Annotated in this window: 95 protein-coding genes, 4 tRNA genes and 2 pseudogenes (2 of these 101 running past the window's edge); 56 read left to right on the top strand and 45 right to left on the bottom strand. The window is 59.9% G+C overall.

Annotation, left to right across the window (positions count from 1 at the left end):
* Nucleotides 1-176, bottom strand: partial view of an excinuclease ABC subunit UvrC gene (gene uvrC / locus B9H00_RS04240; protein ID WP_086899618.1) — the 5' end (the start) only. 1,660 nt of this gene lie to the left of the window's left edge; only the first 176 of its 1,836 coding nucleotides appear in the window; the start codon lies at nt 174-176; its stop codon lies beyond the left edge, outside the window.
* A gap of 201 nt (nt 177-377) precedes the next feature.
* On the opposite strand from uvrC, the gene B9H00_RS04235 reads away from it, so the two are divergent.
* Nucleotides 378-453, top strand: a tRNA-Ala gene (locus B9H00_RS04235).
* 254 nt (nt 454-707) lie between these two features.
* Here B9H00_RS04235 and B9H00_RS04230 read toward each other — a convergent pair.
* The 3 genes from B9H00_RS04230 to B9H00_RS04220 form a co-directional block, all read right to left on the bottom strand.
* The gene (locus tag B9H00_RS04230) at nt 708-911 is read right to left on the bottom strand and encodes a putative motility protein (protein ID WP_086622129.1); all 204 of its coding nucleotides are present in this window, start codon (nt 909-911) and stop codon (nt 708-710) included.
* A gap of 53 nt (nt 912-964) precedes the next feature.
* Nucleotides 965-1,195, bottom strand: a complete 231-nt coding sequence (locus B9H00_RS04225) for a hypothetical protein (RefSeq protein ID WP_086622130.1) — start codon at nt 1,193-1,195, stop codon at nt 965-967.
* 113 nt (nt 1,196-1,308) lie between these two features.
* Nucleotides 1,309-1,512 (bottom strand): hypothetical protein, encoded by a 204-nt coding sequence (locus B9H00_RS04220; RefSeq protein ID WP_086899617.1) that lies wholly within the window; start codon nt 1,510-1,512, stop codon nt 1,309-1,311.
* A 162-nt stretch (nt 1,513-1,674) separates the two neighbouring features.
* Between B9H00_RS04220 and B9H00_RS16740 the strand changes: the two genes are divergently transcribed.
* Nucleotides 1,675-2,223, top strand: coding sequence for a hypothetical protein (locus tag B9H00_RS16740; RefSeq protein WP_147376538.1), 549 nt, complete (start codon nt 1,675-1,677; stop codon nt 2,221-2,223).
* A 179-nt stretch (nt 2,224-2,402) separates the two neighbouring features.
* Here B9H00_RS16740 and argF read toward each other — a convergent pair whose 3' ends face one another.
* A complete protein-coding gene (gene argF / locus B9H00_RS04205; RefSeq protein WP_086899614.1) occupies nt 2,403-3,323 on the bottom strand; it encodes an ornithine carbamoyltransferase in 921 nt (306 codons plus the stop codon).
* 348 nt (nt 3,324-3,671) lie between these two features.
* Here argF and grxD point away from each other — a divergent pair, with 348 nt between their 5' ends.
* A complete protein-coding gene (gene grxD, locus B9H00_RS04200) occupies nt 3,672-4,019 on the top strand; it encodes a Grx4 family monothiol glutaredoxin (RefSeq protein ID WP_086622134.1) in 348 nt (115 codons plus the stop codon).
* Nucleotides 4,020-4,095: 76 nt separating this feature from the next.
* On the opposite strand, the gene rnt is transcribed toward grxD, so the two are convergent.
* Nucleotides 4,096-4,758: a ribonuclease T gene (gene rnt, locus B9H00_RS04195; RefSeq protein WP_086899613.1), complete on the bottom strand. Its 663-nt coding sequence runs from the start codon at nt 4,756-4,758 to the stop codon at nt 4,096-4,098.
* A gap of 255 nt (nt 4,759-5,013) precedes the next feature.
* Between rnt and B9H00_RS04190 the strand changes: the two genes are divergently transcribed.
* The 4 genes from B9H00_RS04190 to B9H00_RS04175 all read left to right on the top strand — a co-directional run bounded on the left by B9H00_RS04190 (nt 5,014) and on the right by B9H00_RS04175 (nt 9,569).
* Nucleotides 5,014-6,234, top strand: coding sequence for an argininosuccinate synthase (locus B9H00_RS04190; protein ID WP_086899612.1), 1,221 nt, complete (start codon nt 5,014-5,016; stop codon nt 6,232-6,234).
* A 111-nt stretch (nt 6,235-6,345) separates the two neighbouring features.
* Nucleotides 6,346-6,666: an HlyU family transcriptional regulator gene (locus tag B9H00_RS04185; protein WP_086899611.1), complete on the top strand. Its 321-nt coding sequence runs from the start codon at nt 6,346-6,348 to the stop codon at nt 6,664-6,666.
* Nucleotides 6,667-6,705: 39 nt separating this feature from the next.
* Entirely contained in the window at nt 6,706-8,433 is a 1,728-nt protein-coding gene (locus tag B9H00_RS04180) for a SulP family inorganic anion transporter (protein WP_086899610.1), read from the top strand.
* Nucleotides 8,434-8,507: 74 nt separating this feature from the next.
* Nucleotides 8,508-9,569 (top strand): tRNA-queuosine alpha-mannosyltransferase domain-containing protein, encoded by a 1,062-nt coding sequence (locus B9H00_RS04175; protein WP_086899609.1) that lies wholly within the window; start codon nt 8,508-8,510, stop codon nt 9,567-9,569.
* Nucleotides 9,570-9,576: 7 nt separating this feature from the next.
* Here B9H00_RS04175 and nth read toward each other — a convergent pair whose 3' ends face one another.
* The 4 genes from nth to metG form a co-directional block, all read right to left on the bottom strand.
* On the bottom strand, nt 9,577-10,215 hold the full coding sequence (gene nth / locus B9H00_RS04170) for an endonuclease III (protein WP_086899608.1): 639 nt from the start codon (nt 10,213-10,215) through the stop codon (nt 9,577-9,579).
* A 42-nt stretch (nt 10,216-10,257) separates the two neighbouring features.
* Nucleotides 10,258-11,298, bottom strand: a complete 1,041-nt coding sequence (locus B9H00_RS04165) for an RnfABCDGE type electron transport complex subunit B (protein ID WP_086899607.1) — start codon at nt 11,296-11,298, stop codon at nt 10,258-10,260.
* 109 nt (nt 11,299-11,407) lie between these two features.
* Nucleotides 11,408-12,997: a sensor domain-containing diguanylate cyclase gene (locus B9H00_RS04160; RefSeq protein ID WP_086899606.1), complete on the bottom strand. Its 1,590-nt coding sequence runs from the start codon at nt 12,995-12,997 to the stop codon at nt 11,408-11,410.
* Nucleotides 12,998-13,199: 202 nt separating this feature from the next.
* Complete coding sequence (gene metG / locus B9H00_RS04150; protein ID WP_086899605.1) at nt 13,200-15,284, bottom strand: methionine--tRNA ligase; 2,085 nt, start codon at nt 15,282-15,284, stop codon at nt 13,200-13,202.
* Nucleotides 15,285-15,400: 116 nt separating this feature from the next.
* Between metG and B9H00_RS04145 the strand changes: the two genes are divergently transcribed.
* The 4 genes from B9H00_RS04145 (at nt 15,401) to B9H00_RS04130 (ending at nt 17,414) form a co-directional block, all read left to right on the top strand.
* Nucleotides 15,401-15,865, top strand: coding sequence for an ASCH domain-containing protein (locus tag B9H00_RS04145; protein ID WP_169712219.1), 465 nt, complete (start codon nt 15,401-15,403; stop codon nt 15,863-15,865).
* A complete protein-coding gene (locus B9H00_RS04140) occupies nt 15,862-16,278 on the top strand; it encodes a DoxX family protein (RefSeq protein WP_086899604.1) in 417 nt (138 codons plus the stop codon). The genes B9H00_RS04145 and B9H00_RS04140 overlap by 4 nt, the downstream gene beginning before the upstream one ends.
* Nucleotides 16,279-16,345: 67 nt before the next feature.
* Nucleotides 16,346-16,693, top strand: a complete 348-nt coding sequence (locus B9H00_RS04135; protein ID WP_086899603.1) for a YkgJ family cysteine cluster protein — start codon at nt 16,346-16,348, stop codon at nt 16,691-16,693.
* A gap of 46 nt (nt 16,694-16,739) precedes the next feature.
* Entirely contained in the window at nt 16,740-17,414 is a 675-nt protein-coding gene (locus tag B9H00_RS04130) for a spermine/spermidine synthase domain-containing protein (RefSeq protein WP_086899602.1), read from the top strand.
* A gap of 393 nt (nt 17,415-17,807) precedes the next feature.
* On the opposite strand, the gene B9H00_RS04125 is transcribed toward B9H00_RS04130, so the two are convergent.
* The gene (locus B9H00_RS04125) at nt 17,808-19,187 is read right to left on the bottom strand and encodes an NAD-dependent succinate-semialdehyde dehydrogenase (RefSeq protein WP_086899601.1); all 1,380 of its coding nucleotides are present in this window, start codon (nt 19,185-19,187) and stop codon (nt 17,808-17,810) included.
* Between the two features lie 181 nt (nt 19,188-19,368).
* Between B9H00_RS04125 and B9H00_RS04120 the strand changes: the two genes are divergently transcribed.
* From B9H00_RS04120 to dcd, 4 genes are all read left to right on the top strand, one after another.
* On the top strand, nt 19,369-19,830 hold the full coding sequence (locus B9H00_RS04120; protein WP_086901692.1) for a tellurite resistance TerB family protein: 462 nt from the start codon (nt 19,369-19,371) through the stop codon (nt 19,828-19,830).
* Nucleotides 19,831-19,980: 150 nt separating this feature from the next.
* A complete protein-coding gene (gene arfB / locus B9H00_RS04115) occupies nt 19,981-20,391 on the top strand; it encodes an alternative ribosome rescue aminoacyl-tRNA hydrolase ArfB (RefSeq protein ID WP_086622148.1) in 411 nt (136 codons plus the stop codon).
* 183 nt (nt 20,392-20,574) lie between these two features.
* Nucleotides 20,575-21,381 (top strand): iron-sulfur cluster carrier protein ApbC, encoded by an 807-nt coding sequence (gene apbC, locus B9H00_RS04110; protein ID WP_086899600.1) that lies wholly within the window; start codon nt 20,575-20,577, stop codon nt 21,379-21,381.
* A gap of 170 nt (nt 21,382-21,551) precedes the next feature.
* Complete coding sequence (gene dcd / locus B9H00_RS04105) at nt 21,552-22,118, top strand: dCTP deaminase (RefSeq protein ID WP_086899599.1); 567 nt, start codon at nt 21,552-21,554, stop codon at nt 22,116-22,118.
* A gap of 24 nt (nt 22,119-22,142) precedes the next feature.
* Here dcd and cadR read toward each other — a convergent pair whose 3' ends face one another.
* Complete coding sequence (gene cadR / locus B9H00_RS04100) at nt 22,143-22,574, bottom strand: Cd(II)/Pb(II)-responsive transcriptional regulator (RefSeq protein WP_086899598.1); 432 nt, start codon at nt 22,572-22,574, stop codon at nt 22,143-22,145.
* Between the two features lie 158 nt (nt 22,575-22,732).
* On the opposite strand from cadR, the gene B9H00_RS04095 reads away from it, so the two are divergent.
* Nucleotides 22,733-25,114 (top strand): heavy metal translocating P-type ATPase, encoded by a 2,382-nt coding sequence (locus tag B9H00_RS04095; protein ID WP_086899597.1) that lies wholly within the window; start codon nt 22,733-22,735, stop codon nt 25,112-25,114.
* Between the two features lie 97 nt (nt 25,115-25,211).
* Nucleotides 25,212-26,546 (top strand): glycerol-3-phosphate transporter, encoded by a 1,335-nt coding sequence (gene glpT / locus B9H00_RS04090; RefSeq protein ID WP_086899596.1) that lies wholly within the window; start codon nt 25,212-25,214, stop codon nt 26,544-26,546.
* A gap of 89 nt (nt 26,547-26,635) precedes the next feature.
* Here glpT and B9H00_RS04085 read toward each other — a convergent pair whose 3' ends face one another.
* Complete coding sequence (locus B9H00_RS04085) at nt 26,636-27,616, bottom strand: alpha/beta hydrolase (protein WP_157663176.1); 981 nt, start codon at nt 27,614-27,616, stop codon at nt 26,636-26,638.
* Between the two features lie 94 nt (nt 27,617-27,710).
* Nucleotides 27,711-29,993 carry a FepA family TonB-dependent siderophore receptor gene (locus tag B9H00_RS04080; RefSeq protein ID WP_169713418.1) on the bottom strand — a complete coding sequence of 761 codons (2,283 nt, stop codon included), beginning with the start codon at nt 29,991-29,993 and terminating at the stop codon, nt 27,711-27,713.
* Nucleotides 29,994-30,242: 249 nt separating this feature from the next.
* On the opposite strand from B9H00_RS04080, the gene B9H00_RS04075 reads away from it, so the two are divergent.
* Nucleotides 30,243-31,346, top strand: coding sequence for a YncE family protein (locus B9H00_RS04075; protein ID WP_157663175.1), 1,104 nt, complete (start codon nt 30,243-30,245; stop codon nt 31,344-31,346).
* A 164-nt stretch (nt 31,347-31,510) separates the two neighbouring features.
* Nucleotides 31,511-32,647: a YncE family protein gene (locus tag B9H00_RS04070; protein WP_086899593.1), complete on the top strand. Its 1,137-nt coding sequence runs from the start codon at nt 31,511-31,513 to the stop codon at nt 32,645-32,647.
* 93 nt (nt 32,648-32,740) lie between these two features.
* On the opposite strand, the gene B9H00_RS04065 is transcribed toward B9H00_RS04070, so the two are convergent.
* Nucleotides 32,741-33,058: a hypothetical protein gene (locus B9H00_RS04065; protein WP_086899592.1), complete on the bottom strand. Its 318-nt coding sequence runs from the start codon at nt 33,056-33,058 to the stop codon at nt 32,741-32,743.
* Between the two features lie 191 nt (nt 33,059-33,249).
* Nucleotides 33,250-33,531, bottom strand: coding sequence for a hypothetical protein (locus B9H00_RS04060; RefSeq protein ID WP_086899591.1), 282 nt, complete (start codon nt 33,529-33,531; stop codon nt 33,250-33,252).
* A 290-nt stretch (nt 33,532-33,821) separates the two neighbouring features.
* Here B9H00_RS04060 and B9H00_RS04055 point away from each other — a divergent pair, with 290 nt between their 5' ends.
* From B9H00_RS04055 to speB, 5 genes are all read left to right on the top strand, one after another.
* A complete protein-coding gene (locus B9H00_RS04055; protein ID WP_086899590.1) occupies nt 33,822-34,196 on the top strand; it encodes a winged helix-turn-helix domain-containing protein in 375 nt (124 codons plus the stop codon).
* 161 nt (nt 34,197-34,357) lie between these two features.
* Nucleotides 34,358-35,137, top strand: coding sequence for a molybdate ABC transporter substrate-binding protein (modA, locus tag B9H00_RS04050; RefSeq protein ID WP_086899589.1), 780 nt, complete (start codon nt 34,358-34,360; stop codon nt 35,135-35,137).
* A gap of 36 nt (nt 35,138-35,173) precedes the next feature.
* The gene (modB, locus tag B9H00_RS04045) at nt 35,174-35,878 is read left to right on the top strand and encodes a molybdate ABC transporter permease subunit (RefSeq protein ID WP_086899588.1); all 705 of its coding nucleotides are present in this window, start codon (nt 35,174-35,176) and stop codon (nt 35,876-35,878) included.
* A gap of 41 nt (nt 35,879-35,919) precedes the next feature.
* On the top strand, nt 35,920-36,984 hold the full coding sequence (modC, locus tag B9H00_RS04040; RefSeq protein ID WP_086899587.1) for a molybdenum ABC transporter ATP-binding protein: 1,065 nt from the start codon (nt 35,920-35,922) through the stop codon (nt 36,982-36,984).
* A 148-nt stretch (nt 36,985-37,132) separates the two neighbouring features.
* Nucleotides 37,133-38,029, top strand: a complete 897-nt coding sequence (gene speB / locus B9H00_RS04035) for an agmatinase (RefSeq protein ID WP_157663174.1) — start codon at nt 37,133-37,135, stop codon at nt 38,027-38,029.
* Nucleotide 38,030: 1 nt separating this feature from the next.
* Here speB and B9H00_RS04030 read toward each other — a convergent pair whose 3' ends face one another.
* Nucleotides 38,031-39,605: a sensor domain-containing diguanylate cyclase gene (locus B9H00_RS04030; protein WP_086899585.1), complete on the bottom strand. Its 1,575-nt coding sequence runs from the start codon at nt 39,603-39,605 to the stop codon at nt 38,031-38,033.
* A 326-nt stretch (nt 39,606-39,931) separates the two neighbouring features.
* On the opposite strand from B9H00_RS04030, the gene B9H00_RS04025 reads away from it, so the two are divergent.
* Nucleotides 39,932-41,230, top strand: a complete 1,299-nt coding sequence (locus tag B9H00_RS04025) for a purine-nucleoside phosphorylase (protein ID WP_236944349.1) — start codon at nt 39,932-39,934, stop codon at nt 41,228-41,230.
* A gap of 84 nt (nt 41,231-41,314) precedes the next feature.
* On the opposite strand, the gene B9H00_RS04020 is transcribed toward B9H00_RS04025, so the two are convergent.
* A complete protein-coding gene (locus tag B9H00_RS04020; RefSeq protein WP_086899584.1) occupies nt 41,315-43,246 on the bottom strand; it encodes an alkaline phosphatase D family protein in 1,932 nt (643 codons plus the stop codon).
* A 173-nt stretch (nt 43,247-43,419) separates the two neighbouring features.
* Between B9H00_RS04020 and B9H00_RS04015 the strand changes: the two genes are divergently transcribed.
* Nucleotides 43,420-43,998: a histidine phosphatase family protein gene (locus tag B9H00_RS04015; RefSeq protein WP_086899583.1), complete on the top strand. Its 579-nt coding sequence runs from the start codon at nt 43,420-43,422 to the stop codon at nt 43,996-43,998.
* A 41-nt stretch (nt 43,999-44,039) separates the two neighbouring features.
* Here the strand turns inward: B9H00_RS04015 and cra are convergent, their stop codons facing one another.
* Nucleotides 44,040-45,056, bottom strand: coding sequence for a catabolite repressor/activator (gene cra, locus B9H00_RS04010; protein ID WP_086899582.1), 1,017 nt, complete (start codon nt 45,054-45,056; stop codon nt 44,040-44,042).
* 223 nt (nt 45,057-45,279) lie between these two features.
* Here cra and ptsP point away from each other — a divergent pair, with 223 nt between their 5' ends.
* The 4 genes from ptsP (at nt 45,280) to B9H00_RS03990 (ending at nt 52,546) form a co-directional block, all read left to right on the top strand.
* The gene (ptsP, locus tag B9H00_RS04005) at nt 45,280-48,132 is read left to right on the top strand and encodes a phosphoenolpyruvate--protein phosphotransferase (protein WP_086899581.1); all 2,853 of its coding nucleotides are present in this window, start codon (nt 45,280-45,282) and stop codon (nt 48,130-48,132) included.
* Nucleotides 48,129-49,067 (top strand): 1-phosphofructokinase, encoded by a 939-nt coding sequence (gene pfkB, locus B9H00_RS04000; RefSeq protein WP_086899580.1) that lies wholly within the window; start codon nt 48,129-48,131, stop codon nt 49,065-49,067. The genes ptsP and pfkB overlap by 4 nt, the downstream gene beginning before the upstream one ends.
* Nucleotides 49,068-49,158: 91 nt before the next feature.
* Complete coding sequence (locus B9H00_RS03995; RefSeq protein ID WP_086899579.1) at nt 49,159-50,913, top strand: PTS fructose-like transporter subunit IIB; 1,755 nt, start codon at nt 49,159-49,161, stop codon at nt 50,911-50,913.
* 169 nt (nt 50,914-51,082) lie between these two features.
* Nucleotides 51,083-52,546 (top strand): sodium-dependent transporter, encoded by a 1,464-nt coding sequence (locus tag B9H00_RS03990; protein ID WP_086901689.1) that lies wholly within the window; start codon nt 51,083-51,085, stop codon nt 52,544-52,546.
* 88 nt (nt 52,547-52,634) lie between these two features.
* On the opposite strand, the gene B9H00_RS17140 is transcribed toward B9H00_RS03990, so the two are convergent.
* Both B9H00_RS17140 and B9H00_RS03980 read right to left on the bottom strand, forming a co-directional pair.
* The gene (locus tag B9H00_RS17140; RefSeq protein WP_086899578.1) at nt 52,635-54,596 is read right to left on the bottom strand and encodes a methyl-accepting chemotaxis protein; all 1,962 of its coding nucleotides are present in this window, start codon (nt 54,594-54,596) and stop codon (nt 52,635-52,637) included.
* Between the two features lie 166 nt (nt 54,597-54,762).
* Entirely contained in the window at nt 54,763-56,832 is a 2,070-nt protein-coding gene (locus tag B9H00_RS03980; RefSeq protein WP_086899577.1) for a choline transporter, read from the bottom strand.
* Between the two features lie 268 nt (nt 56,833-57,100).
* Between B9H00_RS03980 and B9H00_RS03975 the strand changes: the two genes are divergently transcribed.
* Entirely contained in the window at nt 57,101-57,664 is a 564-nt protein-coding gene (locus tag B9H00_RS03975) for an O-acetyl-ADP-ribose deacetylase (protein WP_211329562.1), read from the top strand.
* A 51-nt stretch (nt 57,665-57,715) separates the two neighbouring features.
* Here B9H00_RS03975 and B9H00_RS03970 read toward each other — a convergent pair whose 3' ends face one another.
* The 3 genes from B9H00_RS03970 to B9H00_RS03960 form a co-directional block, all read right to left on the bottom strand.
* The gene (locus B9H00_RS03970) at nt 57,716-58,648 is read right to left on the bottom strand and encodes a hypothetical protein (protein WP_086899576.1); all 933 of its coding nucleotides are present in this window, start codon (nt 58,646-58,648) and stop codon (nt 57,716-57,718) included.
* Between the two features lie 119 nt (nt 58,649-58,767).
* Nucleotides 58,768-59,475, bottom strand: a complete 708-nt coding sequence (locus B9H00_RS03965; protein WP_086899575.1) for a response regulator — start codon at nt 59,473-59,475, stop codon at nt 58,768-58,770.
* A complete protein-coding gene (locus B9H00_RS03960) occupies nt 59,472-60,995 on the bottom strand; it encodes an ATP-binding protein (protein WP_086899574.1) in 1,524 nt (507 codons plus the stop codon). Before B9H00_RS03960 ends, B9H00_RS03965 begins: the two co-directional genes overlap by 4 nt.
* A gap of 201 nt (nt 60,996-61,196) precedes the next feature.
* Between B9H00_RS03960 and B9H00_RS03955 the strand changes: the two genes are divergently transcribed.
* A complete protein-coding gene (locus tag B9H00_RS03955) occupies nt 61,197-61,727 on the top strand; it encodes a gluconokinase (protein ID WP_086899573.1) in 531 nt (176 codons plus the stop codon).
* A gap of 104 nt (nt 61,728-61,831) precedes the next feature.
* Here B9H00_RS03955 and B9H00_RS03950 read toward each other — a convergent pair whose 3' ends face one another.
* The 10 genes and pseudogenes from B9H00_RS03950 to B9H00_RS03905 form a co-directional block, all read right to left on the bottom strand.
* Nucleotides 61,832-62,752 (bottom strand): Gfo/Idh/MocA family protein, encoded by a 921-nt coding sequence (locus B9H00_RS03950; RefSeq protein ID WP_086899572.1) that lies wholly within the window; start codon nt 62,750-62,752, stop codon nt 61,832-61,834.
* Between the two features lie 55 nt (nt 62,753-62,807).
* Entirely contained in the window at nt 62,808-63,863 is a 1,056-nt protein-coding gene (locus B9H00_RS03945; RefSeq protein ID WP_086899571.1) for an aldose epimerase family protein, read from the bottom strand.
* Between the two features lie 122 nt (nt 63,864-63,985).
* Nucleotides 63,986-65,341 (bottom strand): annotated as a pseudogene (locus B9H00_RS03940) (sugar porter family MFS transporter).
* Between the two features lie 374 nt (nt 65,342-65,715).
* Nucleotides 65,716-66,471: a FadR/GntR family transcriptional regulator gene (locus B9H00_RS03935; RefSeq protein ID WP_086901687.1), complete on the bottom strand. Its 756-nt coding sequence runs from the start codon at nt 66,469-66,471 to the stop codon at nt 65,716-65,718.
* A gap of 91 nt (nt 66,472-66,562) precedes the next feature.
* On the bottom strand, nt 66,563-67,435 hold the full coding sequence (locus tag B9H00_RS03930) for an SMP-30/gluconolactonase/LRE family protein (RefSeq protein WP_086899570.1): 873 nt from the start codon (nt 67,433-67,435) through the stop codon (nt 66,563-66,565).
* 54 nt (nt 67,436-67,489) lie between these two features.
* On the bottom strand, nt 67,490-68,146 hold the full coding sequence (locus B9H00_RS03925) for a hypothetical protein (protein ID WP_086899569.1): 657 nt from the start codon (nt 68,144-68,146) through the stop codon (nt 67,490-67,492).
* 44 nt (nt 68,147-68,190) lie between these two features.
* Nucleotides 68,191-69,120 (bottom strand): 2-hydroxyacid dehydrogenase, encoded by a 930-nt coding sequence (locus B9H00_RS03920; RefSeq protein WP_086899568.1) that lies wholly within the window; start codon nt 69,118-69,120, stop codon nt 68,191-68,193.
* Nucleotides 69,121-69,168: 48 nt separating this feature from the next.
* Nucleotides 69,169-70,116: a magnesium/cobalt transporter CorA gene (gene corA / locus B9H00_RS03915; protein ID WP_086899567.1), complete on the bottom strand. Its 948-nt coding sequence runs from the start codon at nt 70,114-70,116 to the stop codon at nt 69,169-69,171.
* A 113-nt stretch (nt 70,117-70,229) separates the two neighbouring features.
* Nucleotides 70,230-71,762: a chemotaxis protein CheW gene (locus B9H00_RS03910; RefSeq protein WP_169713417.1), complete on the bottom strand. Its 1,533-nt coding sequence runs from the start codon at nt 71,760-71,762 to the stop codon at nt 70,230-70,232.
* A 1-nt stretch (nt 71,763) separates the two neighbouring features.
* A complete protein-coding gene (locus B9H00_RS03905; protein WP_086899565.1) occupies nt 71,764-73,875 on the bottom strand; it encodes a methyl-accepting chemotaxis protein in 2,112 nt (703 codons plus the stop codon).
* 360 nt (nt 73,876-74,235) lie between these two features.
* Here B9H00_RS03905 and doeA point away from each other — a divergent pair, with 360 nt between their 5' ends.
* The 6 genes from doeA to eno all read left to right on the top strand — a co-directional run bounded on the left by doeA (nt 74,236) and on the right by eno (nt 81,188).
* Nucleotides 74,236-75,423 carry an ectoine hydrolase DoeA gene (gene doeA / locus B9H00_RS03900; protein WP_086899564.1) on the top strand — a complete coding sequence of 396 codons (1,188 nt, stop codon included), beginning with the start codon at nt 74,236-74,238 and terminating at the stop codon, nt 75,421-75,423.
* A gap of 71 nt (nt 75,424-75,494) precedes the next feature.
* Nucleotides 75,495-76,502: a N(2)-acetyl-L-2,4-diaminobutanoate deacetylase DoeB gene (gene doeB, locus B9H00_RS03895; protein ID WP_174678713.1), complete on the top strand. Its 1,008-nt coding sequence runs from the start codon at nt 75,495-75,497 to the stop codon at nt 76,500-76,502.
* A gap of 93 nt (nt 76,503-76,595) precedes the next feature.
* Nucleotides 76,596-77,078: an Lrp/AsnC family transcriptional regulator gene (locus B9H00_RS03890; protein WP_086899562.1), complete on the top strand. Its 483-nt coding sequence runs from the start codon at nt 76,596-76,598 to the stop codon at nt 77,076-77,078.
* 84 nt (nt 77,079-77,162) lie between these two features.
* Entirely contained in the window at nt 77,163-78,845 is a 1,683-nt protein-coding gene (locus B9H00_RS03885) for a CTP synthase (protein WP_086899561.1), read from the top strand.
* Complete coding sequence (gene kdsA, locus B9H00_RS03880; protein WP_086899560.1) at nt 78,832-79,692, top strand: 3-deoxy-8-phosphooctulonate synthase; 861 nt, start codon at nt 78,832-78,834, stop codon at nt 79,690-79,692. Before B9H00_RS03885 ends, kdsA begins: the two co-directional genes overlap by 14 nt.
* Nucleotides 79,693-79,892: 200 nt before the next feature.
* Nucleotides 79,893-81,188, top strand: a complete 1,296-nt coding sequence (eno, locus tag B9H00_RS03875) for a phosphopyruvate hydratase (protein ID WP_086899559.1) — start codon at nt 79,893-79,895, stop codon at nt 81,186-81,188.
* A gap of 579 nt (nt 81,189-81,767) precedes the next feature.
* On the opposite strand, the gene fdxA is transcribed toward eno, so the two are convergent.
* Together fdxA and mutS are read right to left on the bottom strand one after the other, a co-directional pair.
* Complete coding sequence (gene fdxA, locus B9H00_RS03870) at nt 81,768-82,091, bottom strand: ferredoxin FdxA (RefSeq protein WP_086899558.1); 324 nt, start codon at nt 82,089-82,091, stop codon at nt 81,768-81,770.
* A 154-nt stretch (nt 82,092-82,245) separates the two neighbouring features.
* Nucleotides 82,246-84,792, bottom strand: a complete 2,547-nt coding sequence (gene mutS / locus B9H00_RS03865; protein WP_086899557.1) for a DNA mismatch repair protein MutS — start codon at nt 84,790-84,792, stop codon at nt 82,246-82,248.
* A 233-nt stretch (nt 84,793-85,025) separates the two neighbouring features.
* Here mutS and B9H00_RS03860 point away from each other — a divergent pair, with 233 nt between their 5' ends.
* The 9 genes from B9H00_RS03860 (at nt 85,026) to B9H00_RS03820 (ending at nt 92,318) form a co-directional block, all read left to right on the top strand.
* A complete protein-coding gene (locus B9H00_RS03860) occupies nt 85,026-85,529 on the top strand; it encodes a CinA family protein (RefSeq protein WP_086899556.1) in 504 nt (167 codons plus the stop codon).
* A 144-nt stretch (nt 85,530-85,673) separates the two neighbouring features.
* Nucleotides 85,674-86,747: a recombinase RecA gene (gene recA / locus B9H00_RS03855; RefSeq protein ID WP_086899555.1), complete on the top strand. Its 1,074-nt coding sequence runs from the start codon at nt 85,674-85,676 to the stop codon at nt 86,745-86,747.
* 91 nt (nt 86,748-86,838) lie between these two features.
* The gene (locus B9H00_RS03850) at nt 86,839-87,285 is read left to right on the top strand and encodes a regulatory protein RecX (RefSeq protein ID WP_086899554.1); all 447 of its coding nucleotides are present in this window, start codon (nt 86,839-86,841) and stop codon (nt 87,283-87,285) included.
* Between the two features lie 277 nt (nt 87,286-87,562).
* Complete coding sequence (alaS, locus tag B9H00_RS03845; protein WP_086899553.1) at nt 87,563-90,169, top strand: alanine--tRNA ligase; 2,607 nt, start codon at nt 87,563-87,565, stop codon at nt 90,167-90,169.
* Between the two features lie 31 nt (nt 90,170-90,200).
* Nucleotides 90,201-91,448 (top strand): aspartate kinase, encoded by a 1,248-nt coding sequence (locus B9H00_RS03840; RefSeq protein WP_086899552.1) that lies wholly within the window; start codon nt 90,201-90,203, stop codon nt 91,446-91,448.
* A gap of 208 nt (nt 91,449-91,656) precedes the next feature.
* Nucleotides 91,657-91,854 carry a carbon storage regulator CsrA gene (gene csrA, locus B9H00_RS03835; protein WP_086899551.1) on the top strand — a complete coding sequence of 66 codons (198 nt, stop codon included), beginning with the start codon at nt 91,657-91,659 and terminating at the stop codon, nt 91,852-91,854.
* 112 nt (nt 91,855-91,966) lie between these two features.
* Nucleotides 91,967-92,059 (top strand) — tRNA-Ser (locus B9H00_RS03830).
* A 74-nt stretch (nt 92,060-92,133) separates the two neighbouring features.
* Nucleotides 92,134-92,210: transfer RNA gene (locus tag B9H00_RS03825), tRNA-Arg, on the top strand.
* A 31-nt stretch (nt 92,211-92,241) separates the two neighbouring features.
* A tRNA-Arg gene (locus tag B9H00_RS03820) sits at nt 92,242-92,318 on the top strand.
* A 124-nt stretch (nt 92,319-92,442) separates the two neighbouring features.
* Here the strand turns inward: B9H00_RS03820 and B9H00_RS03815 are convergent.
* From B9H00_RS03815 to B9H00_RS03805, 3 genes are all read right to left on the bottom strand, one after another.
* Nucleotides 92,443-93,408, bottom strand: coding sequence for a tRNA dihydrouridine synthase (locus B9H00_RS03815; RefSeq protein WP_086899550.1), 966 nt, complete (start codon nt 93,406-93,408; stop codon nt 92,443-92,445).
* Nucleotides 93,409-93,576: 168 nt separating this feature from the next.
* Nucleotides 93,577-94,212 carry an IMPACT family protein gene (locus tag B9H00_RS03810; RefSeq protein ID WP_086899549.1) on the bottom strand — a complete coding sequence of 212 codons (636 nt, stop codon included), beginning with the start codon at nt 94,210-94,212 and terminating at the stop codon, nt 93,577-93,579.
* 2 nt (nt 94,213-94,214) lie between these two features.
* A complete protein-coding gene (locus tag B9H00_RS03805) occupies nt 94,215-94,703 on the bottom strand; it encodes a LexA family protein (protein ID WP_086899548.1) in 489 nt (162 codons plus the stop codon).
* A gap of 298 nt (nt 94,704-95,001) precedes the next feature.
* On the opposite strand from B9H00_RS03805, the gene smc reads away from it, so the two are divergent.
* The 4 genes and pseudogenes from smc to B9H00_RS03785 all read left to right on the top strand — a co-directional run bounded on the left by smc (nt 95,002) and on the right by B9H00_RS03785 (nt 102,506).
* Entirely contained in the window at nt 95,002-98,502 is a 3,501-nt protein-coding gene (gene smc / locus B9H00_RS03800; protein WP_086899547.1) for a chromosome segregation protein SMC, read from the top strand.
* 240 nt (nt 98,503-98,742) lie between these two features.
* Nucleotides 98,743-100,020: a cell division protein ZipA gene (zipA, locus tag B9H00_RS03795; RefSeq protein WP_086899546.1), complete on the top strand. Its 1,278-nt coding sequence runs from the start codon at nt 98,743-98,745 to the stop codon at nt 100,018-100,020.
* A 151-nt stretch (nt 100,021-100,171) separates the two neighbouring features.
* Nucleotides 100,172-102,231: pseudogene (ligA, locus tag B9H00_RS03790) on the top strand (NAD-dependent DNA ligase LigA).
* Entirely contained in the window at nt 102,228-102,506 is a 279-nt protein-coding gene (locus B9H00_RS03785; RefSeq protein ID WP_086899545.1) for a YheU family protein, read from the top strand. Before ligA ends, B9H00_RS03785 begins: the two are co-directional and overlap by 4 nt.
* A gap of 106 nt (nt 102,507-102,612) precedes the next feature.
* Here B9H00_RS03785 and B9H00_RS03780 read toward each other — a convergent pair whose 3' ends face one another.
* Nucleotides 102,613-103,926, bottom strand: coding sequence for a 2-hydroxycarboxylate transporter family protein (locus B9H00_RS03780; protein WP_086899544.1), 1,314 nt, complete (start codon nt 103,924-103,926; stop codon nt 102,613-102,615).
* A 333-nt stretch (nt 103,927-104,259) separates the two neighbouring features.
* Between B9H00_RS03780 and B9H00_RS03775 the strand changes: the two genes are divergently transcribed.
* Entirely contained in the window at nt 104,260-105,927 is a 1,668-nt protein-coding gene (locus B9H00_RS03775; RefSeq protein WP_086899543.1) for an ATP-binding protein, read from the top strand.
* A 52-nt stretch (nt 105,928-105,979) separates the two neighbouring features.
* Nucleotides 105,980-106,687 (top strand): response regulator, encoded by a 708-nt coding sequence (locus tag B9H00_RS03770; protein WP_086899542.1) that lies wholly within the window; start codon nt 105,980-105,982, stop codon nt 106,685-106,687.
* Between the two features lie 42 nt (nt 106,688-106,729).
* On the opposite strand, the gene mnmC is transcribed toward B9H00_RS03770, so the two are convergent.
* The 3 genes from mnmC to B9H00_RS03755 form a co-directional block, all read right to left on the bottom strand.
* Complete coding sequence (gene mnmC, locus B9H00_RS03765; protein WP_086899541.1) at nt 106,730-108,754, bottom strand: bifunctional tRNA (5-methylaminomethyl-2-thiouridine)(34)-methyltransferase MnmD/FAD-dependent 5-carboxymethylaminomethyl-2-thiouridine(34) oxidoreductase MnmC; 2,025 nt, start codon at nt 108,752-108,754, stop codon at nt 106,730-106,732.
* 194 nt (nt 108,755-108,948) lie between these two features.
* Nucleotides 108,949-109,248: a YciI family protein gene (locus B9H00_RS03760; protein ID WP_086899540.1), complete on the bottom strand. Its 300-nt coding sequence runs from the start codon at nt 109,246-109,248 to the stop codon at nt 108,949-108,951.
* Between the two features lie 2 nt (nt 109,249-109,250).
* Nucleotides 109,251-109,826, bottom strand: a complete 576-nt coding sequence (locus B9H00_RS03755) for a septation protein A (protein WP_086899539.1) — start codon at nt 109,824-109,826, stop codon at nt 109,251-109,253.
* A 183-nt stretch (nt 109,827-110,009) separates the two neighbouring features.
* On the opposite strand from B9H00_RS03755, the gene B9H00_RS03750 reads away from it, so the two are divergent.
* Entirely contained in the window at nt 110,010-110,945 is a 936-nt protein-coding gene (locus B9H00_RS03750; protein ID WP_322788265.1) for a PHP domain-containing protein, read from the top strand.
* 33 nt (nt 110,946-110,978) lie between these two features.
* Nucleotides 110,979-111,599 (top strand): L-threonylcarbamoyladenylate synthase, encoded by a 621-nt coding sequence (locus B9H00_RS03745; protein WP_086899538.1) that lies wholly within the window; start codon nt 110,979-110,981, stop codon nt 111,597-111,599.
* An 84-nt stretch (nt 111,600-111,683) separates the two neighbouring features.
* Here B9H00_RS03745 and B9H00_RS03740 read toward each other — a convergent pair whose 3' ends face one another.
* Nucleotides 111,684-112,691: an ion transporter gene (locus B9H00_RS03740; protein ID WP_227875789.1), complete on the bottom strand. Its 1,008-nt coding sequence runs from the start codon at nt 112,689-112,691 to the stop codon at nt 111,684-111,686.
* Nucleotides 112,692-112,912: 221 nt separating this feature from the next.
* Between B9H00_RS03740 and B9H00_RS03735 the strand changes: the two genes are divergently transcribed.
* Nucleotides 112,913-114,760: an EAL domain-containing protein gene (locus B9H00_RS03735; protein ID WP_086899537.1), complete on the top strand. Its 1,848-nt coding sequence runs from the start codon at nt 112,913-112,915 to the stop codon at nt 114,758-114,760.
* Between the two features lie 16 nt (nt 114,761-114,776).
* Here B9H00_RS03735 and B9H00_RS03730 read toward each other — a convergent pair whose 3' ends face one another.
* On the bottom strand, nt 114,777-114,982 hold the final stretch of the coding sequence (locus tag B9H00_RS03730) for a CYTH domain-containing protein (RefSeq protein ID WP_086899536.1). Its footprint extends 706 nt past the window's final position; only the last 206 of its 912 coding nucleotides appear in the window; the start codon falls outside the window, past its right edge; the stop codon is at nt 114,777-114,779.

Here is a 114,982-nt window from a genome sequence, read left to right as displayed (position 1 = left end):
TTGGCGTTGAGCCCGGTATTGCGGAAATAGCTCGAAAGACGCGCCTTGAGACGTTTGGCCTTGCCGACGTAGAGAACATTCTCGTGTTCATCGAGCATGCGATAGACGCCCGGTGACTCGGTGACCGTTTTGAGAAACTGGCGTGGATCGAACGCCGTGATCACCTCATCGTTCATGATGGTCTCCGCAAGTCATAATGCCCTCATTTTAACAGATATCCCCGAAAAGACCGTGGTATCCCTGTCAGCGGCTGTTCCAGTGAGGTGATTTGACGTGGTTTGTGAGGGCTGATGGGGGAGCGTACGTCTTGTTGCAATCTCTCATCGTGGAAAAGTGTTGACGCAGACATTCCTGTGTCGTAAATTACGCACCGGTTCGGGGCCTTAGCTCAGCTGGGAGAGCGCAACACTGGCAGTGTTGAGGTCAGCGGTTCGATCCCGCTAGGCTCCACCAAAAACATCATCGAAAAAGCCGCTTCAGTACTTCTGAAGCGGCTTTTTTGTGTCTGCTTTTATCCTGCGAATCATGATGGTTCATGGCCTGCATAAACCGTCCCGAGTCCGCATGGACTGTCTGTTGGATGGTCAAATGGAGTTAACGCAGCAGGCGGCCGGTCGGATAGAGAGCATGTTGCCTGCGTACAGACGATCAAAGGCACCACCCGTGAAGGTGATGCCTTTGCATTAGAGTGCCTACGCCCATTGCAGTCAGGCAGTAGTGTTGATGCGCGTGCCTACCAGACCTTCCGTAGCAAGCTTTGGCATCGTATCGACGGACGACATGAGCTGTGCCATCTGATCGGCCTGGCCATCCAGTGATTTTTTCAAAACGCTGGTCTGTATCTCGCTGGTGAGCTGATGCTGCTGCAGCGCCATTGAAGCATTCACCATGCCATTTACGCTCACATCCATAAGCCTTCTCCTGCGTCGAGTGGATTACCGCTGCTCAAGCAGCGGATGGCGCCTCAGCCAACGATGGCTTCGGCAGCCTCGGGGGAGAGTGTCTCAATAATCACGCACTCTGCCGCCTCGGGCACAAGACCGGTAATTCTGACCCGGTAGTAATAGTGGACATCGTTGCCGCTGCCCCTGTTTTCTGCCACGACACTCGACATCATGTGGCACTCATCGCCGGGATGAAGATCCGGCGGCATTAATTCGATGGGAATCCATGCTTTTGTTCCGGTCGCCAGCATAGGTCGCTCCTGCTCGTAGCCTTGTCAGGCAGCACCGGCTGCCCGTATGGCTCTCTTATCGGCACCGTTTGCCACCGCTTTAGTTCGGCGTGAGAACTGGCATCAGACACGGATCATCTCGTGGTGGTGGTGTCCTCAGGTGACTCGACAGCAAGAATCTCGCACAGGGCTTCCGTAGGACCGACCTCTCTTACCAGCAGTGCACAGCTCACCTGTACGCCCGTTTCGCGCTCAAGGCGCAAATGAAACAGCGTGCCGACGTCGGCATTATCAGGCAGCTCTTCGAGCGCCACGACCAGCTCATCGCCTGTGGTCATCCTGTCCTTCCATTATAAAAAAGCGATTTCGTCAAAAATAAACTGTATTCATATACAGTTTTAGCTTGCCCGCCTCGTTTTTCAGCGCAATAATTATCCACAAGGGATAATTATTATCCTGAGCAATAAACGCTACACCCCATACTCAAACAGGAGGTGTCCATGTGGAACGTACTCTGGGGGTTCTTCGGCAGAATTCCCGCCCGGGTGCTGATCGCACTGGTAGCCATTGTGCTTTTGCTTGGTGGTCTTTGGGGCTTTACCTATCGGCTGGATCAGTGGCGGCAGGCGCTTTCCAGTGCTCAGGAGGATGCTCGAAGTGCTCATGAGCTTGCGCAGCGCCAGCAGCTGGTAGCGCGTGCCTGGCAGGCCCATGCCGAGCATCTGGCCGAGGTGGGGGCCCGTCGCGAACAGCAACTCGAGGCCAATCAGCAGGCACTGGCCGGCAAACGACAACAGCTGGAAAGGATAATCAATGATGACCAGACATCAAAGAAATGGGCTGATCACGCTGTGCCTGACGGGGTACATCAATGGCTGCGCCAGCTCGCCGCCTCAGACAGTACCGGTGATGGTGCCACCGCCGCCCATGCCCCGTTATCTGACCCAGCCCCTGCCGGCACCGCAGGAGATCGCCAACATCCGTACCAATCAGGACCTCATCTCATTGCTGACGGACTACGAACAGCTGCGACGGCGAATGAACACTGATCGGGAAAGTGTCCGCAGGCTATGGGAGAACATGGCGCTGTCGGCGAGCGATGAACAGCTCACCGAAGATGAGGCGTTCGATGGGCAAGACGCGGAGGGTGGGCAGAGCCAGGCGGAATGAGTAGAAGATATTCAGAACAGCATCGACGTCATCGCCCGGGCGATGACGTCGCATGAGGTCATCCGTCGACGCGGCCGACCATCAGAAACTCCAATAGCGCCTTTTGAGCATGGAGTCGATTACCCGCTTCCTGCCAGACGAAGGCGCGCGGGTCATCCAGCAGGGTCTCGCTGACCTCTTCACCGCGGTGGGCGGGCAGGCAGTGGAGGAACATGACGTCGTCATCGGCGGCGTCCAGCATGGCTTCGTTAACCTGAAAGCCGCTGAAAGCCTTCATGCGCGCAGCCTGTTCTTCTTCCTGACCCATGGAAGCCCAGACATCGGTGGTGATCAGGTGGGCGCCTTTTACTGCCGCTTGCGGATCACGATAGATTTCGACGCGTGAACCGGCCGCTTCAAGAATGTCCTGATCGGGTTCGAAGCCTTCCGGGCAGGCAATGCGCAGATGGAAATCAAACTGTCGAGCAGCATTGATCCAGGAGTGACACATGTTATTGCCATCGCCCACCCACACGGCCGTCTTGCCCTTGACCGGCCCGCGACATTCGATCCAGGTCTGCATGTCGGCCAGCAGCTGGCAGGGATGATAGTCATCGGAAAGCGCGTTGATGACCGGAATCGAGCTGGCATCGGCAAATGATTCGATGCTTTCGTGTGAAAAGGTACGAATCATGACTGCATCGACCATTTCGGAAAGGACGCGAGCAGTATCACCGACCGGTTCACCGCGACCAAGCTGGCTGTCACGCGGCGACAAAAACAGCGCATGACCGCCAAACTGAGTCATGCCGGTTTCAAAGGAGACACGGGTCCGGGTGGAGGATTTTTCGAAAATCATGGCCAGCGTTCGATTTTTCAGCGGCGTGTAAACCGGACCGTTGTCGGCCAGCTCACGCTTGATGGTGATCGAACGATCAATGAGATAGGCCAGTTCCTGAGGTGACAGATCCATCAGGGTAAGAAAGTGGCGAAGGGCCATGTCTCGATGCTCCTGTGTGGGCATAACGTTACGGTGATTGAAACGTCTCAGAGCGTCACACCGGGCATGACGCTCGAAAATGAGGATGCCTTGATGCCGCGCCCTGTTGAAAAAACCAACGAAAAAGCGCCGCACGATAGCTGGCGGCGCTTTGAGATATTGCCATGGTCGATGGCGTAATGCGGGCGTTACTGCTCGACATCGACCCCGTTCATCCTAACCAGAGCCTTTTGGGCACGCAACTTCCTGTACTGCAATGCCTTGATCCGGGCTGATTTAGCCCCCATGTCCGCGTACACTGAGGCCAGACATTCATGGGCGCTTCAAGCCCCCTCCTGGAGACCGGATATGAGCGAAACACTTGATACCATCAAGCAGCAGATCAGCGAAAACAGCATTCTGCTTTACATGAAGGGTTCACCGCAGATGCCGCAGTGCGGATTTTCCGCTCAGGCCGTACAGGCACTGATGGGCTGTGGCGAGCGCTTTGCCTTCGTCAACATTCTGGATAACCCGGACATCCGTGCCGAGCTGCCCAAATACGCCAACTGGCCGACCTTCCCGCAGCTGTGGATCAACGGCGAGCTGGTCGGCGGCTGTGACATCATCGTCGAGATGTATCAAAACGGCGAGCTGGCCCCGATGATCAAGGAAGCGGCTGCCAATGCCGCGCCGCAGGAAGGCGATAACGCCTGATTCGGTCAGTGATTGACACGAAAAACCCGCCTCCATGGAGGCGGGTTTTTTAATGTTGGCAGTCGAGACCCAATGATCAGTCGCCGTCCATGCTCTGCTCACGCAGCGCCAGATCCCAGCCGCCCAGATCCTTGAAGCGGTTGACGATGGCACAGAAAAGCTCGGCGGTGCGCTCGGTGTCATAGCGCGCCGAATGTGCCTCCTGACTGTCAAACGGAATCCCCGCGGCGCGGCAGGCGCGTGCCAGCACGGTCTGCCCGTAGACCAGCCCCGAAAGCGTTGCAGTGTCAAAGCTCGAGAAGGGGTGGAAGGGGTTGCGCTTGATGCCGGCGCGTTCGACGGCGGCATTGAGAAAACCGTGATCAAAGGCGGCATTGTGGCCGACCAGAATGGCGCGATTGCACTGATGAGACTTGAGCGCCTTGCGAATCGGTTTGAATATCTCCTCAAGCGCTTCCTTTTCCTTGAGGGCGGCGTTCTGGCGAAGCGGACTATCCAGACGAATGCCGGTAAAGTCGAGTGCCGACTGTTCGACGTTGGCGCCCTCGAACGGCTCGATATGAAACGAGAAGGTCTCATCCGGGAGCAGATGCCCCTGTTCGTCCATGGTCAGCGTGACGGCCGCAATTTCAAGCAGCGCATCAGTGCGCGCATTGAAACCACCGGTTTCCAGATCGACCACGACGGGCAGAAAGCCTCGAAAGCGACCGGACATGAGTTTCGGAACAATATCGTTCATCGTCGTGCTCTCCTGTCACAGACAACAGAAGACGCCATGGGAATCGAGAACGCGTATAACCGGGCAGGGCCCGCAGATATGGTGACCGGCACAGGAAGCCTTCTGGTCGGAAGATGGATTCGGTTTGCAGGGTCGCAGTGTAGCATTGTGCTTGCTGTCAATCCCATCCATCACACGTGACGCGGTGTTCGCCGCGATCCGGTGACGATATACTCACGATACACACAAAGCATGACTACGCCTTAAGGAGCCGGTATGTCCGATGTAAAAAAGGTTGTCCTGGCCTATTCCGGAGGACTCGATACCTCCGTGATCGTCCAGTGGCTCAAGGATACCTACGACTGTGAGGTCGTGACCTTCACGGCTGACCTGGGTCAGGGAGAAGAGGTCGAGCCTGCACGTGCCAAGGCACAGGCGCTGGGTGTGAAGGAAATTTACATCGAAGACCTGCGCGAAACCTTCGTGCGTGACTATGTGTTCCCGATGTTTCGTGCCAATACCATCTACGAAGGCGAGTACCTGCTGGGCACCTCGATCGCCCGTCCACTGATCGCTCGTCGCCTGATCGAAATTGCCAACGAAACCGGTGCGGATGCCATCGCACACGGCGCCACCGGCAAGGGCAACGACCAGGTGCGTTTCGAGTTGGGTGCCTACGCGCTCAAGCCCGGTGTGAGGGTCATCGCACCGTGGCGTGAGTGGGACCTCAACTCCCGCGAAAAGCTGATGAACTATTGCGAAGAGCGCAATATTCCGGTCGATTTCGCCAAGAACAAGAAGAAATCCCCCTATTCGATGGACGCCAATCTGCTGCACATCTCCTATGAAGGCGGCGTGCTGGAAGATCCCTGGACCGAAGCCGAAGAAGAGATGTGGCGCTGGAGTGTCAGCCCCGAAGCCGCACCGGATCAGGCCACCTACATCGACCTGACCTTTGAGCGTGGCGATATCGTCGCCATCGATGGCCAGGCCATGAAGCCGCATGACGTCCTCTCTTATCTGAACAGGATCGGTGGCGAAAACGGCGTCGGTCGTCTGGACATCGTTGAAAACCGCTATGTGGGCATGAAGTCCCGTGGCTGCTATGAAACACCCGGTGGCACCATCATGCTGCGTGCCCATCGCGCGATCGAGTCGATCACGCTGGATCGCGAGTCCGCACACCTGAAAGATGAGCTGATGCCCAAGTACGCCGAGCTGATTTACAACGGCTACTGGTGGAGCCCGGAACGCAAGATGCTGCAGGCCGCGATCGATCAGTCTCAGGGCTGCGTTAACGGTGTGGTGCGTCTCAAACTCTACAAGGGCAACGTCATCGTGGTGGGCCGTGAGTCGGAAGATTCGCTGTTCGATGCCTCGATCGCCACCTTTGAAGACGATGCCGGTGCCTACGACCAGAAGGATGCCGAGGGCTTTATCAAGCTCAATGCCCTGCGTCTGCGTATCGCAGCGAAAAGGGGTCGTCTCGACGACTAAACGACCGTTGTCGCGTCACGGAGGGGCCGCTTTTCAGCGGCCCCTTTTGTGTCAGACTGAGAGCGATCATGCGCGGCGGGCGCATCGACACCACCATCCTCAGGAGTGGATATGCTGAAAAAACTCTTCGATGCGCTGCGCGGCTCCGGCAGCAGCGCAAGTGCTGGTGAGCCACACCGTGAGGTGGCCGATACCGTTGAGTACAAGGGATGTGAGATCGTCATCACACCGGCTCCGGCGGGCGGGCAGTATCGTATCAGCGGTCTGATCCGACGCGCGCGTGAAGACGGCGAGGTCCAGGAACTGCGCTTTGAGCGCTCCGATGTGCTGCCCGATCGCGACAGCTGTATCGATATGACGCGCACCAAGGCCGAGCGCTACATCGATGAGCAGGGCGATCGACTGTTTGAAGATACCCATCGCCCGGTCTGAAGCAGTCCATTGCCCGTCTCGTGAGTTCAGGGAGTCGTGATGAGCAGGTCCGATACCGGAGGTCCCGCGCTGTTACCGGCCATCGCGCGCTGGCGCCAGCTTTCAAGCGGGGATCGCTTCAGCGATCTGATTGCAGGATTGATTACGGCGGCGCTGCTGGTCCCGCAGGGTATGGCCTATGCGACGCTTGCCGGGCTACCGGCCCAGGCAGGGCTTTATACGGCACTGGCGCCACTGGTGCTGTATGCCCTTTTTGGCACCAGTCGCGTGATCGCCATGGGCCCCATGGCGCTGACCTCGCTGCTGGTCGGTGAAACGCTGCGCAATACGGGTATACCGTTATCTTCCTTTGCCGGTCATGCGGCATTGCTGGCGGCTCTGGTAGGGGGCTGGCTACTGCTGATTCATGTCTGCCGGCTGGGGCGCCTGATCGATTTTGTCAGTCCCAGTGTCATGCAGGGATTCACTACCGCCTCGGCACTGATGATCGTGCTGTCTCAGGCCAGCGATCTGCTGGGCATCAATGCCGCTTCCGGCAATGCCATCGAGCGTCTTTTAGCCCTTGCCGGCTCGCTGGACGAGGTGACGCCGGGCGCCGTGCTGTTTGGTGGCGGTGCCATGGTGCTGTTACTGGCCATGCGGCGTGGGCTATCGGCGCTGCTACACCGTTTGGGGCTACCAGAGGCAGCCGCCACGGTACTGGGCAAGACCGGTCCGCTGATCGTTTTGGTTCTAGCATTGGTATTGGTGCCGCTGTGGCCCGGCGCACTGGCACAGGTCGGACAGATTCCGGCCGGACTGCCACCGCCCACATTGCCCACGCTTTCCTTTAGTGCCATGCAGGCGCTGTGGCTGCCTGCACTCGGGATTGCGCTGATCAATTACGTTAGCGCCATTTCGGTGGCCCAGACCCTCGCTGCCAAACATCGTGAGCGTCTTTATCCGCAGCGCGAGCTCTGGGTGCTGGGCGCGGCCAATCTGCTGGCGGCCCTGACCCGCGGTTTTCCGGTCACCAGCGGGCTGGGACGCGCCGTGGTCAACGATCAGGCCGGATCTAAAACGCCCCTGTCCTCTCTGTTTGCTGCCCTGGCCCTGACAGGGGTACTGCTATTTGCGACCTCCTTGTTTGCCCCGTTGCCACAGGCCGTACTGGCCGCCATTGTCATTCAGGCCGCTGTCCCTCTGGTGGACCCGAGCCCACTTTTGAAGGCATGGCGCTATTCGCGCGCTGATGGCCTGGCCTGGCTGGCCGCTTTTGCCGGCGTACTGCTGCTGGGGGTCATGCAGGGGCTGCTGGCCGGTGTCGGCATTGCACTGGCGCTGCTGCTGGCCCGTGCGAGCCGGCCACATATCGCCGAGATCGGCCAGTTGCCCGATGGCGGCTTTCGCAACTGCGAGCGTTTTGAGGTCGAGCGCCTGCCACACCTGATGATGGTGCGGCCGGATGCCAATCTGCACTTTGCCAACATGGGCGCACTGGAGCGCTGGATCAATGAGCATCTGTTTGATCGAGACCAGATTACCGACATGGTGCTGGTGCTCAGCAGTGTGACTCATATCGACGGTGCGGCGTTGCACGCCCTGGAAACGCTGGATGAGCGCCTGAAACAGCAGGGCGTTGCGCTGCATCTGGCCGAGCTGCGGGGTCCGGTGCGCGATCAACTTCGTCATACCGCTTTCATGAGCGACCACCATCCGCGCGTTTTCTTCACCTGTGCTGCCGCCTGGCAGGCGCTGTCGGGAGATCAGGTCGAGTTCAATATCTAGCGCCTGCGGGGTCAATATCGCCCCGCAGGCTGAATGGCACTCTACAATAGCCCTTTTGTCCTGAGGGGCCTGTCATGAAGGCACTGTTACTGTCGGCTTATGCCGCCGACAGCCATCGCTACTGGGCACGTGGTCTGATGGCCCACCTTGAGGCCATCGACTGGACCCTGATCGAGCTGGCGCCGCGTCATTTTCAGTGGCGCGTGCGTGGCAACCCTCTGAGCTTCATGAGCGAGCATGACGCCACGCTGTCGCAGTCCTTTGATCTGGTCGTGGCGACCTCGCTGGTGGACCTCGCTACGCTCATCGGACTCTATCCGCATCTGGGGTGTGCCTTTCGCGTGGTTTATTTCCATGAAAATCAGTTCGCCTATCCGTTGGGAGATCAGCAAACGCGCCGGCTCGAACCGCTTATGGTCAATCTTTACAGCGCACTGGCCGCGGATCGAGTGCTGTTCAACAGCCAGTGGAACCGGGACAGTTTTTTTGATGGCGTGGCGGCCTTTTTGAAGAAAATGCCCGAGCGGGTCGCCCCATCGCGACTTGAGGCGCTGAAAACTCATTCGGAGGTTCTGCCCGTGCCGCTGTGGCCGCTGGCTCAGGCGCCATCATCTGGTCAAGGAACGCCGGCCCGTATCCTCTGGAATCACCGCTGGGAATACGACAAGAATCCTGAAGACTTCTTCACCGCCCTTGAGGTGCTGTCCGGTTCAGGTCTTGAATTTGAGCTGGTCGTAATGGGACAGGTCTTTCGGCATCGTCCCGAGGTTTTTGACCATGCCCGGTCTCGTCTGGCCCGGCATATTACCTGTTGGGGCCATCAGACACGTGAGCGCTATCTCGAAGAGCTGGGAAAGGGCGGTATCGTGGTGTCGACGGCCTGGCACGAGTTTCAGGGCCTGGCCGTGATGGAGGCGGTGCAGCATGGCTGTGTGCCGCTGGTGCCGGAGCGACTGTGTTTTCCCGAGTACTATGCCCGGGCGTATCGCTATGACGGTAGCCGGCAGGCATTGATCACACGTCTTGAGCAGTGGCTGATGTCACCCGATTCTCGTCCGGCATCGCCGGACATCAGCTCCTGGGCGTGGCCGCAGATGAGGCCACGCTACCAGGCACGACTGCAGTCCACGAAGTAGTGCTGGATTACGCCAGCTCGACCTTGTCCCTGTACTCGCACAGATCCTCGATCAAGCAGCTGCCACAGCGCGGCTTGCGTGCCACACAGGTGTAGCGCCCGTGCAGGATCAGCCAGTGATGGGCGTCGCGCTTGTAGTCGCGCGGCACCACTTTCAAAAGCTTCTGCTCGACCTGATCGACGTTCTTGCCCGGGGCGAGATTCGTTCGATTGGAGACGCGAAAGATATGGGTGTCTACCGCAATGGTGGGTTCATTAAAGGCCGTATTGAGAATCACGTTGGCGGTCTTTCGCCCCACGCCCGGCAGGGCTTCAAGCCCTTCGCGAGTGCGGGGCACTTCGCCGTCGTGATCGCGTATCAGCAGTTCGCACATGGCCACCAGATTCTTGGCCTTGTTGTTATATAACCCCAGCGTTTTGATGACCTCCTTCACGCCGTCCAGACCCAGCGCCACGATGGCCTGCGGGGTGTTGGCGATGGGGAAGAGCCGCGCCGTGGCCTTGTTGACGCCCACATCTGTGGACTGGGCAGACAGGGCGACCGCCACCAGCAGCTCAAAGGGTGAAGACCAGGCAAGCTCGGTGGTGGGCTCGGGATTGGCCTTTTGCAGGCGGCGAAAGATTTCGCGGCGTTTTTCGTTGTTCATGGCAACTGATCGAAAGAATAAAGGGAAAGGGCGAGAACGCCGTTAGTGACGCTCGGCGTTATCCAGCGCCTGACAGGCGTCCTGCCAGGTTTTCTCGGCGCGCTCGACCAGGGTCTGCGCCGCGGCAATATCTTCCGGTCCGCCCTGACGTCTTGCATGAGCCAGCTGTCGGTTGGCCAGTGCCAGCCGCTGTTTGGCCGCCGACCGGGCAATGCGCAGGGAGTTCAGCGAGCTCGTAGGGGCATGATCGGCCGTGCTGGTCGAGTCCGCTATCGCCTCGCTCTGCGTTTGAAGGTTTGCCATCTGTTGACGAGCGTGCTGTAACGCACTCTGGGTGTCGGCATCATCGGGCGCTGCGGCCAGACGCTTCTCCAGCCGACGGATGGTGGCACTCAGGGCGGCCTTGCGTGCACGCGTGTTTCCTGCCGCAGGAGGACGCGTGTTTCCTGCCGCAGGAGGCGGCGTCGACGGCGTGCTGGTAGAGGCGACCTGCCCGGTCTGTGCAGCCGGTTCGACAGGCTCTCGACGGGCCTGCATGCGCGCGCGCCGGCGGGCTTCCTTCTCCTGACGCTGCCGCTCGAGACGGGCATTTCGGTGTTCAAAGCGTCGGCGACCCTGCTCGGCGCGTCGAGCCAGCCAGAGGTCCTGGTCGTTTTCGATATGGGCCGCCTGCCAGCCGGGATGCGCGATGATATCGATGCAGTCGACCGGACAGGGCGCCACACACAGTTCACAGCCGGTGCATTCCGCTTCAATGACAGTGTGCATCTGTTTGGCGGCGCCCAGAATGGCATCCACCGGACAGGCCTTGATGCACTTGGTGCAGCCGATACATTCCTCTTCGCGAATGACGGCAGCTTTCGGTGATTCGGCATCCATCTCCAGTGGCAGCGTCGGGCGCTTCAGGAGAGTAGCGAGCTGGACTACCGTCGCATCACCGCCGGGTGGGCAGCGATTGATGGCCTCGCCCTCCAGGATGGCTTCAGCATAGGGGCGACAGCCGGGATGGCCGCATTTGCCACATTGGGTCTGAGGCAGCAGGCGGTCGATATCGGTGACGGTAATACTGGCAGATGCACTCATGCAGGTTGTCGGCAGGCCCGGGCGTTATGATCAAGGAAATTGAGGCGATTATACGCGCAATCAGGCAGCGCTTCGAACCTGACCGCGGGGCCCATCCTGCATGAATTGCTTAAAGCGCGCCGACTTTAGGGTTTGGGTCTCGAATCTGCGCATCGACCCGATTGCGGCCAGCCTGTTTGGCTCGATAAAGGCTTTCATCGGCCAGTCGCATCAGCTCGGCGGGCTGGCAGGGCGCTTCCGGCAGGCTGATGGCCAGGCCAACACTGATGGTGACATGTGGGGCAACTCTTGAATGCTCATGCGGCAGCAACATCGCCGCCACGGCCAGGCGTAGCTGTTCGGCCAGTCGCCAGGTGCGCTTGCGATTGGTGTCAGGGAGCACAGCAATAAACTCCTCGCCGCCGGCGCGGGCCACGATGCCCTGGACATCCACGAGACGATCCAGGGTGCGGGCCACTCGCGTCAGACAGTGGTCCCCCTCTGGATGGCCATAATGGTCGTTATAGGCCTTGAAATAATCGATATCGATAATGATCAATCCAACGCCATGGCGTTCGTGGTGGGCTTGCATCAGAGCCTGAACCAGATACTCGTCGAGGTAGCGGCGATTGAGCAGGCCGGTGAGGTGATCGCGCTGACTAAGATGTTCCAGTGAATCGGTACGCTTTTTTTGATGCATCAAGAGATGTTGAAACTCGCGCGCCAGACTGCCGATCTCATCGCGTCGGGCAACAAGATTGACCGGCAGAGTCTCCGAGAAATGGTCTTCCTGACGCTGCTCCCGGGTAAACCGGGCCAGACGTCGGGTCGGCGCCAGAATAATGAGCTCCAGCAGCCCCAGAATGACCATCACCACGGTGAACAGAACGCCGATCGTCCAGAGCATGGCGAAGTTGAACGAGGCGGTGTTGGCCATGAAATCCCGACGTGCCAGTGTGGCCTGCAGGGAAAGGATGTCGTCGTTGGGCTCGGCGTTCAGCCATCGGGTGGCCAGTAATTGATCATCGCTGATGCGAATGATGGGGGGCGGTTTGACGATCAGATCGGGATGTAGGATCGGCTCGATGGAGACATTGACACCGGTCTGATGGCGAACGGATTCAAACCAGGGACGATCCATGCTGCGCACAATGGCCAGCCAGCCCAGTGGTGGTTCGCTGCCACGCTCGGTTGGCACGATGGGGCTGGTGGCAATCATGGCCGGCGTCGGCACGCTCAGAAGCCATTTGTCCAGCTCGGGGGCCTGCTGGTGAACGTGCGCCTGTATCACGTTGAAAAAGGGCGACATCCAGCGACACTCATTGGTGGCCGAGGTGCAGGTACTGTAGGTATCCGTATCGGGGTTGTAGCCGGCCATCCAGACGGGCGTGCCGTCCATGCGCATGAATACCATCATGAGATGGTCCATGTCTTCAAACATTTCCTGACTGAAATTGCGCTCTGCAAAGTCGGGTGCCTTGCCCTGCATGAAGTCGTAGGCATCGTCCCAGCTGGCCCAGTCGCGGGTATCTCCCCCCAGATTGTCCAGATCGTCCTTTAACGCACTCTCGACTCGCCCCATCTCCAGAGCTACATAGTCGTTTTCGCGCGCGAGCAGCTTGGGATAAACCAGAAAATGTGCAATTCCCCACAGCGCCAGCAGAGCGAGGCATGCCACCAGCACAATGGACAATAAAAAACGAAATCGTAATGAATGCATGCCGTCGGCGTTCCATGGCGACCTGACTTCGCCCGTAGCTTTCAAGGGGCAGATTCGTCAGCGTAAGGATATATCGGCGCCGCATTTGATTTATGAAGGTGTGAGACGTTTCAGGGAGGGAAGAAATGACGGGGGCGAAAGAGACAGAAAAACGCCAGCCTTCAGGAGGCTGGCGTTGGGAGAAGCACAGTAAACGTCGCGATCAGCTCACGCGGCTTCCCGGCTTCGCACCGCTGTCGGGTGAGAGCAGGTAAATGCCATCGTCGTCGCCGGCGGCAAGCACCATGCCTTCCGACAGACCAAAGCGCATCTTGCGTGGGGCCAGATTGGCGATCATGACGGTCAGCCGCCCTTCAAGCGCCTCGGGGGCGTACTGAGCGCGAATGCCGGAAAAGACCGTGCGGGTCTCATTGCCGATATCGAGCGTCAGCTTCAAAAGCTTTTTGGCCCCCTCGACGTATTCGGCCTGTTCGATTCGAGCAATGCGCAGATCGACCTTGGCGAAATCATCGATCGCGATTTCCGGCGCGATGGGCTCGAGATCGACGCTCACTGAATCCGCCGCAACATCGCCCGGTGCGCTGGTCGCTTCCCCCTGGGCGGCTTTCGCGTCGTCCTTGAGCTTTTTCTCGACGGCGAGATCCTCCTTTGAGGCTTCGATCATCTGATCGATCCTGTCGCTCTCGACGCGCGTCATCAACGGCTTGAATTTCTCGATCGCATGATCGGTCAGCACCGTGGTACGGCTGGCCCAGTTGAGGGTGTCGAGATTGAGGAAGCTGCGCGCGCCTTCGGCAAGCGTTGGCACGATGGGGGCCAGATAGACCACCAGCTGGCGGAAGAGGTTGATGCCTACCGAGCAGATGTCCAGCACCTCCTGCTCGCGGCCTTCTTCCTTCGCCAGCGCCCAGGGCGCCTTCTCGGCGATATAGCCGTTGGCGTCATCGGCGAGCGCCATGATGCGACGTACCGCACGGGCAAATTCGCGCGCCTCGAAATCGGCGGCGATCGCCTCGCCTTCATCGATGAAGCGCTGCACCAGTTCGGGCTCGGCGCAGGTGGCGGAAAGGCGCCCACCGGATTTTTTTACAAAGCCCGCACAGCGGCTGGCGATGTTGACCACCTTGCCAACCAGATCCGAGTTGACGCGGGCAGCGAAGTCCTCAAGGTTCAAGTCGAGATCATCAACGCCTGCAGTCAGCTTGGCCGCGAAGTAATAGCGCAGGTACTCGGGGTTCAGGAACTGCTCATAGGTTTCGGCCTTGATGAAGGTGCCGCGGGATTTCGACATCTTCGCGCCGTTGACCGTCACGAACCCGTGGCAGTTGACACCGGTGGGCGTGCGAAGGTTGGCGCCTTCCAGCATCGCCGGCCAGAACAGCGCATGGAAATAGACGATGTCCTTGCCGATGAAGTGATACAGCTCGGCGGTGCTGTTCTTTTTCCAGTAGTGGTCAAAGTCGATGCCTTCACGCTCGCAGAGCTGCTGAAAGCTCGCCATATAACCGATCGGCGCATCTACCCAGACATAGAAATACTTGCCCGGCGCGTCAGGGATTTCAAAGCCGAAGTAGGGCGCGTCGCGGGAGATATCCCAGTCGTTGAGGCCGGCTTCGAACCACTCCTGCAGCTTGTTGGAGATCTGCGGCTGCAGACGATCGGAGCGCGTCCATTCCTTCAGAAACGGCTCGAACTTGGGCAATTCAAAAAAGTAGTGGGTCGAGCTCTTGACCACCGGTGTGGCCCCGGAGACGGCCGAGACCGGGTTGAGCAGTTCGGCCGGGGTGTAGGTGGCACCGCATGCCTCGCAATTGTCGCCATACTGATCGTCCGTGTGGCACTTGGGGCAGGTGCCCTTGACGAAGCGGTCGGCCAGAAACATGCCGCGCTCGGGGTCATACATCTGCTCGACGTCGCGGGTGGCGATGAAGCCACCGTCACGCAGGGCGCGATAGATGCGCTCGCTGTGGACGCGGTTCTCTTCCGAGTGGGTCGAGTAGTAGTTGTCAAAGGCCACGCCAAAGCGGGCGAAATCGGCCTGGTGCTCGGCGTTGACCCGGTCGATCAGCTGTTGGGAAGTAATGCCTTCCTGCTCGGCGCGCAGCATGATGGCAGTGCCATGGGCGTCATCGGCGCAGACGTAGTGGCACTCATGGCCGCGGCTTTTCTGAAAGCGCACCCAGATATCGGTCTGAATGTATTCCAGCAAATGGCCCAGATGGATCGAGCCGTTGGCATAGGGCAGGGCACTGGTGACCAGAATCTGGCGCTTGGCGTTGTTCGACATGGTGGCTGGAAGATTCCCGTGACGAACCCGCGGGCGCCGGTATCGACTGCGCCCAGGGGTGGATAGACTGTAAACTCGACCGGCGATTGTAGCATCGATCATCGGAGGCGTTGAGCGTGACACCTGCACAGTGGCGGTTTTTCAAGCGTTATCGTGAGACCTGCGTTTCTGATGAGCGATCACGTGAAAGTGGCGTGATTGCAGAAGCGTTCGGTGATACCCCTGAGTTGATCGATGAATGTGCTCGTTTGGTCAACGCCGGGATCAAGCGGGCCAGCTGCGGTCTGAAGGTATCGTATTTGGCTGCCAATGAGCGGCTGCCGACAGTCGGGCAACTGACCGTGGTACTGGACAGTCTTGAGGCGCCGGTATGCATCGTCGCGCTGACGTCTGTCACCACCTGTCGATTCGATGAGGTGACGCCGGCCTTCGCTGCCCTTGAAGGCGAGGGAGATGGCACCTACGCCTGGTGGCATCGTGAGCATGTCCGTTTTTTTCAACACGAGGCGGCAGGACTGGGCGTCGAGTTTACTGATGCCTCCGAGCTGGTGCTCGAGCGCTTCGAGAAGGTATTCCCATGACGCGCTGCACATCAAGACCCGCGACACGAGGCCAGCGTATCGGCCTCGCTGTCGTATTCTCCTGGTTCTGCCTTGGCGGCATTGCCCATTTTGTCTGGCCGACGGCGTTTGCTTCGATCATTCCACCCTCGCTGCCCTTTAAAATGCCGGCGGTCTTCATTACCGGGGCATTCGAGCTGCTTGGGGCGATCGGTATCCTGCTGCCGCGCTATCGCCGTGCTGCCGGGATCGGGTTGATCGCACTGACGCTGTGCGTGACGCCGGCCAACGTCTACATGTGGTGGCACGCCGAGAAGTTTCCTCGGGTACCCGAGATGGTGCTGCTGTTGCGCTTGCCGCTGCAGATCCTGCTGCTGGCCTGCATCGCGTGGAGTACTCGCCTGATCGGCCCCCGGCATCACGGCGTGTCGTAAATACGACCGCCGTAACGACAGCGGATGTGTACAATGGCCGGCCAATTCTGACGGATGGCTGTGCGTCATGTCCGGTGACCTTCACCTTGAAAATATCGAGACGCCTGACGGTGTCAGCTGCTTCAACTGTGAGGCGTGCTGCTGTCGGCTGCTGGTGATGCTCGATGACGATGATCTGGCGCGCGGCGTGCCTCATGGGCTGCTTGAGGAGGACGAGTGGGGCGGTGTGGTGATGCGCCAGGATGAAGAGGGCTGGTGCGCGGCCGTCGACCGCGACACCATGCTGTGCAGCATTCACCCCCGACGCCCTCAGGTCTGTCGTGACTTCGAGGAAGGCAGTTATCAGTGCCGTGAGGAGCGAGCGCTCTACGGTCTGGTCGACGCGCCCTTGTCAACGGGTGCCGGCGCCCTGTAAGGGGGATCGTCAGGCCTCGTTTTCTTCTTTTTTTGACAGGTATTTCATGGCCAAGCTTTGTGAGATTGATACCGCGGATATCCCCGGCGGGCGCGGTCAGCTGCGGCTTTTACAGCGCAACGATGAGTTTTCCATCCGCATTGCCGGCAAGCCCGGTGAGCTGATGAATACCCGATTGCATGGCTCCGAGGACGCACTCGCCGAGCTTGCCTGCGCTCGTGTGCGCGAGCATGAAAACGTACGGGTGCTGGTCGGCGGGCTGGGCATGGGCTTTACCCTGGCCGCGGCCCTGGCAACGCTTGGCGCTGAAGCCGAGGTTGTGGTCGCCGAGCTGGTGCCCGGGGTGGTCGAGTGGAATCGCGGCCCGCTGGGCGCGGCGGCCGGCTATCCGATTCGTGACTCACGCTGTCATATCCTCGTTGAGGACGTGGCCGATGTGATGGCCCGCAGTGAGGCAGGGTTTGACGCCATCATGCTGGATGTCGACAACGGCCCCGAAGGGCTGACCCAGCGTGACAATGACCGCCTCTACAGTGCGCGTGGGCTTGAAAGCATCCAGCGGGCACTGCGTCCCGATGGCGTACTGGCGGTCTGGTCGGCAGGGATGGATCCCGGCTTCAGCGAACGGCTCAAACGGGCGGGACTTTGTGTCGAGGAGCACATGGTCCGCGCGCATCGTCCCGGCAAGGGCGCGCGCCATACCATCTGGCTGGCCTGGTAAGGGCCGGCAAGGTGTCCGTGGCACGGTTCCCGGCGAGTATGACGTCATTCATGCCTGAACGCCTGGCTCACTTTCACGCCGTGAACTAATCTGATGCCAACGCAGGAACGCGTTAACGGTCGGCCTCGCTACAGGGTGGCCCGCATTCATAACGAAGCAAGGGGCAAGACATGCGCAATATCATTTATATCATCGGTCTGGTGGTCGTGGTGCTCTTCATCCTGTCCTTTCTGGGGCTGCGTTAAGCGTCGATCGACAGATCGCTGCGGGCAGGTAACGCGACATGAAAATGCCCCGGGGAGTCATTCCCCGGGGCATTTTTTTGTCCCATCGCCCATGGTGTCGGGTCGATTTACCCCTTGCCGCAGGCGGATGGGTCGTGCACTTGCGATATCAGGACTGTGCGATCATCAGCGACTTGCTGTTGACGAACTCAAGCATGCCATAACCGCCGTGCTCACGGCCGTAGCCACTCTCCTTCACGCCGCCAAAGGGCAGGTTGGGCTGGGCGATATAGTAGCCGTTGATGCAGACCATGCCGGTATCGAAATGATCGCGGGCCAGGCGTACGGCGCGCTCTTCGTCCTCGGAGAAAATGCCGCCGCCCAGGCCGTAGACCGAGTCGTTGGCGATACGCAGTGCGTCTTCTTCATCACGGGCACGAATCAGCGAGGCGACTGGACCGAACAGCTCGCCATCGTAGGCCGGCATGCCGGGCGTGACGTTTTCCAGCACCGTGGAAGGGTAGAAAAAGCCATCCACGTCCGGAATTTCGCCACCGGTCAGGCAGACGGCACCCTTGTCGACGGATTCCTTCACCTGCTTGTGGAGCTCGTCACGCAGGTCCTTGCGTGCCAGCGGGCCCAGCTGGGTGTTTTCATCCGTGGGATCACCGAATTCGACCTGCTTCATTCTTTCAACAAAGGCGTCACGGAACTGCTCATAGACGGCGTCTACCACCACGAAACGCTTGGCGGCGACACAAGTCTGGCCGTTGTTGTTGATGCGGCCGGTCACACAGGTTTCGACCGCCTTGTCGATGTCTGCATCCTCGAGCACCAGATAGGCGTCGTTGCTGCCAAGCTCCAGCACGGTCTTTTTGAGCTGTTCGCCGGCGGCGGCAGCGACCTTGCGGCCCGTGGCGGCGCTGCCGGTGAAGGTCACGCCGCGCACCAGACGGTGTTCGGTGACCTGACTTGCCTGCTCATCGCGAATGTAGAGCACGGTGAAGACGTTGTCGGGCATGCCGGCTTCACGAAAGATATCTTCCAGCGCTTCGGCGCAGCCCCAGACGTTGGGCGCGTGCTTGAGCAGCACGGTATTGCCGGCCATCAGGTTGGCAATCGTGTAGCGAATGACCTGATAGAAGGGAAAGTTCCACGGCTGAATGCCGAAGATGATGCCGATCGGCTGATGCGTGACCAGTGCACGACCGCCGGGCAGATCACGCGCTTCTTCGGTCAGGACGCGTGCCGCGTTGTCGGCGCTGTAGTCACAGATGCTCTTGCACAGATCGATTTCGGGCGGGGCCTGGCTGATCGGCTTGCCCATTTCCTCGGTCATGAGGCTCGACAGTCGGTCCTTGTGCTTGACCAGAAGCTCGCCGACCCGGCGCACCAGCTTGCCACGCTCTTCAATAGAGCGCTGCTTCCAGTCAAGGAAGGCCTGATGCGTCTGCTCGATTCTTTGCTGCAGCTGCTCATCGGAGATAGTCTCGAATTCCCGGATGGTCTGGCCGGTGGCCGGATTCACGGTTTTAATGGTGTTCGACACGTTAACCTCCTTTGGTATGACGGAACGACCCGGAGTGTAGTGCGCCCACGGCTGCCACGCCGTAGTGATTACTGTCTGTCTCTTGCCTGATCCTCCAGCATTGGCCGATGCGGCGCGCCCCTGTATTTTGTGTGTCGCCCTGTGGCATAACGATGGGCGCCAATCCTTCGGAGACAACAGCATGCTGGATACCATCAATGAGTTTTTTGAGCGCATGAGCGGGCGCTCGCCGGGTGATCAGGATCACGAAATGACGCTGGAACTCGCGGTGGCGGCGTTGATGTGTGAGGTCATGCGCGCAGACGGTGAAATGAAGGATGTCGAGCAGCAGGCGCTGCGCGATATGCTCAAGCGTCGATTTGACCTTGAGGAAAGCGCGGTGGAAACCCTGGTCGATATGGCTCGCCAGCAGGTCAGGGATTCGGTGGATCACTATCAGTTCGTACGCCTGATCCGTGATGAATATGACTATCCGCAGCGGGTGGCGCTGATTGGCCGACTCTGGCGCATGGCCTATGCCGATGGGGTGCTTGATCCACAGGAGGAGGCCCGGGTACGCAAGCTGGCAGAACTTCTTTATGTCGATCACGCCGATTTCATCATGCAAAAACTCGAAGTACAGAAGTCGCTGGGCCTTGAGTAGTATCCTTTCGCTGTTGCACTCCCCGCCAGTTGCCCGCCATTGGTGGTGATCCCGGGGTGACGGATGTCATGGCAAAAGCGTAAAGCCGGCCGCCTCCTGCTTTTACAAGAATGCTTATTGGTCACCAACACGGTTCGAGAAACATAACGCATGCAGATATCCCGTCACATTGCCATCGACGACAGCGAGTTCGAGATGCATGCCATCCGTTCTCAGGGCGCCGGTGGGCAAAACGTCAACAAGGTGGCTTCGGCCATTCATCTGCGCATGGACATACAAAACAGCAGCCTGGCGCAGGAGTACAAGGACCGGCTGCTGGCGCTCAATGACCATCGCATTACGGCCAGCGGGCTGATCATCATCAAGGCACAGTCGCAGCGCACTCAGGAGCTCAATCGCCAGGAGGCTCAGGCTCGGCTGCGGGCGCTGATCAAGTCGGTGATCTACACCGCCAGACCGCGCAAGGCAACAAGGCCGACGCTGGGGTCCAAAAAGCGTCGGCTGGAAGGCAAGAAGCAGCGTGGTCAGAAAAAGGCGCTGCGCGGGCGAGTGGATCACTAGAGCAGTGAATTACCAGGACAGTGAATCACCAGGACGAAAGATGAAGCCCTGAAGAGGGGGCATGCGTTCATATCCGAGTGTTTCACCTGGGATTGTCGGCGGGTGAGGGTTTATACTGTCGCTCGATCATGACATCGCAGGCGTAATCCGGGGTGTCGGCAGGAAACGGACAGGAGACAGGTAGTGCTCGAAACAGTCAAACATGTGGTGGCCGTCGCCTCCGGCAAGGGCGGTGTGGGCAAGTCCACCGTCACCGTCAATCTGGCGCTGGCCATGGCCGCACAGGGCCATCGCGTGGGCCTTCTGGACGCCGATATCTACGGCCCCAGCCAGGCGCAGATGCTGGGCATCAAGCCCGGCACCCGTCCGACCATGGTGGATGACAAGACCATGAAGCCGATCGAGGCGCACGGGCTGAAAATGATGTCGATGGCGGTACTGGTGGATACCGAAACCGCCATGGTATGGCGTGGACCAATGGTTGCCGGCGCCTTCCAGCAGCTTTTGACCCAGACCGGCTGGGGAGAGCTTGATTATCTCTTTATCGACATGCCGCCGGGTACCGGAGATATCCAGCTGACATTGTCGCAGCAGGTGCCGGTATCGGGGTCAGTGATTGTCACCACGCCGCAGGACATTGCGCTGCTGGATGCGCGCAAGGGCATCGAGATGTTCCGCAAGGTCAACGTGCCGGTGCTGGGCGTGGTCGAGAACATGAGCACCCACGTGTGCTCGAACTGTGGTCATGAAGAGGCGGTCTTTGGCGAAGGCGGCGGCGCGCGCATTGCCGCGCAATACGACACCGAAGTACTGGGCCGTTTGCCGCTGACCATGAGCATTCGCGAACAGGTTGATGGCGGTCGCCCGACGGTGGTCGCCGACCCTGAAAGCGACGCGGCGCGCGCCTTCATGGCGATCAGCGCGCGTATCGACGAGCAGCTGGGCGGCAAGACACGCGAAAGCGGCCCGGCCATCAGCTTCGGCGACTGACGCGCCCAACGGCTTGTCGCCCGAATCGATGGAGGCTTCTTCAGGCTTTAGTCGGCTCGGGCGGACCGGTATCATGCACGACATTTTGATACGGTTGTCGGGCGTCACTGCCCGGCATCATGGTATCTGCGTTTTCTTTTCCATTCAGGTATGGCGACAGGACACCCCTCGTGAGCATCAAGGCAGACAAATGGATTCGCCGCATGGCGCAGGAACACGGCATGATCGAGCCGTTCGAGTACGATCAGGTCCGCCATGCCGGTGATCAGCGTGTCATCTCCTACGGTACGTCAAGCTATGGCTATGACGTGCGCTGCTCCGATGAATTCAAGGTGTTCACCAACATTCACTCGGCCACCGTCGATCCCAAGTACTTCGACGAGAAAAGCTTTGTGGATGTGAAAGGGGATGCCTGCGTAATCCCGCCCAACTCCTTTGCGCTGGCGCGTACGGTGGAGTACTTCCGCATTCCGCGTAACGTCCTGACCATCTGTCTTGGCAAGTCGACCTACGCGCGCTGCGGCATCATCGTCAACGTGACGCCGCTGGAGCCGGAGTGGGAAGGGCATGTCACGCTCGAGTTTTCCAACACCACCAATCTGCCGGCGCGCATCTATGCCAACGAGGGCGTGGCGCAGATGCTCTTTTTCGAGTCCGATGAGGTCTGCGAAACCTCCTACAAGGACCGCGGCGGCAAGTACATGGGCCAGCGCGGCGTGACCCTTCCCCGTACCTGAGTCACTGACCGTGATTCTGCCCGGCTAGCCCAGATGAGTGGCGCTGCCGGGCTCTTCCTCCCATGACATCTCTTCCAGACCGTGCACGATGCCGCAGTCATTTACGGGGCTGGCATGTCCGCACCGGTCTCGCAGGTTCCTGAGCTGACCGTGCAGCTGCTCCAGTTCCCTGAGGCGTACCTCGACGTGATGGATGTGTTCATCAAGCAGCGCATCGATGGCCTGACAATCGCCTCGTGGCTCATCCACCAGTGCCAGCAGCGCGTGAATCTCGGCATGACTCATGGCCAGCGCTCGACAGTTGCGAATAAAGCTCAGCCGCTTGAGATGCTCCTGCCCATAATGCCGGTAGTTGCTCTCGCTGCGATGAGGGGCCGGCAGTAACCCTTCGCGCTCGTAAAAACGAATGGTCTGGCTGCTGCAGCCGGTTTCTCTGGCCAGCTCTCCAATCTTCATGCGGCGCTCCTGTGTGGCAAGGGCTGACGATGCGATGACATTGATGTGAATACTCAAGGGCCGTCGAGCATCTGTCGAACTTGACCTTGTAGTCACTATAGGGTTTTGAATGTGTGCATTCCAGAGTGACCAGCATTTACTTTTTCAAGGGAGTGCGCATGACACATCACCGTGAAGCGTCATCGGGTAGTGCCCCTGTCTTTACCCCTGTTTTAAACCGCGAATCGGCGTCAGAGCCCTCGTCCTGCTGCGCACCTCGATCGCCGTCCTGCTGTGGTGGCTCAAGCGATCATGTCGAGGCTGCGACCGGTTGCTGCGGTAGTGATCAGGGTAAGGCATCGCACGATGCGCCGTTGCCGGGCAGCGTGCGTGAGGGGGGACAGCTGCGCACCAGCATGCGCATTGCGCAGATGTGCTGTCCGGTCGAGGAGCAGATGATCCGCAGGCAGCTTTCCGCGCGCGAGGACGTCGAGCGGCTGGAGTTCAACCTGTTGCAGCGTGTGCTGACCGTGGTGCATGCCCCCGATGCGCTGGAGGAGATTCTTGCTGCCATTCGCGAGCTGGGGTTTGTGCCGGAGCTTGCAGACGATCAGGGCAGGTCTGGTCAGGAGGATGAAGCGCCAGCGCCCTGGGGGCCGTTAATCCTCAGCGCTGTCGCTGCCTGTGCCTCCGAAGCAGTCGCGTGGATGTCCGGGCCGATATGGCTGGTGGCCGTGCTGGCACTGGTGGCGATCGTCGGCTGCGGGCTGGCGACCTGGCGCAAGGGCTGGATCGCGGTGCGTCATGGCAATCTCAACATCAACGCGCTGATGAGCATTGCCGTCACCGGGGCGCTTTTGATCGGTCACTGGCCCGAGGCGGCCATGGTCATGGTGCTATTCAATCTCGCCGAGCGGATCGAGGCCCGCTCGCTGTCCCGGGCGCGACATGCCATCGAGGATCTGATGAAGCTGGCCCCCGAGGTGGCGACCGTACGTCAGGGAGATGGTCGCTGGGAAGAACGGCCGGTGTCGGAAATCGCGGTGGATGCCCTGATTCGGGTACGCCCCGGCGAACGTATCGGTCTGGATGGCGAGGTAGTGGCCGGCGCCTCCAGCGTCAATCAGGCGCCAATTACCGGTGAGAGCCTACCGGTTGATAAATCACCGGGCGACAGTGTCTTCGCCGGTACCATCGTTGAGGCCGGCGAGCTTGAGTGTCGAGTCACTCATCCGGCCAGCGATTCGACGCTTTCGCGCATCATCAGCGCTGTCGAGCAGGCGCAGAGCGAGCGGGCGCCGACACAGCGTTTCATCGATCGCTTTGCACGCGTCTATACCCCGGCCGTTGTGGCAATGGCAGCGCTGCTGGCGGTGGTGCCGCCATTGCTGTTCGGTGGTGGCTGGCTCGACTGGATCTATCGATCACTGGTATTGCTGGTGATTGCCTGCCCCTGCGCGCTGGTGATCTCCACGCCGGTCACGGTGGTCACCGGGCTTGCCAATGCGGCTCGGCGAGGCACCCTGATCAAGGGTGGGGTCTATCTGGAAGAGGGTCGCCGTCTTGGCTGGGTGGCGCTCGACAAGACCGGCACGCTGACCCACGGCCAGCCGCAGCAGACACATGCTGACGTGCTTGTTGCTGAGCACCCTGAACACGTGGCCTCGCTGACGCTTGGGCTTGCCCAGCGCTCGGATCATCCGGTGTCCCAGGCACTGGCCCGTGCCGGCGAGTTGGAAGGCGTGACGCTGGCGCCCTTTGAGGCGGTCGAGGCACTGCCGGGACTCGGGATCACCGGGCTCAGCGAAGGCGTACGTTACTGGCTGGGCCATCAGGGGCTGGTTCATGAACGAGGCCATCTGGATCAGACACTCAAGACGCGCATCGAGGCCCTTGAGCGTGAAGGGCGCACGGTAGTGGTGCTGATGGATGAGACCCGGACGCTTGCCCTGTATGCCGTGGCCGATACGCTCAGGGAGACCAGCCGCGAGGCGGTCGCCGAGCTCCATCGGCTGGGAGTGCGTACCCTGATGCTGACCGGTGACAACCCACACGCCGCCGAGGTGATCGGGCGCAGTGTTGGAATCGATCGCATCGAAAGTGGCCTGATGCCGCAGGACAAGCTCTCGCATCTAGAAGCACTTGCCGGTCAGGGGCGTGTGGCCATGATCGGTGATGGCATCAATGATGCACCGGCGCTGGCGCGTGCCGATATCGGTTTCGCCATGGGAGCCATGGGCACCGACAGCGCCATCGAAACTGCCGATGTAGCCCTGATGGATGACGACCTGCGCAAGGTGGGCGCCTTTATTCGCCTGTCGCGGGCCACGCACCGCATTCTGATGCAGAACATTGCGCTGGCGCTGGGGATCAAGGTGATCTTTCTCGCGCTCACCGTAGCGGGGCTGGGTACGCTGTGGATGGCCGTATTTGCTGACGTGGGCGCCAGCGTTCTGGTTGTTCTCAACGGTTTACGTTTGCTGCGCCATGGAGCAAAAGACCACGCTAAAACCTCCGACATGGCTACCCCGACCAAGGTCTCTGTAGGGGCCAATGCCTGAATGTGACATTTTGATGACAGCGCCGTGACAGGGACCATCCCGCCTGTGGGATACACAATAATCTGCGGCGCGTCACGTTACATTCATCGAGGCATTCATGTACGGAATCTTCAAGGCCGGACGCCCCGGCAAGCCGCTTCCCGAGGCGGATATCGACGGCACCTACAAGCGCCTGCGCTGGCAGATCTTTGCCGGTATCTTTATCGGCTATGCCGGGTACTATCTGGTTCGCAAGAACTTTACTCTGGCCATCCCCAGTCTGGTAGAGCAGGGCTACTCACGTGGGGATCTGGGACTGGCGCTGGCCGGTGTCTCGATCGCCTATGGCATTTCCAAGTTCCTGATGGGGGCGGTGTCTGACCGCTCCAATCCGCGCTACTTTCTGCCGGCAGGGCTTTTGTGCTCGGCGCTGATCATGTTTGTGTTCGGTTTCTCCGAATGGGCCACGTCCAATATCGCCATCATGTTCGTGCTGCTGTTCCTCAACGGCTGGGTGCAAGGTATGGGATGGCCACCGTGCGGACGGACCATGGTGCACTGGTGGTCAAAGCACGAACGCGGCGGTGTGGTGTCGGTCTGGAACGTGGCGCACAACGTGGGCGGCGGGCTGATCGGGCCGCTGTTCATTCTGGGCATGGCCTGGTTCAATGACTGGCGTTCGGCCTTTTATGTGCCGGCGGCCGTGGCCGTGGGTGTGGCCGTTTTTGCGCTGTTGACCATGCGCGATACGCCGCAGACCTGCGGGCTGCCGCCGATCGAAAAATACAAGAATGACTATCCGGAAGGCTATGATGACAGCCACGAACGCGAATTTTCTGCTCGGGAAATCTTCGTCGAGCACGTGCTGAAAAACCGCCTGCTGTGGTGTATCGCGCTTGCCAACGTCTTTGTCTATCTGCTGCGCTACGGCGTGCTCGACTGGGCGCCAACCTATCTGCAGGAGGTCAAGCACTTTACGGTCGACAAGTCTTCCTGGGCCTATTTCCTCTATGAGTGGGCGGGCATTCCAGGCACGCTTTTGTGCGGCTGGCTCTCCGACAAGCTGTTTCGCGGCAATCGCGGCGCAACCGGCATCTGCTTCATGGCGCTGGTCACGGTCTTCACCGTGCTTTACTGGCTCAACCCGCCGGGTAATCCGACCATCGACATGCTGTGTCTGATTGCCATCGGCTTTTTGATCTATGGACCGGTCATGCTGATCGGGCTGCACGCGCTGGAGCTGGTGCCCAAAAAGGCGGCTGGCACCGCCGCCGGCTTTACCGGGCTTTTCGGCTATCTGGGCGGCTCGGTCGCGGCCAGTGCGATGGTCGGTTATACCGTGGATCATTATGGGTGGGATGGTGGTTTTGCCCTGCTTGTGGGGTCCTGCATTCTGGCCATCCTGCTGCTGGCGTTGACGCTTCGTCAGGCACCGGCCAAACGCGCCGGCTGAGAAAGCCGTGCCCTGTCCAACGGACAGGACCGCCAATAGACAGGGCCGGCTCGCCAGGCGAGCCGGCCCTGTCTGTCAAATCGGCCACATCATGCTGATGGTGTCAGGGTCGCGCCGCTGATGTCTGAAAGTGTCAGCTTGAGCGAGCGCACCAGCGCGGCACCATGTCCCAGACCTTCAAGTACTTCAAAGCGTGCCTCAAAGCCCTTCGCCCGGTTTATCTGTTTTGCCAGCCCTTCCAGCTGATCGTTGATCTCCTTGTCGCTGCCACCGTTGGAGTAGGGGCCGCGGCGTTGGAGTTCGGCATCACCGCGCATCAAAAGGGCGCTGCCGCGCTGATCCGACGGCCATTGAAATCGCCCCGCTTCTGCAACGACCTGATAGCCGTTCCAGTGAAGCGTAGGGCTGGCGGCATACCAGTGGTCGAACGATGACGGGTGAGTGAAAAGCGTGTGCAGAACAAACAGTCCACCAAAGGAGTGGCCCCAGATGGCGCGCTCGGATGTATTGATCAAAAGATCGCGCTCGGCCTCCGCCATGATGGTGTCATTGATCAGCTTGATGAAGTCGTCGGCGCCGCCCCCGCGACGCTCTGGATGACGGTCGTCGATGATCGGGTCCTGATTCGGACGTCTCGGGGTGTAGTCCCACTGACGTGCTTCGACATCAAAGCGGTGGTCGGTGTCGTAACCCAGCGCAATCAGGACCGGCGGCGTGGCGGCGTTCATCGCTTTTAGTGACTGCTCATCAAGTGCGGCCAGCGCGGCATTGCCATCGAGTAGATAGATCGGCGTGTAACCGGCCTCGGGAGGCGCCTTTTTGGGAATGGCCACGGTAATGCGGTAGTGACGCTCCCCATCCGGGCTTGTCAGACGATGTACCCTGAAGTCATAGACACTGGAACCTGTCTCGACGATGCCGGGCGGCAGTGATTCGTTGAAATCGGACCCTGGTCGCGCATCGGCAGAGCGCGCCAGAAGCGCGCCGGGCAGCAGCGACAACAGGGCCATGGCGCCGGCACCCTTGAGCAGGCGGCGTCTGGTGTCGTCAAGGTCGGGGGGCAGTGTCATGTGGCCTCGCAACGATTCATGGTGTTCATGTGACCGCGCCATCGGGCGTTTGCTCCGATGGCGCGGCAAAGGTCTGGCTGATGCAGTGCCGCGTTCAGAACGAGGCGGTCAGCGACGAATAAATCGCGCGTCCCGGTTCGTTGTAGGTCGCGGCTCCGGCGCTGTTGCTGTTGCCCTCGCGGTAAAGGCGCTTGTCGAATAGATTGTTGATGCCAAAGCTGCCGCGCAGGTGCGGGTTAAAGGTGTAGCCCACATTAAAGCCAATGATGCTGTAGGGCGAGAGGCTATCATCATTGATTCCGTTTCTTTCCCCTGAACGATTGATGGGGCGCGAAGGGCTTTCCTGCTTACCATAAGCCGTCCAGTAAAGCTGGGTGTTGAGCCGCTCGCTGAGGGTCCAGTCCAGCGTTGAATTGAGTGTGAACTCGGGAATGATGGAAAGTGGGTCACCGGTCTCCCTGTCTTCGGATTCAATCATGTACGTCACATTATTGCTCCACAAGAGAGTGTCGGTCAGCGGAATCTGCAGGTTGCCTTCAAGGCCCTGTACCACGGCACGTTCGGCGTTGCGCCACTGCAGTACCTCCGTGCCGCCACCGGTTACCGCGACCGGGTTGAGCCCGGAGACGATCTTGTCCTTGTAGTCGTTGCGAAAATACGTCAGCCCTGCCACCAGATCGTCATTGCGATACTCGATGCCGATCTCCTTGTTGATGCTGGTTTCCGGGTCCAGATCCTCGTTGCCCACCAGATAGCAGGCGCTCTGCGAGCCAACCGGGCAGCCGTTGCCGCGCGAGTAGAGCAGATAGTTCGGGTTGGTCTGATAGAGGTTGGGGGCCTTGAAGGCGCGGGCTATGCCGGCCTTTAGGGTAACGTGATCGCTGAGCTCCTGAGAGGCATTCAGACTCGGGCTCCAGTGATTGCCCGCCTCGCTGTGATGGTCAAATCGCAGTCCGGGTGTCACGATCGTACCCTGTCGCAGCTCGATGTTGTCCTCGATGTAGACGCCGCTGAGTTCGGCGCTGGTTTTATCGCTGCCGCTGGGGGCAAAGCCTGCCAGATCGCCGGTCTCGCCAAAGCTCTGATTGGTGCTGCCCGGGTCTTCCAGTGTATCCCGGTTCCATTCGCTGCCGAAGGTGATGACCTGCTCGAACACGCGACTGGTGTAATAGTCCGCTTCGGCGCTGACCCGGTATGAGTTGAACTCACTGCTGATGTAATCATCAACGTCATTTATACGCCCCTCACCGGAGCCCGCCGTTCCTTCACTCAACCGAGTGTTGCGGGTTCGCTCATACTGGGCCGTGAGGCGGGTATCCATGTCGTCCCAGGCGCCAGTATGGGTCAGGGCAATATTATTGCGATAGAGACGGCTTGTTTCGGCACCTTCCGCTGCCAGGGATTGGGTCAATTCATTGCCGGTATTGTTTTGCGAGTCGCCGGTATAAATACTGCCTTGGCGGGAATAGCCCATTTCGAGATCGAGCAGTTGTTCATCGGTGGCCTGCCAGGACAGTACCGCATTGATGTCACGATTACGCACCCCTTCACGGCCTGCCGGCAGATTCTGATTTTCGTCATCGAGCGCCTCGGTATTGATGTCGACATCGTCGGCGTCGGTCTTGTTGGCACTGCCGTAAAGGCGAAAGCTCAGATCACTCGTCAGTGGTCCTGCCAGGTTGAAATTGGCGCGTCTGGTGGCGCCTTCTTCGTTATTGGTGGGCGTGCTGGCAAAGGTGGTGACCGAACCCATCCACTGTTCTGTGGCGCGTTTGGTGATGATGTTGACCACACCACCGGCGGCACCGGAGCCGTAGCGCGCTGCGGCCGGGCCACGCAGTACTTCGATGCGCTCAACCATTTCCGGCGGCACCCAGTTGGTATCGCCTCTGGAATCACGCTCGCCGCGCCAGCCGTAGCGGACCGAATTTCGAGAGCCGACCGGTTTGCCATCGATCAACACCAGAGTGTTTTCCGGTCCCATGCCGCGAATGTCGATCTGGCGGTTGTTGCCACGCTGCCCCGAGGCGCTGTTGCCGGTGAGGTTGACCCCCGGCATGCGGCGGATGATATCGGAAAGGTCATTGGCCGGCGGGCGCTTTTCTATATCTTCACGAGTAATGATCGACACCCCCGGTGCCTGCTTTAGCGTCTGTTCGGCGGTGCCCAGTACCACCATTTCTTCCAGATCGTCGGCATGGTTGACGGTGACCACCGGCGCAGGAACATCAACCGCGGTGGCCTCGTTTTCAAGCTGCTGACGCAGTTCCTCTGCAGGTTGGGCCGCCGCCCGGGTCGGGCTGGCATAAAACATGGGGACAGAAATCGCCAGTGCGATGGCAATAGTGGTGGCTTGACCTGACGTTGAGCGTGACATTCCCTGAGTTGTTCCCTGTTTTATCGTTTTGATCGTGCCCGGCGTGTTGAGCCGGCCATTTTTATCGCGCTCTGAAAGTTTTTATTGGTGGCGCATTGTTACGAAATACAATGTTAATTATTATCATTCGCAAGTAAAGCGTTTTAACCTTGTTTGAAAATCATCGAGTTAAGGCTGATAACAGTTGAAAGCCGGGCAATGTTTCATGGCGCCAGTCGATTCCAAAACCTCAAGGGAGCAGTCAATATCATGCGCAAGAACGTGGTTTCGCGGCAGGGGGCTGTGCGGGTAGCGGCAGGTGTACTGGTTGCCGTATTGGGTACTGGCCTCTTTAATCCGGCGGCAGCACAGCCGCAGCAGGGCAATGGGGTTCAAACACATTCCAGCGTGCACATCGGCAAAAACGTGCAGCTAGGCGGCAGCCTCTATGAGCTGGTATTTGATCCCAATACTCGCCAGGTACTGGTGGCGGATGCCGGGGGCCGGGATAAAAGCGCCCAAAGCTATCTCTACCGTCTGGATGCCACCACGCTGGACGTGGTCGAGCGCATCGCGCTGACCCAGCAGATTCATGGCCTGGCGCTCGATCAGCAGCGCGACGTGCTGTACATGGTCAATACCCGGGGTGGGACACTGACCGCGCTGGATGCCAAAAGCGGCAGGACCCTCAAGACCCTGACACTGGTGAGTGACGCCGACCTTGAAGGCGACCAGCGCCCGCCGCAGCCGCGCCTGGCTGTCGTGGATGAGCCCAGCAATCTGATCTATGTCACTGGCGTGGCAGACAAGGGGGTGGTGTGGGTCGTCAACGGCGATGACATGGTACTTGCCAACACCTTCAAAAACGTCGGGTCGCGGCCTGCCGGACTGGCGCTGGATGCCGAGCATCAGCGTATTTATGTCACGCTATTGGGAGAGAACCGGGTAGCCGTTATCGATACCGATAGCGGCGAAGTGGTCAAAACCCTTGATCTGAACGTGAAAGGGGCCATTAACGTCGTTTTTGATCAGCGCCATCAACGCCTGCTGGTGACCGGTCAGAAAAGCGGCGAGCTGGAAGTGCTCGACGCAGAAAGCGGAAAGTCCCTTCACCGGGTGAGCACCGGCAAGGGGGCTTTGGACATCGGTCTTGATGAGGATGCCGGACGCCTCTATGTCACCAATCGTGGTGCGGGCACGGTCAGTGTGCTTGATGCTGAAAGCCTTGAGGTGATCAAAACGCTTGAAACAGGGCCGCATCCCAACAGCATCGCGATTGATCCCGACAACCACGATGTTTTCGTGACCAATCGCGCGTCACGAGAGGCCGCCGACGACCCGCGTGGCAATTCGGTCACGCTGATTCAGCCCTGATCGAGCTGACTGGCGCCCGGCATGGTGGGCGCCGGTATCAACGCACTGATAATGAGGAGGGCGCCGGGAGCTGATGACATGACAGTGATGGTTGAGAATCATTTTCATTCATGTGCTAGTCTTCCGGGCACACTCAACATCGCATTTCATTGTGAGAATTGTTCATGACAAAAACACCTTCTCGTCGCGCTCGTGTCCTGCAGGGCGCCTTTATCGCGCTGGGGCTTGTAACCCTGTCGGCCCCCTGGGCGGTCGCGAACGAGCAGCCGGCCCAGTCACAGGGTGTCGAACAGCAGAGCGTCTCTGATCACATTGTGGGACACAAGGACGTGGACCAGGGGCTTTATGAACTGGTCTTCAGCCCGTCTCAGCAGTCGATCTATGTGGCGGCCACCGGCGGCTTCGGTAAGGGCGCCAGCGATAATTATGGTGAAGGCGAGGGTGGCAGTATCTATCGTCTTGACCCGCAAACGCTGGAGATCAAGGACACCATCAAACTGGATCAAAAGCCCTTTGGTCTGGCACTCAACGAGAAGACACATACGCTGTTTGTGGGCCATACGCTGGATCAGAGCGTGACCGCCATCAATCTGGATGACAACACCAGGCATCATCTGGCGCTTGCCACCGATGCTGAAAAGGCCAGGGCGAAAAAGAACGACGTCTTTGGTCCCAATCCGCGTCAGCTCAGTGTCGATGAGCAAAGCAATACGCTTTATGTGACTGGTGTGGGTGACAAGAGCGTGCTGTGGGTCATCAACGGTGACGACCTGACCCTGACCGATACCATCGAAGGGTTCGGGGTCTGGGCGACCGGCCTTGCCGTGGATCATGATGGCGGGCGGATCTATGTCTCTACCATGAAGGACAACGCCGTGCGCGTGGTCGACATGGACAGCCACAAGATCATTGCAAAGTGGCCCACCGGGGGAGATGGCCCGCTGAATCTTGCCCTTGATAGCGACAAGCACCAGCTGTACGTCACCAATGCCAACAGCGGTAATGTCACGGTGCTGGATACGGAAAACGGCAAGGCTGTCGATACGCTAAAAAGCGGCGATGGGGCGCTGGCACTCATGCTGACAGACGATCGCCTCTACGTGACCAACCGCAAGGCGCAGACGGTGACCCTCTTTGATCGAGAGAGCCACAAGCTGCTTGATACGATCAGGACGCCGCTGATGCCCAACAGTCTGGCTGCGATCTCGGATGCTACCGGTGCGTATGTGACCCTGAAGCAGAAGCTCGACGAGAACCATCAGACCGATAAGCCCGACAGCGTCATCCACATCAAGCCCTGATACTGACGGCGTTTAATATCGGGTGCTGTCATGAAACGGCCTCCCTGTCGGGAGGCCGTTTTCTTGTCCTGAATAAAAGCGGTGCCTTGTGGCTCAGTGATTGCTGCCGGCACTGGCGCTGCTGTCCGTGCCTGATTTGCCATCCTTGCTGGCGTCATCATCACTCGCGGCACTATCGTTGTCGCCTTGCGCATTGGACACGGGGGAGGCGCCGAAATCATCGGTATGCTGTTGATTGTCGCCACCCTGGGCGTGGCCATCAGGCTGCTTGCCCTGGCCGGGATTGATGGCGTTGGGGGAAACGCTGCCCTGCGTTTGAATGGTTTGCTGATCGTTATTGCCGGTGTCTGACGCCAGCGCCGGGGTGGCGGCCAGGGCCAGAAGGAAAGGGGCGATCCATGCTGCTTTCATGCGGTTTCTCCTGTATCAGGGTGGCGCTGCAGAACATCGAGAGGCTGCAGCAGCAGAGCCTGAAATCTATCGGTCAAACACACTATAGATCAGGGCCGTGAAAGCAGCCTGACGTCATGGCGCTTCTTCAGCACTGGAAAGGGGAAGGCGGGCAGGGGCGCGATACGTCGTGGGGCGCCCCTGCCGGTCCATCAGGTGTCCGTGTCACCCTCCAGGCGCATGTCACCGCGGCTGGCGTTGGTCCTGTCGTGGTCGGCAGCCTCCAGCTTCATGTCATCACTCTGGCGCGTCGTTCGCTCCTCATGATCCTTGCCTGCAGTACCAGCTTCGGTATCCGACGGGTTTGAAGAGGTGTTTTGCTGTTCGCCTAACGAATCATTTTGCATCTGCCCATCATCGGTATCCGTGTCACTGGCCAATGCCGGAGTGACGGCCAGTGCCAGCATGATGGGGGCAAGCCATGTCGCTTTCATCGTCTTTCTCCTTCCCTGGGGTGAAAACCGGCAGGCCATTGACCTGCTCATAAAAGCCTGGTTTGTCTGATGGATGAACACAACTCCTGGGAGATCCCGCGCCAGTAATCGAATCACCTGTGTGAAAGTCATGACAGGTCAGCAGGGAACACCCCTTTCATGACGTAAAAGAGCCTCTGGAGCTCTGGAGAATGTCTTTTCAGTGGGGCTGTCGGCAAGGCCCTGCAGCTCTCGAACGCGCGTGTTATAACGGCGACCTGTTATTCCAGTCCAGAGGAGGTGGGGTCGTCATGACCATCGACGTGTCCTGTCCCGAGACCAAGCTGCGCCTTGTGTTTGACAACGGGCTGATTCTTGGGCCGGGCAAGGTGGCCCTGCTGGAGGCCATCCAGGCGACCGGTTCCATCACCGCCGCCGCCAGACAGACCAGCATCAGTTATCGCAAGACCCGTCATCTGGTCGATGCGCTCAACGGCGCCTTTGGCCAACCGCTGGTGCGCTCCAGCAAGGGGGGCGCCGACCATGGTGGTGCTCACCTGACACCGCTGGGCCTGGACATCATTGCGCGTTACCGCCGCGTTGAGCAGCAGACCCGCAGCGCCGTGGATGCCCATTTCGCTGACCTGAAGCATACGCTGACGCTTCTTGATGATGAGCACACCTGACATTTTGGTGTCTGCGGGCATGCCGCTGAGGCTATTGGTCGTCCGGCAGCGGCGCGAATGAAGAAGATTTGAGCTATGATATTTCGATGTGCAAGCATAAGCACATCGGAAAAATACTGTGTCACCTTAATGTCTATCCTCATCAAGGAAGATCGGATTTCATGTTCAGGCCCTTCATTATTCTCACGGCGGCGGCAATGGTCTGCTGTCACACGGCAGGTGCTGCAGAGCGCGTCGATGTTCAGGCGGCAGCTTCCCTGACCGACGTCATGAACACGCTGGTCGAGCGCTACGAGCAGCATCATGACGTCGACATCGTGCCGGTCTATGCCTCCTCTTCGACGCTGGCAAGACAGATCTCCCAGGGGGCACCGGCGGATATTTATCTTTCGGCCAACGAAAAATGGATGGACTGGCTCGAAGCGCAGGGTGAGCCGATTCAGGCACGTCATGATCTGCTCAACAATCGTCTGGCGCTGATCACTTCTGAGCAGAGCGGTATCGAAGACTTTACGCCGGATGCCGACCATCCCCTGGTTCAATATCTCAAGGGCAACGATCGTATTGCGGTGGGGGATCCGGACCATGTGCCGGCCGGTATCTACGCCAGACAGGCCTTCGAGCATCTCGGTCAGTGGCAGGCACTCGAGCCCCGTCTCGCGCGCGCCAGCGACGTTCGCGGTGCACTGGCGCTGGTCTCGCGTGGCGAGACACCGCTGGGCGTGGTCTATGCCACCGATGCCATGGCCGGCGAGCACGTCCATCAGCTGGGCCTGTTCCCGGCCAGCAGTCACGACCCGATTACCTATCCGGCCGCGCTGGTGGGCAAGGACCCGAGCCCACAGGCCCGGGCCTTTTTGCAATGGCTGGGCAGCGAGGAAGCGGCCAGCACCTTCAAGCAGTATGGCTTTGAAATGAATGGATCAAGTGATGCGCCCTGATCACTGCCTGCCGGGTCACCACGCCGGGATGCCGATGTGCTGACACCGCTTGAAATCGAAGCGCTTCGCATCAGCCTGCAGGTCTCCGGCACGGCGCTTTTGATCATCCTGGTGCCGGGGATTGCCATGGCCTGGCTATTGGCGCGCCACGAGTTTATCGGCAAGTCATTGCTGGATGGCATTGTCCATCTGCCCCTGGTGCTGCCACCGGTGGTGGTGGGATATCTGCTGCTGGTCATCATGGGTCGTCGGGGCCTCGTGGGGAGCTGGCTCAATGAGCATCTGGGGATTTCGCTGCCCTTTACCTGGCAGGGAGCCGCGCTGGCAGGTGGTGTCATGGCCTTTCCGCTGCTGGTGCGCGCCGTCAGGCTGTCACTGGAAGCGGTAGACCCGCGGCTTGAAGCGGCCGCCCGGACGCTGGGCGCTTCAAGGCTGCGGGTCTTTTTTACCATTACCCTGCCATTGGCAGTACCGGGGCTGGTAACCGGCGCCGTACTGGCCTTTGCCCGGGCGCTGTCGGAATTTGGCGCCACCATCACCTTTGCCTCCAACATTCCCGGGGAGACACGAACGCTGCCGCTGGCGCTCTATTCCCTGATCCAGACACCCGGCATGGAAGATGCCGCAGCCCGTTTGTGCGTGATCTCGGTCGTGGTCGCCATGGTTTCGCTAATCGCCTCGGAGTGGCTGGCACGCCGAACCCGCCGTCGCATGGCTGGTCGGGACCGTGGGATGACATGATCAGGGAGACACGATGACCATGATGTCGCAAGGAAGCCGGCATGCTTGAACTGTGTATCCAGCACCGGCAGGGCAGTTTCAACGTCGATGTCGACATCACCATTCCCGGTTCGGGAGTGACAGCCCTGTTCGGCCATTCGGGCAGCGGCAAGACCACGCTGTTGCGCATGCTGGCCGGTCTGGATCGTCCCGATCAGGGGCGCGTGGTGCTCAACGAGCGCACCTTTGTGGATACCGAGCGCGGGATTTTCATTCCGCCTCATCAGCGTCGCCTGGGCGTGGTCTTTCAGGAAGCGCGGCTGTTTCCGCATTATCGCGTGCGCAGCAATCTGACCTACGCACGCCGGATCACTCGTGGCGCAGCGTTTGATCGAATCGTGTCGCTGCTGGGCATCGAGGCACTGCTGGATCGCATGCCCGGGGCGCTATCAGGGGGCGAGGCACGGCGAGTCGCGATTGGCCGGGCGCTGCTGGCCGAGCCGGACATGCTGCTGATGGATGAGCCCCTGACGGGGCTGGACGGCGCCCGCAAGCAGGAGCTTCTGGACTATATCCTGCGCCTGACCCGCGAGATCGATTTGCCCATCCTGTTTGTCAGCCACGATCCCGAAGAGCTGATGGCCGTGGCCGAGCAGCTCGTGGTGATGGATCAGGGGCAGATTGTTGCCAGCGACGCCCTGGAGCATCTGCTGTCGCGGGGAGATATGACGCCCTGGCTGGGTGGGTTCGAGGCCAGCTCGCTTTTACAGGCGCAGGTGCATTCGCACGATCATCACTATCACGCCACGCGGCTGACCCTCGGTGATAGGCAGCGCCTGACGCTACCGCTGCTGGACCGACTCGAGGGCAGCATGCTGCGAGTTCGTGTGCGCCGTCGGGAGGTGGCGATTGCGCTGTCGCCTCAAAGGGACAGCAGCGTTCGCAACCAGCTTGAGGCCATCGTTTCCGCCATCACGCCGGGGGCGCCCGGCACGCTTGAAGTCACGCTTTCGCTCGGCGATCAGTCGCTTTCGTCTCGCATTACGCTTGAGGCCGGCGAAGCGCTCGGACTCAAGCCCGGTATGACCGTCATCGCGCTGATCCGAAGCGTCAGTCTGGCCGGCTAGCGTGGTCATTTCCGCTTATCCCTGACTACCCTGAAACCAGTGCGATGGCATGCTCGCTGAAACCGTTGACCCATTTGTGGGTCGGCCTCAGGATGCGTGCTTTCGTCATCACCTTTATATGCGTTGTACGTCGAAACAGGGGAACGTCATGTTTGGTCTGCCGTATCAGGGTATCGCCACCTTCTTGAAGGCGCCGCAGGACAGTACGCGGCCCTTCGCCTTTCTGGGGCTGCCCTATGACTGCTCGGTCACCTTTCGCCCGGGCGCCCGTATGGCCCCCAATGCCCTGCGCCGGGCCAGCATGATGCTGACCGATGGCCGTCATCCCGAGTTTGAAACCGACCCTTGCGCGCTGGTCAGCGATCTTGGCGATCTCGACATCATGCAGGTCGGCCAGCATGACGCGCTCAGACGCATTGAAGCCGGCGTCATGGCTGCCTGCGAACAGGCGCCCGGCCAGACGCTTCTATGCGCCGGGGGCGATCACATGACCACGCTGGGCGTTCTGCGCGCGCAGCGCCGCCTGCAGGGTCAGCCGTTGTCGCTGATTCATTTCGATGCCCACTGTGATACCTGGTCCAGCCACTTCGGCGACGACATCGGCCATGGCACCTTTTTGCGCAACGCCATCGACGAGGGATTGGTCGCCCCGGAGCGGGTTCTGAGTCTGGGACTTCGCTCACCGGTCGAGCCGAGTACGCGGGACTGGCTGTGCGAGCAGGGTGGTGAGTGGTTGAGCTCGCGCGAGCTGATGCGACTGGAAGGTGCCGCGCTGGCACAGAAGGTACGCGAGCGCATGGGATCATCGCCCATCTACGTCACCTTCGATATCGATGTGCTGGATCCGGCTCATGCGCCAGGGACCGGCACGCCCGAGATCGGTGGTATTACCACCATGAAAGCGCTGGAGCTTCTGGAAGCCCTGCGGGAGTTCAATCTGATCGGTATGGATGTGGTGGAAGTGTCACCGCCCTATGACCCGCAGGAGATCACCTCGCTGGCGGCGGCCACGCTTTTGTGGACGTTTATTGCCATGCGCGGCTGAATCAGCCGGGACTGGCACATCCAACGGCGTTACGGCTGCTTTTCTTGATCTGATAGAGCGCCTCGTCGGCCCGCTTGATCAGAACCTCGCCCGGGAGCGGATGCTCGGGCGAGGAGATCGCCACACCGGCACTGATGGTGACGTATTTGTGGGTGGGCGAAGGCTCATGAGGCAGGCACTGCGCCTCCATGGCGGTACAGACCCCGCGAGCGATGTCCATGGCGCGGTCAAGGTCGAAGTCGGGCAGTACGATCACGAACTCCTCTCCGCCGATGCGGGCCACAAGATCCGATTCGCGCTGAAAGATGTCGCTGAGCGTTTCGGCGATGGTCTTGAGGCACTGATCGCCCTCCGGATGGCCGTAGAAGTCGTTGTAGAGCTTGAAGTGGTCGACATCGATCATGATCAGTGCCACGGGGCGATCAAGCCGATGGGTCAGGGAGAGAATACGCGGCAGCTGACGATCCAGCAGGCGCCGATTGCCAAGCCCTGTCAGGGCATCACGGTTGGTCAGTGCCTTGAGGTGCGCGTTGCGATCGTTGAGCTCCTTGATCAGTGTTTGAAACTCGCGCGCCATGATGCCAAGTTCATCGCCACGTGCCTGTAGCCAGGGGGGCGGTGATTCCAGATGCTCGCCCGGTGACTGACGCAGGGCCATGGCATAGCGGGAAAGCTCGGCGATCGGGCGCAGTACGATGGCGCGAAATATCCATAGCATCAGCATCATGATCCCCAGCAAAAGCCCCAGGGCGCCCAGCATGGTCAGGTTGAAGCGCTCGATACCGGTGCGCAGACCCCGGCGATCAAGGCGGGTGGTCATCAGCACCTCATAGCCGGGCGTGGCACTTTCTCTGATCAGCGTCAGGAGCAGGCTATCGTCACTGGTGGCGTCAATGTCTGCCCTGGTCGCGCCATTGTCGCTCTCAGTGTTCTGGCGAGCGGTCGAAAGCGTCAGGGTCGAGGCGCTGTCTTCCGGGTTGAGCTGCCATTGCCCGGGCAGAAAACGTACCAGTGTCAGTTTACCCGACGCCAGCGGACTGTCCTGGCGTGCGACGGGCCAGGTGCTGAGCAGGGCAAACCCTGGCGCGATGCCGATGCGTGGCGTGGTGTCGGCCATCGGCAGCTGCCTCTGGATCTGACGGACCTGCTCGATGGCCCAGCGGCAGGGGCCTTCCGGTCTGGCACAGGACGTCACCCTGCCATTGACCGGGTTGCGCCCGGCCACCCAGGCGACGCCATCATTGATGTCGGTAATCAACATCAGGTCGGCTTCGTGATCGGCGAAGACGGCAGGGGTAATGTGGGTTTGTGGGAAGTCCGGCAACTTGCCTTCCATGAACTCCCGGGTGCTGACCCAGCTTGCCCACTGATAGGCCATATCACCGAGTGAGCGAGCATTTTGATCGATGCCTCTTTGCAATGCGTTGGCGTATACGTGGGCGCTCTGACGCTCTTCACTGATCAGGTTGGGAATCATCAGCTGATGCAGAATAAAGACCAGAATGCCCATGACCAGCACCAGCATGATGGAGAGCGTGATGATGAATCGATTACGCAACGAGTTCGGATAGGGCATCGACAGTTCCGGCAGATGCGGGCAGAGAGCACTTTAAAAAAAGCTAAAGTTTGGAATCTTCATTTTTAACGGCGCAACGATCACAAACTTTATGGCCTGTCCGGGCGGGAATGGCCGGGCTCAAGGCTGCGCGATCGCCGAAATGGCATGGCAGGCCACCTGCCTGAAAAAATGAGCAGGTGCTTAATTATTAATTTTAATTAAATTGGAGGAGGTTGTCACTGCAGGGCATTCGGTTGGTTCCTGCGTATTCTTCGAAGGGCATATTGCCCGGCGAATGGATGTGAGATGATCCCCACCATCTCGATGAAACAGCAGGTTATGTCATGATTGATCTCCGTTTGCTGGCAGTTACTTTTCTGACCCTGCCGCTGTCGCTCCCCGCGCTGGCCGATGCACAAAAGGCCGATCAGGACAGCAGGGATAGCGGTATGGCGCAGGAGGCCACGACGAAGGAGGCAAAGGAGCCTGAGCACGCCGAGGAAACGGCTTCCTCGAACGATGACGAGGACACCGATGAGACGGCCGCCAAAAAGGCCGAGGAGCAAAAGCCGCGCCATGTCCGGGCGATGGTGATTACTACCTTTGGCCCCGAGCGCAAGGTCTGGGCCGAGAAGCTGGCACCGACACAGGACATCGAAGTGCCCGGTCTGCACGGCTCGTTCGGCAGTGTCAGCTGCAACGATGACGATGTGTGCCTGATGACCACCGGCAAGGGCTATGCCAATGCCGCGACCTCCATCTCCACGCTGGCGTTTTCGCCGAAATTCGATCTCTCGGACAGCTGGTTTCTGGTCTCGGGTGTGGCCAGTATTGATCCGCGTCAGGGGACGCTGGGCACGCCCACCTGGCCGCGTTATCTGGTGGATTTCGGTATCCAGTGGGAACTTGATGCCCGCGATATTCCAGAGGGCTGGACCACGGGATATCTGAGCATCAATACCCATACCCCGACTCAGGACCCGCACCAGGAGTATGGCACCGAGTTCTATCATCTTGATGATGCACTGGTGGATCGGGCCGTTAAGCTTTCAGAAGGTGTTGAGCTTGCTGACAGCGATGGTGCTGCGGCCTATCGCAAGCACTACGACTATGCGCCTGCCAACGAGGCGCCCACGGTTGTGCAGTGTGACAGCGTTTCCAGTGATACCTGGTGGTATGGCAATCGACTCGCCGACCGCGCCGGCCAGCTCGGCAAGCAGGTGGCCGGCGACAAGGCCAGCATCTGCACCGGTCAGCAGGAAGACAACGCCATTCTGACGGCGCTCAAGCGTGCCGACGAAGCTGGTCGCCTCCAGCGAGAACGTACCGTGGTGGTCCGCGCAGGTGCCAGCTTCAATCGCCCCTACGAAGGGCTTTCCGATGCCGATGGCCTGATTGGCTATGCCAAGCAGGGCGGTTATACGCCGGCATTGACCAATATGGTACGTGCGGGCTATCCACTGATCGAAGCCATCGTCAATGATTGGGACGACTGGCAGAAGGGCGTGCCTGAGAAGACGGATCAGGAGCCATCCTCGCCTGACAAGGCAGACGCTTCCGAACAGGGTGCGGCATCAGAAGGTGATGCCAGCCAGAAGCGCGATGCGCCGGCCAGTGATGACGAAGATGAGGCCTCGAGCTGAGCCTCTGATAATGACATGTCCTTTCATAACGCCCGGTACCTGCCGGGCGTTGTGCTGTCAGGGCCAGGCGCTGGCGGGAAGTGTTCAGTCATCGCGCTCAAAGCGTACGTCCTGATCATCACCGCCCAGCTGGAGAATCTCCCGTGGTCGCCCCTGGTCGTCCAGACGCAAAAGACCGATCCCCGCCTTGTTGACCAGCCGCTCGCCCGGAGAGCGATTATCCGGCTGGCGGGGCTTGATCCGCATATGGCGGCGCTTGGTCAGCCAGTTCACCGGAGAGTGGGCCGCAAACAGCCAGCGATTGATCCGGTCCAGAGTATCAAGCAGGGTATCCGGGAACTCGTTGCGGATGCCGCTGCTGGTCACCTGCCAGATGCGGGGGCGTTGATGCTGTCCTCGCAGCTGCACGTCGTAGGCAAAGCTGTAGTGCACATCCCCTGACAGAACGATGAAATTCTGTGGCGTCTGGCGATGCCGAAAGATGTTGAGCATGACGTGGGCAGCGCCGCGATGAGACATCCAGTTTTCGGCATCCACCAGCAAGGGGCGATTGAGCCAGACAAAAACGCGCTGCACGGTTTCGATCAGCTTGACGCCAAACACCGGTGCGGCCGAGACCATGATGACGGCGTCGTGTCCCATGAGCTCCTGTTGCAGCTCGGTCAGTGACTCCCAGTCCATCAGGCCCGAGGGCTTGTGCGGGACCCGCTCATTGGGCCAGCGCCGGGTTCGGGTATCCAGCACCACCATGGCCGGCCGGGTCGGCAGGGTGTAGTGCCAGCGATCAAACGCCAGCAGCGTATTGATCAGGGCGTCATGTGTTTCTTCTTCAGGAGCCTCGGCATGGGCCTGAAGCTGTGCCATGAGCTCGTCGTCAAAGCGCTCGGGCGCATTGCCCCAGCCCTGACAGATCAGGTAGCCGATCATGGCATTGCCCATGATGCGGCGCGAAAAGGGGTGTCTCAGTGCCGTCTCTTCCCACTGGGCGGTCAGATTCCAGTCGTCGGTCACATCATGATCGTCAAAGATCATCCAGGTGGGCAGATGCGCCAGGACGCGACGGACCGCGGGCAGCTCCTCGATAAAATGATCCAGTGCCTTGCGTTCCTTTTCAAAGCGCCTGGCCGCCTTGTCATCCAGTTCGGGAGGCTCGATATCGATGAGCTGCCAGGCCACGGGTGACCAGACCAGCAGATACATCGCCAGTATCTCGCTCAGACTGATCAGGTGATTGTCCGCTCCGACCGCGGTAAAGATCGGTTTTTTCTTGCCGCGAAAGAAGTAGCGCTGCAGCAAACTGTTTTCCGGCGTGGCCGGCAGCAGCTGGTTACGCTGGTAAAGCCACGGGTCCTGTAGAAGGTCGTGACTGTCGCTGATTTCGGCCGACTCAAAGCGCTCATGATAAAGCCCCAGGCGCTTGACCAACGCGGTAATGGCCAAAAGCATGGGGCCTGCGACATCATCGGCGTAGATCTGATCACCGCTCATCATCAAAAGTGAAGGCCACTGCTCGGGTGTGGTGCGCCTGGCCTGAAGCTCCCGATCCAGCCGGGCCAGTCCGTCGGGGGCATCATGATGCGGCCGCCGACATGAGCCGTGGGCAATGGAGGTCAGCGTCATGGCATGGCGCACGGTCGGTTGGGACTCCCCCTCATGACACAGCTGCGGTGCCCACTCGGCAATGCCGTGATGTTGCCCCTCATTTTCGATCAGCAGATCGTATTGAAAGATTTCTCCTTCAACGAGCGCTGGAGAGAGGGCGACATCGATCATGTGGACCACGGCATGGGTGCCAATGGGCAGGCGGCGGCACTGCTGTTCATCAAGTGGCAGGCGCATGGCGCGCTCACCTTGGCGCTCAAGAACCAGCGTGAGTGACAGCGGCCTTGAGGCCACCAGCCACAGCGTCATCCGTTCGGGCAGCAGGCGGCGCAGCATGGGACCTGCAATCACATCGGGCAGCGCGTCAAGGACAGTCTCGTCCGATGCCACCTTTTCAAGTACGGCTTTTGACATGCTCACCACAATGACGTTGAGAATTGAAACGCTTCAAATATGACACTGACAGGAGCCGTGGCGATTGTTCACAAAAGACAACGATTTTGCGCGAGCCTGAATGGGAGTGGTAGCGCCTATACTCTGCCAATTAGAATTAATTTCAATCAAGTTTTGGTGTGGAGCAGCGGGGAATGAAAATCATCCTGATGCGGCATGGGGCGCCGCGGGTGCGTTTTGACGAAAAGATGGCCGCTGCTGATTTCAGACACTGGGTGGCCCGCTATCAGCTGGCGGGTCTGGATGAGGGGACGCGTTGTGATCGCGCTCTGTCTGTGGCTCGTGAGTGTGCCGCCGTGGCCTGCAGCGATCTGCCGCGCTCGCTCGAGTCGGCGCTGAGACTGGAGGTAGGTAACATCGTCTACAGCGATCCCCTGATGCGCGAAATTGACCTGCCGCACGGCAGCGGCCGCTGGCCGACGCCGTCACTGCCGACCACCTTCTGGCTGATCGCCTTCCGTGCGCTGTGGCTCATGGGCTATCACGGCAATGCAGAAGGACGTCGAGCCGTTTTTCATCGCGCCGATGCGGCGGCCAGCAAGCTGATCGAGCTGGCCCGTGAACACTGCTCGGTGCTGTTTGTCGGCCACGGCATGATCAATCATCTGCTGGCGCGAGAGCTGATTTCCCGTGGCTGGCAGGGGCCCAGAAGGCCGGGCCGTGCCCACTGGCAGTACGGTGTGTATGAATATCAGGGTCAGGCCATCGCCTGACCCAATCAACGTTTACGGGCTCGCTGACGGTTTCGAAGCGCTCAGTATCGCCGGATAAGGGTGCGTTCTACTTCGACCGTGCCGGGGCAGAGTCGACCGTTGATCCCCTCCATGACACTGGACAGCGCCAGTGCCGCGATGCGCTCAAGGTTTTGCTGCATCGAATTGACCTTCAACGGCAGAAAGTCCAACAGCCGGTCATTACCAAAGGTCGCCATGCGCAGGGCGCGCGCCTGCAGCGTCTCCATTGAATACTTCGTCAGCAATACGTCCAGCGCGCCTTCAAGCAGCGTGTAGGAGGCGGTCACCAGTGCCTGGGGCATATCGTGATGCTCAAGGTGTTCACGCATGAGTGCCATACCGGTTTCTCGATCATAGCGCCCGCCGCAGCGATGGTAGGCGTGTGGTGTCTGCCCGTCACAGGCCCTGATCGCGGCCATGAAGCCATCGCGTCGCTCAAGGGTATTGGCAAGTCCTGGCAGTGCGTCAAGCCACAACACCTCCTGTGGCTGTGGTGTCGGCTCCGGGCGGGACAGTACCGAGGCGGTCAGCGTCATGGCGGTCTGATGGTTTTCACTGATGATGCAGGGCATCAGTGTGTCATCCAGTGCCCGATCCACGGCCACTATCGGCATGCCGGTGTCGATCAAACGCTGATAGCGGCTGTCACCCGGCGGCAGGCTTGATGCCACGATCAGAGCATCACAGCGCCTGGCCTGCAGGGCGCTGAGGAGTTCTCTTTCCGTGTCCGGGTCATCGTTGGAGCTGACCATCAACAGCTGATATCCCGCACTGCGTGCGCCCTGTTCCAAAAGCTTGGCCAGCCGTGCGTAGCTGGTGTTCTCCAGATCAGGCAGAACAAATCCCAAGGTACGGCTGACCCCGCGGCGCAGGGCGGCCGCCTGGGCATCAACCCGATAGCCGTGCTCCTCGATCACCGCCATGACGCGTTTGACCGTCGCCTCGCTGATGCGGTGCTGGCGCGACTTTCCGTTGATGACGTAGCTTGCCGTGGTCCGTGATACGCCCGCCAAGCGCGCAATCTCTGCAAGCGTCATGATGTTATTTCCCGATATAAAAGACAGTGGTCTGTCAATACGACGTGGGTCCATGCCATTGGTGCTTGATTCACCGGTTAATCTCTTTCAGCATTACGGCAAGGAAAAGGTGACACGATTCAGCCATGCTGTCATGACCTGTTTCATGCCGTTTTGCGTGTTGGCCTTCACTTGCTGATGTCGCCACCGGCGCAAATTTGCCACTCACAAGGATCAATACGCCATGCTCACGCTGAAAAGTGATGCCGTTTTGCTCAATCAGCACGCCAGCGACTGGCGTGATGCGCTCAACCAGGCCGGTCAGGCGCTCATGGAAGGCGGGCTTGCCCGCGAAGGCTATCGCGACGCTCTCTTCGAACGTGAAGAGCAGAGTTCGACCTGGCTTGGCAACGGCATTGCCATTCCACATGGCACCCAGAAAAGTCGAGAGCATGTGCTGGCCACCGGCGTGCGGCTTCTGCAGTTTCCCGACGGCGTTCAGTGGCACGATGGCAATCGTGTTCACCTGATTATCACCATTGCTGCGCAAAGCGATGAGCATCTCGACATTCTGCGCCAGCTCACCCATGTGCTCGACCGGGAAGGCGTGTCGGAAAAACTGGCCCGCGCGGAAGGGGCCGAAGAAGTGGTCAGTCTGCTGTCAAAGGCTCCAATCACGGCACGTCTGGATGGCGACACGATCGTCCAGGGCGTGCCGGCCCGCTCGACACTGGAACTGACGGCGGCCGCCGCGTCGCGTCTTGAGCAGCTGGGCTGCGTGGAGCGTCGTTTTGTGGCGGATATTCTGGCGCAGCAGGCCGTTTCGCTGGGGCAGCAGCTGTGGCTGGTGCGCAGTGCCACCGGTGTTCATCAGCCGGCCCTGGGGCTGGCGCTGCCGCAGGCGCATATCGATGGCGTGGCAGGTATCTTCTGCCTGGCCGAGAGCGGCAACGCTCACGACGTGCTGCTGGACCGCCTGGTAACCGTGCTGGAAGAGGGCAAGGGCGAAGAGCTGGCACGGCTGGGGCGCGATGCGCTGCTGGCGAGGCTTTCCGGCGAATCGGCCAATGCCGAAACCGTTCGTGTCAGGGTCCGCAACGCCCACGGGCTGCATGCCCGTCCGGCCAAGCAGCTGGTGCAGGTGGCGCGAGCACAGGGGATGCCGGTACGTGTGCGGCTTGCCGAAGGCGGCAATGAGGCCGTTTCGGCTGCCAGCCTGACCAAGGTGATCGGACTGGGGGCGCGGCGCGGGCAGATGCTGATCTTCTCGGCCGAAGGCGCCGGCGCGCGTGAGGCCGTCGAGGCCATGGCCGAGGCGCTGCGCGGCGGACTGGGTGAAGAAGTTACCCCGCTGGGCGATACCAGCGATGCGCGTCCGTCGCGCAACCGCCAGACCCCGCGTGAGCCGGTGGTTGCCCCGGCGGCCGACACGCCGCTGACGGCCGTGCCGGCATCGCCCGGTATGGCGATCGCACCGGTATTCGTGATGCGTCCGCCGGAATTTCACTACGAGGAAACAGCCTCTGACCGTGAGGCGCAAAAGGCGCGTCTGGGTGAGGCGATCAAGGAGGCCGAGCAGCAGCTTGAAGAGATGATTCGCGCTGCCGGCGGAGAAGTGGCCGAAATTCTCTCCATGCATGAAGAGATGCTGGGTGACCCGGAACTTCGTGAAGCCGCTTATGAGGCGATCAACGAAGGCAAGAGCGCCGAAGGGGGCTGGTGGCGCGCCATCGATGTGGCCGCCCGCGCTCAGGAAGCGCTGGCTGATCGGCTACTGGCCGAGCGTGCCGCCGACCTGCGTGATGTCGGTCGCCGTGTGCTGGGCAATCTCTGCGGTGTGAAGATGCCTGATCCGCCGACCCACCCCTATATTCTGGTCACCGATGACGTTGGGCCTTCTGACGTGGCGCGGCTGGATACCTCGCGGGTGCGTGGCATCCTGACGGCGCGCGGTGGTGCGACCTCTCACAGCGCGATTCTGGCGCGGGCGCTGGGCATTCCAGCGGTCGTGGGGGCTGGCGAGACCATCATGGCGCTGGATAACGGCATTGACATGATTCTCGACGGCGAGCGTGGTCGCGTGATTCCGGCGCCGGACCCGGAGCGCCGTGCCCGCACCGAGCTCTCCATCCGCGAGCGCGAGATTCGCGAGCGTGAGGCCTTCGAGGTTCGTTTTGAGCCGGCCGTCACCCGCGATGGTCATCGCGTCGAGGTCGCCGCGAACCTTGGTAATACCGCACACGCTGCGGATGCCGTCGAGCGCGGTGCCGAGGCGGTGGGGCTTTTGCGCACCGAGTTTGTTTTCATGGCCCACCCGCAGGCGCCGGATCTGGACACCCAGATCGTCGAGTACCGTCAGGCCTTTGATGCCCTGGGGGCCGATCGTGCGCTGGTGGCACGTACGCTGGATGTGGGTGGCGACAAGCCGCTGGACTACTGGCCGGTACCGGCAGAAGACAACCCCTTTCTGGGCCTGCGAGGCATTCGTCTGGCGCTGACCCGTCCGGACGTACTCGAAACCCAGATTCGGGCACTTTTGATGGCAGCCGGTGATCGCCCGCTGCGCATCATGTTCCCGATGGTCAAGGATGTGGAGGAGTTTCACGCCGGCAAGGCGATCTTTGATCGTGTTCAGGCCGAGGTACAGGCCAGCGATGTTCAGCTGGGCGTGATGATCGAGATCCCGTCCTGTGCGCTGCTGGCGCCGAGTCTGGCTGAGCATGTCGATTTCTTCTCGATCGGCACCAACGATCTGACCCAGTACACCCTGGCGATCGATCGTGGCCATTCCCGTCTGTCGGCCCAGGCCGATGGTCTGCATCCGGCAGTACTGCGCCTGATCCAGATGACAGTGGATGCCGCTCACGCCAAAGGGCGCTGGGTCGGGGTCTGTGGTGAGCTGGGCAGCGATCCACAGGCGATCGGCGTGCTGATGGGGCTGGGTGTCGATGAGCTATCGGTCTCCAGCCGTCAGATTCCGCTGGTCAAGCAGCGTATTCGCAGTCTGAACCTGGATGAGAGTCGGGCGCTGGCACAGCGCGCGCTGGCCTGCCCGACGGCGGCTGACGTGCGTGCCATGCTGGAGTCCCTGGCATGAGCCGTGTACTGACGCTGACCCTCAACCCGGCGCTGGACCTCTCCATTCGGCTGTCTACCCTGTCGCCTGGCAGTGTCAATCGCTCCGAGGAGAGTTCACTGACCGCGGCCGGCAAGGGCAATAACGTGGCCTGTGTGCTGGCACGTCATGATCATCAGGTACTGGCGAGCGGATTTCTGGGGCGTGATAACCAGGGGCCGTTTGAACGGGCTTTCGTGGAATGGGGCGTGGAGGATCGCTTCATTCGGGTCGCGGGAGAAACCCGGGTCAATGCCAAGCTTTCCGAAGCTGACGGTAGGATCACCGACATCAACGGGCCGGGTGCACGCGTCGATGAAGCGGCCATGACGCGTCTTCTTGATGATATCGAGGCCGGTGCGGCCAGCATTGATGCCGTGGTGATCTCGGGCAGTCTACCGCCGGGCATTGCGCCCGAATGGCTGGCAGCACTGATCGGTCGGCTGCGTACGCAGGGGTTGCCGGTGTGGTTGGACAGTAGCGGTGAGGCGCTGGTTCAGGGCGCGCGGGCCTGTCCCTCGCTGGTCAAGCCCAACGACCATGAACTTGCCGAATGTGTTGGGCGGCCTCTGCCGGATGAGGCAGCACTTCTGGCAGCGGCTCGCGAACTGCAGCAGGGCGGTATCGACAACGTGCTTTTGTCGCTGGGCGCTGATGGCGTGGTATGGCTGTTTGAAGGTGGTTCGCTGCGCGCTCGTCCGCCCCGGGTCGACATCGTCAGTACCGTGTGTGCCGGCGATACGCTGCTGGCCGGGACGCTGCATGGGGTACTTGAAGGCTGGCCGCGCGAAAAAACGCTGCGCTTTGCCACGGCCCTGTCGGCGGATGCCGTGCGTCGGGTCGGTGTGGGTCGCTCGGATGTCGAGGACTTTGCCGCCTTGTGCGATGCGGTCCGCGTGGAGGGGTTAACGATATGACAACGTCCCGAATTTCTTTTGACCTGCCTGCTGATGACAGGCGCGGTCAGCACGGCGACCAGTGGTTGGCACTGGCACAGGAGTGGTTTGCATGAATATTGTTATCGTCACGGCCTGCCCCAGCGGCACGGCGACGACCTATCTGGCAGCGCGCCGGCTCGAGCAGGCCGCCCAGCGGCTGGGCTGGCAGTCAGCGGTCGAAATGCAGGGCCAGTTCGACGCATCAACGCTTGATGAGGCGCAGATTGCTGCCGCCGATCTGGTAGTGGTGGCGGCCAGCCGGCCGATCACTCTGTCCCGGTTTACCGGCAAGCTCCTTTATCGCGAACGGCTCGAGGCGGCACTGCCGGACCCTGATGGCTTTTTGAGCCGTGCCCGGGAGCAGGCCAGTCCCTGGCAGGGCGCAGATGATCTTCCGGAGGAGAGCAGTGCCACGCCGGATGATCGCACATCCAAACGTATTGTGGCCGTAACGGCCTGTCCGACCGGTGTCGCCCACACCTTCATGGCCGCCGAGGCGCTGGCCGAAGCCGGGCGTGCACTGGGCCATCAGATCAAGGTTGAGACACAGGGGTCGGTAGGTGCGCAGAATCAGCTCACTGATGACGAGATTGCCAATGCCGACATCGTGCTGCTGGCCTGCGACATTGAGGTCGATGACGAGCGCTTTGCCGGCAAACCGGTCTATCGCACCTCGACCGGCACGGCGCTGAAGAAGTCCCAGCAGACCATCAATGACGCACTCGCCAATGCATCGGTGGAAAGCGAAGGCAGTGCGCCGGCGGGTGGCGAGCGCAAGAAGAGCATCAAGGAGCGGGGCGTCTACAAGCACCTGCTGACCGGCGTCTCCTTCATGCTGCCGATGGTGGTGGCCGGCGGCCTGTGTATTGCGCTCTCCTTTGTATTCGGCATTGAGGCGTTCAAGGAAGAGGGGACGCTTGCCGCCGCGCTGATGCAGATTGGTGGGGGCACGGCCTTTGCCCTGATGGTGCCGGTGCTGGCGGGCTATATTGCCTACTCGATCGCCGACCGGCCGGGGATTGCGCCGGGGATGATCGGTGGGATGCTGGCCAGTACGCTGGGCGCCGGCTTTATTGGCGGGATCATTGCCGGTTTCCTGGCCGGCTACACCGCAAAGCTGATTGCCACGAAACTGAAGCTGCCGGCCAGTGTTGAATCGCTCAAGCCGATTCTGGTCATTCCGTTGCTGGCAAGCCTGGTAACCGGTCTGGTCATGATCTATCTGGTCGGCACACCGGTTGCCGGCATGCTTTCGGCGCTGACCGACTTCCTCAACAACATGGGGTCGACCAACGCCATTTTGCTTGGGCTGCTGCTGGGCGCGATGATGTGCGTGGACCTGGGCGGGCCGATCAACAAGGCGGCTTATACCTTTGGCGTCGGGCTGTTGTCGACCCAGACCTATGCACCGATGGCAGCGATCATGGCGGCCGGCATGGTACCGGCGATCGGTATGGGGATTGCCAGCTTTCTGGCCCGTTCGAAGTTTGCCGACACCGAGCGTGACGGTGGCAAGGCGGCCTTTGTGCTGGGGTTGTGCTTTATCAGTGAAGGCGCCATTCCCTTTGCCGCCAAGGACCCGCTGCGCGTTATCCCGATCTCCATCGTGGGCGGCGCCATCACCGGGGCACTGTCGATGTATTTCCAGATCAAGCTGATGGCGCCCCATGGCGGGCTGTTCGTGCTGCTGATTCCGGGGGCGGTCAATCAGGCGCTGCTGTATCTGCTCTCGATTGCCGTGGGCTCGCTCTTCATCGGGGTGGCATATGCAGTGCTCAAGCCGTCTCAGCAAAAGCTTGAAGTACCGGAGGGGGCTTCTGCCTGAGCCGGTGCATTCGCTGGCAAGGATGAACCAGGGGCCCGAAAGGGCCCTTTTTTTATGAATCTCACATGAAAATCGTGGCAGGTTCGGGCCAAAAGAGGGGCGAGACCATTACAATGCGCCTCTGATCGACAAGAGGGCCGAGCAAGGCCGACAACCGATAGGGATGCACATGACAACAAATAATGGCACCGGTGGTGTGCTCTGGGCCGGGCGCTGGGGATTCGTGCTGGCCGCAACAGGCTCCGCCGTAGGGCTTGGCAACATCTGGAAATTCCCCTACATGACCGGTGAGTATGGCGGCGGCGCCTTTGTGCTTGTCTATCTGCTGTGCATTGCTGCCATCGGGGTGCCCCTGATGATGACTGAAATCGCCTTTGGTCGACGCGGTCGTGGCAGTCCGGTCGAGGCCGTCAAGCGCGTGGTGGCAGAATCCGGCGGTGGTGCTGGATGGTCCATCCTGGGCTGGATGTCGATGATCTGCGGCTTCATGATTCTGAGTTTTTACGTGGTGGTGGCCGGCTGGTCGCTCTCCTATCTCTGGAAGGCGCTTACCGGTGGACTGGTCGCCGACAGCGTCGAGGGCATGGCGGCGATCTTTGAAGACAATAACTCAAGCCCGCTTAATCTTGGCTTCTGGAGCACGCTGGTGACGCTGATCACCATGCTGATCGTTGGCAAGGGCGTTCAGGAAGGCATTGAGCGCAGTGTGCGCTGGATGATGCCGGGCATGGTGATCATGCTGGCCATTCTGATCGGCTTTGGCGTGTTTTCCGGCGGTTTCGGCAAGGCCGTCCACTTCATGTTTGCCTTCGAATTCGGCCAGCTCTCCGGCGAAGGGCTGCTGGCCGCGATGGGGCATGCCTTTTTCACCCTGTCACTGGCGGCCGGCGCCATCATGGCATACGGCGCCTATCTGCCGGCCGGCGCTTCCATTGCGCGCACGACCTTTACGGTGGCGATCTGTGACACCCTGGTGGCGCTGATGGCGGGCCTTGCCATCTTCCCGGTCATTTTCGCCAACGGCATGGATCCGGCCAGCGGCCCGGGGCTGATCTTCATGAGTCTGCCGCTGGCCTTTGCCCAGATGCCCATGGGCACGCTGCTGGAGGTCATCTTTTTCGTGATGCTGACCATGGCCGCGCTCACCTCTGCCATCTCGATGATCGAGGCCACCATCGCCTGGCTGGTAGAAAGCCATGGCATGGTGCGCAATCGTGCGGCCTGGGGGACGGGCATTGTGCTGTGGCTGGTCAGCACGCTGGCGATGCTGTCCTTCAATCTCGGCGCGGACTGGACGCTCGGTGGGCGCACCATCTTTGACTGGCTGGACTATCTGACCTCGCGGTTCATGATGCCGCTGGGCGGGCTCGGACTGGCGCTGCTGGCAGGCTTCGTGCTCAAGGATCGGCTGCTGCGCGATGAGCTGGGCCTTCCTGCCATTGGTCATGCCCTGTGGTTGTTCATGATCCGCTATGTATGCCCGCTGGCGATCGTGGTGATTTTCATCGATGCGCTCGGCGTCATGACCCTTGACGTGTCCACGCAGTGGCCCTGGGGCGTGGCGGCGCTGGTGTTGTTCGTGATCGTTGGTGAGTGGGCAAGCCCGCGACTGCGTCGCCAGCCTGCGCGCTGAAAACGCCGATGGTCAGGGCAGTGCATGAATGATGTCACGCAATGAAAAGGGCCGCCCGGTGGGGCGGCCCTTTTTGATTCGGGGCTGATCAGGCGTGCTGGCCTTCGGCGTACTGGCTCAGGCGGATGATCTCTTCGAGATGGCGGGCATCCTCCTGCATGCGTTCGTGAATTTTTGCGGTGCTGGTCAGCATGCGCGCCAGATCGCTGCTTGAATGCGCCGCCTGTGATCTCGAGGCGTCAATGGTGGTCTGTAGCTGAAGCCCCTGTCTTGAAAAGGCCGAGACCATTTGCGTCATGGCTTCGAGTCGCGCGTTGACGGACTCCACCGAGCCCTGAACGCTGGCGATGACCTTGCTGATCTGATCAAGACTTTCCTGGGTGCGTCCGGCCAGCGAGCGGACCTCTGCGGCCACGACCGCAAAGCCCCGGCCCTGTTCACCGGCACGGGCGGCCTCGACGGCGGCATTGAGTGCCAGCAGATTGGTTTGCTGGGCAATGGCGCCAATGGTGGTCAGAAGGGTTCTGGCCTGAAGGGCGCTATCGTTGAGCTCGCCGATTCTTGCACCGAGATCGCTGGTGGTTCGGCTGCTTTCTCCCATATCGCTCGAGAACTGTGTTACCAGTCCCGTGACGTCCTCGATCATGGTCGTAAAGGTGCCCATGGAGGACTGCAGGCGAGGAAAGTCCGCCATGACCGTTTCGGTAAAGCGCCGATAATCCTCGAGACTGTTGATCAGCTGCGATTTCATGGTGTTCATCATCTGCAACCGCTTGATCTCTGCTTCCTTGAAGTAGGTCAGGAAGCTGGCATAGCGAATCGGGAAAAGATCGACATAGTCATCGCTGAACCCGGGTGCCGGACGATAGATCAAAAGCATCGACAGGGTCTGGTTGACGTTAACCCCCAACAGTTCTCCAAAGGTTGAAAAACCGCCGACCGGCAACCCTTCAAAGGCATCCACCCGGCCGAGTTCATCGGCATTGTTGAGCCGGCGCAGGATGCAGTCATTGAGAAGTCCTGCGATCAGCTTGCCCTTGCCCTGATGATGACGGGAAAAGTCTTCGGCCGTGCGTGCGCTGAAATGCTGGGATTCCACCAGTTCCAGAACATCACCACAGGAGATGTCGCAGGCAAAATGCGCCTGGCGCTTGCTGAAATCGAATTTAAGAATCGAGCGTACAAAGAGTTCGCCATTGATGCGAATGGCAAAGGTGTAGCGCTTGAGCTGTTCCTCCAGGTGCTTTTCATCACAATCGAAATGACGACACAGCGCGCTGATGAAATCGACCAGCCGACCACTTTTACCATCGATGACGCTGTGCAGTGTTCGAAGTTCCGGTCGGCATTCACCGGCAATGAACGAGGTGCCGGTCGACTTGAAGTTCTGCGTCTTGAAGATGGAGTAGCGATAGGGCTTTCGGATTTTTACGAAGGCAATCAGTGCATGGCTGTCAAAGGTACCGCTCCTGTCGCCTAAAAGCGTGTGTGAAAAATCCAGCGGGCCGCCGGATGAGCCGCCAATGAAGACCAGCGGAAAGCGGGCGCTTTCATAGATGGCGCGCATCAGAAAGTTTTCGCTGTTGGAGAGGCCGTCTACCAGCGTGATGGCCACCGTGTCGCGGTGATCCAGCACGAAGGGCAGTTTCATCCGGTCAAGCGACTGGCGAATCCTTCGCACGCGCTCTTCCATGTCGATCAGTGGCTGACCTGCGCGCAGGTCCTCGCAGTACAGCGGCACACGTACCACGTGGACGGCTTCGACCAGCACCTTGCTCCAGCCCTGCAATACGATAGTGTCTCCACCTGCCGGCAGATACAGCGGTTCTCCGCTGAGGCTGCAAAGCTCGCCAGCGGTCAGGCTCAGGGCCAGTTCTGCCTGTGGCGCCAGAGTGGCAAGCGTGCGTTGTACACGGTCCATGTCGACGGCTGCAGAGACGAATCCCACGATGAAGGCAGCGTCTCGAAGCTGGGCAGCATCCTGCGCCAGCCTTTCGCTGCTGGTACGTACCAGCCAGGCTTCCTTGCCTCGAGCGAATCTTTTAAACATGTTTGTGTACCATGAAATCTGCTTGATAGGAGGCGATAAACACCTGCCATTACGGCCGGCAGCGGGTTTACTTGATGCTATGGCAACTATAGGGATGGCCTATTCAAAGGGGAGGATCGAAAACGCCGCCCAAAAGGGCGGCGCTTTGAAGGGGAGTGATGACCGCTCAGGGAGCCGGTGGCATGGTCGGATCATCCGGAATGTTGGCGCCGTGACCGGGGGCTTCGCGCGCCATGTGTAAAAACTGCAAATGATGCTCGTATTGATCGAGGATATCGTTGATCACCTGCTCACGACTGAAACCGATCAGGTTGTAGCCCTGGCTGCCTTCCAGCAGATAGACCTCAAGGCGGTAGTAGCGCGAGCGGGGCTCACTGGCTCTTCTGGCAAATGAGGGCATCGCAAAGGCGCGTGGCCAGATCTGATAGGTAAAGTTCTGCTCGTTGCCCAGCACGACATTGAGCTCAAGATGCAGCTCGTTGCCTTCGGCCTTGATGACTTCCGCCTCGAGCCCCTGCTCGGAAAGCTCCTGTGCCACGGCCTCCATGGCCGGCCGGGCCGTTTCATTGATAAAGATGCCGGCCTGGCGCTGGCTGGGGAAGTGCATGGCGCGATTGAGGCGCTGGCGCCAGTGTCGCGTGCCACGCTCACCGCCTGCCCCGGTACGACTCGACAGCCGTCCGGCCAGACTGGCGCGATGGCTGTCCTCCTTGAAGGCCTCGCTTTTGAACGAGCGGTAGAGGCCGGCCATGACAAAAAAGATCACGAACGAAAAGGGTAGACCCATGATGACCACCATGCCCTGCAGCGCCGAAACACCGCCGGCCATCAGCAGGGCCAGGGTCAGAAGACCAATGACCACGGACCAGAAGACTCGCAGCCAGGTCGGGGCGTCATGGTGCACGCTTGAAAGGCGCGAGGTGAAATTTCCCAGCACCAGGGCACCGGAATCGGCCGAGGTAACATAGAAGAGCATGCCCAGCAGGGTGGCCAGAGATGCGGTCCAGAGGACACCCGGGTACTGCTCGAGCAACCCGTAAATGGATTGCTCGGGGCTTTCCATCGCAATCTGGCCGAACTCGGTGGCGCCATTGAGAATGCTTTCGATCGCGCTGTTACCGAAAATCGAGATCCACATCAGGGTAAAGATAAAGGGAATGGTCAGGGTGCCGACTACAAACTCACGGATGGTGCGGCCTCGGGAAATCCGTGCCAGAAAAAGACCCACAAAGGGTGCCCAGGCCACCCACCAGGCCCAGAAAAAAAGCGTCCAGGTATTGAGCCAGTCGGTTGGACGATCGAAGGCGAAGGTATTGAGCGTCATGCCCATGAAGCGATTGACGTAGTCACCGACATTGAGCACCAGGGCATTGAGCAAAAAGACCGTATCACCGGCCAGCAGCACATAAAGCAGCAGTACCACCGCCAGAATCACGTTGAACTCGGAAATGCGGCGAATGCCCTTGTCGACCCCGGAAACCACCGAAATGGTGGCCAGAATGACTGACAGCGCAATCAGCGACCCCTGTACAAACAGGTTCTGGGGCAGATCGAACAGATAGGTCAGGCCGTAATTGAGCTGCACCACACCGATGCCCAGGCTGGTGGCAATGCCGAACACGGTTCCGATGACGGCAGCAATATCCACCGTATGCCCTATGGGGCCTTCCACACGCCGGCCAAACAGTGGATAGAGCGCACTGCGGATGGTCAGAGGTAGATTGTAGCGGTAGCTGAAGTAGGCCAGCGCCATCCCCATCAGGGCATACATGCCCCAGCCGGTAATCCCGTAGTGAAACATGCCCCAGACCGTGGCCTGACGAGCGGCTTCCAGCGTGCCGCCTTCACCGACCGGTGGCGCCAGAAACTGGGTGACCGGCTCGGCCACGCAGAAAAACAGCAGGTCGATACCGATACCGGCAGCGAAGAGCATGGCCGCCCATGACCCCAGGCTGAATTCCGGGCGTGAATGATCGGGGCCCAGTCGGATACTGCCAAAGCGAGAGGCGGCCACGAAAATCACGAACCCCAGATACAGGGTCGCCGCCAGAAAGTAGTACCAGCCAAAGGTGTTACTGATCCACTCAAGGGCGGCAAAAATAACGGTGTTGGCGGTGTCGGTGAAAAACATTCCCCAGAGGGAAAACAGCACGATGCCGAGTGCGGAGCCGTAAAAGACGATCGGATTTAGACCATCCCGGGCCTGTTCGGGGGTATCAATGGGGCTGACGCTCATCGAAGGATTCTCCCTGGTGGTGATGCGGTAATGAATGATTCATGAACGTCGCCCTCGTGACCCGACTATGGCCGGATCACGAGGGCGCTGATCCAATTTTTATTAATTGGTTGTTCAATTAAAATACATGCTTTATGGGAGGCCTTCAACCGGAGGTCCCAAGACTGGTTGCAGCCCTGGACCATGGCAGGGGGTGCGATGCGTCCGGAAAGGGCAGGCATCAACCATACTGAAGATCGGTTTCACTGAAGACTGCTGGAGAGACGCCATGACCACGGCCATGAGCTGGATGAGCGGCAAATTACGGGTGATCCAGGGTGACATCACGACTCTGGAGGTGGATGCCATCGTCAATGCGGCCAACCATTCCCTGATGGGAGGCGGCGGGGTGGATGGTGCCATTCATCGAGCGGCCGGTCCTGAACTCAAGACGGCCTGTCAGACCCTGCGGCGCGAGCAGTGGCCGGACGGATTGCCGGATGGAGAGGTGGCTTTAACGCCCGGGTTCAACCTGCCGGCACACCATGTCATTCACACCGTGGGGCCGGTGTATGCCAAAACGATCGACAAGTCGGAGCAACTGGCAAGCTGCTATCGAAAATCCCTGGCACTGGCCGAACAGCAGGGGCTGCGCACTATCGCCTTTCCGGCCATATCCACCGGTGTTTATGGCTATCCGTTTGATCAGGCCAGCGAAATCGTGCTGACGGTCATGGCGGAGAAATTGCCCCATGGTGATCTGACCGCAACGCTGTGTTTTTTCAGTCAGCAGGACATGGACGCCTTTCGTCAGGTGGCCAGCCGGATGGGATATCAGCGCGATCGCGGGTAGCCATGAAAAACACCCCGCCAGCGCGGGGTGTGGCCATGATTGTGATGTGGATCAGCTCTGATCGGGTTTCGAGGCAGCGTTTTGTTCGGCGCCATGATGGCGCGGCCCCATAGCGCTGCCGTGACGAGGGCTGATGCTCTCCAGAGCCGTTAGCTGATCCGGGCTCAGAATGTCCTCCAGAGAATGATGAAAGTCCGTGCGGGCCTCGATCATCTGCTGGCGGCGCTGGCCGTCTTTCGGCGTGGCATCATCCTGAATCCGGGCCATTTTCTGATGCAGTTCGCCGGCTGCTGCCTTCATGGCATCAAGCTGTGACGCGTCAAGATGCCAGCTTTGCACCAGAGCGCGGCGGACATCGATGGGCGCCTTGCTCTTCGGGCCGCGCAGCTCTTCATGACGCATCATCTCGAGTACCCGGATCTGCTCGGCACTCAATACCCTTGAAAGACGTGCGTGCTGTTGAGCACGAATTTTTTCCATGTTTGCGCGTCGCTCTTCCCGGCCGCCTGTGGCGCTCTGGTCATGATGCAGGGCAGCAATGTCCTGTCTCATTTGATGCTGCGCGTCCTGAATGGCCTTTTTCTGAGCATCATCCAGCTTCCAGCTATCAAAAAGCGCTGTCCTTAGTGCCCCTCGGGCGTGAATGACAACCGCGCGCTGGTTCAGGCCTTCAAGCACTCGAAGCTGTTTGTCATCAAGTACGCGGGCGAGGGCTTTCCGATGCTCTTGAACGATTGCCTTCATGGCATCATGACGTGCCCGAGTGTTGTCGAATGTTTGATTTTCAAGCGTTTCAAGGCGCGCATGGAAAGCCTTGTTTTCCTGGCTCAGTTGATCCTTTTGTTGATCATTCAGCGACCAGCTTTGATAAATGGCCTGGCGTGCAAAAGAGGGCTGCGTTTTTTGATCAAGCGTTGTGGCACTGGCCGAGAGTGAGGCCGAAAGCGCGATTGTGGCACTGGTGACGAGCATCCATCCTTTCATGACAACACCTCCTGATTGGGTCTGACGCCAGTATCGCCATGATTTGTGCAACAAATGTGCACGCAATGGGGAGAAACATGCAGGAGGAAACAGTGACACCATCGGGTGAGGGGCAGCGCTCAGCGCAGCGGTTCATACTTGTAACCCACGCCGTAAACCGAGTGAATGACCTCTCTCTCGGGCCAGATATCGGCAAGCTTTTTTCTAAGTTTTTTGATGTGGGAGTCCACGGTGCGCTCTGAAACGATGCGGTGGTCGCGATACATGTGATCCATCAGCTGCTCGCGGGAAAAGATGCGCCCGGGGGCATCGAACATGACTTCCAGCAGCTGGAATTCGACGGCCGTCAGACCCGGGTCGTTACCATCGGCCAGCGCGCGCCAGCCTTCGCGATCCAGAATCAGGGGTGAGGAGGCGGGCGTGTCGGCACTGGCAGTGGAGGTGACAGGATGGGTGCGCCGCAAAACCGTGCGGATGCGGGCGATCACTTCCCGCGGCGAAAAGGGTTTGCAGATATAGTCATCGGCCCCCAGTTCAAGCCCCAGCAGGCGATCAACTTCCTCGACCCGGGCTGTCAGCATGATGATGGCCATATGGGGCCAGCGCTCGCGCAGCCGTCGACACAGCGTCAGTCCATCAAGCCCCGGCAGCATCACATCCAGCAACACCATCGAAGGCAGGCCCTCCGGCGCCTGCGCCTCCAGCCAGTCGATGACCTGATCACCACGCTCAAGACAGCGGGGCGTAAAGCCGCTGTTGCTCAGGTAGTCGCACAGCAGAACGGCAATCTTGGTTTCATCTTCAACGATCAGCACGTGGTCATTCATGGCGGCGTTCTCTTATCAGGATGATCGACGCGACGCGTGTAATCGATGCCGGTATGAGGGCTGCGGCCATCGAGTGCAAAGACAATGCGCCAGCACAGGCCACCCAATGGCGAGTCCTGTGGTGTCATGCGTGCCCCGTGAAGATGTATCAGGGCGCTGGCAATCGAAAGGCCCAGTCCGCTACCCCCGTGGCGGCGGCTGCGTGACGCCTCGACCCTGAAAAGCCGCTCGGTCAGCCGGTGTTGCTCGGCTGGCGCTACGCCAGGGGCGCTGTCTTCCCAGATCACGACGGCTTCATTGCCCTGACGCAAAAGCGTGACCTGAAGTCTGCCCGGGGCGTCCGTATAGGCGCGTGTATTGCTTAAAAGGTTGTGCCAGAGCTGGCGCAGGCGATGGGCGGACCCCTGAATCAAAAGGCCCGGGGCAATGCTGACGACAAGCTCGATGCTCCCTTCACCGAGCCACTCGCGGCTTTCTTCAAGCTGGCGCTGAAGGTGCGTGCCTAGATCCAGTCGATCCAGCGGCGCCTCGAGTGTGCGCGCATCGGACTGGGCCAGAAGACGCAGGTCCTCGATCAGGCGGTTGAGATGGACGACTTCCTGGCTTAGTGACTGAAGGCTTTTGCCATCCAGCGCCCTGACGCCATCCTGCATCGCTTCAATTTCACCTTTCAAAATGGCCAGTGGCGTTCGCAGCTCGTGAGCGATATCTGCCACCCACTGCTGGCGCGATTGACGATTGTGCTCAAGGCTTTGGGCGAGGGCATTGATATCTTCAGACAGCAGCGAGAGTTCATCGCGTCCGCGCATACGCAGGCGAATACTGTAATCACCATGGGCAATGGCGCGCGTTGCCAGCGCCATATCGCGCGTGCGTCGGCCCAGCCACCAGGCAAGCCCGCCCGCCAGTAGCAGTGAGGTCAAAAGCATGACGCCGGTGATGATGCCAAGATTTCGCAGCTGTCGATGCAAAAAGACCTGATCAATCGAGGAGATCAATCCATCCGGCGCGCGATAACCAAGCTGTCCGATGGTCGTGCCATCCAGTATCAGTGCCTGGTAGTTCATGTCATTACGGGGTTGATGAACGCCGCCAATGACCGGCTGGCCCTGTGCATCCAGCAGCACGAACTGGCGCGGGTCGACCATCGCGCGGGGGAGGTCCGATGACGGCCCGCCTGACCTACGTCCAGGCGGCTCCTGCATGGAGATGCCCGGTGCTTCATGACGGCGGTCGCGTGGGGCCAGCGTCAGACGCAATACGTCACGCCATGCACCGCGATTGTCGCCAAGCCAGGCCCAGCTGCCGTGAAGGGCATAGCCTTCGACGAGCGTGTCGCTCAGGGTGTCGATGCGCTCTTTCTGAGCGCGGCGCAGATAATCCAGAAAATCATCATCAATACTCCGCGCGGCTACAAAAAAAACCATTGCGCCCAGCAACATATTGACCAGCAGGATAGCCCCGAAAAGCTTCAGACCCAGACGAGTGAACATGACGCCCTCATCGATGAAAAACATCATGTTAGCGCGTCTACCACTTTGAAAGTGGCGCCATTCATGGAAAAAGCATGAAAGTGCTGTTGCTGCAAAATTTAGACCAAGGTCTTATGTGCGAAAGTTGCCCCGTGACCATGGTTCGGTTGTAACCCCATGATGCCTTTGCAAGAATGTTGTCTCGGTACGCACAATGATGGCCTTACTCCGCAACAAGAGAGCCCCGACATGGTAAAACAGTTCGATCAGCGTCATCGGCAATCACGACGCATTTTGATCATGGGGGTCTCCGGCTCCGGCAAATCGACCATTGGTGAAGCCGTGGCCGAAAGAACAGGGTGTGAGTATATCGACGGCGATCAGTATCATCCGCCGGAAAACATCGAAAAGATGACCCACGGTGAGGCGTTGACCGATAAGGATCGCCAGGGCTGGCTGGAAGCGCTGGCGGAGCTTTTTGCACAGCATCGCCGAGCCGATGAGAGCGTCATGATCGGTTGTTCAGGCCTCAAGAGGTCCTATCGCGATATCCTGCGTCAGGGTGACCCGGAGCTGATTATTCTCTTTCTGGATGGCGATTACGACACCATCCTGCAGCGCATGGAAGAGCGGCAGCACTTCTTCTCGCCGCAAATGCTGCGCACCCAGTTTGATACGCTGCAGACGCCGGGCCCCGATGAGGCCATCAGCATCGATATCTCAAAATCCTTTGATAACGTGATCGATCAGTGCGTCAGCGAGCTCGAAGCACTCGACTGACGGTCATGGGCTGAATGTTGAAAAAGGGGCCCCGGCTGCATCCTCGCAGCCGGGGCCCCTGTCATTTCCAGTCGATCATTACTGCCCGGCCATGGCGGCCTTGATCACTCGATGAAGGGCTCAACGCTCTGGCGACGCCCCAGCAGGAAGGCATCTGCCACGTGACGAAAGGGTGCCACGTCAACATCACTGCGACCCGCTCGGATCAGCTCGGCAAAGCGCTGGTAGAGGCCTGCATACTCGATATCCTCGCCGTCGATGATGCGCTCGCCGTCAATGCTCAACTGACTGCCGCCACTGTCGAGCACCAGTTTGCCGTCTTCGGTCTCGACCGTGATCTGCCAGGTCTGGGGACCGGTCTGGCGCCAGTCGAAATCGGCATGAATGGGCGTGTCGTTGACGTCGGTAAATTCAAGCGTCGCACCAATCGGCGACTGACAGTTTTCCGGTACCTCAAGCGTGGCCTCGCGCAGGAAAAAGGCCTCGGGCAGAATCCGGGTGACAATCGAGAGCGCGTTGATGCCGGGGTCGAAGACGCCCAGTCCACCCGGTTCCCACACCCATTGCTGACCGGGATGCCACTGGCGCACGTCCTCGCGCCACTGAATGTCAACGGCAGTGACACGTCGCGTTGACAGCCACTCGCGCGCCTTCTCCACCCCGGCGGCCTCCCGGGCATGCCAGGTGGCAAAGAGCGTGACGCCCTTTTGTTCAGCCCGGCGAATGAGGTCCTCGACTTCGCTGAGGCTCACCCCCGGCGGTTTTTCCAGCAGCACATGCTTGCCGGCCTCGATGGTCGCCACGGCCTGGGTGTAGCGCACCTGGGGCGGGGTGCACAGCGCCACGGCGTCCAGCGCCGGTACGGCGGCGAGCAGTGATTCAAGGTCCGGATGGTTGTCGACGCCTTCAAGCGTGGCATTGCGACTGGCAATGGCGGTCAGCTCGAAGTTGCGGTTCTCACGCAGGGCCGGCAGGTGCTGGTCTCTGGCTATCTTGCCGAAACCGGCAATGGCAATGGTGGTCATACGGTGTCTCTTTCCTGAAGGGGGCGGGTCCCATTGATGGCTGCCCGGCCCGGGATTAAAACGTCAGGCGATAGCAGGTGTGCTGACGATAACGCTCGCCCGGATCGAGCCGGGTCGAGGGGAAATGATCATGGTGTGGCGCGTCCGGAAACTGCTGTGCCTCCAGCGCCAGTCCGCCAAAGGCTTCGATCGGGCGTCCCTCGTGATCGTCCAGGGTGCCATCCAGACCGATGCCGGTATAGATCTGCAGGGAAGGTTGATCGGTAAAGATCTCCAGGCGCCGGCCACTGCGTGGCTCGGTTACCGTTGCAAGCGGGCCTGCGAGGGACGCTTGAGCCAGCACCAGCGCGACATCGTGACCGCCGGCGCGTCTTAGCTGCTCGCACGCTATCTGCTCGCGTGCGCGCGGGGTATCAGGCGTACGGAAGTCATAGGGGGTGTTGTCGACTGACGCGATCGTACCGGTCGGAATCGATGACTCGTCGAGCACGAGGTAGTGGTCGGCCGAACATTCGAGCTGATGGTCTCGCACATCACCGCTGCCGCGCAGATTGAAATAGGCATGGTTGGTCAGGCTGATGACGGTTGGTTTTGAGCTTTGCGCCTCATAATCGATGATGAGCCGATTGTCCTCATCAAGGCTGTAATGCACCGTCACTTCCAGCTCGCCCGGAAACCCCATGTCACCATCGGGTGAGAGGCAGGTCAGGCTCACACCAACTCGATCTGCCTCTTCAAACAGCCGGCCTTCAAAACGCTGAAAGCTCAAGCCTTTCGGCCCGCCATGTAATGCGTTCGGCCCCTCGTTGGGCGGGATTTGAAACGTCTGACCGTCGAGTTCGAAACGCGCCTGTCCGATACGATTGGCATAGCGCCCGACCAGCGCACCGAAGTAGGGATGCGGCTTCAGGTACTGTGCCGGGTCGGCAAATCCAAGGATCAGGTTGATCAACGCGCCGGTATCTCGATCCGGGACGCGCACGGCCTGAAGGGTGGCGCCGTAATCAAGAATATCCACCTGCATGCCGGCGCTGTTGCGCAGCCTGAACTGCTCAAAGGGGGTGCCATCATCGTGTTGACCGATCTGGTCGCTTTCACAGTGCAAGGGCATGAATCACTCCACGGTCGGCGGTGGGCGACAAAAGCGGTTTGTCGCAGGGTGTCGCTGAGCAGTATAGAACCGGCAGCCGTCGCGAGTCAGGCGATGACGACCCCCGACCCGGACGCTCCCGGTCAGCTGCGTGACTGTTCACCAATATGTCGCAGCCGCCGCCCGACCATCAGCGCCTGTTCGATTCGCTCAAGCGACACGCCCCGGGTTTCGGGAACCAGCACCAGTGTGACCGCAATAAAGGCAAAGTTGAGCGCGGCATAGAGCCAGAAGGTGATCGCATTGCCCAACACATTGATCAGGGTCAAAAAGGTGGCGCCAATGATCATGTTGGCCACCCAGTTGGTGACCGTGGAGCAGGCCACCCCAAAGTCACGTCCCTTGAGCGGCTGAATCTCAGAGCACAGGATCCAGACCATTGGTGCCGCCGACATGGCGTAGCTGACCACGAAGGTACCCAGCAGAGCCAGCGCCAGATACTGGGTCGTCGCGCCCTTGAGACCATATTCAAAGAGTATGCCAAGCGCCAGCATGCAAAGACCCATGATGGTAAAGCCGGTATAGAGCAGCGGCTTGCGACCGGCGCGGTCAACCAGTCCCACGGCAATCAGGGTGGCAAGCGTCATGACAAGCCCGATCACCACCGTCCCCCAGAGCTATTCACTGGCGCTGTCAAAGCCTGCCATCTCCAGAATTCGCGGGGCGTAATACAAAATGACATTGGCACCGGTGAATTGCTGCATGAATTGCAACGTGATGCCCAGCCCGGTCGAACGCCGAAAGTTGGTATTGTGCTTGAAAAGCTTCCAGCCTGATTCCCCGACCTTGAGGTTCTCGCGAATGCGCGACATTTCTTCGTCGACGCCCTGACGGTCGTCCCCTCGTAGGCGCATCAATATGCTGCGCGCTTGGTCAAAGCGTCCAGCGCTTGCCAGCCAGCGCGGGCTTCGCGGCAGAAAGATCATGCCAATCAGCAACAGTACGCCCGGAATGGCGATCACTCCGAGCATGCCGCGCCAGTTGCCCGTATAGCTGAAAAGCGTGTTGGTCAGGTAGGCCAGCAAGATGCCGCCCATGATCATCAATTGGTAAAAGGAGATCAGCCGGCCACGAATATGCTCCGGGGCGATCTCGGATAGATAGATGGGCGCGACATAGGAGGAAATGCCCACGGCCACGCCTAGCACCAGACGGGCGGCGATCAGCATGTCCGGTGAGACGGCCAGCGCCGAGAACAATGCTCCTGCAACAAAGACCACGCCGCTGACGGTCAGCGTCAGCTTGCGCCCCATTTTGCGTGACAGGGTGCCGCTGACGCAGGCGCCCAGTGCCGCGCCCAGCATCATGACGCTGACGATAATTTCCTGCTGACTGTCGCTGACGCCAAAATCGTGCTCGATGAAGGGCAGGGCACCGGAAATGACGCCGATATCCATGCCAAAGAGAAGACCTGCCAGCGCGGCAACGCCGCCGATCATGTAAACGGTCGACATCGACGGGCGCGCAGTGCGGCGGCCCGGTTTGCTCGATATCGCGGTCGTGGATGATTTCATGACATACCCCGAAGGATGAAACTGCATGCGTGACAAACACGGAATCAATAACAGGGGATGTATGTTGGACATTTATCGGAAATGCTCAACATAGACTTTGGCCGCTTCGACCTTGGTCGAGGCTTAAGAAATGGCTGGCAAAGCGGTTAGCGTTAAAGCGTTTGGCGTTAAAAGGCACCGGGCCAGACAGGCAGAATCTGCGCGAATCTGCACAGTCAGTTTTTTGTCTGACGCGACGCTTCGACACTTTGGAAAGCTTCGAGCGTGCGTTGGTCAAAAGAGATTGCCAGCGAAGCGGCTCAGCCGGGGTGGGGTATATTCATGGGCAGGTGGGCCGGGATCGGGGCGGGCTGGACATCGACGCCCAGTGCCCGAGCGGTGTCCTCTAACACGGCAACTGCCGAGTGATAGGCCTCATCGGGCTGGCGCATGCGGATGGCATCCATGAGCCGGCGATGGCTTTGAAGGCTGTGGCCCGGGTCGAGCGTGCGGGTATTGCTGTGAGACACCAGCAGATGAATCGAGGGACGCAACACGTGGGAGAGCTGCGACCAGACAATATTGTGGGTGGCGTAATAGATGGCGACGTGAAAGGAAACGTCACAGTGATCATGCTGTGTGGTGTCTTCATCGAGATGATGATGGCGCATGCCTTCAAAGGCTTCCTCGATGGTCACCAGATCCCGAGCCGTGGCACTGCTGGCGGCCATCATGGCCACCCAGGGTTCGACCGTCAGGCGAAAACTCAGGATTTCGCGCTGAATTTCAAGATGCGGGCCGGCAAAGCGGGTAATCCAGTCCGTGACGGCAGGGTCGAGAATGTGCCACTGCGAAAATTCGCGTACGCGAGAGCCGTAGCCGGAAATGCGCTCGATGATACCGCCGTTGACCAGCGCCCCCAGATGACGACGGACCACATTGCGGCTCAGACCGAAATGCCGGCAGATATCCAGTTCCTTGGGAATGAAATCGCCTGGCTGATATCGCCCGTCAAGAATGTCCTTGATCAGTTGATCGGCCACATGGTGCACGTCTTTGGAGGCGGTATCGTTCATGTGATTCTCGGTGACGGCTGCATCATGAGGCAACATATCACATTCCATGTTCGGCCCCGAGGCGCCGATGTTGTCTCGGGGCCGATGTGGCTCAGAGCGTATGACGATAGCGGTGGCCGGGCAGCCCCGGGGTATCTACCCGGGTAGAAAAGAGCGAGCCGGCATCGGGATACTGATCCAGCGTGGCCTGCTCCAGACCCTGACGTGCACAGGTGACATAGAGCGTGCGCAGGTCGCTGTCGCCAAAGGTGACCTTGGTGGGGTTGGGGGCCAGTAGCGGCAGGGTGTCCACCACGTTGCCGCGCTCGTCAAAGTGCACCACGATCCCGCCGCCATACATGGCGATCCAGTAATGGCCGGCCTCATCAATGGCGGCACCATCCGGTGAGCCCGGCAGGGCCAGCGCTCGGGTATCGGCGAAAAGCTCGGGTTTGCCCAGCGTGCCCTGCTCGATATCCAGCGGATAGCGATAAATCCTGTGGGTCGGCGTGTCGCTGAAATAGAGCCAGCGATGATCAGGGCTGATGGCGATGCCGTTGGCGATGGTCACACCCTCGAAATGCGAGGTAAGTGCCTCCTGATAGCTGAATAACGCCCCGGTGGGGTGGGCTTCCTCGGCATTTTTGGTGCCAAACCACAGTCTGCCATGGGCATCGCAGTGGCTGTCGTTGCACCAGCTGATCTCCGGGTTCTGAGGGCCTTCGACCAGGTGGTGCTGTTTTTGTCCCTGGCTGTCCAGCTGCCACAGACCTGAACGAAAGGCGGCCAGATAGCCGCCCTGATCATCAGGAACGGCGTAGGCCAGCGGTTCATCATAACGCTGAACCTGGTGCTGATTGTTTTCAGGATCGAGCTGATGAAGCTCGCCACTCAGGATATCGACCCAGTGAAGGCGCTGCTGGTCGACGTCCCAGTGCGGACCTTCCCCCAGCGCCATGGTTAGTGTCAGGTGCGGTTCCAGCATGTTCCCTCCCTGGTGTCCGTGTTGTATGGAAATGATCAGAGTCTGCCTCGGGCCCTATGGCGACTCGAGTCCTGTCAGCTGCAGGCGTGCACTCAGTTTGCCATCGCGGAAATAGTCCGTCTGCACGAGAAGCCCCGGATTGCGCGAGGTGAAATAAAAGTGCAGGCGCCGGTCGGGTTTGTCCTCGTCCCAGGCCTCCACATGGCGCGTCTTCCAGTGGCCCTGGGGCACGGTCATTTCGGGATCATCAATGACCCGCCAGATCATGTGGTGCTCGCGCGTTTTGTGGTCCACGTAGGTAAAGGTACAGGGCGTTGCCTGTCGACCGCGACACGATGGGGCATCAAAGGCCTGGCGGCTGAGCGCAAACAGCGCTGCCTGACGGTCCGGCAGATTGGACAGCTGATGCTCGTCAAGTCGGTAGGTATCGCCAAAGCCGAACAGGCGATAGCGGCTGTAAAAGCTCCAGGGCGATACCTCGGTGCCATGGCTGACATGAAAGCGGCTGTATTCATAGCCGGTCGCGATCTTGATCGAGGCATGCATGGTGGAGCGCCAGCCATCGCCATCATGCTCGAGCTGATGGGTCATGTCGGCACTGGGCCAGCCATCCATCGTGAGATGGTACTGGGCCTTGAAAGGATGAATCTCCTCGGCCTGCAGTGCGTTAGACACCATCAGGGCGGTCAGTACCAGAAAAAAACGAAACACGGCGTCTCCTGTTTGTGAGGTGCAGCACGCATGCGGCCTATGCCTTAATACCCCGTGGAGAGGTCAACGGTCTCGATGGGCTCGCCTCGCGTCAACGCCAGAATGTCGGCGGCAAACTGTCGGGCGCCTGCGTTGACATCGGTAGGCGCCGCCACGTGTGGTGTCACGATGACCCGAGGGTTTTGCCAGAGCGGGTGCTGCACCGGCAGGGGCTCTTCGGGAAAAACGTCCAGCATGGCGCCACGAAGATGGCCGTTTTCGACAAGAGCGAGCAGGGCGTCCGGATCCAGTGTGCTGCCCCGTCCTGCATTGATCACCACGGCACCTTCGGGCAGCTGCGCCAGACGCTGTGCGTTGAGCAGTCCGCGCGTCTCGGTAGTGTCCGGCAGCAGGCTGACAATGACCCGGGAAGTGTTCAAAAGAGTGGTCAGGCCCTCATCACCATGATGGGTGTCGATCCCCTCGAGGTGTTTTTGGGAGCGACTCCAGCCCTGTACCTTAAATCCCTGGGCGCGGATGCGCTGGGCACAGACCTGGCCGAGAGTGCCCAGCCCCAGAATGCCCACCCGCCAGGCACTGCGATCGGCCAGCGGCTGCTCCTGCCAGTGTTGATTGATCTGCTGTCTTTGATAACGGTCCATGTCCCGATAAAAATGCAGAATGCCGTAAAGCGCATAGTCGGCCATCAGCATGCCCATGCCGGCGTCACGCAGACGAACGATGGGGACGTCCGGCAGGTCCGGCAGGCTCAGCAGGGCATCGACGCCGGCGCCGGCATTGAAAATCGCCTTCAGCGAGGCATCCTGACACGCCAGCAATGAGGCCGTCGGTTTCCAGGCCACCAGCAGGTCGGCCGGAACGTCACCGACGTCCTGGGTGGTCACGATGTCGGCCTCGGGCAATGCCGGATGCAGTTCACGCATCAGTGCTGCCTGCCAGCGTTGTGCCTCCGGGGCGTGAATCAAAATGCGCATCTCATTTTCCCTTTGTTGCGCCTGCCGGCATGGACCGGCGTGGTGTCATCAGAGCCAGCCGCGATGTTTAAAGTACAAAAATGGCGTCAGACCCGACAGGAACATGACAAAAATGGCAAAGGGATAGCCCAGCGGCCAGTGCAGCTCGGGCATGACATCAAAGTTCATGCCGTAGATGCTGGCGATCATGGTCGGGGGGAGAAATACGACCGAGGCGATCGAGAAGATCTTGATGATCTGGTTTTGTTGAATATTGATAAAGCCCTGGGTCGTATCCATGAGGAAGTTGACCTTGTCGGACAAAAACGTGTTGTGCGACATCAGGGCGTCCACGTCCTGAAGCACCTCACGGGCCTGTTCCTGAAGTTCCGGGTGGCGGCGCAGGTGGCGCAGCAGAAAATGAAGCGAGCGCTGGGTATCCATCAGACACAGCCGGATCTTGCCGACGCTGTCCTCGACCTTGGCCAGCCGATCGATGGCGTCCTCGAGGTCCGAATCCTCGACTTCAAGCACCTGATGACTGACCTGCTCGAGGTCGCGGTGCATGTCTTCGACACTGTCGGCAAGGTTTTCCACCTTCTGCTCGAAGATGGTCACCATCAACTCCTGAGGCGAGCCGGCCTCGATCTGGCCGCGTCGCGCCCGCAGCCGCAGCAGCCTGAAATCCGCCAGGTCCTCTTCACGCAGGCTCAGGAGCCGCTGTGGCTGGAGGATGAAGGCCACCGTGGTGTTCTGGTGCTTGCCTTCGTTGCGAGTCAGAAACAGGGAGTGCACGTGAAGGCCGTCGGCATCCGAGAAGTAGCGCGCCGACGACTCGATCTCTTCAACATCGGTACTCCCGGGCAGCTCCTCGGCAAGAAAGGGGGCCAGTGCCTCACGCTCACTGTCACTGGGTTCCTGCGCATCGATCCAGGTTGCCTGCGACAGACGCGCTTCGAGCGCATCGTCGGCCAGTTCGTGAATGGTCTGCTGCGCAAGGCTGTAGGTCCTGATCATGATGGCATTCCGGCACGGTATAGATGGTCCTCATGATCCCAGAGCATGGGGAGATTGCCAAAGACTTTAGTGCCGGCCATGCCGTGGTGCGTCTGCTGCTGTGGCCCCTGGGCTCAGACAGAGGGTACCGATGAGGCCGCATCGATCATGGCGCAGTGGTAGGGCGTATTGACATCAACCAGCAATGCCGCGAGCGTTTCCAGACACAGTACCGACAGGATTTTCTTGTTGGCGCCGGTGCCGACCACGATCAGGCGCTTGCACTGCTCGATCGGCGGGGTGCCGGATTCCTGCTCTCCCCGCCAGCGAATGATCAGACTATTGGCCGGAGCGTCGAGATACTCGATATGACGGGCATTATCGATCATGAAACCGACCCGATAATCGCCGCAGGCCACAATCAGGACGTCGGTGGCCGGCGTATCATGGGGCGTTTTCAAAAGCCGGCGCAGATCGATCAGCGATACAGCGTCATCGCGATGGAACAGGGTGCCTTCCCATCCCTCTCGTGGATTGGTACTGGGCGTGAAATTCTCGGGCATGGCGATGACTTCATCGAGCTGCTCAAGAGGCGTCACGTACTGGCCGAAGGCGTCATAGTGCACAAAGGCGAAACGGCGATAGATTTCGCCTTGCGTGTTGTCTTCGTCCTGTTTGCCGGCATACATGGCGGCAATGGTGAGAAAATCCTGGTCGGTGGCAAATCGCTCGCCATCAAGCAGCAGGGATTCTCCCAGTTCGGGATGCGTCATCATGCCGGCAACGGTAGCGTCGGCGCAGGCATGGTTGTCGGCCAGCGGCATGATCTCTGCCTGGTCGTAATCAACCATTCGCAGCACGCGTGTGGCCGCCAGCGCCATCAACTGACCGCGAACGGTCACGATCACCATCAGCCCGACTCTGGCCGTACATTTCCTGTCGAGTCGAGCCAGAATCAGCGGACAAAAGACGGGCATGTCACTGTCTCGCAGGGGCGCTGTGCCCATGAAGCCCTCGACCTCGATCACCGGCGGATCAAGCCTTTCCAGCGGCTGAATTTCACGCACCATGGTAGACGGCAGGCTGAGCGTCACGCCCAGACATTCGATCATCAGGGCGCGATGACGCTCACGAGGGCGGCCGTCGCTGGAAGCCATCTCCTGTGGAGTTTCAAGTGCGTGGCTTTCGGTGGCATTCGTTGAACGTGTCACACCTTCAAGCGCGAACAGGGCATCAAGGTCCAGTACATAAACCAGGCGCTCTTCATCGCCCTGGTGAAAATTGAATGCCGCCGGGGTCAGGTTGACACCCGTGGGATTGTTTTCCAGCGGCTGCAAATGGTCGTCCGCCACCGAAGTAATGGAATAAATATCGTCCACGCGCAGACCAAATACTCCCGAACGCCACTGCACGACGGCAACCCGGTCGCCTTCGCTGCGTGCTCCGGTACTGTCATCGAGCCGCAGAAGACGCGCCAGGTCGATGACCGGAATCATCTCCTCGCGCAGCATGAAGGCTCCCAGTGACCAGACCGGCGCCATGGGGGCCGGGGTCAGGCGGTGCGGAAGATCTGCCACTTCCCTCAGTGCGCTGACGGGAAGGGCAACGTTGCTCTGACCGATCCCCAGCACACCATAGGTACCGGCATGGATAGCATATTTGGTCATGTCAGGCGCTCTTGTGGGACCTGCCAGTGGTGACATCATCTGCCTGATGAGCCGCTGTCGCGGCATTCAGGGCAAGGATTGCCTGCTCGACGTGCTCGGCCGTCTCAAGCTGGGCGCGCGTGGCATGGGTAATTTCATCCACGGAACTGCTGGTCTTTTCGATGCCCTCCACGATCTTTTCAAACGAGGCTCTCGCATCACGAGAGACGGTATTGCCTTCTTCGATGCGTCGGCTGGATTCTCCCAGCAGGCGATTGATCTGACGGGTGGCATCAGAGGACTTTTCAGCCAGCTTTCGGACTTCATCGGCCACTACGGAAAAGCCCAGTCCGTGTTCACCGGCGCGCGCAGCCTCGATGGCGGCGTTGAAGGCCAGCAGGTTGGTCTGATTGGCAATCTCGCCGATCACCTTGACGATGGCGTCGACATCCTCGGAGGACTTTCGAATGGCTTCCATGACCTCGGTGGAGCGCGTTAGGGTGTTGCTGCCGCGCTGCGCTTCTTCCTGTGTGAAATGCGCCAGCTGCTGGGTCAGCTGAGCGTTTTCGGCAATGGCATTAATGGAGGCATTAAGGCCCGAGATGCTTGAACTCATCGAAGAAGCCTGGTCCTTGATACTCTCTTCAAGTTTCACCTGATCGGTAATGTCGGTGGCAAACTTGATGATCTTGTAGGGCGTGCCCGTGGCATCAAGAATCGGGTTGTAGGTGCCCTGAATCCAGACGCGCCGACCAAACTTGCCCAGGCGGCTGAAACGTCCGCTAAAGAACTCGCCGCTGCCGAGTTTTTGCCAGAAGTCACGGTAGTCGGTGCTCATGACGTAATCATTGTCACAGAACATCCGGTGATGCTGGCCCTGTACCTCGTCCAGGGTATAGCCCATGGTGTGGAGGAAGTTGCGATTGGCGGCGAGAATGTTGCCCTTGAGGTCAAATTCGATCACTGCCTGAGCGCGGTCGATCGCCTTGAGTCGCCCTTCAAGCTCCACGCCTTCACGCTTTCGGGTGGTAATGTCGGTGGCAAATTTGACCACCTTGAAGGGCTTGCCGTTCATGTCAAAGATGGGGTTATAGGTCGCCTGCAGCCAGAGCTTTTTGCCCTCGCGCGTCAGCCGACTGTACTCGCCGCTCATGAACTTGCCGCGGCCCAGCTCCTCCCAGAAGCGACGATATTCGTCGCTGTCGGCGTAGTCGGGCTCACAGAACATGCGATGATGCTGGCCCCTGATCTCTTCGAATCGATAGCCGGTGGTATCCAGAAACGCCGGGTTGGCATCCAGAATATAACCTTCCAGGTCGAACTCGATGACGGCCTGGGCCCGACTGATGGCCTTGACCTTGCCCTCAAACTCGGCGTTGGCCAGCTTGCGGCTGGTAATGTCGGTGGCGAACTTGACGATGCGATAGGGTCGCCCGGCAGGGTCCATGATCGGGTTATAGGTCGCCTGCAGCCAGAGCTCGCTGCCGTCCTTGCGAAATCGTTTGTACTCTCCCTGTGCAAATTCGCCCCGGGCGAGATTTTTCCAGAATTCACGATATTCGACCGATTGGGTAAGAGCCTCATCACAGAACATGCGGTGATGCTCGCCAATGATTTCGCTGGCTCGGTAGCCCACGGCGTTCAGGAAGTTATCGTTGGCCGAGAGAATATTGCCCTGCAGATCGAACTCGATGACGGCCTGGGCGCGGTTGATTGCATCTACCTTGCCTTCGAATTCGGCATCGTGCTGCTTTTGTGCGGTGATGTCGGAGGCAAACTTGATCACCCGAGCCGGCTTGCCGCTGTCATCGAAAATGGGGTTGTAGGTGGCCTGCAGCCAGATTTCCCGGCCGTTTCTTCCAATGCGACGATACTCACCGGCATCGAACTCCCCGCGGCCAAGCTTTTGCCAGAAGGCGCGATATTCAGGCGAGGCAATCTCTTCAGGGTCACAGAAGATGCGGTGATGCTTGCCTTTGATCTCTTCGAGACTGTAACCCACCGTGGTCAGGAAGTTTTCATTGGCATCAATGATGATGCCTTCGGTGGTGAACTCGATGACGGCCTGAGCACGATCAATGGCGGCTCGAAAGAAATCCTTCTGGCGGTCAGTGGCAACGCTGATATCTTTCATGTGACGGCAATCTCTCATGGAGGCGTCCTGATCATCTGCCGCTCAGGGCGTCGTTAAAACAAGCGCAACGAAGGGTGCGCATTCTGTGGCGTATATCGACCCTTTCGTGAGAGGGCTTTAATTCAAATTAACAATGATCCTGTGTGCTCTGGAGCGATTGATGGTAAGGCTTCGATAGGGGGCGTATCGTCGAAAAACGCCTGCGGAAAGCTTTTGACCCCGACAATCGGACAAGGGCAGACTGGCTGAGGCGGGGTGGTGGTCGCGCAGTAGCCATTGACCCCGTGTGTCTGGCTTGTTTTCGGGACGTCGTTGAATACAACAAGTGCCCGGTTTGTGGACCGGGAAAAGCGAGCGCCAATGACCGACATTGCACTTCCCTTTACGCGCGAGGAATATGCTCAGCGCCTGGCCCGGGTAAGAGCGGCGATGGCGCGTGCCGAGCTGGATCTCCTGATCGTCTATGACCCCTCCAACATGGCCTGGCTGACCGGCTATGACGGGTGGTCGTTCTATGTTCACCAGTGTGTCCTGATCAGTCTTGATCAGGACCCGGTGTGGTACGGACGACGCCAGGACAGTAATGGCGCCATACGCACCTGCTATATGAATCCCGAAACGCATGTGACCTGGTATCCGGACTATTACGTCCAGAATCCCGACATGCACCCGATGGAGTATCTTTCCCGGTCGATTCTGCCCCATTGGCAGTGGCATCGGGGGCGCATCGGTGTCGAGATGGACAACTATTACTTCTCGGCGAAGGCCTATACCAGCCTGCTGGCAAACCTGCCCGAGGCGACGCTGGTCGACGCCAATGGGCTGGTCAACTGGTGCCGGGCGATCAAGTCACCAACCGAGATCGAGTACATGCGTGTGGCCGGTCGCATCGTGGACGAGATGCATGCCCGCATTCTGGACATGGTCGAGCCCGGCCTGCCCAAGAGCCGGCTGGTGGCCGAAATCTATCGGGCCGGTGTTGAAGGCGTGGAGGGTCACGGCGGGGACTATCCGGCCATCGTGCCGCTGTTGCCGACCGGCAAGGATGCAGCCGCCCCGCACCTGACCTGGGATGATGCGCCGTTCAAAAAGGGTGAAGGCACCTTTTTCGAAATTGCCGGCGTCTACAAGCGCTATCACGCACCGCTGTCACGTACAGTATTTCTCGGTCGCCCGACGCGAGATTTTCTGCGCGGGGAGTCTGCACTGCTGGAAGGCATCGAAAACGGGCTTGAGGTCGCCAAACCCGGCAATCGCTGCTGTGATCTGGCCATGGCGCTGGGTGCGGCGATGGACAAATGGGGTTTTGATCGGGGCGGTGCCCGCTGTGGCTATCCCATCGGTCTGAGCTATCCGCCCGACTGGGGCGAGCGCACCATGAGCCTGCGTCCCAGTGACGAGACCGTACTGGAACCCGGCATGACCTTTCACTTCATGCCGGGCATGTGGATGGATGACTGGGGGCTTGAGATCACCGAGTCGATCCTGATCACCGAGACCGGGGTGGAAACCCTTTGCAATTTTCCCCGTCAGCTTTTCGTTAAATAGCGCGTCTGTTTCCGGTGGCCCGGATGAGCCCGGGCCATCGGGCGCACTCACTACAGGGAGCAGCACTGCCCATGCGTCCAAGTCCGATCTCTGCCACTGTCGATTTTGACGCCGATGGCGTCCAGCACGGCTTTCTCAAGCTGCCGGTTTCCCATGATGAATCCGCCTGGGGGGCGGTGATGATCCCGATCACCGTGGTCAAGAATGGTGAGGGGCCCACCGCGCTTTTGACCGGCGGCAATCATGGCGATGAATACGAAGGCATCACGGCACTCTTGAAACTGGCCCGACGTCTGACGGCCGAGGAAGTTCAGGGGCGTGTGATCATCGTGCCGATGATGAATCAGCCGGCTGCGCAGGCCGGACGGCGGACCTCGCCGATGGATCGCGGCAATCTCAATCGCAGTTTTCCGGGTGACCCGGATGGCGGCCCGACGAAGCAGATTGCCGATTACTTCACCCGCTATCTGGTGCCCATGTGCGACTACGCGCTGGACCTGCATTCAGGCGGGCGCACGCTGGATATCCTGCCGTTTGCCGCCGCTCACCGGCTTGATGATCTCGAGCTTGAGCGCAGAAGCCTCAAGGGCGCGATCGATTTTGGCGCCTCGACCGCCATCATGATGTATGAGCTTGATGCAGCTGCGCTTTACGACACGGTGGTGGAAAATCAGGGCAAGGTGCTGGTGACCACCGAGCTGGGCGGTGGCGGGACGTCAACGCCGGCCAGTATCGAGATCAGCGAGCGCGGCGTGCACAACTTTTTGATCTTTGCCGGCATTACCAAAGGAGACATTCAGCGTCCGCCACGCCAGCAGTATGTCGAGATGCCGGATGCCTCCTGCTACGTGCAAAGCGAGCACACGGGGCTTCTGGAAATGACCTGCGCGCTTGGCGGGCTGGTACGCAAGGGTGAGGTGGTCGCGCGACTCTGGGACATCACGCGTACCGGCGCCGAGCCCGTTGAATATCGTGCCGAGCGTGACGGTCTGGTGCTGGCCCGGCGTTTTCCGGCGCGCGTCGACATGGGCGACACCATCGTGGTCATCGGAGAAGTGGTCAAAACGCTGGAGCGCTGATGATCAAAACGGCCTCGATCCCTGCAGGTTGATGACAGGCATTGATCGACGGCCGATGCTTCGTGTTCTTTCCTGATTCAATGCGAGGGTTCGATGAAGCTTGACCAGTACGATCTACGCATTCTCGATATCCTCTCCCGGGATGGCCGCATTACCAAATCGCGGCTGGCCGAGGCCATCAATCTATCGGTGAGTCCCTGCTGGGAACGGGTCAGGCGTCTGGAGCGTGCCGGCATCATCGAGGGCTACAGTGCTCGAATCAGCGACCGGGTTCGGGTCTCCCTGACGTCGGTGTGGATCCAGGTCGAGCTGGAAAATCACAGCGTCAGCGTTTTCGAGCGCTTTGAGCGTGTGATGCGCGAAACGCCCCAAGTCAGCGAATGTGTGGCCGTGGGCGGCGGCGTGGATTACCTGGTACTGATCGAGGCCGAAAGCATCGATCAGTACCAACGCCTGATCGACCGCTGGCTGATGGAGGAACTCGCCATCCGGCGCTACTTCACCTATATCGTGACCAAGTCCATCAAAAAGGCCTCATCCCCGCTGATCCGGCTCAAGGCCGACAATGCAAATTGAGCGCGACGACGCTTTCGCGTAAACTGATCTCCCATCCTGGTCCGCCTTTCTGGCCGACCTTCGCTCAGCATTAACAGGTTCCCCATGACGACGCGATATATTTTCGTGACCGGTGGCGTTGTGTCTTCCCTTGGTAAAGGCATCGCTGCAGCTTCTCTGGCCGCTATTCTGGAAGCCCGTGGCCTGAAGGTCACGATTCTCAAGCTTGACCCCTATATCAACGTCGATCCGGGCACCATGAGCCCCTTTCAGCACGGTGAGGTGTTCGTCACCGAGGATGGGGCCGAGACCGATCTTGACCTGGGACACTACGAGCGTTTCATTCGCTCGCGCATGACCCAGGCCAACAATTTCACCACCGGTCGCGTCTACGAGCACGTGCTTCGAAAGGAGCGTCGTGGTGACTACCTGGGCGGTACCGTTCAGGTCATTCCGCACATCACCGACGAGATCAAGCGTCGTGTAAAGGCGGGTGCCGAAGGCTATGACGTGGCGCTGGTCGAGATTGGCGGCACCGTAGGCGATATCGAGTCCCTGCCGTTTCTGGAAGCCATTCGTCAGCTGCGCAGTGAAGTCGGCTCCAGCCACGCACTGTTCATGCACCTGACGCTGGTGCCCTACATCAAGACGGCCGGCGAGACCAAGACCAAGCCGACCCAGCACAGCGTCAAGGAGCTGCGCTCCATCGGCATCCAGCCCGATATCCTGCTGTGTCGCAGCGAAGTCGAGCTTGAAGCCAGCGAGCGTCGCAAGATCGCGCTGTTCACCAACGTGGACGAGCGCGCCGTTATTCCGATGCAGGATGCCGATACCATCTATCGCATTCCGCTGATGCTGCACGACCATGAGCTTGACGACATCGTCTGCGACAAGCTGCGTCTTGACCCGCCAGCGGCGGATCTGAGCGAATGGGTTCGGGTGCTTGATGCCAAGCTCAACCCGCTCAAGACCATCAACATTGCGATGGTCGGCAAATATATGGAGCTGCTTGACGCTTACAAGTCGCTCAATGAATCGCTGATGCATGCCGGCATTCAGACCCGCGTGAAGGTCAATATTGACTATATCGACTCCGAAACCATCGAGCGTGAAGGCGTTGAGCGTCTTGAAGGCAAGGATGCGATTCTGGTGCCGGGTGGTTTTGGTTCGCGCGGTGTGGAAGGCAAGATTGCGACCGCGCGCTATGCACGTGAGCAGGGCATCCCCTATCTGGGCATCTGCCTGGGCATGCAGGTGGCGGTCATCGAGTTTGCTCGTCACAAGGCCGGCTGGCGCGATGCCAACTCCACCGAGTTCACTCACGATACGCGTCATCCCGTGGTCGGTCTGATTACCGAGTGGATCACGCCGGAAGGGCGGATCGAGACCCGTGATGAGTCCTCCGATCTGGGCGGCACCATGCGTCTGGGTGGCCAGAGCTGTGTGCTGGCGGAAGGCTCAAAGGCACGTGAAATCTACGGCAGCGAGACCATTGTCGAGCGCCACCGCCATCGCTATGAGATCAACGATCAGTTCGTGGCGGATCTGGAAGCCGCGGGCATGGTCTTCTCCGGTCGCAGCGTGGATCAGTCGCTGGTGGAAATGGTCGAACTGCCGGATCACCCCTGGTATGTGGCCTGTCAGTTCCATCCCGAATTCACCTCGACCCCGCGTGATGGACATCCGCTGTTCACCGGTTTTGTCAACGCAGCGCTGACGCATCGCGCCGCGCGTGCACACAAGGCCGGCACGCGCGACCAGCAGGAGCGTGACGATGACCGGCACTGACATTATGCAGAAAACCGTTGCCATCGGTGATATCCCGACCGGCAATCAGCAGCCGCTGACGCTTTTTGGTGGCATGAACGTGCTCGAATCACGGGAGATGGCCATCGAGGTGGCCGATGCCTGGGTCGAAGCTACCAAAGCGCTGGGCATTCCCTATGTGTTCAAGGCCAGTTTTGACAAGGCCAACCGCAGCTCGATCCACTCCTACCGTGGGCCAGGCCTTGATGAAGGGCTCAAGATCCTTGATGAGATCAAAAGCCGCTTCAACGTGCCGGTGCTGACGGATGTGCACGAGCCGGATCAGGCGCGTGCCGTGGCCGATGTCTGTGACGTCATTCAGCTGCCGGCCTTCCTGGCCCGCCAGACCGATCTGGTGGTGGCCATGGCGAAAACCGGCGCGGTGGTCAACATCAAGAAGCCACAGTTCATTGCCCCGCACGAGATGCGCCACATCATCACCAAGTTCGAGGAGGCCGGTAACGATCGGCTGATCCTGTGTGAGCGCGGTTCAAGCTTTGGCTACAACAACCTGGTGGTCGACATGCTTGGCTTTGGCGAGATGAAAAAAACCGGCTATCCGGTCTTTTTCGATGTCACCCACTCGCTGCAGCAGCCGGGTGGGCGTGCCGACAGCGCCGGAGGACGTCGCCAGCAGGTGGTCGAGCTGGCTCGCTCCGGTGTGGCCACCGGCATCGCCGGGCTTTTTGTCGAGGCCCATCCGGACCCCGACAACGCGCGTTGCGATGGTCCCTGCGCACTGCCGCTGAATCGACTGACCCCTTTCCTGGAGCAGATCAGGATGCTCGATGGGGTGGTCAAGCACTTCGATCCCATCGATATTCGCTAGACTCAAAACGCCGGTCACGATGACCGGCGTTTTTATTGGCAGGGGCTTTGTTGCCGGCAGGGTTTTGACTTTAGTCTAACAGCGGCGGCGAGTACGCCGGCATGGCAGGCAAATGAGTCGCTTTCTATGCTTTCATGGTGCGTTCATTCGAGTCCGGTCCGAGAACGGGGCCGGAAGTTTAATCAGTGAGGATGCTTTAGATGGCCGAGATTGTTGATATTCATGGACTCGAAGTGCTCGATTCGCGCGGTAATCCCACCGTCATGGCCACGGTGACGCTGGCTGGCGGTATTCGCGAGCAGGCTTATGCGCCGTCGGGTGCCTCTACCGGTTCGCGTGAAGCGCTGGAGCTACGCGATGGTGACAAGTCACGCTATCTGGGCAAGGGCGTCAAAAAGGCCGTGGAAGCCGTCAACACGGTGATTCGTGAGCGCCTCAAGGGCATGGACGCCAACGATCAGCGCGCGCTGGATCAGGCCATGCTGGAGCTCGACGGGACCGACAACAAGGGCAACCTGGGGGCCAACGCCATTCTCGCCGTTTCGCTGGCCGCCGCGCGTGCCGCCGCGACCGAGAAGGGCATGCCGCTTTACGCCCACATTGCCGAGCTCTACGGCACGCCGGGTCAGTTCAGCATGCCGCTGCCGATGATGAACATCATGAATGGCGGTGAGCACGCGGACAATAACATCGACATCCAGGAATTCATGATTCAGCCGGTCGGCGCCAAGAGCTTTGCCGAAGGCCTGCGCATGGGTGCTGAAATTTTCCATGCATTGAAAAAGGTGCTTTCCGGTCGCGGGCAGTCTACCGCGGTGGGTGATGAGGGAGGCTTCGCGCCGAACCTTGAATCCAACGCCGATGCACTGGGCGCCATCAAGCAGGCGGTCAGCGATGCCGGCTATCAGCTGGGCCACGATGTCACGCTGGCGCTCGACTGTGCGGCGTCCGAATTCTACAAGGATGGCCAGTACACGCTCTCCGGCGAGAACAAGAGCTTTACCAGCGAAAGCTTTGCCGACTACCTGGCCGATCTGGTGGATCAGTACCCGATCGTGTCCATCGAGGACGGCCTGGATGAGTCCGACTGGGATGGCTGGAAAGCGCTGACTGACAAGCTGGGTGATCGTATACAGCTGGTGGGTGATGATCTGTTCGTCACCAACACGCGTATCTTCCGTGAAGGCATCGACAAGGGCATCGGCAACTCGATTCTGATCAAGTTCAACCAGATCGGTTCCCTGACGGAAACGCTGGATGCGATCAAGATGGCGCGTGATGCCGGCTATACCGCGGTGATCTCTCACCGTAGCGGTGAGACCGAGGACACCACCATCGCCGATCTGGCTGTTGGCACCTGTGCCGGGCAGATCAAGACCGGCTCACTGTCACGCAGCGATCGCGTTGCCAAATACAACCGTCTGCTGGTGATCGAGGATCAGTTGGCAGGCAAGGCGCCCTACAAGGGCCTGTCAGAAGTAAAGGGTCAATCCTGATCCAGAATTTCTGATCATTAAATTTAATCCGACTGCCCATGGTAGTCGGATTTTTTATGGCCTGCCCAAATATTCGACGAATCCTGGACGATTACCTTGACCCGATAGGGGGTCAGAACCCACCATAAGTACATTCGAAGCGACCCGATAGCGGGTCTGAAGCTATCTTCCCTCTTAAATTTTTGATTTGCCTGGCTTTTTGCCAAAAAAGAAAGCAAGGCGATCGTTACTTCTCTCGATTAGCTCTTTTTTAAACTCTTTTAATCGATCAGAAATTCTGATCGAGACTCAACTGACGGCGGCAAATGGATGGCCCCGCTCAGATCACCAACGACAAATTTTTTTGATGGCGCGCTGGGTATCGGATGGATTCGATTTCTCCGCATGGATGACGCCACTGGATAGAGAGCCAATGGACCGGCTCAAGGACGCAGGATGCAAGGGCGGCCCCATCGGGCCGCCTTTTTTTATGCGCTAAAAATGCAGAAGGCCCTTATGGCAGGGGCGCGGGGCGCGCATAAAGGGCATGAAAAGCAGGTGGGAGAGAACGATCGAAGCGCTGGGGCCCCATCCCGGAGATTAGCGCACCAGTTTATCGATCTTGCCGGGAACGCCGTTCCATTCATCGGCGTCGGCTGGTGGGTCAGCCCGCTCGTTGATGTTGGGCCACTGCTCGGCCAGATCGGCGTTGATCTCGATAAACTTTTCCTGACCTTCCGGTAGCTCGTCTTCCGAAAAGATGGCCTCGGCCGGGCATTCCGGTTCGCACAGAGCGCAGTCGATGCATTCATCCGGATGAATGACCAGGAAATTGGGACCTTCATAGAAGCAGTCGACCGGGCAGACTTCCACGCAGTCCATGTATTTGCATTGAATACAGTTCTCGGTGACGACAAAGGTCATGTCACGAACTCCAGGGTAGCAGGCGGCCACTGCCTGTACAGGAACAGGCAGTGCTGAATAAGGGGTGTGGGACGGCCCACAAAAGGGGCCTTATTCTAGAAGGCCGGCCCGCCCGGCGACAAGCCGCTTCTGATGAAAGTGCGGGCCGGCTGGCTTACGAGTCCTGTTTTATCCTCTCACGCCACTGATAGAGCCACTCCTGTGCCTGACGTGGTGACAGGGCGTCCAGATCCAGCTGTGAGAGGGCTTCGACCACCGGATGCGGCGTACTGGCGAAAAGATCATCCTGCTGCGGTGCGGGCGTTCTGAGAGGCGCGTTCGGGCGCTCGCTGTCCTGGGCCTCAAGCGTCAGAAGCTTTTCGCGGGCGCGGGCAATCACGGCGCGGGGGACGCCTGCCAACTGTGCCACCTGCAGCCCATAGCTCTGGCTGGCCGGGCCCGGCTCAACCCGATGCATGAACACGATCCCGTCATTATGCTCGGTAGCATTGAGATGCACGTTGGCCACACCCTCGGCCTGATCGGGAAGGCCGGTCATCTCGAAGTAGTGCGTTGCAAACAGCGTAAAGGCGCGCGTCCCGGTCAGATGCTCGGCGGCTGCCCAGGCCAGTGACAGCCCGTCAAAGGTACTGGTGCCGCGTCCGATCTCGTCCATCAATACCAGGCTTTGATCGGTCGCGTTGTGCAGGATGCTGGCGGTCTCTGTCATTTCGACCATGAAGGTCGAACGGCCGCCGGCCAGATCGTCCGAAGAACCGATGCGCGTAAAGATTCGGTCGATCGGGCCGATTTCGGCATGGCTTGCCGGCACGAAGCAGCCGGTATGCGCCAGCAGTGCAATCAGCGCATTCTGACGCATGAAAGTCGACTTGCCGCCCATGTTGGGCCCGGTAATGACCAGCATTCGGGTGGCATCGTCAAAATGCAGGTCGTTGGGTACGAAGGGGTGGCTCGAGACATGCTCGACCACCGGGTGACGCCCGTCGCGAATGGTCATGCCGGGGGCTTCACGAAGCGTTGGGCAAACCAGCGACAGCGTCTGCGCCCGCTCGGCAAAGGCGTGCAGCACATCCAGAGTGGCCAGGGCCTGGGCGGTCTGGGTCAGGGCGACCAGCTCGGCATTGAGCGCCTCTAGCAGGCCGTCGTAGAGCAGTTTCTCACGCGCCAGCGCTCGGGTGCGAGCCGAGAGCGCCTTGTCCTCGAAGGTCTTGAGTTCGGGAATGATGAAGCGTTCGGCATTCTTGAGCGTCTGGCGCCGGATGTAATCCGCCGGGACTTCCCTCGCCTGAGCACGCGGAATCTCGATGTAGTAGCCATGCACGCGGTTATAGCCCACCTTGAGCCCTGAAAGCCCGGTGCGTTCACGTTCGCGAGTTTCCAGCTGGACCAGATAGTCGCCGGCATTCTCCTGCAGCGCCCTGAACTCGTCGAGCTCCTCGTCAAAGCCTTCGCGAATGACGCCGCCATCGCGGATCACGACCGGCGGGCTGTCAATCAGCGCCCGGGTCAGCGTGTCGGCAAGCTCGGGATAGGGCACGATATGGTGAGCGAGATCGTCCAGCGTGCTGCCCCGGGCAATGCCTTCCAGCCGTTCGGCCAGCGCCGGCAGGACATTGAGGGCATCACGCAGTCGGGCAAGGTCGCGCGGTCGGGCGCTGAGCAGGGCTACGCGCGCCAGGATGCGTTCAACGTCACCGATACCGCGCAGGATATCGTTGAAGGCTTCGACATGGTCTTGTTCGCCCAGAAGCCGCACGCCCTGCTGTCGGGCGTTGATCTGATCCCGGTCGCGCAGGGGGCGGTTCAGCCAGCGCCTCAAAAGGCGCGCGCCCATTGCGGTGGCCGTGGTATCCAGCACCGAGGCCAGCGTGTTGTCCTGACCGCCGGCCATGTTCTGGTCAATTTCCAGATTGCGTCGGCTGGCGGCGTCGATCACCACTGATTCATCGCGGTTTTCAACGCCGATGGCGGTAATGTGGGGCAGGGCGGTGCGCTGGGTATCGCGGACATAATCGATCAGGACGCCGCCGGCGGTCAGTGCCCGGGTCAGATGGTCACAGCCAAAGCCGGAAAGGTTTTGTACCTGCAGTTGATCACACAGCAGACGCCGGGACGTTTCCAGATCAAAGTGCCAGTCGCTCTGGCGTCGCAAGCCGGGGCGTCCTTCCAGACGTGCGGGCAGACGCAGACTTTCCATGACCAGAAGCTCTGCCGGATCGAGTCGGTGAAGTTCGGCGAGCATGTCGCCTTCGCCTTCAACTTCCAGCACGCTGAAACGCCCGCTGGAAAGCTCGAGCCAGGCCAGTCCCCAGTGATCATTGTCGCCATGAAGGGCGGCGACCAGATTGTCACGGCGCTCGTCGAGCAGCGCTTCATCGTGCAGCGTGCCTGGAGTGACAATGCGCACGACCCGGCGCTCGACCGGACCCTTGGCGGTCGCCGGGTCTCCGATCTGTTCACAGATGGCGACCGACTCGCCCATGCGCACCAGTCGTGCGAGATAGCCTTCGGCGCTGTGGTATGGGACACCTGCCATGGGAATGGGGGCGCCGTTGGAGCTGCCGCGTGCGGTCAGCGTAATGTCGAGCAGTGACGCGGCCCGTTTGGCATCGTCATGAAAGAGTTCGTAGAAATCTCCCATGCGGTAGAACAGCAGCACATCGGGGTGCTCGCGCTTGATACGAAAATACTGCGCCATCATCGGCGTCGGTTGGGACTCGGTCTTGCCTGCCACGTGAAATTGACCCTGTCCAATGACATGTTAGGTGAAAGACCGTGAGATTATCATGATCCACTGCCTTCCCTGTATTGCTATAGTGCAGACAGCAAACGTTCAACGCGTGTAGAGCGCGCGATGGTGAGGGCGTACCCATTGTCTGTGGTGATCAAGTACCATGGGTGGCCTTGAATTCGATGTGATCGGCGGGAGTTGTCATGGCAACAGCATCAGGCATACAGGAGCTGGCCAGCCGGCTGTGTCTGCTCTGTCAGCAGCAGCGTGTGGTGCTGACCACCGCCGAATCCTGCACTGGTGGCGGTGTGGCACGTGCCATTACCGACATCGCCGGCAGCTCGTCATGTTTCGAGACCGGCTATGTGACCTATTCCAATGCTGCCAAGCAGCGTCTGCTGGGCGTGTCGTCGGTGTCTCTGGAGCTTTTCGGTGCCGTCAGTGAGACCGTGGTCCATGAAATGGTGCGCGGCGCCTGTCGTGACAGCGGTGCTGAGCTGGGGGTGGCAATCAGCGGTGTGGCAGGCCCGGGTGGCGGAACCCCGGACAAGCCAGTGGGTACCGTGTGGCTGGCATGGGGGAATGCCACCCAGAGTCAGGCCCAGTGCTATCGTCTCAACGGCGAACGCCTCGAGGTACGTCGTGAAGCCGTGGCACTGGCCCTCAGGGGGCTGATAGACCGGCTGCAGGAGAATCCCTTTGACTGACGCGCGTCTGCACGGCCTTTATAGCCTCTTGATGAAATAAGTCATCAAAAGGATGTGACAGACCGTATTTTTGGTTTAAAATACTGGACAAGCATACAGCTTAATGGCGTATCAGCGTCAGGCTGACCCGACAGGAGGGCCAACATGGCACAGGATGACAACCGCTCCAAGGCGCTTAATGCAGCGCTATCCCAGATCGAGCGCCAGTTCGGCAAGGGTGCCGTCATGCGGATGGGTGATACGCCCCGCGTGGCAATTCCCGCCGTCTCAACCGGCTCACTCGGGCTGGATATCGCGCTTGGCGTAGGCGGTCTGCCCTATGGGCGTATCGTTGAGATTTTCGGGCCCGAGGCCTCGGGTAAAACCACCATTACCCTGTCCGTCATCGCTCAGGCGCAAAAGCAGGGCAAGACCTGCGCCTTTATCGATGCCGAGCACGCACTCGACCCCAGCTACGCCGAAAAACTGGGCGTCAATCTTGATGACATGCTGGTCTCACAGCCCGATACCGGCGAGCAGGCCCTCGAGATCTGCGACATGCTGGTTCGCTCCGGCGGAGTGGATGTTATCGTGGTTGACTCTGTCGCCGCGTTGACACCGCGTGCCGAGATCGAGGGCGAGATGGGCGATTCCCACGTCGGCCTTCAGGCACGCCTGATGTCACAGGCGCTGCGCAAGGTGACCGGACACATCAAGAATGCCAACTGCATGGTGATGTTCGTCAACCAGATCCGCATGAAAATCGGTGTCATGTTTGGTAACCCCGAAACCACCACCGGCGGTAACGCGCTCAAGTTTTATTCGAGCGTACGTCTGGATATCCGCCGTACCGGTTCGGTCAAGCAGGGCGATGAAGCCGTGGGCAACGAAACCCGCGTCAAGGTCGTCAAGAACAAGGTGGCACCGCCGTTCCGTCAGGCCGAATTCCAGATCCTCTACGGCAAGGGCATTTATCACGCCGGTGAAGTGGTCGACCTCGGCGTCCAGTGCAGCCTGGTCAACAAGGCCGGCGCCTGGTACAGCTACAAGGGCAACAAGATCGGGCAGGGCAAAGCCAATGCTGCCCAGTATCTTGAAGATAACCCCGAGGTTATGCAGGAGATCGAGGACGCTATCCGCGGCCAGCTTCTGACAACACCGAAAACGAAGGAAGAAGAAAAGGCCGCAGAAGCCGAAGCGCCGGCTGACGCTGATGCCAGCGGTGACGAGCTTTTGTAGGTCGTCAATTTCTGAATAGTGGTATTAAAGGGGCACGCTCAATGGAGCGTGCCCCTTTTTGCATTGGTGCATGACGATGGGGAGGGCAGTGATGTCACAAAGAACGCCATACGAAGAGGCCATTGCACTGCTGGCCCGGCGAGAATATACCCGCAGCGAGCTCGAGGAGCGCCTGCTGCGCCATGAGCATCCGCCTGAGGAGGTCAGTGCGCTGCTGGATCGTCTTGCCGAGGACAATCTGCAGTCCGATGCTCGATTCGTTGAGCATTTCGTTCGCTCGCGCATCGCGCGTTTGCAGGGCCCGCGCAAGATCAGCGCAGAACTGTCCGGTCGGGGGATCGAGCGCGACATGATTGCTCAGGCGCTGGAAGAGAGCGACGCAGACTGGACGTCGCTTGCCGCCGAGGCGCTCCAGCGCCGTTTTGACGGCCCCGGCGATGACATGAAGGCCCGCGCCAAACGCCAGCGCTTTCTGGCATCACGTGGGTTTGACGGCCAGCAGTGCAGCAGTGCCATGCGACTGGCCTGGCTGTCGTGACATCCTGATTTGGCATGTCACGCCCGGCATGAGGCAAAATGGAGCGCATGCGGACTGTCGCACCCGGATGCGACATACTGATACATTAAGCCGCCAAAATTCGTCTCGTCGTGATCCTGCGTTTCATGATGCGCTCACGGGCGAGACATGGAAGACCATGAGGGTCACCCCTCGAGGCGCATGTTGACGACAGGTGACGGTTGCCATGCACCCATCGTTTGATGCATCGCTCGTTGCCTCATTCAAAATGACCTGACCCATTGTTTACGGGAAGCCCATGAAAAGCGCCGACATACGACAAGCATTTCTGAATTTTTTTGAACAGCATGGCCATACCCAGGTGCCTTCCAGTTCACTGGTGCCTGATAACGACCCCACGCTGCTTTTCACCAATGCCGGTATGGTGCCTTTCAAGGATGTCTTTTTAGGGCGCGACCCCAGGCCCTACGTCCGGGCGACCTCGGCACAGCGCTGTGTCAGAGCCGGCGGCAAGCACAATGACCTCGATAACGTCGGCTATACCGCGCGCCACCACACCCTGTTCGAAATGCTGGGCAACTTCAGTTTTGGCGACTATTTCAAGCGTGAGGCCATTCAATACGCCTGGCAGTTTCTGACGGTCAATCTGGGGCTGCCGGCCGAAAAGCTTTGGGTCACGGTTCATGTCAGCGATGATGAAGCCGCCGATATCTGGCTCAATGAAGTGGGCGTCAGCGCCGAGCGTTTTTCGCGTCTGGAAGAAGACAATTTCTGGCAGATGGGCGAGACCGGCCCGTGTGGTCCCTCTTCGGAAATCTTTTTCGACCACGGCCCGGATGTATTCGGTGGCCCTCCGGGAAGCCCGGATGAAGACGGCGATCGCTACATCGAGATCTGGAACCTGGTTTTCATGCAGTACGACCGTGATGCCCAGGGCAACATGACGCCGCTGCCCAGTCCTTCGATCGACACCGGCATGGGTCTTGAGCGGATTGCCGCTGTCATGCAGGGCGTTCACTCCAACTACGAGATCGATCTCTTCAAGCGTTTGCTGGCCTCTGCCGCCGAGATTACCAGCCAGGACGACATTCATCAGCCATCGCTGCGCGTGATTGCCGATCACATCCGTTCTTGTGCCTTTTTGATTGTCGACGGTGTGATGCCCTCCAACGAAGGGCGCGGCTATGTGCTGCGTCGCATCATTCGTCGCGCGGTGCGCCATGGTCACAAGCTGGGCGCGCGTGAACCCTTCTTCCACTGTCTGGTCGCGGCACTGGATGAAGAGATGGGGGAGGCCTATCCCGAGCTGCACGCCCGTCGTGAGCAGATCGAACGGGTGCTGCTCAAGGAGGAAGAGCAGTTTGCCCGCACGCTGGACCACGGCATGCGCCTGCTTGATGAAGCGCTGGCCGGGCTTGAGTCCAGTGAGCTGAGTGGCGAGACCATTTTCAAGCTCTATGACACCTATGGTTTCCCTTATGACCTGACGGCTGACATTGCCCGTGAGCGCAACATCACCCTTGATGAAGCCGGTTTTCAGCGCGAACTCGAGGCGCAGCGTGAGCGTGCCCGTGCGGCCAGTCAGTTCGGCGCGCGCCTTGAGACGAATATTGATCTTGAAGGGGCCACCGAGTTTGTCGGGCGTGATCATCTGGCCGCACAGGCGCAGGTGCTGACGCTGCTTGATGACGACGGGCAGCAGGTTGAACAGCTTGAAGCCGGTCAGAGCGGTGCCGTGGTGCTGGATGAAACGCCGTTTTATGCCGAATCCGGCGGTCAGATCGGCGATCGCGGCACCCTGTCGCTGCCGGGTGTCGTATTCAACGTCCGTGATACCCAAAAGCGGGGTCAGCACTTCGTGCATCTGGGCGAGGTCAGCGAAGGTGTGCTGCCTGCGCTGGCAAAGGTAGAGGCCAGCGTCGAGGTGCTGGCTCGTCACGCCATCATGCGCAACCATTCGGCCACCCACCTTTTGCATGAAGCGCTGCGTCGCGTACTCGGCACGCACGTGCAGCAAAAGGGCTCACAAGTGGGCGATGAGCGGCTACGCTTTGACTTCAGCCACAATGAGGCCATGACGTCAGAGGAGCTCGAGCGTGTCGAAGCCATGATCAATGAACAGGTCATGGCGAACACGCCGGTGACCACGCAGCTGATGACACTGGATGAGGCACGCAAGCTGGGCGCCCAGGCGCTGTTTGAAGCCAAGTACGGTGAAAGTGTGCGCGTATTGACCATGGGCAGCGATGACTTCTCCATTGAGCTGTGTGGCGGTACCCATGTTCTGCGTACCGGTGACATCGGGCCGGTACGACTGCTCAGCGAGACAGGTGTGGCTGCCGGTGTGCGCCGTATCGAGGCCATCTCCGGTCATGCCACCCTGCGCTGGTTCCGTGATCAGCAGTCGCTGGTGGCGCGTCTGGCCGATCAGGTGCGCGCACGTCCCGATCAGCTCGAAACACGCGTAGGCAGTCTTCTGGAGCGCAACCGCGAACTCGAGCGTGAGCTTGAACGCAATCGCGCCAAACTGGCCAGTCAGGCCGGTAATGATCTGCTGGACGCGGCCGAGGACATCGGTGGCGTTCGTGTTCTGGCTCGTCAGCTTGAAGGGGTTGGCGCGAAGGAGCTTCGCGGTGTCATGGACCAGATGAAAAACAGGCTTGGTTCCGGCGTGATTGTTCTGGCTGTGGCCGGCGATGACAAGGTCAATCTGATTGCCGGTGTCACAAAGGATCTGGTGGATCGGCTCAGTGCCGGCAGTCTCGTCAGCGCCATTGCCCCCATGGTCGGTGGTCGCGGTGGCGGTCGTGCCGACATGGCTCAGGCCGGGGGCAGCGACGTCAGTGGCGTGGACAATGCCCTGCAGGCCGCACGCCGGTGGGTTGCCGAAACACTCGAGGGATGATGGTCCAATACATCAACGAAAGGGAGCATCCATGGCGCTTTACGTACAAAAATTCGGTGGTACTTCGGTAGGCAGCGTTGAGCGAATCAAGGCGGTAGCCGAGAAGGTCAAGGGGTTTCGGGATCAGGGGCATCAGATCGTGGTGGTCGTATCTGCCATGAGCGGTGAAACCAATCGCCTGATCGAAATGGCCTCACAGATCAACGAAGAGCCCACGCCGCGTGAAATGGACATGCTGGTCTCGACCGGTGAGCAGGTGACAATTTCACTGCTGGCCATGGCCCTGCACCAGCTGGGCGTCAAGGCGACGTCCTACACCGGTGCCCAGATCGGCATTCGCACCGACAGCGCCCATACGCGCGCTCGCATTCAGCGCATCGAAACCGATGAACTGCGTGCTGATCTTGATGAAGGTCAGGTTGTGGTGGTGGCAGGCTTTCAGGGGGTCGACAGCGAAGGCAACATCACCACGCTGGGTCGCGGTGGCTCTGACACTACCGGAGTGGCGCTGGCGGCTGCGCTCAAGGCCGATGAATGTCAGATTTATACCGATGTCGATGGCGTCTACACCACCGACCCGCGTGTCTGCGACAAGGCGCGCCGTCTGGAAAGCATCACGGTCGAGGAAATGCTGGAAATGGCCAGCCTCGGCTCCAAGGTACTTCAGATCCGTGCCGTTGAATTTGCCGGCAAATACAACGTCCCGCTACGTGTCCTGTCCTCCTTCCAGGATGGCCCGGGAACCCTGATTACTGCAGACGAAGAGATTTCCAACATGGAAGAGCCGCTGATTTCCGGTATCGCCTTCAACAACAATGAAGCCAAGCTGACCGTTTTGAATACACCTGATGTGCCAGGCGTGGCCTCGCGCATTCTGGGACCAATTTCGGATGCCAATATCGAAGTCGACATGATCGTCCAGAATGTCGCACCGACCGGTGGCTATACCGACTTCACCTTTACGGTGGCCAAAAACGATTTTCGTCAGACCCAGCGTATTTTGCAGGAGCAGGTCATTCCGTCTTTGGGCGGGGGTGAAGTGCGCGGCGACGACAAGATCGCCAAGGTCTCGCTGGTGGGTGTGGGCATGCGCTCTCATGCGGGTGTCGCCACCCGGATGTTCCGGGTACTGGCCGATGAAGGCATCAATATCCGTATGGTTTCCACTTCAGAGATCAAGATCTCCGTCGTTATTGATGAAAAGTTTCTCGAGCTTGCCGTGCGATCACTGCATACCGCTTTTGGCCTCGATAAGGCCGATGTGAGCGAAGAAAGCTAAAAAAACCGGTAATACGGGATGACAGGCTGGTTCTTGTGGGGCTTTCTGCCACACTGAACCAGTGATCGTGCACCGGACGGGTAAAGCGGCTGTATAACACAGGTTGGATCGCGGTTCGGCTTGTCGCATAATGCCCCGCTTAATTCACACCGGTGCATGATCTATATGAATATATGTATAGGGAAGCAGCAATGAAAAGGAGGTCGCAATGCTCATCCTGACTCGCCGCGTGGGTGAGACACTCATGGTCGGCGATGAAATTACCGTGACCGTGCTCGGCGTCAAGGGCAATCAGGTCCGCCTTGGTGTCAACGCGCCCAGGGATGTTTCCGTGCATCGTGAAGAGATTTATCAGCGCATTCAGCAGGAAAAGGGTGACAGTGAAAGCGAGACCGATCCTGTTTGAAAGCCTTGCGTCAGCGCATACGTCCAGCCAAATATATTGAATCATAAGATTTTTTGACTTTGGGCTGGACAGGAAGTGGCAAACCAGGTAATATGCGCGCCGTACCGATCGAGGAGAGATGGCCGAGTGGCTGAAGGCGCTCCCCTGCTAAGGGAGTATAGGGTTTATAGCCCTATCGAGGGTTCGAATCCCTCTCTCTCCGCCATTATCGGTATCGAATGTTGAACGGCCCGTCTGACAAGGCGAACCCGACATTCTTCAATATGCTGTAATTTTGTTGCGCCCGTAGCTCAGCTGGATAGAGTACCTGACTACGAATCAGGTGGTCGGAGGTTCGAATCCTCCCGGGCGCGCCATCAGCATAAAGATGTAAAAATTGTGTTATCTGCGCCCGTAGCTCAGCTGGATAGAGTACCTGACTACGAATCAGGTGGTCGGAGGTTCGAATCCTCCCGGGCGCGCCAGATTCTAAAGCCCCGTCCGAAAGGACGGGGCTTTTCTGTTTTCTACCGTCCTGTCTCACGTCATCCTGTTGCCGTGCATCTCTACGACGCACGGCAAGGAAGGGTAAAGCCGAAGACCCGATTCTCAGAGCGGTGTCGATGCGTCACTGCCTGAAGAGGGCGCTTCTTCCTGCAGGGCGGTCATGAAATCCTCCAGTGCCGTAATACGTCGAAGCCTTTGAAAGTGCTCGCCAGCCTCGCCGTCATGCTGTCGCATAATGTTGAGCCACTGCTTCAAGAGTGACACGACGACCCTGGAAGGCAGGGCTGGATCGATGCGGGAGACATAGGCTGTGAGCAGGGCGCTGCGGTCCTGCCAGCGCGTGTCCGGCAGGCGCTCCCCGGTCAATTGCCAGTGTCGAATGCGTTTGGCCAGCCATGGGTCGGCCAGCGCGGCACGGCCCAGCATGACGTCCTGACAGCCGCTTGCCTCCCGGGCGCGCCAGTAGTCTTCCAGCGTCCAGATATCACCGTTGACCACCACCGGCACACTGGCCTGCTCACGAATGCGGCCCACCCATTCCCAGTGCGCTGGCGGACGATACCCTTCGCGGCGAGTTCGAGCGTGTACAACCAGACGCTGTGCGCCGCCATCTTCCGCGGCACGGGCGCATTCCAGCGCCAGGGTTTTGTCCTCAAACCCCAGGCGCAGCTTGGCCGTCACCGGTACGCCGGTCCCCTTGAGTGCCTCATGTACGCCCTGAACGGCGCGATACACGCGCTCGGGCGTGCGCAGCAGTGCTGCGCCGCCATCGTGGCGATTGACCGTTTTGGCCGGGCAGCCAAAATTCATGTCGATGACCGGTGCACCCAGATTGGCGGCCACCAGCGCATTTTCGCCGAGTTTGTCGGGCTGGGCGCCCAATAGCTGCAGATAGACCGGTGTACCGCCTGGCGTGCGACTATCGCCTTCAAGCTCGGGACAAATGCGCTGGAAGACGCGCGGAGGCAGCCGAGCATCAGTGACGCGCACGAATTCGGTGACGCTCCAGTCGAACCCGCCCAGCTCGGTCAGTAGCGCACGTGTGAGCGCATCGATTACACCTTCCATGGGGGCAAGGCCAATCAGGCCGGCCTGGGGAGAAGGGTCGACCGTGGAAACAGGGAAGGGTGTGGCTGGCATGTCTGGGGGTCCGCAATAGTCGTGACTGGCGCCGCCATCATAGGCATGTTGATTGCAATGGCAAGCGCGCTACCGGTGGTCACTTGTCAGTGACGCTCAAACCGGTATCTCTGGCGCATCATCATGACAGGTCAAACGCCCCTTGAGGCGTGAATTGAGCCCCTCGAGATCGGGTATCTGATCCATGGGCCAGGCCACGGAAAGAGTGACGCCCGAGGCGTCATGCAGTGCCTGATCGACAAGGGCACCATTAAGTTCGGCCCAGCGGCGCAGCTCGTGTTCCAGTGCGAAGTCGGTGGTCAGCCACAGCGGGCGGCGCGTGACGTATTCCTGTGCGGGAAGTGTTTCAAGTGCCTGAAGCAGGGCTTTCGAATAGGCTCGCACCAGTCCGCCGGTGCCCAGTTTGGTACCGCCAAAATAGCGAATGATGACGGCGCCGACCTGGCCAAATCCGCTACCTTCAAGTACCTGGTACATGGGGCGGCCGGCCGTGCCGCCGGGCTCACCATCATCGGAAAAGCCAATGTCATTCTGTTCGTTTGGTGCGCCGGCAATAAAGGCCGAACAGTGGTGAGAAGCCTCCGGATGATCAAGGCGGGCCTGATCGATCAATTGCTGGGCCTGCTCGGGGGCCGTGACATGGGCCACGCGCGCAATGAAGCGGCTTTTTTGCACCTCAAGGGTTTCTTCATGCCAGCGCCCCTGATCAAGGGCGGGAATCGAGTAACGCATGATCAGACCGCAGTGATCGGTGTATTGGCCGGACGGCGTGCCACCCCCATGACCAGTCCCAGTACCTGAATGTCGTCGTTTTTCAGATAGATGGGCGGCATGGTGGCGTTGGCCGGCTGAAGGCGTACGCCCGACTTGTCGATGTAGACCTTTTTGAGTGTCACTTCCTGATTGTTGATCAGCACCACGGCGGTCTCGCCGTTTTCGGCGGACTCGAGCTTTTCGATGATGATGATGTCGCCATCGTGGATGTTGCAGTCGATCATCGAGTCACCGCGCACCCGCAGGGCATAGGTGTTGCGTCGCACCATGCGTGAGGGAATGCGGACCGTTTCATCATCGGCGCAGGCTTCCATTGGCATGCCGGCCGATACGGTACCGAGCAGAGGGACTTCCACCAGCTCGCTGGCATCGATCTCCTCCCAGGCATCCTCGACCAGCGGGATGTTGGGCATGCGGTGCAAAAAGCGTGGCTCGGTATGGGCTGACATAAGGCAACTCCCTGAAGGGGCATCCGATGGGCTGACACATGACCGGCGACACATGATGCGTCGTCGCAAGCGTCGCGTGACACGACCATCACCCGGATGGGTGCGGAGCAAAAGGTGTCACGGGCAACCTTTCAAAGGTAACCGAAACCATACGGTGGCGGTAGTCATTGACATGGAGAAAGCGCGCCAATCGTAGTAGAGTGGCGCGCTTTGCCGCGGCGCTGTCCGGTGCCTGCGACGCCAGTCTGTCGCCGCCCGGCGCCCGCCGATTGACCTGTTCCCGGAGTCCTCCACTGGAATGCGCCTGACATCGATCAAACTGGTCGGCTTCAAGTCCTTTGTCGACCCGGTGACAGTCCCCTTTGATACCGACATGACTGCCATTGTCGGGCCCAACGGCTGTGGAAAATCCAACGTTATCGATGCCGTACGCTGGGTCATGGGCGAGTCTTCGGCCAAGTACCTGCGCGGCGAGTCGATGGCCGATGTCATCTTCAACGGCTCGACCGGCCGCAAGCCGGTGGGTCAGGCCTCGATCGAGCTGACCTTTGATAATCGCGAAGGCAAGCTGGGCGGGGCCTGGGCACAATATGCCGAGATCGCCGTACGCCGGCTGGTCACTCGTGAGGGGCAGTCCCAGTACTTCTTCAACGGTCAGAAATGCCGCCGCCGTGACATCGCCGATCTCTTTCTGGGCACCGGGCTCGGCCCGCGCTCCTACGCCATCATCGGTCAGGGCATGATCTCCCGACTGGTCGAGGCGCGCCCCGAAGAACTGCGCGCCACGCTGGAAGAGGCGGCTGGCATCTCGCGCTACAAGGAGCGTCGTCGCGAAACCGAAAATCGCATGCGGCGTACCACCGAAAATCTCGAACGTCTGGATGATCTGCGCGAAGAGCTCGACAAGCAGCTTGAGCGCCTCAAGCGTCAGGCCGAGGCCGCCAAACGCTACCGCGAGCTGAAAGGCCGCGAGCATCGCCTCAAGGGCGAGCTGGCCCTCATCCGAGCTCGGGCGCTTCGTGAACAGCAGCGCACCCGTGATACCCGGGTGCGCGAGCTTGAAAACAGCGTCGAGCGTAACGTGCTTGGCATGCGCGAAAGTGAAAATCGCCTTGAGCAGTCCCGCAGCCAGCATGACGGTCTGGCGGAAACCCTGGATGCACGCCAGCGCGCCTTTTATGACACCGGTGCCGCCATCGCACGTCTGGAGCAGCAGCTTGAAAGCGCCCGAGCGCGGGAGCAGCAAAGCGAGGCCGATATTGCCGCCATCGATCGGGACCTGACCGATCTGGCGCGTCTGGCCGGTGAAGATGAGGTGCGCTATCAGGACATCACCACACGCCTTGATGCCCTGTCGCCCGAGCTTGAAGCCGCGCGTGAAGCCTTCGAGATGGTCGAGGCCGGGCTTGAGGAAGCCGCCGAGCGAGAGCAGGCCGCGCTGGAAGCCTGGGAGGGGTTCAGCGAGCAGCATCAAAACGCCACCCGCAGCGCCGCGCGCGCCCAGAGTGATGTGCAGCGTCTTGATGGTGTGATCAATGATCTCAACGCGCGCATCGCTCAGCGCCAGAAGCAGCGAGACGAACTGCCCGAGCAGGCGGCACTTGTCGAAGAGCGCGAGATGGCGGCCGAGCGTCTGGCCGAGCTGGATCTTGAGCTTGAGACCGACGAAACGCGCCGACTTGAGCTCAAACAGGGCCTTGATGACATCGAGACCCGCCTTCAGGTGCTTGGCAGTTCGCGCGATGAGCATCACGCCAGACGCAGTGCCCTGCAGGGCGAACGCGCTTCGCTCGACGCCCTGATTCGTGCCGCGCTCGAAAGCGGCGATGAGGCGCTGGATGCCCATCTGGACGCGTTCGATCTGTCCGCTGCCCCACAACTGGCCGAGCGCCTTCAGGTCGAGTCCGGCTGGGAGGCAGCGGTCGATGTGGTGCTCGGCCCCTGGCTGGCGGCCCGCATGACCGATGACACACGCGCCCGTACTGCCCTGCAGGCGCTGTCGGCGGGCAGGCTGACCCTGTTCGAAGAGGGGCGTGCCGGCTCATTGCCGCGGGCTAACACGCTGGCAGCCAGAGTCACCGGCGCCGAGGCCCTGAGTGAGCTGTTGGGACGGGTGGTCACGGTCGCAAGCGATGCCGCCGCCTGGCAGGCGCGCGAACATCTGGAGGCCGGCAACAGCGTGATCGCACCTTCCGGGCTATGGCTGGGCCGGCACTGGGCGCATCGTCAGGTCAGCGATGAGCAGACCGGCAGCATCGTGGTCAATCGCCAGCGCCGTGACCGCATTGATCTGGAGCTTGGCGAGCTTGATGAACGTGTTGCCGAGGACGAGACGCAGATCGCAGCGCTTCGCGAGCAGCGCCAGCGTGATGGTGAGGCGCTTGAGGCGCTCTACGCGCATCAGCGCCAGCAACAGCAGGGCCGCCAGACGCTGGCGCTGGAGGTGTCACAGCTTGGCACCCGTCTGGAGCATCTGCGCAGTCGTGACAGCGAGCTGGAAGAGGAGATTGCGGGCCTGCGCGAACAGCTTGAGGAGCAGCGACTCAATCTTGAGCAGGCGCGTGAACAGTGGGATCAGGCGCTGGCGACCGTTGAGGACAACGATGCTCAACGTCAGCAACTCGAGCGTGCGCGCCGCGAAACCCGCGAGGCACGCGAAGCCGTCAACGCCCGTCTGGCACCGGCACGCGAGGCCATCAATACGCTGGAGCTTGAGCGTCAGCGACTGAGTACGGAACGACAGGGCATCGAGGGCCAGCGCGCGCGTGCCGGTGATCAGCGCGCGCGTCTGGAAGAAAAGCGCGAGATGCTGCAAGCGCAGCGCGAAGAAGCGCTCGAGCCGCTTGAAATGCTGCGCGAGTCCCTGGATGAGTCACTGCATCAGCGCACGCGTGAGGAGCAGCTGCTCAACGAGTGCCGCGATGAGGCCAGTGCCATCAGCAACACCATGCGTGAACTGGAGCAAAAGCGTCAGGGGCACGAGCGAGAGCTTGAGACCCTGCGCGAACAGCTCGAGGCAGAGCGCATGGATGTTCAGGCACTGCGGCTCAAGGCTGAAGCCCAGGAGCAGCAGCTCATTGAGCTCGGACATGATAGCGCGGCGCTGGAGGAGGGGTTGGCCGCCGGTGCCAATGAGCAGGCCTGTCAGGAGGCGCTTGAGTCGACCAGCGACAAGATTCGCCGGCTGGGCGCGATCAATCTGGCCGCCATCGAGGAATACGAGCAGCAACTCGAGCGTCGCGACTATCTTCAGGGTCAGCATGCCGAGCTGACCGAGGCGCTGGATACCCTGAATCAGGCCATCAGAAAGATCGACCAGGAAACGCGGACACGCTTCAAGCAGGTATTTGAAGAGGTCAACGAGCGTCTGGGTGAGCTCTTTCCGCGCGTCTTCGGCGGTGGAGCGGCCTGGCTGACGCTGACCGGAGATGATCTGCTGGAAACCGGCGTCGCCATCATGGCAACGCCCCCGGGCAAGAAAAACAGCACCATTCATCTGCTCTCCGGCGGAGAAAAGACGCTGACGGCGTTGTCTCTGGTATTTGCGATCTTCCAGCTCAATCCGGCACCCTTTTGCATGCTCGATGAAGTGGATGCGCCGCTGGATGACGCCAACGTGGGGCGTTATGCGAAACTGGTGCGCGAGATGTCACAAAACGTGCAGTTTATCTACATTACACATAACAAGATTGCCATGGAGGCAGCAGACCGCCTGATGGGCGTCACCATGCAGGAGCCGGGCGTGTCCCGATTGGTCTCGGTAGGCGTGGAAGAAGCCGCCGAGCTTGTAGAAGTGTGACGTGACGGGGTGGGGCTGATGGGGCCCTGAATGCCGGGCCCTGGCGGCGGGAAGTTTCGCAGGGATATAATCGAAGGGCGATTGCGCAATGTGTGTCATTGACGTCATATTGCTGTCATCGGACGACAACCTTCACATGTGAAAGACCTTTTTCACACCATGAAGGACATTCGTCCATTTATTCGAAGGCGATCGCGCCATGTCCAGGACTGGCATGGTGCCAACAACAGGCATGATTACATGGAATTGAGAGAGTGGCTCATTATCCTGGGGCTGGTTCTCGTCGCCATCATTCTGGTTGACGGTGTACGGCGCCTGCAGCGGCAAAGACGCGGCCTGCGCATGGACCTTTCACGCGATATCGACAGCAGTGCGCCTGCACGTGATCCAAAGGATATCGAACGTGAGGAGCGAATGAACTGGGAACTGCCCAACGGCGGCGCCCGGGTCATCTCCAGGGGTGAGAACGAATTCGACGATCGCTTCGATGAGCCCGACATGGACACATGGGATGAGGATATTGATCGCGCCCGGGAGCGCGACGACGTTGCCCCTGCCCGTGACGAGGACTTCGATGACGAGCGCGATATGCCTGCCTATCAGACCCGAGAGCGGCGCGGCTCGCGCGAGGTTGATGATCCGCAGGATCGCGAATATGACCATGACGACGATGACATGGAGGAACTGCCGCCACGTCGTCGAGATGATTTTGCCCGTCGTCTGAAATCTGTCTTTCCGTTCGGTGAGGGCAAGCGCGCCCCGCGTCAGAAAACACGCCCGGCAGAGCCTCCCCGCGAGAAGGCCCCCTCTATGACCGAGCGCCCGGCCGATCGTGAGGAGGTGTTTGAGGACGACGACCCGCTCTTCGCTTCCGGTGATCGCCGCGACCCGCCTCCCGACGCGTTCGATTTCGAACGTGAAGAGGACATGGCACCGCGTTACGAGCCCGAGCCCGAAGAGGAAATGCCTGCTTCCCATTCACGGTTTGACAGCGCGCGATGGGCATCGCGTCATCCGGTGCTCGAGCGCGCTGCGCGCGGCATGATCGAAGGAGAATCGGCACGCACGGCATTGAAAGACGCCGAAGAGATCGTGGTGATCAGCGTCATGTCTCGTGATGAGGACGGTTTTCACGGTCCTGACCTGCTTCAGCTGGTGCTGGCCTGTGGTCTTCGACTTGATGACCGCGGGGTCTTCCACCGTTTTGAGACCGAGTCCAGCCAGAGCCCGCTGCAGTTTTCGATGGTAAACGTCGTCAAGCCGGGCACCTTTGATCTTGAAGACATGGAAGAAGAAGCCACACCCGGTGTGACCTTCCTGATGCCGATGCCCAGCGCCGAATCCTCGCGCGAGGCGTTTGAAGCCATGTTTGAAACGGCCATGGTGCTGGTGCGCAACTTGGGCGGCGAGCTCAAGGATGAAAATCATAGCGTCATGACCGGGCAGACCGTCGAGTTTGCCCGTCAACGGGTGCATGAGTTCGAGCGTCGCTGGCGGCTGCATCATCAGGCGCACTAAACGCCGATTAATCTGGTGTGCGTTATGGGGGCCTTCGGGCCCCCTGATCATTTCAGGGCCGCCTGTCGCATCCGTGTGACGCTCAAAGCAGGCTGACCCATGTTGAGGCTGTCGTCTTCGGCGGCCATGTCAAACGGAACAAATCACTGCCATGTGTGCAAAAAAAAGCGCTGACCCGATTGCCGAAGAGATCAGAACACTTCGGGTGCAGCTCGAGGATGCCAACTATCGTTACTACGTCGAGGATGCGCCGAGCCTTCCCGACGCGGAATATGATCGCCTGCTGCGCCGCCTTCAGGAGATCGAGGCCGAACACCCGGAACGGGTGACGGCAGATTCACCCACCCAGCGCGTGGGGGCGCCACCGGCCGAAGGGTTTCCCGAAGTGCGTCACGCCGTGGCCATGCTGTCACTGGATAATGCCTTCGATGAGCAGGAGGTTCGCGCCTTTGCTCGACGAGTGGCCGAGCGGCTTGAAACCGACGAGCAGTCGATTCGGTTTTGCTGCGAGCCCAAGCTGGATGGACTGGCAGTGTCGCTGGTGTATGAAAATGGTCTGCTGGTACAGGGTGCGACTCGAGGTGACGGGCGTACCGGCGAAGGCATCACGGCCAATCTGCGCACGCTGAAATCCATTCCGCTCCGGCTCCGGGGGACGATCTTCCGGCCCTGCTGGAAGTGCGCGGCGAGGTCTACATGAGCCACTCGGGCTTCGAGAAGCTCAATAACGACGCGCGTGCTCAGGACAGCAAGGTGTTTGCCAATCCTCGTAACGCTGCCGCCGGCAGCCTGCGCCAGCTTGACCCTGGTATCGCTGCGGCCCGGCCACTGGAGTTCTGCGCTTATCAGGTCGCTCGCATTGATGATGAATGGCTCAGGCCATGCCACTCGGCGCTGATGGCCCAGCTGCGCGATCTGGGATTTCGCACCAGCCCCGAGATTGATGTGGTTACGGGGGCCGATGGCCTCGTCGACTTCTGCGACAGGATGGGCTGGCGGCGCGAGCAGCTCGACTACGACATCGACGGCGCCGTGCTCAAGGTCGATGACCTGCGTGCCCAGCGTGAGCTCGGCTTTGTCTCGCGCGCGCCGCGCTGGGCAATGGCGTTCAAGTTTCCGGCTCAGGAACAGACCACGGTAATCCGCGATGTCACCTTTCAGGTCGGTCGTACCGGCCGCCTGACGCCGGTGGCCAGACTGGAACCCGTGCAGGTGGCAGGTGTGACGGTATCGAACGCCACGCTGCACAACATGGATGAGATCGAGCGCCTCGATGCCCGCATCAATGACACCGTAATCATTCGCCGGGCCGGCGATGTCATTCCACAGATTGTCAGTGTGGTGATGGACGCGCGGCCGGATGATGCGCAGATCATCGAGATGCCCGAACGGTGTCCGGTCTGCGATTCCCGGGTGGAGCGTCTCGGTGACGAGGTGGATGCCCGCTGCTCGGGCGGACTTTTCTGTCCGGCGCAGCGCAAGGAGGCACTCAAGCACTTTGCCAGCCGTCGAGCACTGGATATCGACGGGCTGGGTACCAAGCTGATTGATGCGCTGGTCGAGCGCGAATGGGTGAAAACCCCGGCCGATCTGTTTCGCCTCGAGGCGGCCCGGCTTGCCGAGCTGCCCCGCATGGCGCAGAAGTCGGCCGATAATCTCGTGGCCTCGCTTGAGCGCTCCAGGCATACCACGCTGGCCCGCTTTATTTACGCGCTGGGCATCACGGAAGTCGGCGAGGCGACCGCCAATGCGCTGGTGCTCCATTTCGGCGAGCTGCAGCGGATCATGGACGCCTCAAAAAAGGCTTTGGAGGCGGTGGCCGATGTCGGCCCGGTGGTCGCTGGTCATATTCACACCTTCTTCGTCGAAGCACACAACCGCGACATTATTGAGGACCTCATCCGGGTCGGCATCGACTGGGAAGAGGTCGAGGTGGGCGAGCGCGAGCAGCCCCTGGCCGGCCAGACCTGGGTGCTGACCGGGACGCTTGAGACGCTGACCCGGGACGAGGCGAAAGCGAGACTGGTGGCGCTGGGGGCGAAGGTCAGCGGCAGCGTCTCGAAGAAAACGCACGCCGTGGTCGCCGGTGAGGCGGCCGGCAGCAAGCTTGAAAAGGCCCGGCAACTGGGCGTTGACGTCATGGACGAGCAGGCCCTGCTGGCCTTTTTGAGTCAGCATGAAAATACGTCTTCATCGGAGAGTGACTCATGAACAGTGGAAGATTCGTGGAGGTCCCCTCGCGCATGCTGCCGGCGGATACCCTTAACCGGTTGTTGGCGGAGTTTGTCACCCGCCAAGGCTATGACACGACCGATACCGGTGAGGGCGAGCGTGGCTGGATCGGAGAGGTCAGTGGTCAGCTCGAACGCGGTGAGCTTTTGATCGTGCATGATCTGCAGACCGAGCTGACCGAAGTCATGACCCAGGAGCAGTGGCGCGCCTTTGGCCGTCAGGTCGCCGATGACGAAGAAGAGGGCGATTGGTAATCGACCGGCGACGCCCTCCTGAGGGTCAGAAACGCAAAAAAACGCCGCTCTCCTGGGAGCGGCGTTTTGTCTTCAGTGCTTGTCTGAGTTAGACAGCTGTCGCCGTTCAGGCAAACAGCAACGGCACCAGCAGGCTTGAAAGTAGCAGAATCAGGGCACCCCCTAGACGGGAAGAGATCTGCGCAAAGGGCATCAGCTGCATGCGGTTGGCTGCTGACAGCACCGCCACGTCCCCGGTACCGCCCATGTTGGCCATGCACAGTCCGGCCGTGATGGCGGCTTCGATCGGATAAAAGCCCACCAGACGACCGACCAGACCCGCCCCGAAGGCCGCACCAGCGACGACGGCGAAGACGATCAGGACATAGGTGATGGAGATGGCATCGATCACCTGGCCCAGGTCGGTATAGGCGATGCCGATACCGAACAGCAGCGCAAAGGTCCAGTTCCTGGCCACAAAGCGAAACCACTGGGCTGCCGCATCAGTGATGTTTTCCGGCAGCAGACCGCTGATCTTGACCAGAGCGACCAGAATGATCATCAGGGCGTAGGGGTGCAGCGGAATCACGGTACCCAGAATCTCACCGCCGATGTAAAAGCACAGGGCGACCACAACGCCGATGCCCAGCTTGCCCAGATCGGGCGCAGTCTCGTGATCGTTGATTTCGACACCCGGCATCATCTGGCCATTGCCGGTCAGCGACGGAACGCGCTTGCCCAGTCCGTTGAGCAGGCCGGCAATGATGATGGCAAAAACGTTACCCAGCGCCAGCGCCGGTACCAGAATCGAGATGTAGTAGCTGGCCGGCTGACCCAGCAGCTGCTCATAGATCTGGCTCAGCGGAACGGCACCTGCACCCATGCCGCCGCCCATGATGGGCAGGGTGATGACGACTACGGCGTCCTGGGGAGAAAAGCCCAGCAGCAGCCCCGCGCCCATCGCAAAGAGTGCTGCAAAAAGCACCGAGCACAGCAGCGGCAGGGCAAAGCGGGTGCCGACCTTGACCAGCACCTTCGAGTCCATGCCCAGAATGCTGCCGGTGATCAGGGCCGCGATATAGAAGTTAAGAAAGCCGCCGCCTTTCATGAAATCAGTGACATTGTCGCTGACACTTTCGGGCAGCCATTGCAGATAGACCAGCGCCGCCGCGCCGAAAATGGCCAGGATCGCGCCTCCGCCCAGATAGCTTTTCACGATGGGCATTCGATCGCCGATAAAGCCCAGCAGCTCCCCTAGGATCATCATGGCCGCAAGGGCGCCGATCATGCCGGTGGGAAGGGCGTCCAGCATCATGGCAGCGATCAGGACGACCAGAGCGATGGCAAACAGGGGCAGGGAAAGTCCGAAAATGCGCCAGGAGGCAACGGACGTTTTGAAGGAGGGGGTGCTGGCTGCCCTCGCAGTATCAGACTGTGACATGGCAATGACCTGTTATGTGTCAATCAAAAGCGGATGGGAAAATGGAGATGTGGTGTCAGGGCGGCATCGCGATAAACTATATGGACCCCCGACAGTGGGTGGAGGATTACGGACGCACTGCCCATGACCAAGCTTTGTGAATTAAAAAAAGACTTTTGAAACTAATGAAAACGTGACGGCCTGGTGGGTCACAAATGGATACCTTGTGAAATAACACCAAGGTTTATTGACCCTTGGTCGTATGTGGCATGCGGGAAAGGATGTGACGTCTCCAGGTTCTGGCACAATGGTCGCACAGCCATTCATTGGCCCTGCAGTGACCCAGGACAGGACATGCCTCAAAACGTGAATGAATATCCCTGGCCGCGCAAGTCGCCGGTGCGTCTGAATACTCTGGCAGCACTTTTGGCCTTTATCACCATCCTGGCGTCACTGGTCGTGGCCTACGGCGTTTTCAGTGACCAGCTCTGGCGTGGCATTACGCGTGTCCAGCAGGATCGCGTGGTCAACGTGGCCACCACGCTGGCGCGTAGCCACGAGGTGATCGAGGCCCTGAGCAGTGAGGCACCGCCTTCACCGGATTCCGACATCGAGCAACGCATGGAAACCCTGCGTGAGCTGCTCAATGTCAATTTTATCGTCATCGTGAATTCACAAAGCGTTCGACTGACTCATCCCAACCGGGAGTGGATCGGTCATCATTTTCGCGGCGGCGACGAGGGGCCGGCGCTGGAGGGCAAACGCTATGCCTCGCTGGCCATCGGCACATTGGGTACCAGCATTCGCGGCTTTGCGCCCGTGCGCGACGATCAGGGAGACATCATCGGTGCAGTTTCGGTGGGCGTGACGCTTTCTCATCTGGCTCCCCTGCGGGCCGCTTCCCACAAGCGGCTGCTGTTTCTCTTTCTGGCCATCCTCGCCATCGGCGGTCTGGGTTCGGCATGGCTGGCGCGTACCATTCGCCGTCGCCTGATGGGCATGGAGCCTGATGATATTGCGCGTCTGGTGGCCGAGCGGCGTGTCACGCTGGATGCCATCCATGAAGGCGTCATCGCCGTGGATGCCGAAGCCCGGGTAACGTTGATCAACCCGGCCGCGCGTTCGCTGCTGGGAGATCTCAATGCGCCCAGAATCCGACAGGGCGAGAGACTCGAGGTGCTGCTGCCTCCCAGTGGCGGCGAGCATCAGGTCCTCAGTGACCGGCCCATGATCAATCGTCGCATGCAGCTGGGCGGGCAGTCCTTTCTGGGCAACTATCAGCCGATGCAGGCCGATGGACGGCTGGTCGGGGCGGTCATGACCTTTCGTGACAGCCATGAGATGCAGGCGCTGGCCGAAGAGCTGACCGGTGTGCGGCGTTACGCCGAAGCGCTTCGAGCGACCACGCATGAGTTCAAGAACAAGCTGCATGTCATTCTGGGGCTGGCCCAGCTTGAGGATCTACCCGCACTGAGAAACTACCTGCAGGAGCTGGTCGACTACCGTCATGCGGTATCGGAGTCGATCGTCGAGCGTGTTCGTGAGCCAGTGCTGGCGGGTTTTCTGATCGGCAAGCAGAGTGAGGCCCGGGAGAAGGGCATCACGCTGAGCATCGAGGCAGAAACGCCCATCCCTCAGGCCAGCGACGGTGCCACGGTGCACGCGCTGGTCAGTATCATCGGCAATCTGCTGGAGAACGCCTTTGAAGCGCTGGATGCCTGCAATGACCCCTGTGTCGCCATTCACATGGCACTGGAATCGCGCACGCTTTCGCTGCAGATTCAGGACAATGGCGATGGTATCGAGCTCGAGCGCCAGACGGAGATCTTTGAACACGGCGTTTCCAGCAAGGGAGAGCGCCGCGGTCTGGGGCTCTTTCTGGTCCGCCAACAGGTCGATGCCGTCGAGGGCAGCCTGTCGCTTTATTCATCGCCCGGGCAGGGCACGCTGATCGAGGTCAGCTATCCCTATCATCCTGCCAACGGCGCTGCAGAGGCAGCGAACGGGCGGGTACGTCAATGACCGAACATGCACGAAGTGTTGGCATGTTCATCAGATGCAAGAGCAATCACGCATGAGAGTACTGATCGTAGAAGATGACCCGATGGTCATGAAGCTCAACGTCGACTATCTCACCCGGGTCGGCGACATGTCGCTGGTGGGGCGCTGTAGCGATGTGACCACGGCGCTGGTGGTACTGGAGCGTGAAACCGTCGATGTGGTGCTGCTGGATGTCTATCTGGGCAAGCGCAGCGGTCTGGAAGTGGCTGGCTGGCTGCGTGAGCGTGACATCGATACCGACATCATTTTGATCACGGCCGCCTCGGAAACCGAAACGGTGCGTGAGGCCCGGCGACTGGGCGTTAACGACTTCCTGGTCAAGCCCTTCGAGTTCAAGCGCTTTCGTGAAGCCCTCGAAACCTGCCGTCAACGCCGTGACGCGCTCGATATTCTGAGTGATCAGGTGGACCAGCAGACGCTGGACACCCTGTTTCGTGCCGACAGTAACGCGCCAAGGCGTCTCAACGGTCTGCCCAAGGGATTGACCGCCCATAGCCTGGCGCAGGTCTGTGAGGCCATTCTGGCCCTGCCTCAGGATGAGTTTTCCACCGAAGGGCTGGCCGAGGTGGCCGGCATGTCTCGCGTGTCGATCCGCAAGTATCTCAAGTATCTGGCCAATCTGGGATTTTTGACCGAGTCCTTCGCCTATGGTCAGGTGGGGCGGCCCTCGTTTTCCTACCGCTGCCTGGATCGCGAGGCACTGGAGCGCATCGTCAACTAGGCGAGGGCGCACCAGCACATTGCTCTGGCGCGCCTTGCGAACTTATCGTGCTTCGCGACGGATGATGGCGCGAATCAGGCGACGCCCGGGGTTGAGGTGGTCTACCAGAGAATCGGGCAGGGGCAGCGGCTCTTCGCAGATGCGAGAGGCCAGAAGCTCGGCAATGAGTGGGGCGCTGACCAGCCCGCGCGAACCGTGGGCCAGGGTTACCCAAAGTCCCGAGTGATAGCACCCGAGCGTCTCCGGCACGCGGGTGGCATCAAATCCCAGCCGGGCATAGGACGTTTCCCACTCTTCACTGCGTGGCAGGCCGCCGGCATAGGGCGACTTGTCGGGGCTGGCACAGCGAAGGCCGCTGCGTGAGGGCAGTGCCTTCGAGGTTTCAAGGGCCGCGGCAAGCCGGGGTAGCGTGCGCGTCAGTTCGCCGAGATTAAAGGCGTCATCCTCTTCACGCAGCGCCAGATCGCGGTCGTTGGGGGAAAACGATGCCCCGAGGCTCTGCACGTTGTCCCATGCAGGCGGGGCGTAGCCGCCGGCGCAGACGACACATTGTGGCGACAGGGCCTGCGCGTTCTCATCGAGCTGATAGTGACTGACCTGACCGCGAACGGCCTGAAGTGGCAGAAAGGAAGCCGCCGGTAGCGTGCTGGCACCGTCGGCACAGGCCAGCACTACGTGATCGGCACTCAGGTGCGTTCCATCGCTGAGGGTCAGATCATGCCCCGTGTCCGTTGCGGCCAGCGCCTCAAGCGATGCCTGGTGGCAGGTGATCCCCGGTGCCCCGGCCAGCCAGGCGCAGAGCCGATCCGGACGCACCCAGCCTGCGTCTGCGTAATACAGCCCATGGCGCACCTCTTCGGCCAGTGTTTGCCCTGCAAGCCTTGCTGCCTCATCACGATCAACCCCGCGTACCACGCTCTCGGGCAGCTGCCAGTGACGCAGGCAGCGCTGCTGGCGCTCGGCTTCACGGTCGCTGGTCGCGAGTTGCAGTACCCCGGTCGGATACCACAGCGTCTGTTTTGGGTCGATCCGGCTTAAAAAGCGCTGGGTGTATTGAAGGGCAGCGAGATAGAACCGGCTCTGATCGTTGACCTCGACGGCCGGGCGAATATAGAGCGCGCCCTGACGGTTACCCGAAGCGCCACTGCCCGGCGGAGTCGGGTCGATCAAGGTGATACGGCGCCCGCGCCGTGCCAGCGCATGAGCCACGCTGGTCCCGGCAATGCCGGCCCCAATCACGGCAATATGGTCGTTCTGGCTGGCCTGGCGCGGTGCGGCATCAATGACCCAAGGCGTCTGGCGTCGTCGCATCGAGTGGCGTTCATGTTCCGGTGTCAGGCCCGGCATATGGCCGCTGAGCATCTCGCGCTTGCGGCCAAATCCCGGCACCTTTTTGATCTCGAAGCCGGCCTGGCGCAGCCCCCGCTTGACCACGCCGGCGCAGGTGAAGGTTGAAAACGTCGTCCCTTCCCAGCTGGCGCCCGCCAGCGCGGCAAAGAGCGGCTCCGACCACATGGCGGGATTTTTGGACGGCGCAAACCCGTCCAGAAACCAGGCATCCACCCGGCCTTCCAGCTGTTCAAGGCTTTCGGTGGCGTCTCCGAGGTGAAGATCCAGTGTGATGCGCTCGTGCAATGCCAGGCGATGAATGCCACGCACGGCTGGCGGCCACTGATCGATCAGGGGAGAGACCAGACCGGCAAAATCCTCATGGTGGCCCAGTGCCCGAGCAAGATCCTCGGCCGTGAACGGGTGCTGCTCGGTCGAAACCACGTGCAGGCGAGCCGTGGCCGGGGCGTGCGCCAGAAAGGCGTGAGCGGCACACAGTACGTTGAGGCCGCTGCCAAAGCCGGTCTCGCCAATGACAAAGGGGCGGGCCTGATGCCAGTCGTGCCAGCGTGCCGTGAGATGGTTGCCCGCAATAAAGACGTGTTCGGTTTCACGGCGGCCGTCTTCCCGGGAGAAGTAGACATCACCGTAATCAACGGCTTCAGGAGCGTTATCGTCGCGCCAGTGCAGCTGCGCCGGCTGAAGGGCGAAGGGCGCCCGGGAGTGATTAAAGGACAAGGGACAATACCGGGGAGAGGTCGGAGGTGATCAAATTTTGAACGATTTCTGTCAGGCCTGTCCCCATCACGCTTTGCGCAATGTGTTCGCGGGGATCGCACAATGTTGTCACAGCCTTATCCACGCGGAGTGTGCATAACAACGATCCTGTGGATAAGCGCGTGCGAGCCCCACGAATTCGGGCCTTTTATCGATCAGGGCAGCACTTTTTTGAACGGACGGACGCTGACCTGTGCATAAACCCCTGCGCCGACATAGGGATCATCGTCGGCCCAGGCTCTGGCCTGCTCCAGCGAATCAAACTCGGCCACGATCAGGCTGCCGGTGAAGCCGGCCTCGCCTGGGTCAAGGCCGTCCACGGCGGGAAACGGGCCTGCCAGCACCAGCCGTCCCTCATCGCGCAGGGCTTCGATACGCGCCAGATGTTCCGGACGCACGCTCTGTCGCGCCGCGAGGCTTTCATCCACATCTTCTCCGATGATGGCATACAGCATGCTTACTTCTCCTTTGAGTCGGTGCCGGTGGAATGGATCGTCTTTTTCTCGTCAGGCAGGTGGCGAGCCAGATAGACGCCCTGAACAAGGATGAACAGGATCGTCAGGCCCATCATGCCAAAGAGCTTGAAGTTGACCCACACTTCCTCGCTGAAATGCATGAATACGGCGATGTTGATGGCGCCCATGGCCAGAAAGAAGACCACCCAGGCCAGATTCAACCGCATCCAGACCGCTGCCGGCAGGGTCAGGTTCTTTTCCATCATCCGTTGGATCAACGATTTGCCACCAAACAGGGGCGAGAGCAGAAAGGCCACGGCAAAGAGCCAGTTGACCACGGTCGGCTTCCACTTGATGAAGTCGCCATCGCCCAGAATGACAGTGGCACCGCCCAGCAGCACGACCAGCGCCAGCGTCACCAGATGCATTTTTTCAACCTTGCGCCAGCGCCACCAGGTGAAGAGCACCTGTACGATGGTGGCCGGAATCAGCACGGCGGTGGCCAGCACGATATCCTTGGTCATCTGATAGACCAGAACGAAGATGGCGATCGGCAGAAAGTCGATCAGCATTTTCATACACAACACTCCTGAGAAAGGCCAGCGGGCAGGGCTTCTGGCGGAAATACGGGCATTCATTGATTCTTCGGGGCACCCGGCGCAACATGCCCGCACTCATCGTCGTCACGTTCTGGATGAACGGCGACGCCGTTATATCACGCAGACTTCGCTGCCACTGATTTTGCTGCTACCGAGAGGCCAATGAACGCGCAGGATACCATCTCGTCATCGCCTGGCCCCGGATTGTCTGTCTTTGATCCCGGCATGACGCTCGAGCAGGCCGCTCATATCGATCTTCACATGCACTCCACGGCCTCCGACGGCAGACTCGCACCGCAGGATGTGATGGCGCTATGCCATCAGCGCGGCCTGACCTGCGCGGCGCTGACCGATCACGATACCATCGATGGTGTCGAGGCAGCAGCAGGTGAGGCCCGCACACTTGGCATGACGCTGGTGCCCGGCGTCGAGCTGTCCACTCGCTGGCAGGGGGTGGGCATTCATGTGGTCGCGCTGTGGCACGGTCAGGCTCAGGCGCCAATGACCGCGCTGCTTGAGCATCTCGCCCACGCACGTCATGAGCGGGCGCTCGAAATCGCCCGGCGGCTTGAGAAGGTCGGCCTTGATCATGCGCTCGAACGGGCGCGTGAACAGAACCCTGATGCCCGACTGCTGGGACGTCCCGACTTTGCCCGGGCGCTGGTGGATGCAGGACTGGTGCCGGATATGGCACGGGCCTTCAAGCGCTATCTGGGGGCCGGAAAGACTGGCGATGTGAAGGTGCACTGGCCCACACTGGAAGAGACGCTCGAGAGCATTCACAAGGCCGGTGGCGTGGCGATCGTGGCGCATCCTTTGCGTTACGGTCTGACCCGTCGGCGGCTGGGGCTTTTGCTTGATGAGTTCAGCGAACTCGGGGGCGAGGGCGCCGAGCTGATCAGCGGTTATCAAAACGATGACCGCAGTCGTGACCTGGCCTCGCTTCTGGCCAAACGACGGCTTTATGCCTCGCTGGGCAGTGACTTTCACTATCAGGGCGGGGCGCTGGCCCCGGGCACCCTGAGTGCCGTGCCACGCAGTCAGCTGGTGCCTATCTGGCAGCATCCGCGGCTGGTACCCGCCTTCGCAAGGCCCTGAGCGCCATTTTTGTCAGACCCAGGAGAGATATCCATGAGCCAGTTCTTTTCCCTGCACCCGGAAACCCCGCAAAAGCGTCTTCTGACCCAGACGCGCGAGATCCTTGAAAAGGGAGGCGTCATTGCCTACCCGACCGACTCCGGCTACGCGCTGGGCTGTCTGCCGGGCAACAAGAAGGGCGTGGAGCGGATCAAGCGTCTGCGTAACCTTGATGACAAGCACAACTTCACCCTGATGTTTCCCGATCTCAACGAGATCGGCACCTATGCACGCATGGACAGCCCGATCTTTCGAGTGCTCAAGGCGCACACGCCGGGTGCCTATACCTTCATTCTGGATGCCACCAACGAAGTGCCGCGACTGCTGCTGCACCCCAAGCGTCGTACCATCGGCATTCGCGTACCGGATCACCGGATCACCCGCGACATTCTGGAAACCGTTGGAGCACCGTTGATGAGCGTGACCTTCATCGCGCCGGACGAGACCCTGCCCATGACGGACGCCGAAGACATTCGTGACCGCTTCGGGTCGCAGCTTGATGCCATCATCGATGGTGGTGCCTGTCCCATGGAGCCGACCACGGTGCTGGACATGCGAACCCTGCCGCCTGAAGTGCTCCGGCAGGGCCGGGGGGATGTCAGCGCCTTTGGCTGATGCAGACGCCGAGGCATGGGTGTTGGCCTAAAAAAACCTGCAGGCATGCCTGCAGGTTTTTTTGATCACGACATCGATGGACCGTTAGCGCGGCTTCGGTGAGTCATCAGTGGGTTCCGAGTCATCGCAGCCATCGTGGGAGGGCGGGTTGCCATCTCGCTCCTGCTCCAGTCGTTTGGCCTCCTCATCGAGGGCTTCGCGTTCCTTTTGCAGTTCCTCGATTTCATCGTCAATTTCCTTGCGCCTGGGGTCATCGGCCTCCTCATCAAGCCAGGAGCCGCAAAGCCGACAGTACCTGGCGTCGCGTTCATGACCCTCATGGCCGCAGCCCGGGCAGGCTTCATCGGAGTAATGATTTCGTTGAATCGAGCGCATGACCTCGGCGGAGAAGACGCCGGTCGGGACGGCCAGAATCGAATAACCCAGAATCATCATCATCGCCGAGATGAACTGTCCCAGCGGCGTGATGGGGGAAATGTCGCCGTAGCCGACCGTGGTCAGCGTCACCACCGCCCAGTAGATGGACTTGGGAATGCTGGTAAAACCGGCCTCGACCGGCTCGATCAGATAGACCAGCGCCCCGAAGACGATCACCAGTGAGATGACCGTCATCAAAAACATCAATATCTTTTGTCTGCTGCGCTCCAGCGCCTCAAGCAGAAGATGGCCCTCGCCGACAAACTCCATCAGGCGCAGCACCCTGAAAAGACGCATGACACGCAGTACCCGGATGACCAGCATGGCCTGAGAGCCGGGGATCAAAAGGCTCAGCCAGGACGGCAGGATGCTCAGCAGGTCGATGATGCCATAGGTGCTGCGGGCGTAGCGCCAGGGGCGGTCCAGACAGTAAAGGCGCAGCAGGTACTCGACCGTAAAGATGCCGGTAAAGCACCACTCGGCGATCAAGAAAGCCTCGCCATAGCGGGCCTTAAGACTGACGACACTGTCGAGCATGATGATCACGACGCTCATCACGATCATGATGATCAGCGCAATATCGAAGGCCTTGGCGGAGGGCGTATCCGATTCAAAAATGATCTGAAAGATACGTTCGCGAAGTGTCAGTTTGTGTTTTTGGGGTTGGCTGCTCACCAGCGCTCCGAAATCCTTGTGAGAGAAAGTAGCGTCTGAATTCAACGTGGACGCCAAAAAATCATGCCATGGCGCTTCAGCAAACGCAGCCCTCGCCGTTAAACACAGCAATACGCTTGACGGCCATCGCATGCCTGTCTCGGGTTACCCATCGAACGGGGTAACGAGCAGAGCACGATTTGGTCCGTTGTCAGTCAGTAACAACATTTACGGGGTGCGCCATGCGTCGTACGGTGCAGGCATTATGTCATGACATTCGCTATCTGGCCGATGAGCTTGCGGCTGGGGCGACGACGCCCGATGACAAAAGGCTGTCCCACCTGTCGACCTGCTGCGACAACCTGATCGATCTGCTCAAGCCACCGGTGACGCTTGAGGCTGTTCGTCCGACGTCGGACAACATGCAGCTGTCCCGGTATGAGCGCATGCTGCTGTGTGAGCATGATGTGATCTGGCACTGGCAGGCGGAAAACGATGTCCTCACGTTGTCTTCACGCTGGGAAACGCTCTATCACGATGATGTGGACCCCTCATCACTGACGCAGTGGTGTCAAAGGTTGCACCCGGAAGATCGCGAAAGAGTGCGCCAGCACTGTCAGCAGGCGGTCACCACGAGTGCCCTGTCACGCATCGAGTGTCGTCTGCTTGATGGCCGGGGAGAGTGGCGTTTCGTGCGCCTGCGTACGGTAGGTCACGAACAGAAGGGAACGCTTGGGCTGACTGGCGTGCTCAGTGATATTACGCATGAACGCTATCGTGACCCGGTGACCGGTCTAGGCAACTCTGATCTGCTCGACCAGCTTCTTGAGGATGCGCTGGGTGAGGCGCCTGGTGCACGCCATGCGCTGGTCAAGGTCACCATGGTCAATGCCACGCTCCTGAGCGAATCCGAACATTTTCATAATACCCGCGAACTCGAAATCCGTATCGCAGCACTGCTCAATGAGCTGCTGCCAGCAAGCCAGTTGATTGCCTTGCCCGGTTTCAGCTATGCGCTTGTCACCGACTTCCAGGATCAACAGGCCATGGCGCGTTTTCTCGAGCCGCTTCAGCAAATGCTGGGCATGCCGCTGGAAACGCCGACCGGCCGCGTATGGCTGTCGTATGTGGTGGGTGTCGTACCGTTCGAAGCCGGTCATTTCGAGAGTGTGGAATCACTGAGAAAGCAGGCGCGCCTGACCATCAATAACGCTTCGAGTGCCGGAGTCGGAGGCATTCATTACTACAGCGATGAGCTTCAGGCGCGCGCCACAAGGGCCAGCCGAGGTGAGCAACTGATCCGCGCAGCACTGGCCTGTGATGGCGTGCTCTGTTTTTTACAGCCTATCGTCAGCGTCAGGGAAGGGGGGCGGGTCATTGCCTTTGAGGCCCTGATGCGCCTGCGCGACGGGGATGACATCGCCATGCCGGGCGCCTTCATCGAAGCGGCCGAGTCTACCGGTCTGATCCATCAGCTCAGTCAGCATCTGATCGACAAGGCGCTGCATATTCTGGTCGATCCGGCTTTCACTCAGCGCTTTGGTCGCGACTTCGTCATCAACATCAATCTGTCCCGTCATCAGCTCAAGGATGCGATGCTGGTCGATGACATGATGCGGCTGATCGAGAAACACGGTGCCGACCCGCGACGGGTCAATCTGGAAATTACCGAATCGGCCGTGCTGGCAGAGCCTGCGATTGCACTGCGCAATCTGATTCGACTGCGTGAGCACGGCATCTCGATTGCCCTTGATGACTTTGGCAGTGGCTACTCCTCACTCTCACAGCTGTGCGAGCTGCCACTGGACTGCATCAAGATCGATCGCCGCTTTGTCATGGACCTCGAGCGCGAACCGCGCAAGCGTCACGTCATGACCTCGGTCATCGACCTGTGTCGTCGTCTCGATTTTCGTGTGGTGATCGAAGGCGTTGAGGAGAGTGCCACGCTCAAGACGGTCTGTGACATGGGAGCCGAGCAGATCCAGGGGTTTATCTATGCCCGGCCCATGCCGCCCCAGGACGTGCTGGGACAGCTCAATGCCACACTGCTGCCGGTATCGCTTCACCCGGTATCGGTTCAGGCCACGTGAGCGCCCCCGCGATGACCTACTGACGGTACAGGCGCTGCATCAACAGCAGCCACTGCTGGCCAAAGCGGCAGTCGAGCCACTCGGTACGAGACAGCGACTCGGCCAGCCGGCCAGCCAGGATGGCCACATTGGGATCGTCATGACGCACCAGTTTGAGCAGAGCCTGACGTGCGGCATATAAAAACGTCTGCTGCTGGCTGTCCTGAAAGGCGTCCAGCGCCA

The sequence above is a fragment of the Kushneria marisflavi genome (assembly GCF_002157205.1).
GTDB classification, from domain to species: Bacteria; Pseudomonadota; Gammaproteobacteria; order Pseudomonadales; family Halomonadaceae; genus Kushneria; species Kushneria marisflavi.
The sequence above is the reverse complement of the archived record's forward strand: the minus strand, read 5'-3'. Positions and strand labels throughout refer to the sequence as shown.

What these genes read in the sequence shown, in the direction of transcription:
- recA (WP_086899555.1), top strand. Translation starts at nt 85,674, where the DNA reads ATGGCACAGGATGACAACCGCTCCAAGGCGCTTAATGCAGCGCTATCC.
- B9H00_RS04070 (WP_086899593.1), top strand. Translation starts at nt 31,511, where the DNA reads ATGACAAAAACACCTTCTCGTCGCGCTCGTGTCCTGCAGGGCGCCTTT.
- B9H00_RS03785 (WP_086899545.1), top strand. Translation starts at nt 102,228, where the DNA reads ATGAACAGTGGAAGATTCGTGGAGGTCCCCTCGCGCATGCTGCCGGCG.
- B9H00_RS03965 (WP_086899575.1), bottom strand. Translation starts at nt 59,475, where the DNA reads ATGAATGACCACGTGCTGATCGTTGAAGATGAAACCAAGATTGCCGTT.
- B9H00_RS03860 (WP_086899556.1), top strand. Translation starts at nt 85,026, where the DNA reads ATGGCAACAGCATCAGGCATACAGGAGCTGGCCAGCCGGCTGTGTCTG.
- mutS (WP_086899557.1), bottom strand. Translation starts at nt 84,792, where the DNA reads ATGATGGCGCAGTATTTTCGTATCAAGCGCGAGCACCCCGATGTGCTG.
- corA (WP_086899567.1), bottom strand. Translation starts at nt 70,116, where the DNA reads ATGATCAGGACCTACAGCCTTGCGCAGCAGACCATTCACGAACTGGCC.
- B9H00_RS03760 (WP_086899540.1), bottom strand. Translation starts at nt 109,248, where the DNA reads ATGCTGTATGCCATCATCGGAGAAGATGTGGATGAAAGCCTCGCGGCG.
- B9H00_RS03970 (WP_086899576.1), bottom strand. Translation starts at nt 58,648, where the DNA reads ATGAAAGGATGGATGCTCGTCACCAGTGCCACAATCGCGCTTTCGGCC.
- glpT (WP_086899596.1), top strand. Translation starts at nt 25,212, where the DNA reads ATGTACGGAATCTTCAAGGCCGGACGCCCCGGCAAGCCGCTTCCCGAG.
- cra (WP_086899582.1), bottom strand. Translation starts at nt 45,056, where the DNA reads ATGACGCTTGCAGAGATTGCGCGCTTGGCGGGCGTATCACGGACCACG.
- modC (WP_086899587.1), top strand. Translation starts at nt 35,920, where the DNA reads ATGCTTGAACTGTGTATCCAGCACCGGCAGGGCAGTTTCAACGTCGAT.
- csrA (WP_086899551.1), top strand. Translation starts at nt 91,657, where the DNA reads ATGCTCATCCTGACTCGCCGCGTGGGTGAGACACTCATGGTCGGCGAT.
- B9H00_RS16740 (WP_147376538.1), top strand. Translation starts at nt 1,675, where the DNA reads ATGTGGAACGTACTCTGGGGGTTCTTCGGCAGAATTCCCGCCCGGGTG.
- grxD (WP_086622134.1), top strand. Translation starts at nt 3,672, where the DNA reads ATGAGCGAAACACTTGATACCATCAAGCAGCAGATCAGCGAAAACAGC.
- B9H00_RS04025 (WP_236944349.1), top strand. Translation starts at nt 39,932, where the DNA reads ATGATTGATCTCCGTTTGCTGGCAGTTACTTTTCTGACCCTGCCGCTG.
- B9H00_RS04230 (WP_086622129.1), bottom strand. Translation starts at nt 911, where the DNA reads ATGGATGTGAGCGTAAATGGCATGGTGAATGCTTCAATGGCGCTGCAG.
- B9H00_RS04135 (WP_086899603.1), top strand. Translation starts at nt 16,346, where the DNA reads ATGTCCGGTGACCTTCACCTTGAAAATATCGAGACGCCTGACGGTGTC.
- B9H00_RS03850 (WP_086899554.1), top strand. Translation starts at nt 86,839, where the DNA reads ATGTCACAAAGAACGCCATACGAAGAGGCCATTGCACTGCTGGCCCGG.
- modA (WP_086899589.1), top strand. Translation starts at nt 34,358, where the DNA reads ATGTTCAGGCCCTTCATTATTCTCACGGCGGCGGCAATGGTCTGCTGT.
- B9H00_RS03890 (WP_086899562.1), top strand. Translation starts at nt 76,596, where the DNA reads ATGAAGCTTGACCAGTACGATCTACGCATTCTCGATATCCTCTCCCGG.
- B9H00_RS03955 (WP_086899573.1), top strand. Translation starts at nt 61,197, where the DNA reads ATGGTAAAACAGTTCGATCAGCGTCATCGGCAATCACGACGCATTTTG.
- B9H00_RS03945 (WP_086899571.1), bottom strand. Translation starts at nt 63,863, where the DNA reads ATGCCCTTGCACTGTGAAAGCGACCAGATCGGTCAACACGATGATGGC.
- doeA (WP_086899564.1), top strand. Translation starts at nt 74,236, where the DNA reads ATGACCGACATTGCACTTCCCTTTACGCGCGAGGAATATGCTCAGCGC.
- B9H00_RS03975 (WP_211329562.1), top strand. Translation starts at nt 57,101, where the DNA reads ATGACCACGGCCATGAGCTGGATGAGCGGCAAATTACGGGTGATCCAG.
- zipA (WP_086899546.1), top strand. Translation starts at nt 98,743, where the DNA reads ATGGAATTGAGAGAGTGGCTCATTATCCTGGGGCTGGTTCTCGTCGCC.
- B9H00_RS04075 (WP_157663175.1), top strand. Translation starts at nt 30,243, where the DNA reads ATGCGCAAGAACGTGGTTTCGCGGCAGGGGGCTGTGCGGGTAGCGGCA.
- B9H00_RS04085 (WP_157663176.1), bottom strand. Translation starts at nt 27,616, where the DNA reads ATGACACTGCCCCCCGACCTTGACGACACCAGACGCCGCCTGCTCAAG.
- B9H00_RS03755 (WP_086899539.1), bottom strand. Translation starts at nt 109,826, where the DNA reads ATGAAAATGCTGATCGACTTTCTGCCGATCGCCATCTTCGTTCTGGTC.
- B9H00_RS03905 (WP_086899565.1), bottom strand. Translation starts at nt 73,875, where the DNA reads ATGAAAGATATCAGCGTTGCCACTGACCGCCAGAAGGATTTCTTTCGA.
- B9H00_RS04095 (WP_086899597.1), top strand. Translation starts at nt 22,733, where the DNA reads ATGACACATCACCGTGAAGCGTCATCGGGTAGTGCCCCTGTCTTTACC.
- B9H00_RS03780 (WP_086899544.1), bottom strand. Translation starts at nt 103,926, where the DNA reads ATGTCACAGTCTGATACTGCGAGGGCAGCCAGCACCCCCTCCTTCAAA.
- metG (WP_086899605.1), bottom strand. Translation starts at nt 15,284, where the DNA reads ATGTCGAACAACGCCAAGCGCCAGATTCTGGTCACCAGTGCCCTGCCC.
- cadR (WP_086899598.1), bottom strand. Translation starts at nt 22,574, where the DNA reads ATGAAGATTGGAGAGCTGGCCAGAGAAACCGGCTGCAGCAGCCAGACC.
- B9H00_RS04220 (WP_086899617.1), bottom strand. Translation starts at nt 1,512, where the DNA reads ATGACCACAGGCGATGAGCTGGTCGTGGCGCTCGAAGAGCTGCCTGAT.
- B9H00_RS03840 (WP_086899552.1), top strand. Translation starts at nt 90,201, where the DNA reads ATGGCGCTTTACGTACAAAAATTCGGTGGTACTTCGGTAGGCAGCGTT.
- B9H00_RS03735 (WP_086899537.1), top strand. Translation starts at nt 112,913, where the DNA reads ATGCGTCGTACGGTGCAGGCATTATGTCATGACATTCGCTATCTGGCC.
- kdsA (WP_086899560.1), top strand. Translation starts at nt 78,832, where the DNA reads ATGACCGGCACTGACATTATGCAGAAAACCGTTGCCATCGGTGATATC.
- B9H00_RS03960 (WP_086899574.1), bottom strand. Translation starts at nt 60,995, where the DNA reads ATGATGTTTTTCATCGATGAGGGCGTCATGTTCACTCGTCTGGGTCTG.
- B9H00_RS04165 (WP_086899607.1), bottom strand. Translation starts at nt 11,298, where the DNA reads ATGAGTGCATCTGCCAGTATTACCGTCACCGATATCGACCGCCTGCTG.
- B9H00_RS03745 (WP_086899538.1), top strand. Translation starts at nt 110,979, where the DNA reads ATGAGCCAGTTCTTTTCCCTGCACCCGGAAACCCCGCAAAAGCGTCTT.
- eno (WP_086899559.1), top strand. Translation starts at nt 79,893, where the DNA reads ATGGCCGAGATTGTTGATATTCATGGACTCGAAGTGCTCGATTCGCGC.
- B9H00_RS03750 (WP_322788265.1), top strand. Translation starts at nt 110,010, where the DNA reads ATGAACGCGCAGGATACCATCTCGTCATCGCCTGGCCCCGGATTGTCT.
- B9H00_RS04130 (WP_086899602.1), top strand. Translation starts at nt 16,740, where the DNA reads ATGGCCAAGCTTTGTGAGATTGATACCGCGGATATCCCCGGCGGGCGC.
- B9H00_RS04140 (WP_086899604.1), top strand. Translation starts at nt 15,862, where the DNA reads ATGACGCGCTGCACATCAAGACCCGCGACACGAGGCCAGCGTATCGGC.
- B9H00_RS03950 (WP_086899572.1), bottom strand. Translation starts at nt 62,752, where the DNA reads ATGACCACCATTGCCATTGCCGGTTTCGGCAAGATAGCCAGAGACCAG.
- B9H00_RS03770 (WP_086899542.1), top strand. Translation starts at nt 105,980, where the DNA reads ATGAGAGTACTGATCGTAGAAGATGACCCGATGGTCATGAAGCTCAAC.
- B9H00_RS03775 (WP_086899543.1), top strand. Translation starts at nt 104,260, where the DNA reads ATGCCTCAAAACGTGAATGAATATCCCTGGCCGCGCAAGTCGCCGGTG.
- nth (WP_086899608.1), bottom strand. Translation starts at nt 10,215, where the DNA reads ATGAACAACGAAAAACGCCGCGAAATCTTTCGCCGCCTGCAAAAGGCC.
- argF (WP_086899614.1), bottom strand. Translation starts at nt 3,323, where the DNA reads ATGGCCCTTCGCCACTTTCTTACCCTGATGGATCTGTCACCTCAGGAA.
- B9H00_RS04015 (WP_086899583.1), top strand. Translation starts at nt 43,420, where the DNA reads ATGAAAATCATCCTGATGCGGCATGGGGCGCCGCGGGTGCGTTTTGAC.
- B9H00_RS04065 (WP_086899592.1), bottom strand. Translation starts at nt 33,058, where the DNA reads ATGAAAGCAGCATGGATCGCCCCTTTCCTTCTGGCCCTGGCCGCCACC.
- B9H00_RS03885 (WP_086899561.1), top strand. Translation starts at nt 77,163, where the DNA reads ATGACGACGCGATATATTTTCGTGACCGGTGGCGTTGTGTCTTCCCTT.
- pfkB (WP_086899580.1), top strand. Translation starts at nt 48,129, where the DNA reads ATGAGCCGTGTACTGACGCTGACCCTCAACCCGGCGCTGGACCTCTCC.
- B9H00_RS04185 (WP_086899611.1), top strand. Translation starts at nt 6,346, where the DNA reads ATGCTGAAAAAACTCTTCGATGCGCTGCGCGGCTCCGGCAGCAGCGCA.
- B9H00_RS03980 (WP_086899577.1), bottom strand. Translation starts at nt 56,832, where the DNA reads ATGAGCGTCAGCCCCATTGATACCCCCGAACAGGCCCGGGATGGTCTA.
- B9H00_RS04225 (WP_086622130.1), bottom strand. Translation starts at nt 1,195, where the DNA reads ATGCTGGCGACCGGAACAAAAGCATGGATTCCCATCGAATTAATGCCG.
- speB (WP_157663174.1), top strand. Translation starts at nt 37,133, where the DNA reads ATGTTTGGTCTGCCGTATCAGGGTATCGCCACCTTCTTGAAGGCGCCG.
- alaS (WP_086899553.1), top strand. Translation starts at nt 87,563, where the DNA reads ATGAAAAGCGCCGACATACGACAAGCATTTCTGAATTTTTTTGAACAG.
- B9H00_RS04055 (WP_086899590.1), top strand. Translation starts at nt 33,822, where the DNA reads ATGACCATCGACGTGTCCTGTCCCGAGACCAAGCTGCGCCTTGTGTTT.
- B9H00_RS04160 (WP_086899606.1), bottom strand. Translation starts at nt 12,997, where the DNA reads ATGCATTCATTACGATTTCGTTTTTTATTGTCCATTGTGCTGGTGGCA.
- B9H00_RS04180 (WP_086899610.1), top strand. Translation starts at nt 6,706, where the DNA reads ATGAGCAGGTCCGATACCGGAGGTCCCGCGCTGTTACCGGCCATCGCG.
- B9H00_RS04190 (WP_086899612.1), top strand. Translation starts at nt 5,014, where the DNA reads ATGTCCGATGTAAAAAAGGTTGTCCTGGCCTATTCCGGAGGACTCGAT.
- B9H00_RS04060 (WP_086899591.1), bottom strand. Translation starts at nt 33,531, where the DNA reads ATGAAAGCGACATGGCTTGCCCCCATCATGCTGGCACTGGCCGTCACT.
- B9H00_RS03910 (WP_169713417.1), bottom strand. Translation starts at nt 71,762, where the DNA reads ATGACCAAATATGCTATCCATGCCGGTACCTATGGTGTGCTGGGGATC.
- B9H00_RS03815 (WP_086899550.1), bottom strand. Translation starts at nt 93,408, where the DNA reads ATGGAAGGTGTAATCGATGCGCTCACACGTGCGCTACTGACCGAGCTG.
- B9H00_RS04120 (WP_086901692.1), top strand. Translation starts at nt 19,369, where the DNA reads ATGCTGGATACCATCAATGAGTTTTTTGAGCGCATGAGCGGGCGCTCG.
- B9H00_RS03990 (WP_086901689.1), top strand. Translation starts at nt 51,083, where the DNA reads ATGACAACAAATAATGGCACCGGTGGTGTGCTCTGGGCCGGGCGCTGG.
- B9H00_RS03920 (WP_086899568.1), bottom strand. Translation starts at nt 69,120, where the DNA reads ATGCGCATTTTGATTCACGCCCCGGAGGCACAACGCTGGCAGGCAGCA.
- B9H00_RS04020 (WP_086899584.1), bottom strand. Translation starts at nt 43,246, where the DNA reads ATGTCAAAAGCCGTACTTGAAAAGGTGGCATCGGACGAGACTGTCCTT.
- fdxA (WP_086899558.1), bottom strand. Translation starts at nt 82,091, where the DNA reads ATGACCTTTGTCGTCACCGAGAACTGTATTCAATGCAAATACATGGAC.
- smc (WP_086899547.1), top strand. Translation starts at nt 95,002, where the DNA reads ATGCGCCTGACATCGATCAAACTGGTCGGCTTCAAGTCCTTTGTCGAC.
- B9H00_RS03805 (WP_086899548.1), bottom strand. Translation starts at nt 94,703, where the DNA reads ATGTCAGCCCATACCGAGCCACGCTTTTTGCACCGCATGCCCAACATC.
- B9H00_RS04080 (WP_169713418.1), bottom strand. Translation starts at nt 29,993, where the DNA reads ATGTCACGCTCAACGTCAGGTCAAGCCACCACTATTGCCATCGCACTG.
- B9H00_RS03930 (WP_086899570.1), bottom strand. Translation starts at nt 67,435, where the DNA reads ATGCTGGAACCGCACCTGACACTAACCATGGCGCTGGGGGAAGGTCCG.
- B9H00_RS04030 (WP_086899585.1), bottom strand. Translation starts at nt 39,605, where the DNA reads ATGCCCTATCCGAACTCGTTGCGTAATCGATTCATCATCACGCTCTCC.
- B9H00_RS17140 (WP_086899578.1), bottom strand. Translation starts at nt 54,596, where the DNA reads ATGTTTAAAAGATTCGCTCGAGGCAAGGAAGCCTGGCTGGTACGTACC.
- rnt (WP_086899613.1), bottom strand. Translation starts at nt 4,758, where the DNA reads ATGAACGATATTGTTCCGAAACTCATGTCCGGTCGCTTTCGAGGCTTT.
- arfB (WP_086622148.1), top strand. Translation starts at nt 19,981, where the DNA reads ATGCAGATATCCCGTCACATTGCCATCGACGACAGCGAGTTCGAGATG.
- B9H00_RS03995 (WP_086899579.1), top strand. Translation starts at nt 49,159, where the DNA reads ATGAATATTGTTATCGTCACGGCCTGCCCCAGCGGCACGGCGACGACC.
- ptsP (WP_086899581.1), top strand. Translation starts at nt 45,280, where the DNA reads ATGCTCACGCTGAAAAGTGATGCCGTTTTGCTCAATCAGCACGCCAGC.
- B9H00_RS03935 (WP_086901687.1), bottom strand. Translation starts at nt 66,471, where the DNA reads ATGAACGATACCGCCTCCAAAGACGTGCACCATGTGGCCGATCAACTG.
- B9H00_RS03810 (WP_086899549.1), bottom strand. Translation starts at nt 94,212, where the DNA reads ATGCGTTACTCGATTCCCGCCCTTGATCAGGGGCGCTGGCATGAAGAA.
- doeB (WP_174678713.1), top strand. Translation starts at nt 75,495, where the DNA reads ATGCGTCCAAGTCCGATCTCTGCCACTGTCGATTTTGACGCCGATGGC.
- B9H00_RS04175 (WP_086899609.1), top strand. Translation starts at nt 8,508, where the DNA reads ATGAAGGCACTGTTACTGTCGGCTTATGCCGCCGACAGCCATCGCTAC.